This window comes from Halorubellus sp. JP-L1 (assembly GCF_011440375.1).
Lineage (GTDB): Archaea > Halobacteriota > Halobacteria > Halobacteriales > Natrialbaceae > Halorubellus.
This window is the reverse complement of the sequence record NZ_JAAOIR010000001.1, coordinates 1,282,843-1,392,071: the sequence shown is the minus strand read 5'-3', so window position 1 is coordinate 1,392,071 and position 109,229 is coordinate 1,282,843. Positions and strand designations below refer to the sequence as shown.

Sequence of the window (109,229 nt, the reverse complement as noted above, 5' to 3'; positions counted from 1 at the left end):
CACGGAGCACGCACCCCCCACATCGACGTCGAACGCCACCGACCGGTCCGCGAACGACCACTCCGACACCACCCCCGACGTCGACCCCCGCACGTACAACAAGGTCGTCCGACTCCTCAAGAACCGCGACCTCCCCGTCGCCCGCGACGAGATCGAAACCATCGCCGGCAGCGCCTACGACATCCCCGACCACGAGTGCGAAGCCATCATCGACGCCGCCGTCGACCGCGGCCTCGTCGCCGAAGCCAACGGCCAACTCACGCACCCCGACGGCGTCTAAACGCACTCGCGCGACACCACACCACCGAACCACGAGCTAACACCCGTAGTTCGGCTGTCGAACGCTACCTGGCGGGCTCCGAACGCCAGTCGCTCCACTCGCTACCGCTCGCTTCGCTCCCTCTCGCCGACTCGCTGGCGCTCGTCGGCGATTCCGATTCGCTCGCTCCGCTCGCGCATCGTCTTCCCCCTCGCTCCCTGCGGTCGCTCGCGGGAACCGTAAACGGGTTCTCCGCCCGCTCCCGGCCACGTTTCGTATCGCCGAACTGTTCGCTATCGCTCGCAGTTCGACTGTCGAACGCTACCGGGCGGGCTCCGAACGCCAGTCGCTCCACTCGCTACCGCTCGCTTCGCTCCTTCTCGCCGACTCGCTGGCGCTCGTCGGCGACCGACACGGGTTCTCCGCCCGCTCCCGGCCACGTTTCGTATCGCCGAACTGCTCGCTATCGCTCGCAGTTCGACGGTAGAAAGTGGCCGGGGCGGGCTCCGAACCCGCGATCTCCGCATGACCCAGGTTCGAGGCTCGGCGGGCCCCGAGGTCACGCGCATGCCTTCCAAGGCTGTGGTACCGCACCGAATCTCTGAAACCCTATGAGTGCGGCGCTATGTCCAGCTAAGCCACCCGGCCTCACACTCCCGTTGGCCGTTACTGGACTTGAACCTTCTCATGTCACCGTGGTACGTGACGGGGTCGCACCCCGTTCGTGGCGTTCGAAACGCGGCTGCCCCACGGATTTATGGCGTCCTCTCGTGAAGGGGGCGGCATGGACGTTCCGGGTATCGTGCAGGACGAACTCGACGGCGAGACCGTCGCGGCGAACGTGTCCCTGGGTGGCGACGACGGCCTGTTCGTCACGCCGACGCGAACGCTCGTCTATCGCTCCGAGAGCCTGCTCAGCGACGAATCCGTCGAGTCGTATCCCCACGACGCAGAGCGCGTCACGGTCAACGAAGGTCGACGGAAGACGCGCATCACGCTCACGTACAGTATCGACGGCGAACGCGACTTCGCAGTGCCTTCGAGCGTCACCGACGACGTCCTCCATCCGGTACTGGCGGGCGTCCTGAACGGCAGTGGCGTCACCGACCCCGGCGAGACCGTCGTGCAGACGTTCCGGTTCAGCGAGCTGACGCTCATCGTGACGAGCGACCGCCTCCTGAAGCACGTCGGCGGGGCGGTCTGGGACGCCGACCACGAACAGTACCACTTCGAGGACGTCACCGCCCTGGACTTCGAGGAGGGGAGCGTCGCGACCCAGATCGTGATCGCGGTCGACGGTCGCCCGCAGCGCATCAAGGCGCCGAACGAGCACGTCGCCGTCGTCCGCGAACGGTTGACGCAAGCGCTGTGCTCGTACTACGACGTCGATTCGCTGGAGGCGTTCAACGCGCTCGTCGACCCGGAGGAGGACGCCCCCGACTCCTCGCGTGGCGCGGTGGACTTCGGCGAGGGCGTGGACCCGCTCGGCGCGAACGCGGGCGACCGGCCGGCGGACACGAGCGGCGACCCGTTCCTCGACGACGAGAAGGCCGAATCACTCGACGAGGAGGCTCCCGAAACCGCGGACGACGACGCCGGCCGCGGGGGGTCGAATCCGCGTCGACCCGTCGCGAGCGAGGACGACGCCTCGGCCGGGCAGCGACGCGATGCGCAGACCGAGACCTCCCAGCGTCGCGCGGAACCGGCGGACGGGGGCGGGCAGCGTCGCGCAGAACCGGCGGACGGGGGCGGGCAGCGTCGCGCGGAACCGGCGGACGAGTCGGCGACGACGACGGACGCGTCTGGCGGAGCGACCGAGACCGAACCGGTCGACCGATCGAACCTGCTTTCGACCGAGGATGCGGCGTCGACCGAGGATGCGGCGTCGACCGAGGATGCGGCGTCGACCGAGGATGCGGCGTCGACCGAGGATGCGGCGTCGACCGAGGATGCGGCGTCGACCGACGACGGGTCTGGCGGGGAGAGCGCGCGCGAGTTCGCCGCCGCCGGGTTCGAGCCGGCGACCGAGTCCGGCGTCACGCCCGCGGACCTCGCCGCCCGCATCGACGACCTGGAGGAGCGCGTCGAGGCGCAGAACGGCCTGCTCGAACAGCAGCAGGCGCTCATCCAGCAACTCATCGAGGAACTTCGCGAACGCTAACGAACCGGCTGAGGTACTGACGACCGCGGTCAGTCCGCGCGACCGGTGACCTTCCTGACGCACTCCGAGCCGAACGGCCCGAGTTCGCCCGCGTCCAGTTGCACGAAGTGCCCGGTGGAGAGGCCGGTGCCGCAACGCCGGCAGTCGTAGTCGCCGTCGCGCCGCACCACGTCGCTCGTCTGCGAGACGTACCCGCTCCCGCGGACGTCGACGACGCCGTCCTCGCGGTCGATGACGCCACGCATCTCCGCGGTGTCGAGTATCTCGCGGACGACCGTCGGCGCCGTGCTCACGGCCTCAACGCGATCCATCGCCTCGGCAAGCGACAGCTCGGCGTCCTCGGCCTTCGCGAGGAGCTCCACGCCGACCTCGACGGGGTCGCCGTCGACGCCACCCGCGTCGGTAGTCGCGTCCGCGCCAGTGGTCGCGTCCGCGTCGGCGTCCACGCCAGCGTCCGCGTCGTCGTTCGACATCACGCGAGGGTGGACGCGGGGCGGGCAAAAGCGTTGCGCGCCCCGCCCCGCGCTGGAGTCGTCCGAGCGCCTGTCGGGGTCGTCGTCGAGGGGAAAGACGTTCATGCACCGGGGAGATAGTCGGTGGTGATGCACCGTCGCGCGCTGGTCGGCGTCGCCGTCGTCGCCGCCGTCGTCGTCGCCTCGCTCGCGGTGTCGCCGTCGGCGACGCTCGCCGCGCTCGACGGCGTCGCCGACGACCCCGTGCTGTTCGGCGGGGCGCTCGTCGTCTGCTACCTCCTGCGGCCGCTGGTCGCGTGGCCGACGACGCTCGTCGCCGTCGTCGTCGGCTACGGCTACGGCGTCGCACTCGGCGTCCCGGTCGGGCTCGCGGGCGCGGTCCTCACGTCCATGCCGGCGTTCGCCGCCGGTCGGTACTTCGGTGACGGCGACGACAACCCGCTGTCGTGGGTCGCGCCCGGCGAGCGCTTCCTCGACGCCGCCGGCGAGTACTTCGAGAGCACCGGCGGCTTCCGCGGCGTCACCGCCGCCCGCCTCGCGCCGCTGCCCGCCGACGCCGTCACCGCCACGGCCGCCATGACGGGCGTCTCGCTGCCGGCGTTCGTCGCCGCGACGCTCGTCGGCGAACTCCCGTGGACGATCGCGGCCGTCCTCGTCGGTAGCTCGCTCTCCACGCTGTCGATGCACGGCGTCGACGCGGTCGACGCACGCCTCGCGGTCGGGCTCGCCGTCGCCGCCGCGCTCGTCATCGCCGGCCCGTTCTACCGACGGGTCGCGGTCGGAGAGTAAACCGACTCCTCGGGCATGCGCCGACCGCCAGGTCGGCGTTTCGGTGTTGTCGAGAGGACGTCCTGCGGTCCCAGGGTCGTGCCGAGCACGTACGCTCGCTACTCTCGCTGGAGGTGGAAGGTGTCCGAGCAGTCCATGACGACGCCGTGGTTCGGGCAGACGTACTTGCAGTGCCGGCGGTAGAGGACCGCGTCGCACATCGGGCACGGTCGGCCGCCGCCTTCGGTCGCGTCGACGTCGTCGGTCGTCATCGACCGGTGATTTCGGCCGCGGCGGCTTAACGCCCGGGGTCGGCCCGGTTGCGTGCGCGGGCGACGAGCGCGACGACCGCGACCGCGCTCGCGGCGGTGAGTGCGACGCCCGGTCCGGGGAGGAGCCACGGCGTCGTCGCGCTCTGGTAGGCGACCTCCGCGGCGACGGTGGCCGCACTCGCGCCGACGAGCGCCGCCGAGGTCGTCGCCACGCGTCCCTCGCGCCAGACGAGCACGCCGACCGCGAGCACCGCCAGCGGGAGCGTCGCCAGCCCCCACGTCTCCAGCCCGCTGCCCTGTCCGGCCCTGTAGACCGCCGGCGCGACGCCGTCGTACCACGGGTTGGGGACGAGCCACGGCGGGAGCGCGCCCGCGGCGACGCCGACCAGCGCGAGGGCGAGCAAGCGGTCGGTCCGGGTCCGGATCACGCGCTCGGGTCGGTGCGCGACGCGCGTCAACCTTTCCCCGACCGCTCGCGCCGCGACACGTCTTTCCGCGCCCGCCGCCAACGTACGCGACATGAACCCGCTGTCGTCCCTGAAGCGACTGCTCGGCCTCGACGACGACGTCGACGCCGAGGCCGCCGCGGATGCGGACGCGGCTCCCGAGGCGGACGCAGATACCGACGCGGACGCGACCCGACCGCGCGAGCTCGCCGCCGAGTTGGTGGACGCCCACCCCGACGCCGACCTCGACTACACGCCGCGGTCGCTCGTGGTCCTCGACGACCTCGCCGCGGACGTCGCGGACGCGCTCGACGCCGACCCCGAGGACGAGGCGACGAACGAGACCGTCCGCCGGATGGGCGCGTACCTCGGCGAGACGTTCGTCCGCGCGTACGACGGCGAGTGGACGTTCGACGACGCCGCCGGCTGGGTCGTCGAACTTTCCGCCACCCACCAGGGACAGCCGGTCGTTCTCACGGTCCCGAGCGTTCTCGGGGACGTCTTCGAGGGCGAGTCCTCGTTCGCGCTCGTCCACGACGTCTTCGCGAGCGAACTCGACGCGGACGCGCCCGAGCTCGCCGACGCGGACCCCACCGAGCCCGCAGACGACCCGCGCGAGGAGCCCGCACCCGCCGACGTCGTCGCCGCGTTCGACCGGCTCGCCGCGGAACTCGCCGCCGACCACGACGCCCTCGACTTCTCGCCCGCGTCGCTGTCGGCGCTCGACGACGTCGCCCGTCGGAACCGAGAAGACCACGACGGCCGCGATAGCCGCGACGGCCGCGACGGTCGCGACGGCCGTGACACCACGGCGTTCGACCCCGACCGCGACGAGATCGACCTCGGTGCGCACGCCGACACCGTCGGCGGTCACACGGACGCGGTCGCCGGCTACTTCGCGAGCGTCCTCCGCACGCACCACACCGCCGAGTACCGCGGTGAACTCGCCGAGACGCTCGTCGTCGAGGGCGCGACGCGCCAGGCGACGCTCGAACCGCGCGCGATCGCCGCGGCCGCGGCCGCCGACGAGACGAGCTTCGAGACGCTGTACGCGAACCTCCGCGAGGACCTCGGTCTCGGCAGCGCAACCGCCGAGTGACGGCGTCGCGGCCGGGCGCGACGGAGCGGACGGCGGTCAGACCTCGACGAGGACCTTGACGGCGTCGCGTTCGTCCATCGCGCGATAGCCCTCGGGGACGCCGTCGAGGTCGACGGTCTTCGTGAACACGGGCGACGGGTCGAGCGTCCCCTGGAGGACGTCCGCCATGAGGTCCTCGACGTACGCCCGGACGGGCGCGACGCCGCCCTCGAGGCCGACGTTGTCCGAGAACGCCGTCCCGAGGAACTCGGCGTCTTCGACGCCAGCAGGCACGCCGACGTACCCGACGGTGCCGCCGGGGCGCGCGACGTCGACGGCCGCGTCCCACGACGACTCCGCGCCCACGCACTCCAGGACGTGGTTCGCGCCGCCGTTCGTGATATCGAGCACCGCGTCGACCGCCTCGTCGCCGCGCGCGCTCACCGTCTCCGTCGCGCCGAACGACTCGGCGATCTCGAGGCGGTCCTCGTGGTGGCCGACCGCGACGATCCGCTCCGCACCGAGGCGCTGGGCCGCGAGGACGCCACAGAGTCCGACCGCGCCGTCGCCGACGACGACCGCCGTCGACCCGGCCTCGACGCCCGCGCTCACCGCCGCGTGATGGCCCGTGCACATCACGTCCGTGAGGGGCAGGAGCGACTCGAGGACGTCCGCGTCGTCCGCGTACCGGTCGGGAACGCGCACGAGCGTCCCGTCCGCGAACGGACACCGCACCTTCTCGCCCTGCGCGCCGTCGTGCTCGCCCGCCCACCCCGCGTCCTCGACGCAGGACGTGTACAGGCCCTTCCGGCAGAACTCGCACTCGCCGCAACTGATTGCGAACGGCGCGAGCACGCGGTCGCCCGGCCGAACGCTCGTCACGTCCTCGCCGACCGCCTCCACGATCCCCATCGGTTCGTGCCCGACGCGGCCAGGGGTCGGGTACTCGCGCTCCCCGCGATAGAACCACAGGTCCGACCCACAGACCGCGGTGTGCGTGATGCGCACGATGGCGTCCTCGGGGCCCTCCAGCGTCGGGTCCGGGACCTCCTCGACGCGGACGTCGCGCTCGCCGTGGAACACTGCTGCTTGCATGCCCGCTCGTAGCGCGGGCGAACGCAAAAAACCGCGAGTCGCGGAACCTACGTCAGCACTCCGACCAGCCGCAGGACTCGCAGGTCTTGCAGCCCTCTGAGTACGCGAGCGACAGCCCCCCGCACTCGGGGCACTCGGGGCTCTCCCCGGCCGCGATCAGGTCGTCGACCGCGTCGTTCGTCGCGTCCGCTGCCGGTTCGCCCCCGACGTCGGCGTCGGCCGGCGCCCCGGCGCTCGGCGGCTCCGTCGCGGCGCCACCGTCGGGTTTCGTCGCGCCCGCGGCGTCCTCGTCGCCTGCGGCCTCCTCGAGCGTCTTCTGCTCGGGGTATGGCTTGTCGATGTCGTCGTCGAGGTACCGGCGCATCGCGGTGCCGATGGCGTCCGGGATGGACTGGATCTGCTCGCCCTTGTCCCACGCCACCTTCGGCGACCGCGTCCCGCAGAGCTCGTCGACGATCTCGTCCGGGTCGACGCCCGCCTGAAGTGCGGTCGAGATGACCTTCCCGAGCGACTCCGTGAAGGAGTTCGTGAACCCACCGGAGTGCCCGATGTTCGCGAACACCTCGAACGGCTCGCCCGTGTCCGGGTCCTCGTTGATCGTGACGTAGAGCTTCCCGTACCCGGTCTTCACGCGCTGGCTCACGCCCCGGAGCGCGGCCGGGCGGTCGCGCTTCTCGCTGCGGTCGCCGTCGGCCGCCGCGAGCAGGCTCCGAATCTCCGCGTCGAGGGCCGCCTGCACGTCGTCGTTCTCGAGGAACGCCTCCATACCGCCGAAGACGTCCTGGATCTGCTCGACGAGCACCTCCGCGGCCTCGTCCTCGTCCGCGAACTCCTTGTTGTCCGCACGCGTCGTGAGGACCTGCTTGCTACGCGTCCCGTCGCGGTACACGGTGACGCCCTTCCCGCCGTTCTCGTAGATGTAGCGGTACACCTCGTCCATGTCCTCGGGCGAGGCGTCGTTCGGGAAGTTACACGTCTTCGAGATCGCGGAGTCCACGCCGTCCTGGCACGCGCACTGCACGGCGGCGTGGTCCTTCCCCTCGAGGTCCGACGTCACGACGAACAGCTCGCCGATCGCGTCCGGCACCGTCTCCAGGCCGTCGACGCCGTCGAACGCGTTCGACGCCATCTGCTCCTGGGCCTCCTCCTTCACCGCGGCGACGTCGATGTCGTTCGCCTCCAGCACGCGCAGGAAGTAGTCGTCGAACTCGACGAGCATCTCGTCGCCCTGCACGTCGTCGCTCACGTTCTTGTAGTACGCGACGTTGTAGATGGGCTCGCAGCCGCCCGTCGTGTTCCCGACCATACTGGTGGTGCCAGTAGGCGCGATCGTCGTCGTGTTGTGGTTCCGCACCGGGAAGCCGTCCGCCCACTCCTCGGCGTCGAGGCCGGTGTGGTGCTCGAACCACTCCGCGTACTCCGTCGGGTCCGCGTACTTCGAGTCCTCGAAGTCCGCGAACGCCCCGCGCTCCTGGGCGAGCTCGTGACTCGTCCACTTCGAGGCGTGATTGATGTGCGTCATCAGCTGACTCGCGACCTCGTTGGACTCCTCGGAGCCGTACCGCATCCCGAGCTGGATGTACAGCTGCGCGAGCCCCATGACGCCCAGGCCGATCTTCCGCATCTCGCGGACCTTCTCCTCGATCTTCGGGACCGGGAAGTCGCTCATCGTGACGACGTTCTCGAGGAATCGCGTGCCGAGTTCGATGCGGCGATCGAACTCCTCGAAGTCCACGGCCTCGTCGAGGAACGCGTCGACTGCCGACTCCAGGTCGTCGTAGTCGTCGCCGTGCTCGTCGTACCAGACGCGCCAGTCGGGCGCGTCGAGGTCCGCGAGCGTCGAGAGGTTGATGTGCCCGAGGTTGCACGCCTCGTACTCCTCCAGGGGCTGCTCGCCGCAGGGGTTCGTCGCGAGGATGCGGTGCTCGGGGTGTTCCTCGACGTCGAAGCTGTGTTTCTTGTTGACGCGTTCGAGGTAGATGACGCCCGGTTCGCCGTTCTCGTGAGCGCCCTCGATGACGTCCTCCCACATCGCTTCCGCCGGGACCGAGAGCACTTCGCCGACCTCGACGTGCTCGCCGAGGCCGAACATCTCGTAGAGCTCCTTCGTCTCCGCGGTGGCGACGTGGGGGTCGCCCGTGCGGGGGTTCGTGAACGTGAACTCCTCGCCGGCTTCGAGCGCGTCCATGAAGTCGTCCGTGACGCCGACGCTGATGTTGAAGTTAGAGAGATGCCCCTCGACGGCGTTCCGAAGGTGCTTGGGGACCTTCCCGTCGTCGTCGATGAGATCGCGCGCTTCCTCGAGCGCGTCCGCGAAGGAGTTGTGCGTGTAGTCGTCGGGGTCGTTCAGGCGCAGCGAGTGCGCGAGGCTGACGTCCTTGTTCTTCGCGTGGATGAACTGGATGACGTCCGGGTGACTGATGCGCATCACGCCCATCTGCGCGCCGCGGCGCGCCCCGCCCTGCGCGATCGTCTCGCACATCTGGTCGTACGTTCGCATGAACGTGATCGGGCCGGACGCGATGCCGCCGGTCGAGCCGACGGGGTCGCCGTACGGGCGGAGTCGCCAGAACGCATACCCCATGCCGCCGCCGGACTGGAAGACCTGCGCGGCCTCCTTGGCGGTCTGGTGGATGTCGTCGATGTCGTCCTCGGGCGAGTCGACGAAGCACGCCGAGAGCTGCTGGAGTTCGTCGCCGGCGTTCATGAGCGTCGGCGAGTTCGGCATGAACGACAGACGCTCCATCGCTTCCTGGAACTCCTCGGCCTTCTCCTCGACGTGCTCGCGGACGCCGTCGGGGAGCTCGGGGACGACGGTGTCGTACGCGAACTTGTTCACGTTGTACACCGACAGCTCGGTGGTGGCGTCGTCGTCGACGCTCGTGCCCTTCCCGAAGACCTCCTCGGCGAGCTCGTCCCGGCGCGGGTGGTCGGGCTTGAGCTGGTCGGGCGTGACCTCGACGGTCACGTCCTGGTTGTCGGCCTCGTAGACGGCTTCGGCGAGTGCGATGTTCTTCGCGACGCGAACGAAGAGGTCCTCCTGTTCCTCGATGAGGTCGCCGTTCGCGTCCTTCCGCAGGTAGCGCGCGGGCAGGATGTTCTGGTAGGCGTTCCCGGTGAGGCGGTCCTCGAGGGTGTCTCCCTCGGTTCGCTTGATCGGCAGGTCGACTTCGTCTGCGCCGACGTTCGATCGACTCATGCGCTCCCCTCCCCGCCCGCAACCGGGCGTTTGCGGGCGATTTCGGCGGCTGTAGATGGTGTCGTATGCATCGTTCGAGACGAAGATTTGGTACACGCGAGGGTACCATAAATGGTCGGATTTCCACGCTGGTTGCTGTTGCACAACTCAGGTTTCGTTACGTTGCTGCTGCTACCGAGCACTCGCCATCATCTCTACGAGTCGGTACGCGAGCGAGCGACTTGAACCCTCTCAAACCGGAGTGAAAGTGAACAGTGGCTAGTAACCTTGCCCACATGCTTTTGTCCCACAGGAACCGCCATTCGGTATGTTCCCACTCCAGGTCGCGTTCGGACTCGAGGCACCGGCGCTCGCGCTGCTCGCCATCGTCGCCGTCGTGATACTCGTGTTGCTCGTCCGCGCCGCCATCTCCATCGCCGTCCGCGTCGCCATCGTCGCGGCGGTCCTCTTCGGACTCCTCTACGTGCTGAACGTGACCCTCGGGTTCGACCCGCTCGGCCTCCCCGGCGTCGTGGTCGTCGACCTCGCGACGCTCACCGGCTGAAGCGCGCGGACGCAGAACGGAACGGGCTGCGGTCGGCGGTCCGCCGCGATCAGTCGACGATCGGCAGCGGTCAGTCGACGGTCGGCAGCGGTCAGTCGACGATCGGCAGCGGTCAGTCGACGGTCGGCAGCGGTCAGTCGACGGTCGGCAGCGGTCAGTCGACGGTCGGCAGCGGTCAGTCGTCGGCGAGCGCGAGGAAGTTCTCGATCACGTCGTGCCCGCACCCGGTGAGGACGGACTCGGGATGGAACTGGACGCAGTAGATCGGATAGTCGCGGTGGCGGACGCCCATGACGAGCGAGTCGCCGTCGGGGTGCACGCCCCTCGCGCCCGCGTCGCCTCCGTCGCCCGCGGCGACGCCGCCGTCCGCGGCGACGTCCACCGCACTCGCGTCCTCGTCGCCGTGGTCGGTCGTCGCCGTCACCGCGAAGCACTCCGGCACCTCGCTCGCGACGAGCGAGTGATAGCGGCCCGCCGAGAACCCCTGCTCAAGGTCCACGAACACGCCACGGCCGTCGTGCGCGATCGGCCACGCCTTCCCGTGCACCGGCTCGGGCGCGCGCCCGACCGTCCCGCCGTACTCGTGGACCGCGGCCTCGAGCCCGAGGCAGACGCCGAGCGTCGGCACGTCCGGACTCACCTCGCGGAACACGTCCGTCGTCACGCCGACGTCACGTTCGTGCCGCGGATGCCCCGGCCCCGGCGAGACGACGACGGCGTCCGGGTCGAACGCGCGAACGTCCGCCAGGCTCGCCGTGTTCCGCACCACCTCGACCGCGACGTCCCCGGGGTCGCGGGTGGCGAGCAGCGACGATTCGACGTACTCGACGAGGTTGTACGTGAACGAGTCGAAGTTGTCCACGAACAGGACCCTCATCGCGGCCCCTCCGGTCCGGGCGCGAGACGCCCGGCGTCCTCGCGCGCCGGCTCGACCGTGATGCGGTCGAGCGCGTCCAGGACGCCCCGCATCTTCTGTTCGGTTTCGTCGTACTCGCTCGCCGGGTCGCTGTCCGCGACCACGCCCGCGCCCGCCCGGACAGTGACGCGGTCGCGTTCGCCTTCGTCCTCGACGGTCGCGGTCCGGATGACGATCGCGACGTCCGCGTCGCCCGTCCACGAGTAGTAGCCGACGCCGCCGCCGTAGAGGCCGCGCGGGGCGTCCTCGAGGGCGTCGACGACCTCCATCGCGCGGAGCTTCGGCGCACCGGAGAGGGTCCCCGCCGGGAAGCTCGCGCGCGTCGCGTCGAACGCATCCGAGCCCGCGGCGAGTTCGCCCGTGACGGTGGACTCGATGTGCTGGACGTGACTGTACTTCAGGACGTTCATGAACTCCGAAACGCGGACGCTCCCCGACTCGCTCACGCGCCGGACGTCGTTCCGCGCGAGGTCGACGAGCATCGTGTGCTCGGCGCGCTCCTTCGCGTCCGCGAGCAGCTCGCCGGCGAGCGCGCGATCCTCGACGGGACTGCTCCCGCGCTCGATCGTGCCCGCGATCGGGTTCGCGACCACCTCCGACCCACGCACGGAGACGAGCGTCTCCGGGCTCGCGCCGACGACGTCCAGGCCGTCGTACCCGAGGAGGTACATGTACGGCGACGGGTTCACCTCCCGTAGCGACTCGTAGAGCCCGAGCGCGTCCACGTCGCCCTCGAGTTCGCGGCACCGGGAGACGACGGCCTGGTAGACGTCGCCGTCGAGGACGTGCTCCTTCGCGCGCTCGACGGCGGCCTCGTAGGACTCGCGCGAGCCGGCGGTCTCGCGCTCGCACTCGAACCCACCGGTCGCGAGCGCGTCCGCGTTCGCGAGACAGTCACGGACGCGCTCGGCCTCCGCCGCGAGGACGTCGTGGACGACGCCCGCGTCCTCGTCCGTCGAGAGCACGGGCGTGAACACCAGTTCGAGCGAGTTCTCGACCTCGTCGAACACGAGCGTCCGCGTCGACAGCACGAACTGCGCGTCCGGGAACCGCGAGTCGGGTCGTTCGACGCCGACCTCGCCGAGGAACGCGTCGTACACCGCGTCGTACCCCAGAAAGCCGACGAGGCCGCCCTGGAGATGCTGGCGGTCGCCGTCGGGGAACCCCGCGACGTCGGCGTCGGGCATCGCGGCGCGCAGGCGGTCGAAGACGTCCACGCGCTCGCGGTCCGCGTCGAGCGCCGCGAGTGACCCCGCCGGGTCGACGAGGTCGCCGTAGCGCTCGCTTCCGAGGACGTCCACGTCGACGTCCGCGCCGTCGACGGTCACGACCGCCGCCGGGTCGTACCCGACGAACGAGTACCGCGCGTGCCGGCTCGCGCCGTCGTCGTCCGACGCGGCCGCCGGCCGGAACGCGCCCGCGGGGTCGCTCGACGCGACCTTCTCCGCACTCTCCAGGAGGAACGCGTACTCGCCGTCGCCGCTCGGTGGCGCCGCGGTCCGACCCGAGAGCGCCGCGTACGCTTCCAGGGGCGTCACGTCCAGGTCGAGGTCGACGCTCGCGCGGACGACCGCGGGACCGCCGTCGGCGAGCGCGCGCTCCGCGAGCGCCTCGAAGGACTCCCGGTCAGGCGACAGCGGAGCGTCGCCGCCGACGTTCCCGGTGGCGTCGTCGACGGTTCCGACGTCCCCGTCGAAGTTCCCGGTAGCGTCGGTCACGCCGACACCACCCGCTCGTCGTCGCCATCGTTCTCGTCGCCGTTCTCGCTCCTGTTTTGGTTGCCGCCCGCGTCCGCGGCCGCGACCGCGTCCAGGAACGCTCGCATGCGCTCGTGGTCCTTCACGCCGCCGCGCGCCTCGACGCTGCTCGCCACGTCCACGCCGAACGGCTCGACCGCGTCGAGTGCGTCCGCGACGTTCTCCGGGTTCAGGCCGCCAGCGAGCACGACCGGGGCGTCCAGGTCGGCGACGGCCTCTCGCGTGCGCGTCCAGTCGTGCGTCTCGCCGGTGCCACCGCCGCCGTCGGCGTCCGCGGAGTCAACGAGGAGCGCATCCACGACGTCTACGTACCGCTGCGCCGCCTCGACGTCGGCCGCGTCCACGGCCTTCAGGACGTGCGCGTCGACCCGCGACGCGAGGTACGCCACGTCGCCCGCGGACAGGTCGCCGTGGCACTGCACGACGTCCGGCTGGACGCGCTCGACGAGGTCGACCGCGCGCTGGGGCGCGCTCGGCATCGTCACGAGCACGGTCGTCACGAACGGCGGGACGCGCTCGACGAGGTCCACCGCGCGCGCCGCGTCGACCTCCCGTGGCGTGTCGACGGGGACGTCGACGACGAATCCGACGGCGTCCGCGCCCGCGTCGACCGCCGCGTCCACGTCCGCCTCGCGCGTGAGGCCACACACCTTCGTGCGTGCCATCGCTAGTCCGCGCCCGCCTCGGCCGTCGCAGCCGCCCGCTCCTCGCTCTGGAGGTCCGCGAGCTTCGACGACGCCGACCCGGACTCGATCGCCTCCCGGGCCGCTTCGACGCCGTCCGCGATCGACTCTGCTTCGTCCGCGACGTAGATCGCCGCGCCCGCGTTCGCCAGGATGACGTCGCGCTTCGCGCCAGTCACGTCGCCCTCGAGGATGCCCGTCATGTCCGCGGCGTTCTCCGCGGGCGACCCGCCTCCGACCGCCTCGACGGGCGCGCGGTCCAGGCCGAGGTCTTCCGGTTCGAGCGTGTACTCCTCCATCTCGTCGCCGGTGACCTCGGCGACGACGGTCTCGTCGTGGATCGCGATCTCGTCCATCCCGCTGCCGTGGACGACGAGCGCGCGCTCGACGTCCATCCGGGCGAGCGCGCGGCCGAGCACGGGAACGAGGTCGGGGTCGTAGACGCCGACGACCTGCGCGCTCGCCCCGGCGGGGTTCGTGAGGGGGCCGAGGACGTTGAAGATCGTGCGCATCCCGAGTTCCTTCCGCGGGCCGATGACGGCCTTCATCGCGGGGTGGAAGACGGTCGCGAGCATGAACCCGACGCCGTCGGCCTCGATCTGTGACTCGACCGCGGGCGGCTCGGCGTCGATGGCGACGCCGGCCTCTTCGAGGACGTCGGCGCTCCCCGCGTTCGAGGAGACGGAGTAGTTCCCGTGCTTGGCGACGGGGACGCCGGCGCCGGCGGCGACCATCGCGCTCGTCGTGGAGACGTTGATGGTGTCGTGGTCGTCGCCGCCGGTCCCGCACGTGTCGACGAGCGGCGCGCGGTCGGGGTCGATCGTGCGTGCGGCGTCGCGCATGCCTTCGGCGAACCCGGCGATCTCGGCCTCGGTCTCGCCCTTCGCGCGGAGTCCGGCCAGCAGCGCGCCGATCTGTGCGTCGGTGGCGTCCTCGAACGCCGCGGTGGCGGCGTCGCGAGCCTGGTCCTGTGTGAGGTCGATGCCGTCGGTCACGCGCTCGATGTAGTCCTGCATATGGAATCACTAATGGACGACTTCGTCTTACGATGCACAAATTCGTACATTCACTTAAGCGTACCGGCGCACGACCCGCACTCGCGAGCTAGCACGACCCACTCAGTGGGTTCATATGCGAGCACGCGGCCAGGATCGGCGTCATGCTCGACCGCACGCTGACGCGACGCAGCCTCATCGGCCACGCGACGACCGCCGCCGCCGGCGCGACCGGCCTCGGCGTCCTCGACGACAGGTGGGGGAACGCTGGCGCAGCGGACGACGACGCCGCCGCGCCCGCCGACTGCGCGAATCGGCACGTCGAACCGGACGTCGCGGTCGTCGACGCTCGCCGCGAGGACGGCCGGTACGTCGTCCAGGCCGGCGAGGCCGTGACGTTCGACGCCTCCGGGACGGAGTCGACGGCGCCCGTCGACGCCTTCGAGTGGGACTTCGGCACCGAGCAGGTCGAGGGGGAGCGCGTGCATCACGCCTGGGAGCGCGGCGGCGACGTGGCGACGGTCGAACTCGCGGTCACGGACCGCGCGGGCCGGACGGCCAGCGCGTCGGTCCAGGTGGCCGTCGAGACGCGGGACCGGTACGACGAAGCACCGATCCCAGTTCACGACGCCTCGCCCGCGCGCACGTACGACGACGGCTATATCGTCCGCGCCGGCGAGCGCGTGACGTTCGATGCGCGCGAGTCCCGCGACCCGGATGGCGACGTCGTCGCCTACGAGTGGGGCTTTCGCGGCGAGTCGAGGGAGGGTGCGGTCGTCGAGCGTACGTTCCGACGGGCGGGGAACTACGTCGTGACGCTCTCGGTGACGGACGATACGGGGACGAGCGCGAGCGTCGACGTCCCCGTGCACGTTGCGCGATAGCCACGATTCACCACACGGCACCCGATTCGAAACCCTTTTTTAACGTCCCGAGCAACGAACGAGTGCAGCGAACACCGACGCCACCTGGGTTGGTGGTCTAGTTGGTTATGACACCTCCTTGACATGGAGGAGGCCGGCGGTTCAAATCCGCCCCAACCCACTTCTCGCAGGACATCACGACGAGCGACAGCGAGGAGTGCGTCCTGCGAGAAGTTGTGGACGCGGCATTTGAACCCTGTGAGTCGCAGCCCGCGCAGCGGAGCGAGCAGGAACGTCTCACATCGGTTCAAATCCGCCCTAACCCACTTCTACCGACGCAGCCTCGTTGCTGTCGCTCCTCGGTGTTGCGTCGGTAGAAGTATTGACGGCGCTATTTGAAGCGGGGGAGCGCAGCGAACGGAGGAGCGGAGCGACCGCGGTTCGGATCCGTCGGGACCGGCTCGTTGGTGATGGTGGCCGTCGACAGCGGAAACGGCTTTTTTACCACCCGCGGGGGAGAATAGCATATGCGCTATATCGTCGCGTGTACCGGCGCCTCGACGAGTGGGCGTGGGGCCTCTCTCGTCTCCGCTACGCGCTCCTCACGGGGGTCGTCGCCGCTGTCGGTTCGATCGCGGTCAGCGTCGCGTTCGGGTCGCCGAGCTACGTCTTCGCGCTCGGTATCGGGATCGCGCTGGCGGTCCTCAACTACCTGTCCGATCCGAACCGGACCGAGGACTGAGAGAGCGGGTCGCTCGATGGGGTGTTCGGCGTTCGATTCTCGGGGTGGGAGTCACCGGTCGTCGGGAGTGGGGGGGTCGAGGCGACCGTGCGCTGGTCGACGCTGGGTGGATGTGAGTCGTGTGAACGAGGGAAACACTATTGGGACCGTGCCGTCTTGTGCTAAGTGATACCATGGCAGTGGGCGTGTTGGTGAGTACTGCGGTGATGGGCGTGCTGTTGCTCGCCATCTTGGTGGCGACGACGCGAGCGCAGGCAGTGCGGTCGTACAGGCACACGCTCGGTTCGCGGGCGCGCGGGTTCGCGAACGGCCCCGCGCCAGGCGGCGTGCGCGTCGACCCGAAGATGCTGCTCGCGTTCCTCGCCGTGGTGGGGTTCGTCGCGGCGGCGGTCGTCTTCGGGCAGGACCCGATGGTGTTCGTCGGCGCGGTCGTCGCGCTCGTGTTCGCGTACTTCGCGTGGGGCGTGTACTACCTCGGGCGGAGCCACGGGATGGGGACCGCGCACGCCGTCGGCCTGAGCGCGTGGTTCGCGTCGATCGTGGCGGTGCTCGCGATCGCCGTGAAACTCCTCGTCGGCTGATCCGGGATGAACGACACTGCGACCTCGCGAGGCCTCGACGCCATCCGGCGGACGGCGACCCGTCCAGCGACGGTGCTGCTCGCGGCGGTCGTGCTCGCCGAGCTCGCACTCGTCGTCGGCTACCTTGGCCTAACCGGGGCGTCAACGTCGAGCGTCCGATACCTCATCTATCCGTTCGTGTGGATCGACCTGGCGCTCTGGGCGGTGTTCGCCGTGGACGCGTCGTCGACGAGCGCGCTCGCGCGACGCGGGGCGCTCGCCGTCGCGGGCGCGTACCTCCTCGTGCTCGCCGTCGCGGGCGGCGTGCTGGACGTCGCCGCGCTCTCGGGGCACTCGCACGCGACCGGCGTGGACCTGTCCGTGTTCACCGCGCTCCCGCCGGGCTGGGGGCCGACGGTCGTCTTCGAGACCCCGCGAGCGACGGTCCGGCTCGTTCCCTACCAGTTCGTCGGGTACCTCGCGCTCGCGTACCTCACGTACGCCGCGGTCGTCGACGCGGCCGCGTCCGCACTCAGTGGCGCGGTCGGTCTGCTGTCCTGTGCAAGCTGCTCGTGGCCCGTGTTCGCGTCCCTCCTCGCGGCCGTCCTGGGCGGCGAAGCGGTCGCGAGAGAACTGTACGCGTACTCGCTCGACCTGTCGACGGTCGCGTTCGTCGTCGCCGTCGTCCTGCTCGCCTGGCGACCGGGGGCGAGGTGACACGTGCTCCGTACTCTCGCCGCCCTCGTCGCCGCAGTCGTGCCTCTCCACGTTGCAGTCGTGCCTCTCCACGTTGCAGTCGTGCCCCTGCACGTCGGCAGCCTCACCGAGGGCGTGCAGGTCGGGACGGTCCCGTCGTGGCTCACGGTCGCGACCGGCGGCGTCCTCGTCGGCGCGTCGTTCCTGTTCACGAGCCTCCTCACCGATCACGAGGGCATCCGGGCGGTGAACGCGTGGCACGCGGTCGTGCCGACGACCGCGACGCTCCGGGGCGGCGTAGTCGCGGCGACGCGCGCACTCGGCGTGCTCGGTCTCGTGCTCGTCGTCGCGGCGAGCGCGCTCGGCCCTATGGAGCCGACGTCGAACTTCGCGATCCTCGTCGTCTGGGTCGGGTGGTGGGCGGGGTTCGCGATGTCGACGTACCTCGTCGGGAACGCCTGGCCGATCCTGAATCCCTGGCGGACGCTCGCGGCCGCGCTCCCGGGCGACGGCGCGCGGTCGCTCCCCGAGCGCTACGGCGCGTGGCCGAGCGTCGTCGGCCTGCTCGCGCTCGTCTACGTCGAGGTCGTCAGCCCGCTCGCTTCGGACCCGCGACTGCTCGGCGTCGTCGTCGTCGCGTACTCGGCGGTGACGCTCGGGGGCGCGGGCCGCTACGGCGACGAGTGGTTCGAGCGCGTCGACCCGGTGTCGCGCGTGTTCCGCGTCTACGGCCGCCTCGCACCGATCCAGTCCACTGCGAGCGGACTCGACGTCCGCCTGCCGGGGACCGCGCTCGTCGCAGGCGCGACGGACGACGGAGACCGCGAGCGGGTTCGCGGGCACGAGGCGGAGACGGGTGCGGAGGCGGGTGCGGTGGCGTTCGTCGTCGCGTTGCTGTGGGCGACGACGTTCGACGGCCTCGTCACCACGCCGGCGTGGAACGACCTCGCGCCGGTCGTCGTCGAGGCGGGCGTGCCCGCCGCGGTCGTCTACCTCGCCGCCCTCCTGGGCGGATTCGCGCTCTTCCGCGCGGCGTACCGACTCGCGGCGGAGCGCTCGCGGGCGCGAGTCGACAGTCGCCTGTCGCCGCTCGCCATCGAGCGGTGGTTCGCGCCCGCGCTCGTCCCCATCGCCGCCGGCTACCACGTCGCGCACTTCCTCGGGTACGCGCTGTCGCTGTCGCCCGCGCTCACGGGCGTCCTCGCGCACCCCCTCGGCGGCGCCGGAGTCCCCCAGATCGCCCAGCTCCCGGCGTGGTTCGGGACCGTCGAACTCGGGTTCGTCGTCGTCGGGCACCTCCTCGCGGTCTGGGTCGCGCACGCCGTCGCCCTCGAGGTCTTCCCGGGTCTGCTGCGGCCCATCCGCAGCCAGTACCCCTTCGTGGTCGTGATGGTCGCGTACACGATGACGAGCGCGTGGGTCGTCGGCCAGCCGTTCGTCTCACCAGCCTACTTATGACCGAAAATCGACCCACCGGCACCGACGCCGCCCAGCGCGAGAGCAGTGCCGCCAGTACCAACGAGGCCAGCGATCGACGGGGCGTCGACGGGGCCGACGACGCGTCGCGGTCGTCGCCAGCTGGATTCGAGACGCTCGTCCGCGAGGGCGAGGCGGTCGCGGCGTCGTGCCCGTACTGCGAGCGTCCGTTCGCGGCGGTGGCCGCGCGGGACCTCCACGTCGGCGAGGTTCACGAGTCGGTCTGCTCGGCGAGCGAGCGCGAGGCGTACGAGGCGGCGTTCGCGGCCGAGGACGACGAACTGTTCTACTTCCACCTCAAGGTCGTCGCCGCGCTCGCCGTCCTGTACACGGTCGTCGTCCTCGCGTACATGATGGCGCTCGGCGGCGGCTACCTGTGACGGCCTTTGGGCCGTAACCGTCTTGGTTCCACGAGCCCCGGTCAGTGTTCGCCGTGCGCTGGCGGGTCGTGACGACTGACGAGGTACGTGATCGCGCCGACGGAACCCAGCGCGACGACGCCCCCGACCGGGAGGAGGATGTCGACGCCGTCGAAGTACTCGGCGGCGAGCAGTCCGGCCATCCCGATCGCGACGCCGACGACGCCTGCGAGGTACGCGAAGCCTTCGAATCCCATCGTCTACGCGCCCATTCGGCGGCCGCCCTCCTAAACGTACGGGGTGCGTTAGCACGCCACGCCGGGCGTCGAAATGGGGTGGCGCGACGGCAGCGAACCGACCGCGTCACTCGAAGCCCCGCTCGGGGACGTTCGTCGAGCCGACGCTCGTCGCGCCGAACACGAGCAGGAACATCCCGATCGCCGCGCCGACGAACGCGACGCCGACGAGAGGGTCGAAGACGGTTCGCGCACTCACCTTCGCGGTCGCGAACGCGATGCCGGTCGCGGGCGCCAGCGAGAACAGCACCACCCATAGCGCGCGCTCGCGACGGGACGTCATCGCGACCCCCCGAGTTCGCGCCGCGTCATCGCGACCCCCCGTGCCCACGCCGCGGCCCGCCGTGGGGGCTGGCCGCGTCCCGGATCCGGCCCGCGCACGCCCCGCAGTACTCGTAGCCGTCGTCGATGACGCCACCGCAGTGCGGGCACGACCGTCCGCCGCCGGCGCCGTCGACGTCGCCGGCGTCGATCGCCAGTTCGTTCGTCGCCGGGCGAGCGTCCGCCGTCCCGTACGTCACGTAGCCGTCGGTCGGGTCCGGGCGGTCCGCGTCGCCGTCGAGCGCGACGTGCTTCGCGAGGTACGCGACCAGCGGCACCTGCACGAGCACGAACGCGCACACGACGGCCAGCGTGACCGGGTTCGAGAGCGGCGTCATGGGGTGATGGAGTACGTCGCCGCGACGGTCAGCGCGAGCGCCGCCAGCAGTCCGATGCCGACGAGGTACGTCAGCGACCGGGGCTCCCAGCGCAAGTGCTGGTAGTAGGCCGCGACGATACCGGCCTTCGCGAACGACAGCGCCATGATGATGCCGAGCGCCATCGTGTACGACATCTCCATCTGCTCGACGAGCACCTGGACGGTCGCCGACACGAACAGGACGACGTATATCGCCGTGTAAAGTTTGAGTCTGGTCATTGGTCTAGAGGATGTAGAACAGCGGGAACAGGAACAGCCACACGATGTCCACGAAGTGCCAGTACAGCCCGAAGTACTCGATCGGCCCGCTGTCGTCGAGGTACGCGCCACCCCACGCTCTCGGGATCATGTAGAGCGTGATTATGAGGCCGACGATGACGTGCGCGCCGTGCAGGCCCGTCGTCAGGAAGTACGTCGACGCGCGGATGCTGGTGTCGATCCAGATGCCCTCGTGGAACAGGTGCTCCCACTCGATGACCTTGTTCCCGAGGAACCCGAGGCCGAGGATCAGCGTCGCGGCGAGGCTCGCGACGACGCCGCCGCGGCTCTTTCGTTCCGCGGCCTCGAGCGCGAGGATGACCGTGAAGCTGCTCGTCAACAGGACGTACGTGTTGATGAGGCCGGGCACGATGTTCTCCGGGATCGGCTCCCAGCCGATCCAGCCCGAAGCGAATCGGAGGAAGACGTACGCGCCGATGAACGCGCCGAAGAGAACGACGTCGCTCGCGAGGAATATCCACATCCCCGTCTTCATGTTCGACACCTTCTCGAACGGCCAGCTCTCGCCGTACGGGCCACTCGGGCCGGTGAATGACTCTCGGGCCATGCCGACGAGCGACGCGAACAGCCAGAGCAGGCCGACCCCGGTCGATCCCGCGTAGACGGTGCCCATCGTGCCCTCTGGGAACGACTGGTTCGTGTACCCGGAGAGGCCGAAGAACAGGAGGAGCGCGCCGACGCTGACGAGGAACGGCCAGATGCTCGCGTGGCTCGCGTGGTGCTCCTCGCCGGCGTGAACCTCCGCCTCGGTGTGGCTCGACGCGGCGAGCGCGTCCGACGCGGACGCGGTCGCGGGTGCGCCACCGTCCGTCGTGGCGCCGCCACCGCCGCCGTCGGTCGCTGCGCCGCCGCCACCACCACGGCCACCGCCGTCGGTCGCCGCACCACCGCTGCCGTCCGCCGCGGCGGGCGCGTCGTCGTCGACGGTCTCGAGACTCTCGCTGTCGCCGCCGAGGAACGCGAGCTTCCCGCTCGCGTACGACGGCAAGCCCGGGAAGTTCTCCAGGGGCGGCGGCGAGGACACCGCCCACTCGGCGGTCGTGACGTACGCCCACGGGTCGTCGTCCGCGCGCTCGCCCCGGTACGCGGACGTGATGAGGTTGTAGAACATGATCAGGAACGACCCGCCGAGGACGACCGCGCCGACGGTCGACAGCTGGTGCCAGATCGTCATGCTCGGGTCGTACGCGAACACGCGCCGCGGGGTCTCCCAGGCGACGAACATCGGGAAGTACAGCAGGTTGAACCCGACGAAGTACAGTCCGAAGTGGAGTTTCCCGAGGAACTCGTCGTACATCCGCCCGGTCATCTTCGGGTACCAGTAGTAGAGGCCGCCGATGAGGGCGGTGACGCCGCCGACCATCACGTAGTGGAAGTGCGCGACCACCCAGTACGTCCCGCGGAACTCGTAGTCGAGGACGACCGCGCCCAGGAACACGCCCGTGATGCCGCCGAGGATGAACAGTAGCAGGCCGCCGAAGCTGAACAGGAACGGCGTCTTGAACCGGATGCGGCCCTTCACCATCGTGTAGATCAGCGAGAACACCATCAGGTCGAACGGCAGCGAGATGCCGATGGTGGTCGCCATGAACAGCGTCTTGATCTCGAGGTTGATCGACGTGAGGAACATGTGGTGCATCCAGACGATGAAGCTCTGGAGCGCCACCAGGACCATCGCGGCGATGAACCACTTCCGGCCGACGATGCGGCGGCCCGTGAACGTCTGGAACGTCTCCGCCATCACGCCGAGGGCGGGGAAGAAGACGATGTAGACCTCGGGGTGCCCGAAGAACCAGAACAGGTGCGTCCACAGCAGCGACCCGGCGGCGCCGTTGACGGCGAAGTACGTCGTGCCGAGCAGGCGGTCCGCGGAGAGGATGAGGAGTGCCGCCAGGAGCGCGGCGAACGCGAACAGCATCATCCAGACGGTCAGCAGGATCGTCCACGAGAACAGCGGGAGTCGGCGGAGCGTGAGGCCTTCGGCGCGCATGCGATGCATGGTCGTCAGGAAGTTCACCGAGGACACCGTGACGCTCGCGACGAACAGCATGAGTGCGAGGATGGCGGCGCTCCCGCCGACGCTCGGCGTGAACGTCGGGAGGTTCAGTGGCGCGTACATCGTCCAGCCGCCCGCGAACGACCCGCCCTGGAAGAACGAGACGAACAGGAGGATGCCGGAGACGAGGTACAGCCAGTAGCTGAGCGCGTTCAGTCGCGGGAACGCGAGGTCCTTCGCGCCCATCTGGAGGGGGACGACGTAGTTCGCGAACCCGAACGCGAACGGCGACAGGAACCAGAACACCATCACGAGGCCGTGCACGGAGACGGCCTGGTTGTACGCCATCGCGGAGAGCGGGCCGGCGCCGGGCGTGCGCGGCACCCAGAGCTGCGTACGGAGCAGGAGCGCGAGCACGCCGCCGAGCACGAGGAAGGACAGCGACGTCGCGATGTACAGCAGCCCGACGTCCTTGTGGTTCGTCGTGATGAACCAGCGCTTCACGGCACTCGTCGGCGGGAGCCCGTGCTCGTCGTGCGCGTGGTCGGCGGCCTCGAGCGCACCGCCGTCGGTTCGCGCGCCGACGTCGGTCGATTCGCCGCCGTCGGTTCGCGTGCCGTCGGTCGGTGCGTCGTCGGGCCGTCGGTCCGTCGAACTCGTGGTGTCGTTCATGCTGTCGTCGGTCATGTCAGACCACCTCTCCGTGCTGGCGGTGCGCCACTGGTGCGTGCCGGGCGGGGGCGGCCGTCGGCGACGCCGGCGCCACGGTCGACGTCGCGACCGCGCCCGTCGTCGCTCCCTCCGACCCCATCACGCTCGGTACGTTAGCAGTCGACCCCATCACGCTCGCGGTGTCGTTCCCGCTCTCGTTCGCCGTGGCGTTCGCCGACTCGTTGGTCGTGTTCGCGTACCAGGTCTCGAACTCGGACTGGGTGAGGACGCGAACGGTCCCGGACATGTGCGAGTGGCCCTGCCCGCAGAGCTCGTAGCAGTTCGCCTGGTACGTCCCGGTGTCCTCGGCGAGGAACCACGTACTCGTCTGCTGGCCGGGGATGGCGTCGGCCTTCGCGCGCAACTCGGGGATCCCGAAGTTGTGGAAGACGTCCGCGGACGTCACTTCGAGGCGTATCCGTCGGTCCTCGGGGATCACGAGCTGGTCCTGGGTCGTGTGCCCGTTCGGGTAGACGAACTCCCAGTAGAACTGGTGGCCGATCACCTCGACGGTCATCGGTTCCTCGTCCTGGATCGGCTCCGGGTTCTCGACGTACAGGAGCGTGAAGTACGTCCAGGAGATCAGGGAGACGACGATGATCGCAGAGAGCGAGAACGAGAGGAACAGCTTCCGGCCGCCGCCGCCACCGCTGGGCAGTTCACCGAGTTCCGGGCGATTCTCGTCGTCGCCGTGGTCGGCACTGGCCCGGTACTTCCAGGCCTTCCAGACCATGTAGACGGTGACGACGATGCCGACGATCGTCCCCAGGACGAGGAAGACGCCGTAGATCTGCTGGAAGACGACCGACCGCGACCCCTCCGGGACGATCTGCCCGGGCACGAGCACCCCCACGAGCAGCGTGACGAGTGGCACCATGAGACGTGTTCGCATCCCACTTCATCGTGGGTATACTTAGAAATTCGGTACGAACCGGGCCCAGACCGGTATCCGTCACGTAAGAACCTTCGACGTCGGGTCGGGCCCAGTCCAGGATTCGGCTCGCGAGAGCCCTGCTACCTGGATAACTCGAGATCCGTCCGTCGACCTCGTCGCCGTGGTCGCGTCCGCGAGCGCGTGTAGCCGGCCAGTTACTCGTCGACGATCTCGACGCCGTCGTCGGTGACCGCGACGTCGAGCAGCCGCTTGACGTCCACGGCCGCGAGGTCGTCCCGGGAGTCGACGCGACGCAGGACGCACGCGACGTCGAGCAGTTCCGCGCCGACGTCGTCGAGCGCCTCGACGACGGCGGCGATGCTCTGGCCCGTGTTCACGAGGTCGTCGACGACGACGACGCGGTCGCCCGCGGTCACGTCGTTCAGGTAGTACTGACCGTCCGGGTGCTCGAAGGGGACCTCGTCGTCGAACCCGTACTCGCGAGAGCGGATGACGACGAGCGGGACGTCCGTCGTCAGCGAGAGGGCCGTCGCGACGTGCACGCCCATCGTCACGGGCGTCACGATGACGTCGGCGTCCTCGAAGTCGACGAGGCGAAGGAGGCCGTTGACGACCTCGCGCATCAGGCGCGGGTCGAGCGTCGGGATGCCGTTGCTGACGGGATGGACGAGGTAGCGGTAGCCGTCGCGCTCCACGACGGGCGCGTCGTGGACGGACTGCCGAAGTCGCTGCATGCACGCTGGAAGCGCGAGAACGGGCTAAAGCGCGTCGGTTTCCGCCCCGTCGACGTCGACGCCGCGAGGGACGAGGTATGGGGAGACGGCGCCGGGGTCGGGCTACGAGACCGCACGCCGTAGCGGTTGCGGTGCTTCCAGCGGCATCGGTCTTGGCGGTACCTTAAATAGTCCTGCCGGCGAACCGTCGAGGTGGAATGAATATTTCTGATATTGCGACCGAGGACTACGTGGAAGTCGACGTCGGCACGCGCCTCGGGAAGGTGCGCTCTCGCTTCACCGAGGACAACCTCAAGGGCATCATCGTCACGCGCGACGGCGCCTACGAGGGCGTCCTCAGCGAACGAGAGCTCCTGCAGTCTCACGTCGAGGACGACGCGAAGGTCGCCGCGCTCGTCAAGCCCTCGCGGAACGCGCCCGCGCCGAAGGTCTCGCGTCACGAGGACGTCCGGGAGACCGCGCGCGTCCTCGTCGAGGGTGGCGTGAAGGTCGCACCCGTCTTCGAGGGCGACAACCTCTGGGGTATCGTCACCGTCGACGGCATCCTCGACGCCGTCCTCCACAACCTCGACGCGCTCACCGTCGCCGACATCTACACCGAGGACGCCGTGGTCATCGAGGAGTCCGGGACGCTCGGGCAAGCGATCAATCGCCTGCGCGAGAACGGCATCTCGCGACTCCCCGTCGAGGACGAGGACGGCCAGCTCTCGGGCATCGTGACGACGCACGACCTCACGTCGGTCGTCGTCCGCAGCAACGAGAAGATGACCACCGGGAGCCGCGCCGGCGACTCCAGCCGCATCCTCGACATCCCCGTGTACGACATCATGTCCAGTCCCGTGTACACGACGACGACCGACGAGAGCGTCGAGAGCGCCGTCTCGACGATGCTCGAGGAGGACCTCGGCGGCCTCGTCGTCACGCCCGACGGCGACGAGTCGACCGTGTCGGGCGTCGTCACGAAGACGGACGTCCTGCGCGCGCTCACGTTCACCGAGGAGGACCACATCGACGTCCAGATCTCGAACATCTCGCTGCTCGACACGCTCACGCGCGAGGACATCCGGGACGCCATCACGCAGGTCGTCGACAAGTACCAGAAGATGGACGTGATGCACGTCAACGTCCGCTTCCAGGAGCACAAGGAGAAGCTCCGCGGAACGCCGTTGATCTACTCGCAGATCCGGATCCGCACCAACAACGGCCAGGTCGCCGGGTCCGGCGAGGGCTACGGCGCCGAGAACGCGTTCCGCGTCGCGCTCGACAAGCTCGAGCGGAACGTCCTCGAGATGAAGGAGTACCGCGCGGACGAGGAGTACGAGGGCCAGCTCAAGCGCAAGCTCAACGAACTATAGGCAGCGGTCGACGAGGGCGTCCGCGACCGTTGCGGCTCGTCGACGCCGGCCGCGACCATTGCGGCCCGTCGACGCCGGCCGCGACCATTGCGGCCCGTCGACGCCGGCCGCGACCATTGCGGCCCGTCGACGCCGGCCGCGACACCGGCGAGCTACGGCGTGCCGTCGCTCGCCTCGATGCCGGCGTCCGTGATCTGGAACTGGACGCTCTCCCCGGCGGCCTTCGCGCGATGCTTCTCCAGGGTCGCCTTCCGGTTCCCGCCCCGGTAGCGGTCGATGCGGACGACCGTCCCCGTCCAGTGCTCGAGCGTGTGCCCGCCGAGCGGGCGCGTGCGGTCGCTGTCCGGGTCGCTGAACACCTGGTTCGTGACGACGACCGCGAGGTCGTGCCGGCGCGCGAGACTCAGGAGGTGCGTGACCTGGCTCGCGACCTCGCGGAGCGAATCCCCGCCCTCGGCGTCGTTCCCGCGCGCGAGCCGGTAGAATCCCGTCGCGGAGTCGAGCACGACGAGGTCCGCTTGCTCGGCGAACTCGGAGACGTCCCGGACCGCTTCGGCCTGTTCCTCGAAGTCGTACGCGTCCTTCACCACGACGTTCCCCGTCACCTCCTCGACGTCGCGGCCGGCAGCGGACGCGGCAGCGGTCGCCACCGCCTCGAACCGGTCCAGGGAGAGCCCCTCGGTGTCGACGTACACGACGAGGCCGTCGTTCGCGGCGACCGCGACGGCCGCCGACAGCGCGACGTTCGTCTTCCCGGCCGCCGGCGGCCCGTAGACTTGCGTGACGGTGCCGCGCTCCAGCCCGCCGCCGAGGAGGTCGTCGATGGCTTCACAGCCCGTCGAGATGACGCCGTCGTTCACGACGGTACTCGGGGCGGGCCACCACTAAAACTCACGGGAAGCTTCGCGGACACTGTTCAAACGAGTGAAAAGACGAACCGAACAGCTCGCGATTCATTCGAACCCGGACTCGGGCTCGAACCCGGACTCGGGCTCGAACTCCAGGGCCCCCGTTGATGCATACGTTCGTCCGTCGGTTCGGGCCCGTCGTCGAACAGGTGCCTGGGGTGTCCCCCGCAGATCCCGGACACGACTTCGGATCGGCACATGGCTAGTGGGGCGTGTACGCGTCCGACACGACGTTCAGTACGACCACACCGGCGATGATGAGGCATATGCCCGCGATTCCGGCCGTGTCGACTGCCTCGTCGAACATCACCACCCCCACCAGCGCTGCCGCGACGATACCGACCGCCGACCACGTCGCGTACACCAGGCCGACCGGTAGCTCCTGGAGCGTTAGGCTGAGCAGGTAGAACGAACTGAGGTACCCGACAACGACGACGGCCGTGGGCACGGGGTTCGTGAACCCAGAGGTGAATTTCAGGGCGGTCGTGCCGGACACCTCGGCCGCGATCGCCGCACCCAGATACAGGTACTCCCTCATACAACATCGCGGCAGGCGAACAGCATATAATAATTTCGAAATGTGGAGTGGTGTAGTAACTCTTAGAAACCGAGAAACAACAGGCCGCATACCACCGGCATCGTCTCCGGCGCCAGGCCCTCGTCTCAGTACGCCGCCTTCAGCGCGCCCACATCGAGGTGGTCGTCCGGCCCGGTGCCGTCGTACTCTTCTAGGGCGTCCTCGCACCCGAACCACAGCAGCACACGGTCCGCGAATGCCTCTACGACCACGTCAACGGCGTCTCGTTCGCCCAGCGTCGACAGCGCCGACTCCTTGGCAGCCTCAACCGCTGCGCGGTCGAGTACCGCGCCCAGGCGTCCGACGAGTCGCTCCACTTCAACCTCGTGCCCGCGGTAGGTGAGCTCTGGTGCTTCCCGCACCCTCGGATAGACGCCGAGACCGCCGCGGACCTACGCTTCGACCGTCAGCAACTGGGTTTCTTCAGGAGCGTGTCCTCGCCCGTGTCCGCGTCCGCGGTCCGCACGTACCGCTGGCCGCCGCGTTCGACCGCCGCCAGCTCGAAGCGCTCGTGCTTGTACGAGACGACGATGGTCTTCCCGTCTTCGGCGATCATCTCGTGCACCTCCGCGGGCGTCCGCGTCGTGATCGTTCCCGACCGCGTCGTGAACCCGATCTCCTCGATGCACCGACAGTCGTCCACGTCGGCGTCGTAGTCCATGCTCACGCACGCGACCTCGTAACTCGCCATGTCAGGGACTAGGAGAGCGAGCGGGAAGAGCGTTCGGCGTCGCGCGCCGGTCGGGCGGGGGTGCGTCGCCACGGCCGGTGACCGGGACTTATCTCGCCGGCTCTCGAATTCACGCGGCGTGATAGTGGTCGCGACGGCTGACTTCGAGGTGTATCACGACGTGGTCGGGGAGCTCCGCGACCGCGGGGTGGCGTTCACGACCGTCGAACCAGATGCCGACCTCCCCGAGGAGACCGCGGTCGTCGTCACCGGTCCCGGCGAGGGCGACGAGTTCGACGGCCCCCACGTCGTGGAGGCCGAGCCGGACGCGCCACGCCGCGCGGTCGAGGCGGCGCTCGCGTACCTCCGCGGCGGCGACGGCCGGACGGTCGTCGGCGTCGACCCCGGCCGGAAGCCCGGGATCGCGGTGCTCGCGGGCGACGTCGTGGTGGCGGCGTTCCAGGTGCCGGCGAGCGAGGCCGCGGACGTCGTCCGCGAGGAGGTCGCGGACGAGGCCGACGCCGTGGTCCGCGTCGGCGACGGCGCGCGCCGCGAGGGTGCGAAGGTGATCGGCGGCCTCTCCGACGCCCGCGTGGAACTCGTCGACGAGACGGGGACGACGCCATCCCTCGGGACGGGCGCTCGCGGGATGGGGGACGTCCTCGCGGCGGTGAACATCGCCCGCACCGAGGGCGAGATCGTCGAGTCCCGCGACTTCGAACCTACCGACGGCGAGATACAGCGCGTCAAGCACCGGTCGCGAGAGCTATCGCCGGAGAACCGCGCCGTCGACACCGCGCTTGCGCGCCGCGTCGCACGCGGCGAACTCGACGTCGAGACCGCGCTCGACGAACACCGCGCGAGGGACGACGCCGACGACGCCGGGGAACGCGGCGACGAGTTCGGCGACGGCGGGTGCGACGACGAGTCCGCCAACGATGGGTGCGGCGACGACGAGTCGGGAAGCGAGGAGTGACGGGTAAATGGCCGGCGTCGGGTGTCGTGAGAAGCGGTCGCGACGCCCCGCCGTCGCGGACGGACGGAACGAGGACGTCCGAGGTGGGCGGTGTCCGTCCGGAGACGGTGCGGTCGCGACGGCCGTGGTGCGGTGGGCGAGTTCGCGGTCGGTTCGGTGCGGCGGATCGTCCGGTCAGTTCGCGTTCCAGGCGCAGCGTGTGCAGGCGGGGACGCCCTGGACGTTCGCGAGGTCGTTCTCGCAAGCGGGGCACGTGGTCGCGCCGCCGGGGCCGCCGTCGGTGACGACCGTCGGGTCGTCGGTGGTCGCGTTCTCGGCGTCGTCGACGTCCGGGACCTCCTCGGTGCGGTAGCAGCCGAACGTGAATTCGTGGGCTTCGGTGGGGTGGGTCATCTCACCCAGTGATGGCAGCGCGTGGAGTATAAGGCTATGTCTGCATGGATATATGCGCATGGAGATTCCTAGAGGTGTATTAGGGATACGTTGGAGTGGATCGCAACCGTCTATAGAGTGGCGGCGTAGACTATTGTTACTTCGTCACGCATCCTCGTGGTAGGCGTTCTCGGCCCGTCGGACGACCTCTCGCGTCGGTAGTCCGGTCTCGCGCGAGACCGCCGCAGCGTCCTCGTACTCGGCGCTTGCGTCGTAGACGACGCCGTCGCGGTCGCTCGCGACCTTCACGTCGACCGCGTACGACTCGCCGTCGACGTCTATGGAGACGGGCTCGAACGCCCGTTCCGCGACCCAGCGATGGCTCGTGCTCGCCGCGCGAACGCCGAGCGTGCCGGTCTCCTCGGCGAGCCGTCGTGCGACCGCCTCCGCGTCCGTGGGCGCACAGACGACCTTCACGAGGTGGCCGGGCCGGGCCTTCTTCATCGTCGTCGGGAGGATCGTCACGTCGTACGCGCCCGCTGCCTTCAGGGACTCCTGGAGACCGCCGAGGACTTCCGGCGTGGCGTCGTCGAGATTCGTCTCCAGTACCGCGACGTCCTCTCGCGCGAGGCCCTCCCCAGCGTCGCCGACGGTCGCCCGGAGCACGTTCGGGTGCCGCTCGAAGGACTTCGTTCCCGCGCCGTACCCGGACGCGTCGACGGTCGTCGACGGGAGCGACTCGACGCCCTCGGCGAAGTGTGCGAGGAGTGCCGCGCCAGTCGGCGTCAGCAGCTCGGCGTCGATGGGACCCCCGCGGACCCGCCAGTCGGCGCGCTCGGTGAGCTCCACGACCGCCGGCGCCGGCACCGGGTACGTCCCGTGAGCCATCTCGACCGACCCACCACCGACCGCGACCGGGGTCGTCACCACGCGCTCGACGTCCAGATCCGCGAGGAGCGCGCACACGCCGACGACGTCCGCGATCGCGTCGTCGGCACCGACCTCGTGGAAGTGCGTCTCCGCGAGGTCGACGCCGTGCACGCTCGCCTCCGCCTCCCCCAGCAGCTCGAACACCGCGAGCGCGTCCTCTCGGACGCCCGCCGCGACGTCCAGGCCCTCGACGAACTCGACGACCTCGCGATACGACCGACTCGGGCCGTGACCCTCCGCGTCGCCGTGCGAGTGGTCGTCGCCGTGGGAGTGGCCGTGCGAGTGGTCGTCGCCGTGGGAGTGGCCGTGCGAGTGGTCGTCGCCGTGGGGGTGGTCGTGGTCGTTTCCGTCGTCGCCGCCCTCGGCGTCGTCGTGGACGACGTCGACCTTCGTCGCGGTGATGCCGTTCCGGTCGACCTCGCGGACGTCGTACGTGACGGGGAGGTCGGCTTCGAGTGCGTCGAGGACGCCGGGGTCGGCGCCGGCGGCGACGAGTGCACCCAGGAGCATGTCGCCGCTGGCGCCCGTCCGGCCGTCGAACGCGAGCGTTCGCATACCACCAAGAGCGTCGGCGAGCGCGAAAAGCGCCGCGGTCGGCGGCGAGGGGACGCCCGGACCGCGGTCGGTTACTCGCGGACGACGTCGAGGCCGCGGAGGCCGTTCATCGCGGCGACGAGCTGGCCGTCGACGAATACCTGGTCCGCGAGGTGGTACTCGAACGGCGCAGCCTCGTGGCGTATCTCGCCGCTCTTCGCGTCGAGCGCGTACAGTATCCCCTCGTCGTCGCCGACGAACGCGACGCCGTCGCCGTCGAACGTCGGGGGGCGGCGGACGCGCGCCGTCGTCCGTGCGAGCCACCGCTCCTCGCCGCTCTCGGGGTCGAAGGCGCGAACGCCGGGGTCGTTCGAGAGGTAGAGCACGCCGTCGTGCAACGCTGGCGGTCGCGTCGGGTAGTCGTAGAGGGACTGCTCGAACCGCACGTCGAAGGACTCCCACTCCCGGGCGACGAGCGTCTGGTCGTCGACGACGAACAGGGCGTCCGCGGTCGCGTTGACCAGGCGACCGGCGGCGACGCCGTACTCGATCGCGGTGTCGAACAGCTCCCGGCTCGTCGTATCGACTGCGTTCGGGTACGGGTCGTCCCCGTCGATCCCGAGGAACACGACGTCGTCGTGGACCGACGCGGTCGTTATCTCGTGGTCCTCGGCGTACTCGTGGGAGAACAGCACCTCGCCGCTGGTGGCGTCGAGGGCGTAGAGCGTCGCACGCCCTGACGTCTGGCGTGCTCGCGTCCCGGCGTAGACGACGCCGTCGTGGACGGCGAGCGCGCTGACGTCCTCCAGGTTCGCGTCCGCCTCGAACCGCCACTCGACCGCGGATGCGTCGTGAGCGACGCGCACGACCTGCACCGGGTCGCTCCGGTACCCGACGTAGCAGACGTCGTCGGCGACCGCGGTCGACTGGACGCTGACCAGGCCGACGTTCCCGTCCGGGCGAGCGGTTCGCGCCAGCGTCGCCGGCTCGCTCGGGTCGACGCGAGCGACCTGCGGGCCGAACGCGAGCAGTTCGTCGTCGTCGGCGACGAGGGCGTCCGGTCGGAAGTTCACGTCGAGGCCGGCGTCCTCGTGCGTCCACGCGACGTCGAACCTCGCGACCGCCCCCTGCCCGTCGGTCGACTCCGCGTCCTCCGCCTCGCTATTCGTCGGGCCGCCGTCCGCCGTGTCGGTCGTCGAACCGGTCTGTGGTCGGTCCGTCGCGGTCGACGGCGCCATCGTCGCCGTCTCCGTCGTCTCGTTCGTGAGACGGAGACAGCCGGCGGTGGCCCCCACAAGGGCCGCGGCGAGGTACTCCCGTCGCTTCATGACGCGGCATTGATGGACGGGTGGTTTAACGTCTCTGGAACCGGCGGCTCGCTGGCCGTGACGGTCGCGTTCCAGCGAGTCGTTAAGTACGCGGGGGTCGAACGGTTCGAGCGTGTTCGAGGGTCTCTGGGAGCGGCTGTCGGCGTGGCGCGGCGAGGACGGACCGGCGCACTCGCGCCCGCTCGGCGTCGTCCAGAAGCGCGGCCGCGAGGTGTTCGGCGTGAAGCTCGGCGAGGCGAAGGGCTGGCAGCCCGACTGGCGGGACGTCGAGGACCTCCACGAGAATGCGATGGAGCGGTTCGACATCCGGTCGACGCCGGTCGGGCACGAGGTCGCGACGGTCCACTTCGACCCGGAGGGGCACGTCGTCGACGTGGAGTGGTTCGACGAACCGCGAGCGCCAGCCGAAGAGTGACCGGTTCTCGTTCGCGGAGTGACCGGTTCTCGTTCGCGGAGTGACCCCGAGGCCGGAGTCGTGGCTTCGGTACTCGTGTCCAGTTGGTGGCCAGCGACGACAGGGATTTGTGCCCGCCGGCACAACGATGCTACAGAGTATCACAGCGGGTGGGTCGTCGGCGACCGACGGCGTGCGGGCGAACGCACGACCCCGTCTGAGCAAAAGACATATCGGGGCCCGAGACCCACGTTCGACCATCCAGGCAGTCCCCCAATCATGAACGAAGTCCAACTGGAGGTGGCGAAGGCGTACCCGAACGACTCGGGGCGCGGTATCGCGCGACTCGACCCGGACACGCTGTTGCATCTGAAGCTGAGTCCCGGCGACATCATCGAGATAGAGGGCGCGGACACGACCGCGGCGAAGGTGTGGCGTGCGGACCGACAGGACTGGAACACCGACACCGTCCGCATCGACGGGTTCACGCGACAGAACGCCGACGTGGGCATCGGCGAACGCGTGACGATCCGGAAGGCGGAGGCGACGAAGGCGGACAAGCTCACGCTCGCCCCGCCCGAGGAGGCGTCCGTGCAGTTCGGGAGCGACGCCGCCGGGATGGTGAAGCGACAGATCCTCAAGCGGCCGGTCGTCGAGCGCGACATCGTGCCCGTGATGTCCTCCACGAACCATCCGTTCATGCGGTCGCCCGGGCAGGCGATCCCGCTCATCGCGGTCGAGACCCAGCCCGAGGGCGTCGTCCTCATCACCGAGGACACCGACGTCGAACTCCGCGAGGAGCCCATCAGCGGGTTCGAGAAGACCGGGGGCGGGATCACGTACGAGGACATCGGCGGCCTCCAGGGCGAGATTCAGCGCGTCCGGGAGATGGTCGAACTCCCGATGAAGCACCCCCAGATCTTCAAGAAGCTCGGCATCGAGCCGCCACAGGGCGTGCTCCTGCACGGCCCGCCGGGCACCGGGAAGACGCTGCTCGCGAAGGCGGTCGCGAACGAGACGTCGGCGAGTTTCTTCTCCATCGCCGGCCCGGAGATCATCTCGAAGTACTACGGCGAGTCCGAACAGCAGTTGCGGGAGATCTTCGAGGACGCGACCGAGGAGTCGCCCTCTATCATCTTCATCGACGAACTCGACTCCATCGCGCCCAAGCGCGAGGACGTCACGGGCGAGGTCGAGCGTCGCGTCGTCGCCCAGCTACTGACGATGATGGACGGCCTCGAATCGAGGGGGCAGGTCATCGTCATCGCCGCGACGAACCGCGTCGACTCCGTCGACCCCGCCCTCCGGCGGCCCGGCCGGTTCGACCGCGAGATCGAGATCGGCGTGCCCGACGAGACCGGTCGCGAGGAGATCCTCCAGATCCACACGCGCGGAATGCCGCTGAGCGACGACGTGAACCTCCAGAACCTCGCGAGCGAGACCCACGGCTTCGTCGGCGCGGACATCGAGAGCCTGACGAAGGAGGCGGCGATGAAGGCGCTGCGGCGCTACCTCCCCGAGATCGACCTCGACGAGGAGGACATCCCCCCGTCGCTCATCGACCGCATGATCGTCAAGCGCGACGACTTCCGTGGCGCGCTCAACGAGGTCGAACCGAGCGCGATGCGGGAGGTGCTCGTCGAACTCCCGAAGATCACGTGGGACGACGTCGGCGGGCTCGACACCGCGAAGCAGAACATCGAGGAGTCCATCCAGTGGCCGCTCAACAACCCCGAGAAGTTCGAGCGGATGGGCATCGACCCGCCGGCTGGCGTGCTCCTGTACGGGCCGCCGGGGACGGGCAAGACCCTGATGGCGAAGGCGGTCGCGAACGAGACGAACGCGAACTTCATCAGCGTCCGCGGCCCGCAGCTGCTCTCGAAGTGGGTCGGCGAGTCCGAGAAGGCGATCCGGCAGACGTTCCGGAAGGCCCGCCAGGTCTCCCCCACCGTGATCTTCTTCGACGAGCTCGACTCGCTCGCACCCGCACGCGGCGGCGAGGTCGGGTCGAACGTCAGCGAGCGCGTCGTCAACCAGCTGCTGACCGAACTCGACGGCCTCGAGGAGATGGGCGAGGTGATGGTGATCGGGGCGACGAACCGCCCGGACATGATCGACCCGGCGCTCATCCGGAGCGGCCGGTTCGACCGGCTCGTGATGGTCGGCCAGCCCGACGTCGAGGGCCGCGAACAGATCCTGCGCATCCACACGCAGGACACGCCGCTGTCGGCGGACGTCAGCCTCCGCGAGATCGCGGAGATGACCGACGGCTACGTCGGGAGCGACCTGGAGTCGATCGCGCGCGAGGCCGCCATCGAGGCGCTCCGCGAGACGGAGGAACCGACGGGCGTGACGATGAAGCACTTCCGGACGGCGATGGACTCCGTGCGCCCGACGATCACGGACGACCTCCTCGAGTACTACGCCGAGATCGAGGACCAGTTCCAGGGCGGCGGTGCGGAGTCCCGCGACCGCGCGGGTGGCCGAATCGGCTTCCAGTAACTGGGCTGGCGGCCGGATCGCGTACTCGTCGTCGGCCGTTGCTTCGACTCGTACTTTCGCCGCTTGGTCGGCGTGTCTGCGAAAACGACTTTACCTGCCCCCGTCCTACGTCGCGCCAGTGTCGAAGACTCGTCGCACGTCGAAGGGCCCCTATCGGCCGACGCGTGACCCCCAGGTGCTGTTGCTCGTCGGCATCGTCGTCGCGGTCGTCGGCCTGTGGGTCGTCGGCGTGATGTCGCCGGCGACGCTCGCTGGCGGCGAGAGTTCGCCGGTGTTTCCGTTCGGCGACCAGAGCGAGGACGGGCAGGTGTCGGTGTCGGTGAACGCGTCGACGGTCTCGCCGGGCGAGTCGGTCGCGGTGACGGTATCTGTCGACCGGCGGCCGCGCAGCGGTGCGTCGGTGGTCGTCGCGGGCGAGTCGCACACGACGGGCGAGGACGGAACGGTGGTTGTGTCGCTCGCGGAGCCGGGGACGTACGACGTCGCGGCGACGGGTCCGGACGGGAACCGGACGGCGTCGACGACGGTGCGCGTCCGCCGGTACGAGACCGAACTCGTTGTGTCGACGCCGCGGGGCGTGGTGACGAACGAGTCGGTGCCGGTGCGGGTCGGGCGCGCGGACGGCGGACCGGTGTCGGCGACGGTGTCGGTCGCGGGCCGGACGGTCGAAACGGGCGGGGACGGCGTGGCGAACGTGACGTTCGACGCTGCAGGCGAGTACGAGGTGCGGGCGTCGCGCTCGCCGACCGACCGGTACCGGTTCGTGGACGGGACGGCGACGGTCGCGGTCGACCGACGGCCGGTTCGACTGCGGGTTGCCGTGAACGAGAGCGCGCCGCGGGTCGACGACCCGGTGGCGGTGTCGGTGACGCGACGGGACACGGGGGCGGCGGTGAACGCGACGCTCTCGGTCGGGACCCGGACGATATCGACGGGCGCGGACGGCGTGGCGAACGTGACGTTCGCCGAAGCGGATCGAGTCGGCATCGAGGTTCGTGCGAACCGGACGCCAGCGGTGCGATTCCTCGCCGCTGAGACGCGGGTCGACGTCGAGCGGATCCCGGTGAACCTCTCGGTGTGGGTGTCGCCGAACCCGGTCCGGGAGGGCGAGCGCGCGCGGTTCGTCGTGCGCCGGACGGACACCGGCGAGCGCGTCGCAGCCAACGTCTCGCTGTTCGGGACGACGTACGCGACCGGCTCCGATGGCCGGGTGTCGTTCCCGTTCCACGTCCCGGGCGACGCGACGGTTCGAGCGACGAAGGCCTCGACGGTACGCGAGCGATACCGGTCGGCGAACTCGTCGTTCCGCGTCGAGGGCCCCGAAATCGTCCTCGAGTCGCTGTCGGTGCCGGCGTCGGCGCGCGCGAACGACGCGATGCGCGTGAACGCGACGCTCTCGAACGCTGGCACCGCCGACGCGACGGGTGACGCGGTCGTTGTCGTCGGCTCTCGGACGACGCGCGTCCCGACGTCGGTCGCGGCGGGCGAGACGACGACGGTCTCCTGGCGCGTCCGCACCCCGGACGCCACCGGGAATGTCTCGGTCTCGGTCGCGTACGAGGAGGTCGCGGCGACCCGTACCGTCGATCTCGTCGACTCCGAGGCGAACGAATCGACTGCGACGAACGAATCTACTGCAACGAACGAATTGACTGCAACGAACGAGTCGACTGCGACGAACGAGTCGATTGCGGGGAGGGAGTCGACTGTGCCGAACGAACTGCCGACCGCGACCGCGTCGAGCGTTGGCCCGACGGCGAGTGCGCGCGGGGAGCGCGCACCGGGAGCGACGAGCGCGCGCGAGACGCCACGGACGGCGATCACCGATGCGAGCGCAGCCTTCAGCGCAACGACTCCGATCCTGCGCGAGTAGCGACCACCTACGTTCGGCTTGTAGTCCAGTTACAACGAGCGGCGTTGTGACGTTTGTAAAACGTCTCGGCCGCTCTCGACCGTTCGTGAAACGTTTTACTGTTGACCTGTGGGGTGTGAAGAGAGGCGAAACGGGTCGAATAATCGCGCCATTATATGCGCCAGTCGGTCGATGCGTGAACTACGATGCCCTTCCCGCTCCCGGACTCCCACGCCCTCCCCGGTTCGCGGCGCGTCACTCGCTCAGTACTCAAGCCGGTCCGCGTCCTCGGCTTCTGGACCGCCGTCGCCCTCCCGTTCCTCCACATCCCCCTCCTGCTCACGGGTCTGGACGGCGCGTCGGACACGTTCGCGTTCCTCGCACTCTTCGTGTTGAACGTCCTCGCCCTCCTCGTCGGACACCCGCACGGTGAGGCCTGAACTCGCCTCGGAGTCCAACCCCCGTCAGGACCCGAGCACGTCCCGGAGCGAGGCCACTTCCGCGCGAAGCGCACTGCGTTTGACGACCGCGAACCCGGCGAAGATGACGAGGAACCCGACGACGGTGTACGGCGTCGGTACCTCCCCTCGGACCGCCCACCCCGAGAGCGCCGCGAAGATGGGCGCGACGTAGCTCACCATGTTGATCTCGATCGGGCCGAGGCGGTCCAGGAGGTAGAAGTACAGGAGGAACCCGAGCGCGGACGCGGCGAGCGCGAGGTATGCGAGCGACACGAGCGCGCCCGTCGTCCACTGGACGCCGAACGTCTGCGTCTCGCCCATGGCGAGGCTGACGACGTGCATGAGTACGGCGCCGCCGGTCATCGACCACGCCTGCATCGTCTCGATGGGGAGGTCGGCGTCGGGGACCTTCGTCAGGACGCTCCCGAGCGCGAACGAGCCCGCGGCGAGGAACACGAGCGTCTTGGCCACGGCACCGCCGGCGAGCAGGTTCGCGGGGTCGGGCCTGACGAGGACGACGACGCCGACGAGGGACAGGAGCGTGCCGCCGACGGTCGCGGCCGTCACCGGTTCGTCGGGGATGAACACGCGCGAGAATCCCGTCGTGAGGACGGGCGAGAGCGCGACGAGCACGGCCGCGGCGGCGCTCGTCACGGCGGGGTCGGTCTCGCCGACGAACAGCAGCGCGTGGTACGCGGCGATCATGAGGGTCGCGCCGGCGGCGACCGTCGCCCACTCGGCGCGACCGCTCGGGATCCAGTGGTCGACGCGCCAGGCGGCGTACGCGAGCATGATGACGCCCGCGACGTCGTACCTGAGCGCCGCGAACAGGACCGGTGGGAGTCCCGCCTCGAGACCGGTCTTGATGGCGAGGAACGCGCTCCCCCAGATCGCGGCGAGCAGTACGAACAGCGCGACGTCTCGATACCGGCTCACGTGGGTAGCGACGACTGGCCGTGGCGTGAAGCCTTCGATTCGAAGGGGTGTCTGCCGGTACCGAAACTCCGGGCCGCTCGCGCGTGCCATCGAACCGCACGGGGGATGGATTTAAGTCCGCGAATATCGTTCCGTCGCACATGGCCGCTCACGGCCGTCCCGCGCTGCGGGATCTGTTCGACGAGTCGCCGACTCCTCACATCGCACACCCGCCCCGGACCCACCACCGCGACTTCTACGTGGCGACGGACGGGTCGTTCCGCGCGGACGACGACGGTGGGATCGGCGCCGTCATCGAGACTCGCGACGGCGAGCGCGTCGCTCGCATCGCCGCGAGCGACGACGCCCCCGACAACAACGTCGCGGAGTACCGCGCACTCCACCTCGGGCTGGACGTCGTCGCCGAACGCGCACCCGCGTCGGCGAGCGTCGGCGTCCTCGTGGACCACGACGAACTCGCCGCGAACGTGAACAACGCCGTCCTCGCCGGCCGGCACCCCGACTGGCAGCCGACAGCAAGCATCGACGTCCCGCGCGCGAGCCAGTTCCACTGGCGCGGTATCCGCGCCCGCGTCTCCGGGTTCACCGAGTGCCGCGCCGCGCGAATCCACTCGGCGGACAACCCCGCGCATCCGCTCGCGAACGCACCCCGCGAGTACGCGCACGTCAACGACGAACCCGACCGGTGCGTGATCCCCGAGTCCCCGGGTTCCGGCCCGCAGTACCCGCCGCCGAGCCGCGCCGACCGCCACGCCTCGGACTAGACACACCCACCTTTTGTCGGGCCGCTCCCTTCGGTCGCGGCCCGCAAAACGTGGGCGAAAAGGGGACGCGTAAGCTCGCGTTCCGAGTCTTCTTCATGGGCGTCGACGACGGCGACGCCCGCGAGGTCGCACGACCACCTTTTGTCGAGCCGCTCGCGGTCCACCCACGGACCCGTCTCTCGCTCTCGATTCGCTACTCCCGCAGGAGGACTCACGCAGCGATCGCCGGTGCTACCGGCGATTCGGCCCTACGCGACGACGGACACCGTCGTCTCGTCGACCAGTTCGAACACCGCCTGTTCGCCCGGCTCTACGGTCTCGCGGACGAGCGTCGCGTCGTCGACCGCGAGCGCGAACACGAACGACTCACCGCGCGAGAGGAGTCCCGAGAGGTACGCGCGTTCGCCGTACGCCATCGAACGCACGCGGTCGTGGACGACCTCGCCCGTCTCCGCGCGCGTCAGGCGGAACCGAACGGACGTCTCGCCCGACGCCGTCGACACCACCTCCAGCGTCGACCGCGGCGCCAGGTCGTCGCCGTCCTCGCTCGTCCCGTCACCACTCGACGAACCCTCAGCCTCTGCCTCGCCCGACGACGCACCCGCGCCGTCGAGTCGATCGGGTCGATTCACGACCGACTCGAACTCGTCCGCACGCGACGCACCAACCACTCCGGCACACACCACGCTCACGCCCGCCGCCACCAGTTCCCGTCGCTTCACACCATTACAGACGAACCCCACTGCGAAAAACCAGCCGAAGGCACAAACGCCCCTTTGACTCACCACGTACCAACGTTTGTCGACCCGCTCGCTTCGGCTCACGGGCGATGCCCGTTCGCCATCGAGGCGACTGCGTCGCCTCGCTACGCTCGGTCCGCGCAAAACGTGGGCGAAAAGGGGACGCGTAAGCTCGCGTCGTTAGTCTTCTTCCTGGGCGTCGACGACCGCGACGCCGGCCAGGTTCACGATGTCCTTGACCTCGTCGCCGCGCTGGAGGACGTGCACGGGCTTGTCCATCCCGACGAGCATCGGGCCGATGGCGTCCGCGCCGCCGAGGCGCTGGAGGAGCTTGTACCCGATGTTCCCGGCTTCGAGGTTCGGGAACACGAGCACGTTCGCCGGCCCCTCCAGGTCGCTGAAGTCGTACGTGCCCTCGAGGATGTCCTCGACGACGGCGGTGTCCGCCTGCATCTCGCCGTCCACGGGCGCGTCGAACTCGGGGTTCTCGCGGAGCATCTTCGCCGCCCTGCGGGGCTTCCTGGTGCCGGGGTTGTCGACGCTCCCGAAGTTCGAGTAGCTAAGCATCGCGACCCTCGGGTCGACGTTGAACTCGCGAGCGAGGTCCGCGGTGTGCTCGGCGACCTCCGCGAGCACCTTCGCGTCCGGGTCCTGGTTCACGGTCGCGTCCGCACAGAATATCACGCGGTTCTTGAACGTCAACATGTATACGCCCGCCGCGTAGTCCGCGTCCTCGGCGGTCCCGATGACCTGCAGCGGCGGCCGGAGCGCGCTCGGGTAGTGATGGGTCAGCCCCGTCATGAGCGCGTCCGCGTCGCCGGACTCCACCATCACGCTCCCGAAGTAGTTCGAGTCCCGACGCACGAGGTCCCGCGCCTCGTTCTCCGTGAGACCCTTGCGTTTACGGATGTCGTGCAGGCGCTTTGCGTACTCCTCGTACTCGTCGGCCTCCCGCGGGTTCGCGACCTCCGGCTCGAAGTCCAGTCCGAGCCGCTGAGTCGTCTTCGCGATGGTCTTCGGGTTCCCGATGAGCACCGGCTCCGCGATCCCTTGCTCCTCGAGCTGGTACGCCGCCCGGATCATCTTCTCGTCGGTCCCCTCGGCGAGCGCGATGCGCTTCGGGTCCGACTTCGCCTTGTTCAGGACGACGCGCATCATCTCGCGGGACTTCCCGAGGCGCGCCTCCAGGCGCTCCTCGTACGCCTCCAGGTCGACCTCGACGCGCGCACAGTCCGCGTCCATCGCCGCCTCCGCGACCGCGGGCGCGACCTCGAACAGCACGCGTGGGTCGAGCGGCTTCGGGATGATGTACTCCGACCCGAACTGCAGCGGCTGGTCGCCGTACGCCTTCACGACCGCGTCCGGCACGTCCTTGCGTGCGAGCTCCGCGAGTGCCTTCGCCGCCGCGACCTTCATCTCCTCGTTGATTTCCGTCGCACGCACGTCGAGCGCGCCGCGGAAGATGAACGGGAACCCGAGGACGTTGTTCACCTGGTTCGGGTAGTCAGAGCGCCCGGTCGCCATGATGACGGTGTCGTCCCGGGCGTTCTTCGCGGCCTCGTACCCGATCTCGGGGTCGGGGTTCGCCATCGCGAACACGATCGGGTCGTCGGCCATCGACCGGACCATGTCCTCGTCGACGAGCCCGCCGATGGAGAGGCCGACGAACACGTCCGCGCCCGCCATCGCGTCCGCGAGGTCGCCGCCGGGGACGTCGCGCGCGAACTCCTGCTTGAACTCGTTGACGCCGCCGTCGCGAGCGCGCTCGGTCGTGATGATGCCCGAGGAGTCGCACATCGTGATGTTCTCCTTCTTCGCGCCGAGCGAGACGTAGAACCGCGCGGTCGCGATCGCGGACGCGCCGGCCCCGGAGAACACGATGTCGAGGTCCTCGAGGTCCTTCCCGGCGATCTCGGCGGCGTTGACGAGCGCTGCACCGGAGATGATGGCGGTCCCGTGCTGGTCGTCGTGGAACACGGGGATGTCCATGGACTCCCGGAGCGTCTCCTCGATCTGGAAGCACTCGGGGGCCTTGATGTCCTCCAGGTTGATGCCGCCGAACGTCGGTTCCATCGCGTCGACGGCTTCGATTATCTTCTCGGGGTCGTCCTGGTCGAGTTCGATGTCGAAGACGTCGATGTCGGCGAAGCGCTTGAAGAGGACGCCCTTGCCCTCCATGACGGGCTTGGATGCCTGTGCGCCGATGTCGCCCAGTCCAAGGACGGCGCTGCCGTTCGAGACGACGCCCACGAGGTTCCCCTTCGCGGTGTACTTGTACGCGTCGTCGGGGTCGGCGGCGATGTGCTCGCAGGGTGCGGCGACGCCCGGCGAGTACGCCAGCGAGAGGTCTCGCTGGGTGTTCGTCGGCTTCGTCGTCGATATCTCCAGCTTCCCGGGTGGGTCCTCCGCGTGATAGTCCAGTGAGTCCTCGTCGAGTCCCATGCCAGAACCCACCGTCGGGGCGGACTAAAAGGTAATCGAAAGGAACATTCGACGTCCGTCGAAAGGCATGTGGCGGTTTCGAGACGGAGCCCCGCTCAGGCGTCGTAGGTCGCGGGCCGGTCGAGGGAGACGTCGAACCCGACGGCGTCGGCCTCGATCGTCGGCCAGTCGTCGGTCGTCGTCAGCGGGTCGAAGCCGTCCTCGTCGACGAGCACGGTGCCTTCGCTCTTGGCCCCCTCGACGGTCGGATTCCACGCGTACCCCTGCGGGAGGTGGACGGGTTCGGTGCTCGTCGGCGTCGCGATCCACTCCCGGCCGGCGTAGCCGGCGGCGCCGCCCTGGTGGTGCTCGCGCCACTCGTCGGGCCACCCGACCTCGGCGTACGCGTCCTGTACGGCCTCAAAGACGTCCGCGGCGGTGCCGTCCTCGCGGCCGACCGCGCGCGTCGCGGCGAGCGCCGTCGTCTCGACGCGCGCCGCCGCCGCGTGGCGCTCGGCGAGCCACTCGGGCGCGTCGAAGTCGACCGTCCGCGTACACGAGGCGTACAGGCCGTCGTCGTACGCCGTCACCGATATCGCGGCGTAGTCGCCGAGCTGGCTCTCGGTGGGCGTGAAGTGCCGGTACGGGCCGACGCGGTCGGCGCCACCGACGAGTACGACGGGCGCGGTCAGTTCTCGCACGGAGAGCGCGACCGAGAGCGCGGACGCGACCTCGCCCTCGGTGTCCGTCGACTGCAGCTCCTTGCACACTGCCTCGACGGCCGCGGCCGTCCGTCGGCCGACGTCCGCGTACGCCTCCCGGTCGCGGTCCGAGAGCGGCTGGCGGAGTGCGCTCGCGTCCACGCCCCCGAACCCGGGGACGTCGACGTCGGCAGCCGCCGGCTGGCTCGCGACAGCCGCGACCGCCTCCGACAGGTCTCGTTCGTGCCACGGGTACGACACCACCGCGACGTCCTCCGGGAGCTCCTCGTCCCGCAGGCGCTCGGTCTCGTTGTTCGGCGCGACGACCGTCACGCCGTCGCCGTCGTAGCCCGCCGCCGCAACGCCGACGCCGGCCTCGCGGTCGACGCGACTGTCGCCGCCGGTGACCCACGCGAACCCCTCCGGGCGCGCGAACCACACCGACGCCAGTCCCTCGGCCTCGAGGTACTCGTCGAGTCGCCGTCGTTCCATGCTCGGAGTCTCGCCCGCCGCCGCCGTAACCCCGTCGGTTCGTGCACTCGCCCCGGCGACCAGTTGACGACCTGCCAGCTAGCCCCCGGTTTATTACCGCGTGGTTCCGACTGACATCCGATATGTGTGCACGTTCGACGACGCGCGACGGCACGGGTACCGGGCAGGGAGCCATCCGCAGCGGCATCAACGGGTCGACCGCGATCAGGGGAGCAGCTGCCGGTGCAAGCGCGTTCGTCGCCTCGTACCTCGTCTCGTTCCTCCTCTGGACGTTCGTCGAACTCCCCGACCCCGACAGCTTCGGGGAGGCGTTCAACCAGGCTGTCCTCGGTGCACTCCGCGATACCGTCCCCGCCTGGAAGGCCGCGGGCTACGTGCTGTTCAACGCGCAGTTCGTCGAACTGACCTACGAGGGCGCGCTCACCGAGTCCACGTTCAGCGTCATCGACCTCGCGAGCGGGTCGGCGCTCGCGCTCGCGTACGTCGTCCCGCCGCTGTGCCTCGCGGCCGCCGGCTACCTCGCCGCGTCCTCGCCGAGCGTCCGCGGCACCAGCCAGTCCGCCGTCGCGGGCGCGCTCGTCGCCATCGGCCAGCTCGCGCTCGTCGTCGTCGGCGCCCTCGTCTTCGCCGCCGAGGGCGACGGCGCGAGCCTCGGCGTCTCCCTCCCGAACGCCGTCATCCTCGCCGGGGTCGTCTACCCCGTCGCGTTCGGCGCGATCGGCGGCGTCGTCGCCGACGCGACCTGACCGGGGCGACGCGAGCGTCGCGACAGTCGCTACAGTTCCTTCGCGACCATTTCGCCCCAGTGCGCGAACCCGTGGCGGTCGTAGAACGCCTTCGCGCGCTCGTTCTCGCGGTCGACGTCCAGTACCAGCCTGTCGAGCGGGAGCGACTGGTCGCGCGCGAGCGACACCGCGGCGTCCACGAGGTCGTCCGCGACCCCGGTCCCTCTGGCGTCGGGGACGACGAACACCTCGTTGAGGACGGCGGCGTCCCACACGAACGCGAGGCGCTCGGGGAGCACGAACACGTACCCGAGAAGTGCGTCCTCGCCGGCTTCGTCGGGCGCGCTCGCGACCGTCACGCACCGCTCGTCGTCCCCGACGCAGCGCTCCACCCACGCGAGCCAGTCCGCGCGATACGCCGCCGTGAGCTTGTCCTCGTACGTCGCCTCCTTCGCGTCGTCGCCCGTCCCCGCGCCGAGACCGCGCTCGAACCCCGCCTTCAGCTCCCAGAGCGCGTCCCGGTCCCGGTTCGGGTCGTACGGTCGAATCGTGACGTCCATGCACGAAGCGTCCAGCGGCGCGACGACGAACCTTCCGGTCCCGGTAGCGACCGGGTCGCCTGCTGGGGCCGCCGCGGTCGTCGCTGGCGACCAGTTCACGCCCGCCGCTCGCGGACGTCCTCGACGACCCGGCTTGCGACGACGAGCGCGCCCGTGGCGACGAGCAACAGTTGCGTCCCCGAGTTCGCGAGCGGGAAGACTCGCTCCTCGACCACGGGTTCGCCCGACTGCCCGGGGTCCCTGTCCGCGCCCGTGTAGTACTGGCGTTCCCTCGACGACCCCAGGTTCGCGTCCTGTACTGGTTCCTCGTTCCCGAGGTCGACGAACGTCTGGACGAATCCCTTCCGGTCGCTGAGGTACGTCTTCCCCGTCACCTCGTAGAACTGGTCGTGCACCGGCCAGAGCACGTTCACGCCGTTCGTGACGAGGTCCGGCCCGATGCCGGCGAACGCGACTGCGACCACGGAGACGCCGGCGACCCGCGGTGCCGTCTCACCGACGCGCGCTCGCAGGAACGACTCCTCGCGTCCCCAGGCGTCCCACGCGACGACCGCGCCGAGAACCAGTGGGAGGAGGACGGTGTGGAACGCAGACCGATGCGCGCCGAGCACCACCCACCCGAGGAACGTGTCGAGGTCGACCGCCGCGACGGCCACCAGCACGACCGCGATCGCGCGCGGCGAGAACGCCGCCCCGAGGAGCGCACACCCGACCAGCCCACCGAGTGCCACGTGAACGAGCGTCGAAGGCATACCCCCAGCCAGGGGCGGCGACGACAAAACGCTAACCCGGTCGGACCAGTCACGGCCGACGCGTCGACGACGTCCGCGGAGCGCTCAGTCCTCGCGGCGACCCTCTGCGAGCCGGTCGACGTCCGCGTCCGCCTTCCACTCGCCGAGTTCCTTCGGGTCGACGTGGACGAACACGTCGTCGACCTCGGGGAGGTCTCGGATCGCCTCCATCACGTCCGTCTCGATGTCGTGGGCCTCGAAGAGCGTGTGGTCGCCCTCGACCTCGATGTGGAGCGAGACGTCGACCTCCGGGCCGACGTAGTGCGCGACGACGTCGTGCGCGCCCTCGACCTCGGGGTGGGCGAGTGCGCGCTCGATTATCTCCGCGCGCAACGCTTCTGGCGGGGCGCTCCCGACGAGGTAGCCGACGTTGTCGCGGACGATCTCGACGCCCGTGTAGAGGACGGCGAGCGCGACGAACCCCGCAGCGATGGGGTCTAGCAGTGGGTAGCCGGCGCGGACGCCGAGCACGCCGACGAGCGCCGCGCACGCGGTGAGGACGTCGTTGCGGTTGTCGAGCGCGGCCGCTTTCAGCGCCGGCGAATGCGTCTCCTGCCCCTTCGCGTACACGTACCGATAGAGGACGTACTTCGTGACGGCGGACGCGACCAGGATACCGACCGCTGACAGCCCGAAGTCGACGGTCGTCTCGCCCGCGAGCAGCGCCTGCCCGGCCTGGTAGAGGATGGCGCCGCCGGCGGCGAACACGCCGGTCGCGACGAACAGCGCGACGAACGGCTCGATGCGCTCGTGGCCATGGGGATGCTCGAAGTCGGGCGGCTGCGTGGTGAGGTAGAGTCCGACGATCACGAACACGCTGTAGGCGGCGTCCGCGAAGCTGTTGACGGCCTCGCCGCCGACGGCGAGACTCCCGCCGTCGAGGTAGACGACGGTCTTCCCGACGGCGAGCGCGAGGTTCACGGCGAGGACGAGCGCACCCACCCTGCGCATCGTCGTCGCGTCACTCATCGCGTCCGGCTACGGCGTGGGGTGTCAAGGGCGTGTCGACTCCCCTGCTCGCACGAGCGTACGGCGACCGCTAGGTCGCCGTTTCTGGGTGTATTTGCCCGCACGAGCATACGGCGACCGCCAGGTCGCCGTTTCGGAGTGGAGCTGCCCGGACGAGCGTACGTCTCCCGTCAGGGAGCCGTTTCGGAGTGGAGCTGCCCGCACGAGCGTACGGCTCCCGGCAGGGGGTCGTTTCGTGCGTCGGCTGCGTCAGAACTGGACGTAGCCGGCGTCGGCGACGGTCGCGTCGTCTTGGGCGGCGAATGCGTCGTGGAGGCGGTCGTAGGTGTCGGTGACGGCTTCGACGATGACGGTCGTGTCCGAGAGGACGGGCATGAAGTTCGTGTCGCCGGTCCAGCGGGGGACGACGTGCGTGTGGAGGTGGTCGTCGATGCTGCCGCCGGCGGCGCTTCCGCCGAGGTTCTCGCCGGCGTTGTAGCCGTCGGGGTCGAACGCGTCGTCCATCGCGTCGATCGTGCGCTGTTTGAGGCGGGCGTGTGCGAGCAGTTGGTCGTCGTCGAGTGCGCGCCAGTCGCCCTCGTGCGCGGCGGGGATGACCATTGCGTGCCCGGGATTGTACGGGTAGTTGTTGAGCATGACGACGGCGTCGTCGTTGCGTGCGACGACGAGCGCGTTCCGGGCGTCGTCGCGGTTGGGGAACTCGCAGAACACACAGTCGACGTCTGGGTTCTTGTCGTCGCGTTCGACCCACTCGATGCGCCACGGCGCGAACACCTGGTCCATACGCGGACATGGGGGGTCGTGGGTTTGAAACCACGCATCGACCGCGATCTAAAGGGCCGCCGCTCCGCCGCTCGAAAGTAAAATTTCGTGGACATTAACCAGCCCATAACTACGTGAAAACCATTGACAACCGACTGAGATGCTTTCCGTTAGCGCCGGACGAACGCCCGAGAGGGTGTTTTAGACGGTATAGAACTATCTCTTGCCTTCGAAGCCACCTACGGCGGTCCCGTCTGCTATTTTTCGCCCTTCCGCTACGAAAACCGACGAATCGATTTATTACCAATCGGGGTAACATGTGGTTTGTAGATGGCAACGACTGACAACTCCTTCGACGGCCTGACGGAGCACTGCACCGACTGCGACACCAACACGCTGCACCAGGTGTCCGTGCAGATCCGTACAGAGAGCCTGAAGGAGGAAAATGCGGAGTTCTCGCGCGAACCCTACCGCGTGGCCGAATGCCAACGCTGTGGGAATCGCTCGAGCCAACGCATGAACAACGCCTGACGCATCGGTGGGCACGGGGGTGTCCAAGACAGACCAATCGCCGCCGGCACTGGGGTGACGGCGGCAACACGATTTTTTGGAAAAGGTGGCCGCACGAGCATACGGCGACCGCCAGGTCGGCGTTTCAGGGGGAAGGTGGCCGCACGAGCATACGGCGACCGCCAGGTCGGCGTTTCAGGGGGAAGGTGGCCGCACGAGCATACGACGACCGCCAGGTCGACGTTTCCGAAGTGATATCGCGTCGACTGTGACTCTGGGTGGCTGTCCTATCGCGAGCGCGTGGTGATCTCGCAACCGTCTTCGGTCACGATGATGGTGTGTTCGCGTTGGCTGACGAGGCACCCGTCTTCTTCTTTCAGGACGGGGTAGCCGTGGACGATGTCGTTCATCTTCAGGCGGCGGAGCGCCATCTCGGGGCGCGAGACGTCCAGCCAGCGCGTCGCGAACGGGAGCGTCTTGAACTCCTCGGTGATCTGCTCGAGGGCCTGTCGGGCGCTCCGGTCGCGGACGGATGCCTCGCGTTCCAGCATGTAGATCTCTTCTTGCTGGCCTTCGGAGACCTTCCCGGAGCCGTCGGTCGCGAACGGCTCGATGGCGACGACGTCGCCCGCTTCGAGCGTCGCTCCCTGGGAGACCGCGCGGTTCGGGATGGTCGGCGACGTGTGCTGTTCCCAGTGCCCGAGGCCGTGGCCGGTGAGGTTCACGACGGGATTGTAGCCGTAGCCGTCGATGACGTCCTCGATGGCCGCGCCGATCTCGCCCGCGTCGACGCCCGCTTCGACGACGTCGAGGCCGGCGTCGAGCGCCTCTTCGGCGGCCTCGACGAGCTCCTGGTTCCCCGAGAAGTCGACGGTGACGGCGGTGTCGGCGAGCCAGCCGTCGATGTGCACGCCGATGTCGAGTTTCACCATCTCCTCGCCGACGACGCGGTCGTCGTCCGGGCCGGCGGCCCCGTGTGCGGCCTCCTCGTCGACGCTCACGTTCACGGGGAACGCCGGCGTCCCGCCGAGTTCGCGGATGCGGTCCTCGGTCCACTCCGATATCTCGAGGTAGCTCGTGCCGACCTCCAGGCGGTCGGCTGCCTCGTCGCGTACCTGCGCGAGGATCTCACCGGCCTCGCGATGCTTCTCGTACTGCTCGGCGTCGAGGTCGACGTCGCTCATGCACCAGCGTACATCAGTCGGCGAGAAAGAGGTTGCGTCTCCGCATCGACGGCCGGCAGTCTCTCCCGCGGTTGGCGCGGGTCAGTCCTCTGCGATCCACGCGCAGTCCGGGCAGGCGTCCACGCCCTGGACGTTGATGGTCCGTGTGTCGCATTCGGGGCAGACTTCGCCGCGGAACTGGGGCTGTTCGAGCATATCCCTATATCGAAATCGACGATGATAAAGATGGGGTACGACGATAGTCGAAATCCTCGTACGAGTGCCGTCGCGTCGGTGCCGTTTCGCGACGGATGGCGACGGGTTCACGTCGCGACGTCGCCAACGGCGCGACGAACGTGGCCCGCGGTATCGCGTTACTCGATGGCCACGGCGGTCTGCATCCGCTCGGAGTTGTACGCGCTCCCGGCGTTGCCGTCGGCGTCGAGCACGATGAGGCCCGCCGACGAGCCGGTGAGTTCGCCGAACTCCTCGATGGCGAGGCTGGCGGCCGCGTCCGCGTCGCGGCCGGCCTCGACGTGCCGGACAGCGCGTCGCGCGAGCGTCGTGCGTGCGATGTCCTCGCCGGCGCCGGTCGCGCTCGCACCGCCCGCGGGCGCGCAGTAGAACCCGTTCCCGATCTGGGGGACGTCGCCGACGCGACCCGCGAGCGCGAACCAGCGCCCGCCTGTGGACGTCGCGGCGGCGAGCCGGTCGCCGTCGCGCGCCACCGCACCGACCGTGTCGTGGTCGGTGTGGTCGCGGCCACACTCGTCGTCCCCGTCGCGGCCGGCGCTCCCTGGGTCGGTCGACGCGCGCTCCATCCCGCCGAACCGGTCGGCGAGCCACGCGAGGTGTTCGCGCGGCGACCCCGAGGGTGGGTCGGCGTCGTCGAACTTCTCGCGCGTGCGCTCGGTGTGGAGGTCGACGTCGGTCTCGACGCCGTACGCGTCGGCGAGCGAGACGGCGTGCTCGCCGGAGACGAGGACGTGCGGGGTCTCCTCGAGGACGACGCGCGCGGCGCTGACGGCGTGCTCGACGCCGGGCATCGAGCACGCCGCGCCCGCCGCGCGGTCGTCGGTCATGACGCCAGCGTCGGTGCGGACGACGCCGTCGGACTGGACCGCGCCGCCGACGCCGGCGTTGAACCGCGGCGACGACTCCAACTCGTGGATAGCCGTCTCGACCGCGTCGAGGGGCGTCTCCGCGGCCGCGCCCGCTGCCGCGGCGTCGTCGAGCACTCGCTGTCTGGGCTCCGGGTCGTCGGGGGCGCTGCCGGCCCCGCCGTGGAGGATGACTTGCACGACCGGGGACGCGGCCCGCGGCGATTTAATGGTTGCCGCTCGGGCTCGGCCGGAGTCGGGACTTCCGGCTGCGGGAGCGTCGAGTCGTGGGCCACGATCAATTCGGCCCCAAAGTACTTGACGTGTGCTAACTGTTGTCTTGGATGTGATGCGGACAATACGCTTGCGACGACCGTGACGTCGTCCGCGCGACCACGACGCAGCGGGCGACACCCACGAACGCACCGACCGACCGCCGACCAACGGGCCTCCGACCAACGACGCCCGCGGTGAATCACCTGCACCGCGGTCACCGTTCGAACCCGAACCGGCACGAAGTCGACCGCCGCGGCGAATTGCCTGCGCCGCGGCCGCCCGTACCGCATGCCGACTACCTCGACGCGAGACGCCCGCGGTGAATTGCACGCACCGCGGTCGACCCCACGAATTCGCACAGCCGACGATCGAGACCACGAAACGCACAGACCCGGACCGGAACCACGAACCGTACAGACTCGAACCGACACCACGACGCCGACCCGCGACCCCCGCGGTGAACCGCCTGCACCGCGGCCGACTCGCACCGAACCCCGACCACCCCACGACGGAGACGCAGACGTCGTGGCCGACCACGCACGTCCCCCGGTCCAACGCGGCGCAGGCCACGCCGCAGCCGACCGGGCCCACACCACCAACCAGCATCGACCGCCGACCGGTACCGCACGCACACCACATTCCGACCGTCGTCCGCGAACGACCCGCCGCTCGACCCCGATCCGCCGTTCGACGCCCGACCCGCCGTTCGACGCCCGAACCGACGCCGCGCTCGAAGCCAGTTGCCTGCCGATCACGTCGCCGCAGTCGCGCTGATTCGTCGCTGCTATCGTCGTCGCCGTCGTCGCCACAGTTGCGCCGACCACGTCGCTGCCGCCGGGGAACTCGTCGCCGCGACCGTGCGCTGTTTTCGCCGTGACCGACCCGTGAAAACCACCCCACCGACCGGTCCGTGAGTCGGCGCGAACTCCCCGACACCGCAGGTCTCGCGAGCAAATGATAGCCCTTTTAGGCGGGTATTCCGACCATCTAACCGACTATGAGCCACGAGTACGAGAAGGTCGACGTGCCGTCGGACGGCGAGCCGATCGAAGTCGTCGACGAGGAGGCTGACGAACTCGACATCCCCGAGAACCCCATCATCCCCATCGTTCACGGGGACGGTATCGGGAAGGACGTCGGACCGGCAGCCCAGAAGGTGCTCTCCGCCGCCGCGGACGCGACCGGCCGCAACATCGAGTGGATGCGCGTCTACGCCGGCGAGTCCGCTCGCGAGCGCTACGACGAGAACCTCCCCGAGGACACCGTCCGCGCGATCGACGAGTTCCGCGTCGCCATCAAGGGCCCGCTCACGACACCCGTCGGCGCCGGCTTCCGCTCGCTGAACGTCGCGCTCCGCCAGACGCTGGACTTCTACGCGAACGTCCGCCCCACGTACTACCTCGACGGCGTCCCGTCGCCGATGAAAGCGCCCGAGGAGATGAACATGGTGTCGTTCCGCGAGAACACCGAAGACGTCTACGCCGGCATCGAGTGGGAAGCCGGCACCGACGAAGTCGAGCAGGTCCGGGACTTCGTCGAGGACGACATGGGCTTCGACGACGTCATGCACGAGGGCGAGATCGGCATCGGCCTCAAGCCCATCACGGAGAAGGGCAGCAAGCGCCTCGTCCGCAAAGCGATCGACTACGCGATCGAGCACGACCGCGACACGGTCACGCTCGTCCACAAGGGGAACATCATGAAGTTCACCGAAGGCCAGTTCTCCGAGTGGGGCATGGAGGTCGCCGAAGAAGAGTACGACGACGACGAAGTGTTCGCCGCACCCGACTCGCTCTGGGAGACCCAGGACGAGATCGACATCCCCGAGGACGCCGTCATGGTCGAGGAACGCCTCGCCGACGCGATGCTCCAGTGGATGCAGCTCCGCACCGACGAGTTCGACGTCCTCGCGATGCCGAACCTCAACGGCGACTACCTCAGCGACGCCGCGGGCGCCCAGATCGGCGGCCTCGGCATCGCACCCGGCGCGAACTTCGGTGACGCGCGCGTCCTCGCCGAACCCGTCCACGGCAGCGCCCCGAAGCGCGCCGGCCAGGACCAGGCGAACCCGAGCGCGCTCATCCTCTCCGGCGAACTCATGTTCGACTACATGGGCTGGACGGACGCCGCCACGCTCGTCCGCGACGCCGTCGAGGAAACCATCTCCAGCGGCGTCGTAACGTACGACTTCGCCCGCAACCTCGACGACGCCCAGAAGGTCTCCACGACCGAGTTCGCGAACGAAGTCATCGAGAACATCGAAAAGCTCTCCTGAGCTTTTCGAGCGCCCGGAAATCTTCGATTTCCGGGAATATCGAGCGACTCTCGTAGAGCCGCTCGTCCTTTCGCGGCGGAGCCGCGAAAACATCGAGAAACTGTCGGAGGCGGTTTCTCGTAGAGCCGCCCCGGTTTTTCTCTCCGTTCTTCGACGCGCGTAGTCGGTGGGCTGGCGCGTGCGCGGCGAGTCGGTAGCGGTTTGGGCGCTCGGTCGTTTGCTGTGGACGATGGACGACGCGGGAGACGGTGTTGGGTTCGAGTGGCGCTGCGAGCACTGCGGGGACCGCTCGCCGAAGCACAATCCGCCGTGTTCGAACTGTGGGGGGATGCAGTTCGAGCAGGTGCCGGTGAACTCGGCTGCGGACGTCGAGGCGGCGGAGTCGCTCGTGCCGACGACGCGGCGCGCGCTCCTCGGGTACGGCGCGGCCGGTGCGGTGGCGGCCGTCGGCGGCGGCTACCTCCTCTGGGACGCGTACACGCCGCCGGAGATCCCCGACGCGCCCGGGAACAGCGAGCGCGCGGGCGGCATCTCGCTGTCGGCCGCGGCGGACGAGATTCTCGCGGCCGTGAACGACCAGCGAGAGACGCCGCTTTCCGCGACCGAGTCGGCGCGGTCGGCGGCGCGGTACGCGACCGCGTACACGGTCGTCGAGGGCGACGGGAGCGCGCGCGAGCTCTACGGGCGACTCGACGAGTTCCGCATCGGTCGGTTCCAGGTCGTCCGCCGCGTCGTCTCCGGCGACGGCTCCCAGCGGGGCATCGACGGGTTCGCGGACGCGGACGCCGTGGCGTCGACGTTCGTCGAATCGTTCTTCGCGAACGACGACGTCCGCGCGTTCCTCCTGAACGAGCGGTTCTCGAACGCGGGCGTGGACGTCCACGTCGACCCCGACGGCGACGTGTACGCGTCGATGGTGGTCGCGACCGGCGGCGGACTCGTCTGACACCGGCCGCGGGCGGCGAGTGGATTCCGGGAGCGAAACCCCTTCGGTCGTCGCCGCCGTCGCCTCTCGCATGACCGACGTACGCGTGACGACCGCCGACTCGGACGGCGAGCGCGAGGACGCGTTCGCCGTCCGGCAGGCGGTGTTCGTCGACGAGCAGGACGTCGACGAGCACCTGGAGTGGGACGACTGGGACGACGACGCGGCGACGACGCACGTCGCCGCGTACGCGACGGCCGTCGAGGCGGTCGACGTCGAGGACGACGTGGACGAGGGCGCCGACGCGGACGCGATCGACCGCGAGCGTCCCGTCGGCGCCGCCCGACTGCGGCCGAAGGACCGCGACGAGGCGGCGGTGGGGAAGGTCGAGCGCGTCGCCGTCGTCGAGTCGGTCCGCGGCACGGGCGTCGGACGGGCGCTGATGGACGAACTGGAGGCCGTGGGTCGCGACCGCGGGTTCGACGCGTTCCTCCTGCACTCACAGACGCAGGCCGCAGGGTTCTACGAGCGACTCGGGTACGAGCGCTTCGGCGACGAGTTCGACGAGGCGGGCATCCCGCACGTGAAGATGCGAAAGGACGCCTGAGCGCCGCGGTGCGACCGCGAGCGGACGCCGCACTTGAGCGCGCGCCGCGCCCGCTCCGGGGAGGAGACTTACGCCGGTCCGACGAGAAGGCGGTGGCGTGCCGTCCAGACGCTCGCTCCTCCGAGGCATCGCGGCGGGAGTGCCCGCCATCCAGCCTGCCGGCCGATTCGATACTCGAACCGGGTCGCGCGACGACCGCGCCGACCGCGCTGACGCCGACGAGGACGCCGTGACCGTCGGCGTGGCCGTGCATCGCGTCCCCTCGATCGACGACGCCGTCTACCGGCGGGTCCGGCGGGCGGTCGACAGCGGCGTCGAGCAGGTCGCGCGGAACGCGAACGCCGCGCTCGACCGGCGCGTCGACCACGACGTCGTCGCGGGTGCGACGGCCGGCGATCGGACTGTCGTGACGAACACGAGCCAGGCGGTGTGGGAGTCGACCGCGGACTGGCTCGACGCGACCGACCGCCGGGACCCCGACGCCCTCCACCTGATGCTCGTCGACGCGCCGTTCGGTCAGTCGATCGGGTACGGCGGGAATCGCACGCACCTCCTCGACGGCGGGCCGGTGTCGTTCGCGAACGTCGGCGCGACCGAGCGCTGGGACGACGCCGCGGTCACGGCCAACATGGCGATACACGAGGTCCTGCACGGGCTCGTCACGCCGTCCGAGGCGCGCGAGGTCGTCGACCGCGGCTGCGAGCACGACCTCGGCGCGGTGATTCCGGTCGGCGACGGTCGAAGCGGCGCCATCGCGACGCCGCTCGCGACCGCGTACGCTGAGACGACCGCCGGCGGCGAGACCCAGTGGCCGGGGTCGGGCTGTCTCGGGCGGTTCTCGCGGGACGTCGGCTACGACCCGGACTGGTGGGGGCACACGTACGCGCTGTCGCCGGCGACGCTCGACGCGACCGCACGGTACGTCGCGCGCCTGTAGGGCCGTCGGCGAACCGAGGCGTATTGGGGGGGAACACTCGCCTCTCGCCGCCTCGCGTGCCACTAAGTGCGACGACGCCGTACGTTCGGGTATGACTCCGCTGCGCAGGCGCGACGTGCTCGCGAGCGCCGCCGCGAGTGCTAGCGCCGGTGCTGGCGCACTCGCCGGCTGTCTCGACCTCCCGTTCGGTGGCCTCGATTCCAGCGACGCAGACGCGGACGCCGTCGTCGCGCTCGAGACCGTCGCCGAGGGGTTCGGGTCGCCGGCCGCTGTCGCGTTCCGGCCCGGCGACGACCGCCCGTACGTCGCCGACCAGCCCGGGACCGTCTACCGCGTCGACGCCGACGGCCCCACTCCGGTCGCCGACCTCACAGACCGCGTGGTCGACGTCGGCTCCGGCTACACCGAGCGGGGACTGCTCGGGCTCGCCTTCCACCCCGACGGCTCTCGCGCGTACGTCCGGTACAGCGCCCCGCGACGCGACGGCACCCCGAGCGGGTACTCGCACACGTTCGTCCTCGACGAACTCCCGGTCGACGACGACGGCGCGCTCGCCGTCGACGACGAACGCACGCTCCTCGAGATCCCACAGCCCCAGGGCAACCACAACGGCGGCGACGTCGCGTTCGGCCCCGACGACTACCTCTACGTCGCCGTCGGCGACGGCGGCGGTGGCGGCGACCGCGGCACCGGTCACGTCGAGGACTGGTACGACGCGAACGCCGGCGGGAACGGCCAGGACGTCACCGAGAACCTCCTCGGGAGTATCCTCCGCATCGACGTGGACGGCAGTACCGACGGCAAACCCTACGGCATCCCCGACGACAACCCGCTCGTCGACCGCGAGGGCCTCCCCGAGCAGTACGCGTGGGGCCTCCGGAACCCGTGGCGGCTGAGCTTCGACGACGACCGCCTGATCGCCGCGGACGTCGGCCAGAACCGCTACGAGGAGGTGAACGTGATCGAAGCGGGCGGCAACTACGGCTGGAACGTCCGCGAGGGCCGACACTGCTTCGACGCCGAGGACTGTCCGACGGAGACGCCAGACGGCGACCCGCTCGTCGACCCCGTGCTCGAGTACGACCACGACGTCGGCATCGCCGTCGTCGGCGGCCACGTCTATCGCGGGAGCGACGTCCCCGCAGTCGAAGGCCAGTACGTCTTCGGCGACTGGCGACAGCGCCTGTTCGTCGCCGACCCGACGGGCGAGACGTGGACGCGCGAAGACCTCGCGGTCGCACCAGGCGGCGGCTTCGACCGGTTCGTGCTCGCGTTCGGCGCGGACCACGACGGCGAACTCTACGTCGCCACCGACGCCGACAGTGGCCCCGGAGGGGACAGCGGGCAGCTCTCGAAGTTCGCGCCCGCGGACGACTCGACCGGGACCACGACGACCGACGGCACCGCCGCGGGCGACGACGGCGACGCGACGACAACGGCCGGCGACGCGACGACAACGGCCGGCGACGCGGCGACCACGGCCGGCGACGCGGCGACCGCAGACGACACGCCAGCGGCCGGCGAGAGCCCGGGCTTCGGCGCCCTCGCCGCACTCGCCGGCGTCGTCAGCACCGTCGCTACCAGACTCCGGCGCCGGTAGAATCGAGATCGACCGCGTCGCGGAACCGCCTAGTCGTCGTCCGTGAACGCACCGAGCGGCGGCTCGCTCGGCGCGTCATCGCTGTCGTCGGCCGCCAGCATCGCTGCGACAGCGGGCGGCATCCCCTCGCTCCCGAACTCGGGGTCGAACAGCTGTAGGGCCGTGTTGATCGTCGACCAGTCGTCGTCCGCCGCCGCGTCCCGCAGGCTCTTCGTCGGCGCGGACAGCAACTGGGAGACGAGCGAATCCGCCATCGACTCGACGACCTCGGCCTCCGCGTCGTCGAGGTCGAGCTTCGACAGCGCCGTCTCGAGCTCTCGCTCCTTGACGCGCTCGGCGGACTCGTACATCGCCGCGATGACCTCGTCCGCGCGCTGGCGCTTGAACTGCTCGAGGAGGTTCTCCAGTTCGCGACCGACGATGCGCTCGACCGCGTCCGCCGCCTCCCGCCGGTTCTCGCGGGTCTCCGCGGTCAGGTCCTCGAGCGTGTCCAGGTCGTGCACGCTCACCGACGACAGGTCGCCCACCGCGGGGTCGACGTCGCGGGGCTGCGCCAGGTCGACGACCGTCACGTCGCGCTCCCCGTCGAGGTCGCCCGCCTCGACGACGAACTCGTCGCTCGACGTCGCCGATAGCACCACGTCCGCCCGGTCCAGGACGGTATCGAGTGCGGACAAGGGAACCGGCTCCGTCTCGACGTCCAGTTCGCCCGCGACGTGCTCGGCGTTCGAGACGGTGCGGTTCGCGACGACGACCCGGCCCACGCCGCGGTCGGCGAGCGCGCGCGCCGCGAGCGTCCCCATCTCGCCCGCGCCCACGACCACTGCCGTCGCCCCCGCGAGGTCTCGCTCGGCGGCGACGCGCTCGGCCGCCGCCGACCCGAGGCTCACGACGCCCTCGTTCACGTCCGTCTCCGTCCGCGCTCGCTCGCCGACGTGCACCGCCTTCAGGACCGCGTCCTCCAGGATGTCCGACGCCGTCCCGACCTGCTGGGCGGTCTCCAGGGCGTCCCGGACCTGCCCGAGCACCTGATCCTCGCCGAGTACGAGCGAATCCAGGCCCGCCGCGACCCGCAGCAGGTGCTCGAGGCTCTCCTCGTGGCTCATCTCGACGCGCGCGTCCTCGGCGGCGTCCGCGCCGTACTCGGCGAGTGCCGCCCGGCCGGTTCCCACGTCGGTCGTCACGACGTACGCTTCCGCCCGGTTGCACGTCTGGAGGACGAACGCCTCCTCGACCCCGTCGGTCGCGGCGAGCGTCCCGAGCACCGCCGCGGACTCGCGTCGACTCGCCGCGGCCACGTCGTCGACGCTCCCGGTGCTGTGTGTGACGCGAACGCCCGTGATGACGCCTGTGTCCTTCATGAGTTAGCGAGATCGGGTGCGACGTCCGCGAGGACGTCGTCAATCAGTTGTCGTGGTTTCGCGTTACCGGTACGTAAAGTTGTCCAAACGTCCGGCGACCGCACGACAGCACGTACCACGTCCCGTCGTCGCTCCGGGTCGACGCCGCGAGCCTGCAGGTCCTCGCGGAGCGCGCCCGTGAGTTCGGCCATCGCGCCCGCGCCGTCGAGTTCGTCCTCGACGCGCTCGCGGAGGTACCGGGAGAGTGCGGGACTCGTGCCCCCGGTCGCGATGGAGACGACCACGGGGTCGTCCCGGACCGTCGCCGGCACGACGACGCTCCCTGCATCACGGCCGCCGTGCGTGTCGGTCCGGTTCACGAGCACGCCCCGCTCGTGCGCCACGCTCTCGACGCGCGCGTTCAGCGCGCCGTCGTCGGTCGCGGCGACCGCGAGCACGGGGTCGACGCGGTCGAACCACCCGGGGACGTCCCCGGGCGCGACCTCGGCACGAATCCGCTCGGCGCCGCCGAAGGCCGCGTCCGCGAACCCCGGCGACACCACCACGACGTCGGCCTCGGCAGCGAACCGGCGGGCCTTCCGCGCGCCGACCCGACCGCCGCCGACGACGAGCACGCGCTCGCCCTCGAAGTCGTGGGAGAGCGGGATCAAAGGGTCACCTCGACGCGTCCACCGCCGACTCCTCCGTCGGCGATCCGTCCGCGTTCGACGATTCGTTCGCGTCCGTCGATTCGTCCGAGGATGACTCCTTGCCAGCGTCCGCGTCGGTGTTCGCGTCCGCGCGCTCGGCCATCCGGATGCCCGTCTTCTTCAGGATGCGCGTCGAGAACAGCGTGTCCCAGTCCTCGTCGCCGACGTCCCAGTACTCGCTCATCACCTCTCGGACCTGCTCGACGCGCTCGGCGCTCTCTTCCTCGCTACGGCCGTGGGTCATCGCGAAGAAGTTGTACGGCCACACGCCCTCGTGGCGCGGTCGCTCGTAGCAGTGCGTCACGAACTCGAGACTCGCGACCGCCGGTCCGACCTCGCTTACGACGTCGTCCGGGACGTTCCAGACCGTCATCCCGTTCTCCGTGTACCCGAGCGCGTAGTGGTTCGGCACCACCCCGATGCGTCGGATCTTCCCCTCGACCTCGAACCGCCGGAGCGTCTCCAGGACCCAGGTGACGTCCGCGCCGATGCGCTCGGCGACGTCCCGGTACGGCGTCGCCGTCACCGGCAGGCCGTCCTGGACCTCGAGCACGAGGTCGCGCTCCTCGGGCGTCAGCGTCCCGCGGCCCGACGGCGCCGGACTCGGCCCGAGCGAGGCGAGGTCGACGTCGCCCTCGGGAACCGGCCCGTCGACGAGGAACTTCGCCTCCACGCGGAACTCCTCCTGCTTCGGCAGGTTGTACGTCTCCTGACCGGTCTCGGCCTCGATCTCCGCGAGCACCGACTCGACGCGCTCGGGGTCCGCGACGCTCACGACGAACCACACGTTCAGGTGGGGATGCTCGCGCTTGTAGTTGTGCGCGACCTCCCGATGCGCGTTCACCGCCTCGACGACCTCCTCGAAGCGGTCCTCCGGCGCGTGCATCGCGACGAGCGTCGCCGCCCCACCGATCTCCTGGGCGTTCACGAGCGGCCCGAACCGCGACAGCACGCCCTCGTCGTCCAGCGTCCGAACGCGCGCCAGCAGCTCGTCGGCCTCGACGTCGATCGCGCGCTCGCGCAGCGCCGCCGCCGCCGGCTCGAACGGCCGCTCCACGACGGGGAACCCGCCCTGGAACGCGTTCACGACCGCGCGATCCACGTCGTCCAGCTCGTAGTCGACCTCTCCCCGTCCCATTTCCTAGGCTGTCAGTCCCGAGACCGTATAAGGAACGCGGGTCTTTCGAGCACGCGAAACCAGACGCATCTGGCTCGAAACACCCGCCAAACGGAGTCCCCGATGGCTCGCGGCCTACTCGTCGCCGCGGACGCCCGTCACGTCGAACCCGAGGTCCTCGACGCCGGCGACGATCGCGTCGTGGTCCGCCTCGGCGAGGTAGTAGATGACGATGTCGAAGCTCCCCTCGCGCAGGAGTTGCTGGCACTCCCACACGAACTCCTCGTCGTCGATGGTGAGGCCCTGGTGCTGGTTCGAGGAGAAGTTCGGGTCGTCGTTCCCGCTCTCGACGTACACGTCCTCGGGGTCGTGGCCGCTGTGTTCGGCGATGACGTCCGCGACGTCGAGCGTCGCCTGCATCATCTGGACGTCGGACTGGCCGTCGTAGTCGGTGTGGACGACGACGCCGTTCAGCGCCACGTCGCCGGGTTCGAGGAGCGCTTTCGTCCGCCGATAGAGGTCGTCGTCGAGCGTCTCGGTCATGTCACGACCGTTCCGGGGCCGAGAGTAAACGCTTCACGATTCGCGCACGCCGGCTGCCTCGCTGCGAGCCCTCGCTTCCCCGTCGCGAGGAGCCGTCGCTCGCGAACCGCGAGGAGCCGTCGCTCTTCGACTGCGAGGACCGGGACACCCCCGGAGCGAGCGCGAACGCGCTCGCCCGGGGCGTGTCGAAAATAACCGAAGTCCGCTTCGCGAGAGGAGACGAGTACCGCCACCGCCCGGAACCGCTACCGCAACTGGTGGTATCGAACCGACTTAGAGGCGGGTCAGGTTCTCGGCGCGCGGGCCCTTGTCGGCCTGCACGATGTCGAACTCGACCTCCTGCCCCTCTTCGAGGTCCGGACCGCCGATGTCCTCCATGTGGAAGAACACGTCCTCGTCGGATTCGTCGGTATCGATGAAACCGTAGCCACCAGTGTCGTTGAAGAAGTCAACCTCGCCTTTCGCCATTGCACCCCGAGAGAGGGAGTCCTAATACATAAATTTGTCCGAAACGCCGTTCTCGCGGGTATCGGGGGGGCTACCTGGACGTACGGCGGCTTCTGGCGTGAGAAATGGGTCGGGGCCAGCGCGAAAGGCGGCGTCGAACCGGAGTCGGTCGCGAACGAACCCAGTCCCGAACGAACTCGGTCGGTGCGTGAGAGGGCGATGCCAAGCAGAAGACACATATCCGCGGTCGAACATGCATACTGTAGATGCGAACGTGGCTCGAGGACCGACTGCAGGCGGGCTACGAGCACCTGCTTCGGCGCGAGATCTCTGGGTCGCCGACGCACGTCGCCGTCATCATGGACGGGAACCGGCGGTACGCTCGGAAGCGCGGCGACGACGCCCCAGACGGCCATCGGGCGGGAGCGCAGACGACCGAGGACGTCCTCAAGTGGTGCCAGGACGTCGGCGTCGAGGAACTGACGCTGTACGCGTTCTCGACGGAGAACTTCGACCGGCCGCCCGAGGAGCGCGAACCGCTGTTCGACCTGCTCGCGAAGAAGCTCCGCGAGTTCGCGGACGCCGAGGGCGTGCACGACAACGAGGTGTGCGTGCGCGTCATCGGCGACGACGAGATGCTCCCCGAGCGCGTCCGGTCGGCGGCGCGGTACGCGGAGGAACGAACGCGAGAGCACGACCGGTTCGTGCTGAACGTCGCGGTCGCGTACGGCGGCCGGAACGAGCTCCTGCACGCCGCTCGTGGCGTCGTCGAGGACGTCGCCGCTGGCGAACTCGCGCCGGGGGACGTGGACGTGGCGACGGTCGAGGACCGGCTGTACGACTGTCCGGTGCGTGACGTCGACCTCATCATCCGCACGGGCGGGGACGAGCGGACGTCGAACTTCCTGCCGTGGCACGCGAACGGGAACGAGGCGGCGGTGTTCTTCTGTGCGCCGTACTGGCCGGAGTTCTCGAAGGTCGACTTCCTCAGGGCGATCCGCACGTACGAGAACCGCGAGCAGTCCTGGCGGCGGACGCGAGCGCGGCGAGCGCTCGCGCTCGTTCGAGCGTTCGGGAACGCGGAACTCGAGGAGGCGCGCGCGGTCGTCGACCGGTTCCGGGACGCGCTCCCACAGCGCGAGCGAGCGGACGCGGAGGACCTCGCTGGGAGCGAACCGGCGGACTGACGGCTCGCGGTCGCGCCGGCGAACCGGCGACTGACGTCGCTTTCGACGACTCGAGGGCGGCGACGCGCAGCCTGCGCCCCAATGATTATGCCCTCTGGTCACGATGTTCGGCGCATGGCAGACGTGCTGGACGACGACGAGATCGAGGAACGGCTCCCCGAGGGCTGGTCGCAGGAGGGCGACGAGATCGTTCGAACTTTCGAGTTCGACGACTACATGAAGGGCGTGAACTTCGCGCAGCTCACGGGCGAGATCGCCGAAGCCCAGTACCACCACCCCGAGATCCGCATCCGGTACGAGGAGGTCGAGGTTCGCCTCACGAGTCACGAGGAGGGCGGGATCACGGAGAAGGACGTCGAGATGGCGGAGATTCTCAACAAGGAGACCGCCTGACGGCGTTTCTCGAGCGTCGAGCATGCGGGGGGCGTACGTGTTCCGGGTTCGGTTCCGCGCGGACGCGAGCGACCGCGTCTCGCTGTCGCCGTCGTCGTTCGAGACGACGCTCCGGTACGCGGCGCCCGAGCCCGGGACCGACGGCTGGCTGTTCTTCCGCGACACCCTCTGGCGCGGCGAGGTGAACGACCACGAGCACGCGCGTCGGATCGTCGAGGACGAACTCGGCGTGCCGGTCGAGTCCGTCGACTTCCGGAGCCTCCGCGCGGACCGCGAGTACGTCGCCGCGCTCCGGGACGCCGTCGCCGACGACCTCGAGCCCTTCAAGGCGGACTCGGTCGACGACGCGCTCTCCAAGTACCTCGGGAGCAGCATCGACGTCGTCGCTACTGACTGACCGAGCCTGGGTTCGGACTGACCGGCCCTGGGTCCCGACTGTCCGTGTCCACGCGAACGTTTCGCAGCCCTCCGGAAGACACTTTATCGCTGCCGGCGCTAGTTCCGTCCGATGGTTGCCGACGCGTACGATTACTGGTTGTTCGACCTCGATGGGACGCTCGTGGACGCGGAGTGGTCGTACACGCGCGACGTCTTCGATCGGGTCGGGGACCGCCTCGGTCGCGAGTTCTCGGACCGGGAGGCGTACGTGCTCTGGCACGGTCTCACGGGGCCGCGTAACCCACAGCTCCACGAGTACGGTATCGATCCGGAGGCGTTCTGGCGGGCGTTCCACGCCGAGGAGGACCCGCAGACGCGCGCCGAGCACACGTTCCTGCACGAGGACGCGGCGTTCGTCGGCGATCTCGACCGGCCGGTCGGGTTGGTCACGCACTGCCAGCGGTTCCTCGCCGATCCCGTCCTCGAGCACCTGGACGTCGCGGACTGGTTCGACGTGGTCGTCTGCTGCGACGACGACACCGGCTGGAAGCCCGACCCGGCGCCCGTGGAACTCGCTCGCGACGGCCTCGGCGTGGACGGCGACGACGCTGGCGTGCTCGCGGGCGACGGCAGCAACGACGTCGGCGCGGCGTGGAACGCCGGCCTCGACGCCATCCACGTCGAACGGCACGGCCACGAGCGCCGCGGGCACTGCGTGCGCGGCGACTACCGCGTCGAGGCGTTCACGGACGTTCTGGAAGGACAGTAGTACACCATCCGGTCCCGTCTCACGTAGCCGACCACCAGGTCACGGTCCCGTCTCACCGTTCCCGTCGCCCCCGCCGGTTTCGTCGCAGTGGTCTCTACAGATGAGCGAGCGAGTGCCCCGGAGCTTGACTCCGAGGCGGTTCACTAAGCGGGGTTCACTGAGCGGGGTTCACTGAGCGGGGTTCACTGAGCGGTTTTGACGGTCGCGGCCGACCGGACGCGCGTCTCGCCGCAGCTGGGACAGCTCACCGTGGACATGTCCGACTTCGGCGATTCGAACGTCGACTCGCAGTTCGTGCACCAGTACTCGAACGTCCGCTGTTCGGTCCCGAACATGGACTTGACGCGGTCGATGATCGACATTGTGTATCGCTCCCAGATACCACGACCCGTGGTATAACTGGCGTGGACCGGTCACGATCGTTTTCGCGAGGAATAACCGTCTTACTCGGCGGAAATCGACGGTTACTCGCGTCGCACGTCCGCGGGTTCGTCCGGGGCGTCCCGGTCCGTGGGTCGCGTCCGCTCCAGTCGGCCGTCGCGTCGCTCTCCCCGACCCGCTACCCGTGGGTTTTTCGACCCAGGGCTCTTAGTCCCGGTCATGTCCGCGCTCCGAGAGGCGTTCGCCGACCTCCCCGACGCCGTGTTCGCAGACCTCCTGGAGAGCGACGACGGCTATATGCTCGTCGTCGACCTCCCGGGCGTCACCGCAGACACGCTCGACGTCGTCGCACGCGACGGACGCGTCTCCATCGAAGCGCGACGCGAGAAGGACGTTCCGGCCGAGTACCGCTACGAGCGCGAGGACCGGTCGCTGTTCCTCGACGCCGACCTCCCGCTCCCGCCGGACGCCGACCCCGAGCACGCCGACGCCGAGATCTCCCGTGGCGTCCTCGAACTGGCGATACCGAAGCGCACCAGGGACGACGAGACCCGCATCGAGATCCGGGACGCCTGACTCGAGGTGAGAAAGGCTGGTCACCCTTCGGGCGTACTGGCGGTTCCTCGTCGTCGCACGCCAGTTCCTGCCGCTGTTGCTCGCGTACGCTCGCGACCGCCGGCGCTACCTCCTCTTCGGTGGAGCGCGGCGCGTCGACACGGAGACCCAGGAGGAGCGCGCCGAGCGCCTCCTGGAGTCGCTCCTGGCGCTCGGGCCGACGTTCATCAAGCTCGGCCAGTTGCTGTCGACGCGCCCCGACGTCCTCCCGCCGGCGTACATCGACGTCCTGTCCTCGCTCCAGGACGACGTCCCGCCCGCAGAGTGGGCGGGTGCGCGCGCGGTCCTCGAGGAAGAGGTCGGCGAGGTCGGCGCGGCGTTCGACGAGTTCGACACCGACCCGATCAGTGGCGCGAGCCTCGGGCAGGTGTACCGGGCGAGCGTCGACGGGACCGACGTCGCCGTGAAGGTGCGTCGCCCCGGCGTCGAGGACCTCGTCGAGGCTGACTTGCGCGTCATCCGCTGGAGCCTCCCGCTGCTCCTCCGCTTCGTCGGCGACGCGCAGGCGTTCAGTCTCGAGAACCTCGCCGACGAGTTCGCGAAGACCATCCGCGAGGAGATGGACTACGAGCGCGAGGCCCGGATGCTCACGGAGATCAAGGCGAACTTCGCCGACGCCGAGGACGTCCGCGTTCCGGGCGTCGTCGGGGAGTACTCGGGGCCGCGCGTGCTCACGATGGAGTACCTGCCGGGGACGAAGATCAACGACGTCGACGAACTCGACGCGCGCGGCATCGACCGCGAGCGCGTCGCGGAGACGCTCCAGCGCGCGTACCTCAAGATGATCATCGACGACGGCGTGTTCCACGCGGACCCGCACCCTGGGAATCTCGCGGTGCTCGACGACGGCGCGATCGTCTTCTACGACTTCGGGATGAGCGGGCGCGTGAACGACTACGTGCAGGACAAGATCGTGGACTTCTACGTCGCGGTCGCGAACCAGGACATCGACGCGATCCTCGACGCCCTGGTCGCGATCGGGACGCTGAGTCCGGAGGCGGACCGCGAGGTGATGGGGAACGTGATGGAGCTCGCGATCGCGGACGCCCGCGGCGAGGACATCGAGCAGTACCGCGTGCAGCAGATCATCGGCCAGATCGAGAACTCGATCTACGAGTTCCCGTTCCGGCTGCCGCCGAACCTCGCGCTCGTCCTCCGCGTCGCGACGGTCGTCGAGGGCGTCTGCGTCACGCTCGACCCGACGTTCGACTTCATCGAGACGGCGACGACGTACCTCACCGAGCAGGGGTACCGCGAGGAGACCGTCCGCCAGTACCTCGCGGGCGCGAGCGACCAGGTCCAGGACTCGGCGCGCTCGATCGTTCGCGTCCCGCCGAAGCTCGAGGACACCCTGGATTCGGCCCAGCGCGGGAACCTGACGGTGCAGGTGGAGCTCGGCGACGACAAGGCGGTCATCGACATGCTCGCGCGCCGCATCGTGTACGGGCTCGTGTTCGGGTTCAGTCTGCTGTCGACGGCGTATCTCTATCAGGGCGGTGCGCCGTACGCGACGGTCGTCTCGGCGGTCATCGGGGTGGGTGGTGCGATCGCGCTCTGGCGGTCGTTCCGCACGAAGAAGGGGATCCGTGCTCGCCCGCAGTTCACGCGCCAGGAGATGCGCAAGCGCCGTGGCGACGACTGACGGGCTCGCGGCGGTCGTGCGGTCGACGAGGGAACGGGCGGTCCGGCGTCTACAGTGGGAGGAGGGAAACGTACTCCTCGATCTCGTCGGTCTCGATGCCGTACGCGGTGACGCGTCGGCCGTTCCGCGAGAACTGCGAGTACAGGGGGCTCATGACGCCGACGACGCGTTCGCTCGGGATGGAGACGTAGTCGTGGCCGTCGGTCCCGACCTGGTCGAAGCCGACGACCCACGGCCAGTCCTCGATGATGAACGCGGCGTCGACCTGGACGGGCTGGTCGTCGTCGTAGTAGATCTTCGCGACCGTCCGGTTCGGGTCGGCGTCGTCGACGTCGGTGGTATTCATGTCTCCGTAGACGTGCCCAGTCGACATATTCGTGCGCTGATGCGTGCTGGCACGGTCCCGCGACCGCGGCCGCGTCTGGGGAATCCACCCTCGTCGGCGGCCGTGGCGTTCCAAACGGTTTATAGCCACGTGGCCAGAACGGCCGTGCATGGCTACGCAGCAGCAGGAAGTACGAGACCTCCAGGAGGGCTCGTACGTCATGCTCGACGACGTCCCGTGCAAGATCAACGCGTACTCCACGGCCAAGCCCGGGAAGCACGGCAGTGCGAAGGCGCGCGTGGAAGCGGAGGGCGTGTTCGACGGCAAGAAGCGCTCGATGAGTCAGCCGGTCGACCAGAAGTGCTGGGTCCCGATCATCGAACGCAAGCAGGGCCAGGTCGTCTCCGTCGAGTCCTCGACGGTCGTTCAGGTGATGGACCTCGAGACGTACGACACGTTCTCGATGAAGGTGCCCGAGGACCAGGAGCTCAGTCCCGACGACGAGATCGAGTTCCTCGAGTTCGAGGGCCAGCGGAAGGTCCTTTGAGGTAGATGTTCCCGGGCGCGGGCGTCGACCGCGACGCCGCGGAGTACGTCGTCGTCGGCGCACCGCTCGACGTCTCGACGTCGTTCCAGCCCGGGACGCGGTTCGGGCCCGAGCGCGTCCGCCGGTACGCGCGCGCGTTCGACGACTACGACCACGCCACCGGCACGCACTTTACTGCGCTGGACGTCGCCGACCACGGCGACGTCCGCGCGTGGGACGACGCCGTCGAGTACCTGGAGTACCTCGAGGGCGTCTGTACGGACGTCCTGTGGGACGATGCGGTCCCGCTCGTCGTCGGCGGCGAGCACACGGTGTCGGTCGCGGGCGTTCGCGCGGTCGACCCGGACGTGTTCGTCTGTCTCGACGCACACCTCGACCTCAAGACCGAGTACGACGGGAACGAGTTGAGTCACGCGACGGTGACGCGTCACGCGCTGGAGACCGCTGACCGTGCGGTCGTCCTCGGGGCGCGTGCGGGGAGCGAAGCGGAGTACGAGCGCGCGAGCGAGGGCGACGTGACCGTCGTCGAGCCGGCGGCCGTTCCCGCGTGGGAGCCGTCGTTCGATGCGGACGCGTCGGTGTACCTGTCCGTGGACGTGGACGCGGCGGACCCGGCGTTCGCGCCGGGGACGGGGACGCCCGAGCCGTTCGGGCTGGACGCGGCGACGCTCCGGGACGTCGTCCGGTCGGTCGCGGCGACGGGGTGCGTCGACGGGTTCGACGTCGTCGAGGTGAACGACCGCGACGACGGCCAGGCCGCGACCCTCGCCGCGAAACTCCTGCGGGCGTTCGTGTACGCGCACGCCGCGGCGGAGTGACCTCGGCGCCGGCATCCCGCCGTCTGCGGTTCGCGTCCGCCTGCGGCCGGCGTCCGTGACCGACCGTTCCTAACCTGTTGTGTAGGCCAGTTATTTCCTAACGTCTCCCCTATCATGACACGGAGAGACGCCCACCGATCGGGACCTCGCCGGAGTACACACGATGCACGACGAACACGTGGAGGAAGGGAAGGCGATCCAGCGGGAGACTGGGAAGACCTTCCACATCGCGACCCGATTGCTCCCCGAACGCATCAGGCACCCGACGTACGTCCTCTACGGGTTCTTCCGGATCGCGGACGAGGTCGTCGACGACCCCGACGGTCGGTCTCGCGAGGAGCGTGCGCGGCGACTCGAGGAGTTGCGCGCGCAAGCACTCGGCGAGGCGCCCGCGGACGACGCGGTGCTGGAGGCGTTCGCGGAGCTATGCGAGGAGTACGGCATCGACGACGAGTGGGTGAACGAGTTCGTCGACGCGATGGCGGCGGACGTCGACACGGACCGCTACGAGACGTACGCGGACCTCGAGGCGTACATGCGCGGGTCGGCGGCGGCCGTCGGCGTGATGATGACGGAGATCATGCACCTCGACGACGACGCCCACGAGCAGGCGCTCCCGCACGCGATCGCGCTCGGGGAGGCGTTCCAGTTGTCGAACTTCGTCCGGGACGTCCGCGAGGACGTCGTCGACCGCGACCGCGTCTACCTCCCCGAGGCGACCCTCGAGCGCCACGGTGCGACCGTCGAGGACGTCGAGCGTCTCGAGTTCACGCCGGAGATTCGGGACGCCATCGCGACGGAGACCGCGCGCGCGGATTCGCTGTACCGCGAGGGCGTCGCCGGCATCCGGTACCTGCCCGAGGACTGCCAGCTCGCGGTCCTGCTCGCGGCGGTCCTGTACGCCGAACACCACCGCGTGGTGCGACGTCGCGACTACGACACCGTGAGCGTGGACGTGGACCTGCCGACGTGGCGGAAGCTCTGGTGTCTCGTTCGCACGCGCTGGCACTGGCAGTGGAACAGGGACCCCGAGGCCGTCTTCCGGCGCGTGTCGGCGGTTCCGTACGGCGACGACCGCACCGAGGAGCGCGCCGAGCAGTCCTCGTGCACGGACTTCGACTACCGCGAAGCGCTCGGTCGCGTCCGCGGCTGGCTGCCGTCGTGGTAGGGCAAGCGGAGAGATGCGAGCACTTCTACTGGCGTTCTACGGCACGTGGCCCCTGCTCCGCCCTTCGACTTCGCTCGACGCGCGCACGCTGACGTTGGAGTCGGTCGTCGTCGCCGTCAGCGTCGGACGGCCCTGAGGAGTGCGCTGTCGCCGACGGCGAAGTCGAAGCGGTCGGTTCGGAGGAGGCCGACGCCGAGGGCGGCCGCGATGGCGACGGGGATCCAGTTCCCGTAGAGGGCGTTGATTCCCCCCCAGAGGAGGACGAAGCTCACGAGGTCGTCGAGCATGAACTCGCACTCGCGGAGGCGACGCCCGAGGCCGGCGCGGTCGAGGCCGCGGTCGAACGCGAGGACGGCGACGGTCGCGGAGAGCACCCAGCCCGCGTAGTTCGACCACGGCACGCCGTAGTAGCCGCAGGTGCCGGTCGCGGCGCAGTCGTACGCCCAGAACCGGACGGCGACGGCGCCGGGGTCGAGGACGAGGTCGGTCGCGAGGACGGCGGCGATGGTCGCACCGAGCCGTATCGGCGTGCTGTCGGCGCGGTCGCCGAGCAGGAGGAGCGTGAGGAGGTACGCGTTCAGGACGAGCGGGAAGAAGAACACGGGGAGGGCGACGGGAATGGTGTCAGCAATCATCGGTCCGAGGGGGACGGTGTACTCGAACGCGCCGTACGGCCAGCCGGTGGTGGCGCCGACGTACTCGATGCCGTACGCGTACGCCGTCAGGAGCGCGAGCGCGACGCCGGCCTTCCGGTCGACGAGCGGGGCGACGCCGGCGACGAGCGGGAGCCGCATCACGAGGACGCCGAACAGCACGAAGAGCGGATTGAACTCGAGGAAGACGACGGGGTCGGGGTACCAGCCTTCGGCGCTCGCGACGAGCGAGACCGCGCCGACGAGCGGGAACACGACCGCGATCGTGAACCGGTGCTCGCGGACGAGTTCGTCGAGTCGCGCCTGCAGGCGCTCGCGCTCGGACGAGTCGGCGGTCGCGTCCGCGAGCGACCGCGAGTCGGCGCTGGGGCCGTCAGACGCCATTCGTCAGCCTCCAGAGCGCGCCGAGCGTGAGCATCGTGCCGATCACGGTGTTCAGGTACGGGAACCACCAGTACGCGCGGTCGACGGCGACCGACGAGCGCGCGACCCACGCGACGAAGACGGGGTAGACCGCGAGGAGCGCGCCCAGGCGGAAGTCGACTGCGGCGAACGCGACCGCGGCGGCGGTCCAGGTCGCGAAGCAGTACGCGTACGTCCGCGTCTCGCCGAGGACGGTCGCGAGGGTACTGATGCCGGCCTCGCGGTCGGGTTCGATGTCGGGGATGGCGGAGAACGTGTGCATCGCCATCGTCCACAGCCACGCACCGACGAGCGCCGCAAGTGGTGGGTGCTGGCCGGCGACGGCGGCGTACGCGGCCGCGCCGGGGAGGACGTAGAGGCCGTTCGAGAGCGAGTCCAGGAACGGCGTCGTCTTGAACCGCAGCGGCGGCGCGCTGTACTCGGTGGCGAGGACGGCGTACGCGGCGAGGTACGGCCACGCGAGCGGCGGCGCGAACGCGGCGACCGGAACGAGCAGGAGGCCGCAGGCGGCGACGACCACCGCGACCCACGTCTCGCCCGAGAACCGCGCCTCGCGACCGTCCTTCTTCGGGTTCGCTTCGTCGACGTCCCGGTCGAAGACGTCGTTGACGCCGTACAGGTAGACGTTCGCCGGGACGAGGAAGTACGCGAACAGCGCGAGCGCGACGGGCGCGAACAGGTCGGGGACGTCCGCGGCGGCGTACGCGACGCCGACGACGACCGGTCCGGCGAGGTAGAACCAGAACCGGGGCCGCGAGAGCGTGAGCAGGGACGCGAGCGCCTCGCCGACCGCTGTCGTGGTCGATTTTGGCGTTCGCTCGGCGGTCATCCCTGCGCTCCCTCGCCGGTCGAACCCTGCGCTCGTTCGGTGGTCATCCCTGGCGGACGGGGTCGAGACCGGCGTCTTCGCGGACCGCGTCCGCGGTCAGTTCCCCGCTGATGAGACACATCGGAACGCCGATGCCGGGCGTCGTGTACGACCCCGTGTAGTAGAGGCCGTCGACGCTCTCGGAGCGCCGCGACGGCCGGAACAGCGACGTCTGGCGGAGCGTGTGCGCGAGCCCGAGCGCGGACCCGCCGTACGCGTTGTAGCGGTCGGCGAAGTCCGAGATGGTGAACGTCTCCTCGACGACCATGCGGTCGCGGAGGTCGACGCCCGTGTTCTCGGCGACGTCGTCGAGCACGAGGTCGCGGTAGTACTCGCGCGTCTCGGAGTCGTCGTGGAGCCCGGGCGCGACGGGGACGAGCGCGAACAGGTTCGAGTGGCCGTCGGGCGCGACCGAGTCGTCCGTCTTCGAGGGGACGCAGAGGTAGTACGCGGGGTCCTCGGGCCACGCCGGGTCCTCGAATATCTCGTCGAAGTGCTGCTGCCAGTCCGTCGGCAGCACGAGCGTGTGGTGTTCCAGTTCCTCGACGTCGCCCTCGACGCCCATGTACATGAGGAACGCCGACGGCGCGTACGTCCTCGACTCCCAGTAGTCCGCGTCGTAGGCCCGCTTGCCCTCGTCGAGGAGTTCCAGTTCGGTGTGCGCGTAGTCCGCGTCGCTCACGACGAGGTCGGGGAAGAACGTCTCCCCCGGCTCCGTGGTAACCTTGAACCCGCCGCGGCGACCCATGATCTCGGAAACGGGCGTGTCCGTGACGAACTCGACGCCGAGTTCCCGGCCGAGGTCGGCCATGCCGTCGACGACGCCGCCCATGCCGCCCTCGGGGTACCAGACGCCGAGCTCGAAGTCGACGTGACTCATGAGGTTGTAGAGCGCGGGCGTGTTGTTCGGGGACCCGCCGAGGAAGACGAGCGTGTACTGCATGATCTGCTGGAGCTTCGGGTGGTCGAAGTAGTTCTCGACGTGGTCCTGCATCGATCCCAGTAGCGTGAGGCCGCGGGCTTGCTTCGCGACGTCGCCGTCGAGCCAGTCCCGGAGGCGCGGTCGGTCCTCGTACACGAAGTGCTCCATCCCGACTTCGTAGTTCTCCGCGCTCTGCTCGAGGTAGCGCTCGAGGGCGTCGCCGGCGCCGTCCTCGTAGGACTCGAACACCTCCTTCGACCGTTCGAGGTCCGGCGTCACGTCGACGCGGTCGCCGTCCTTGAAGAAGATGCGATAGTGCGGGTCGAGGTGCTCGAGGCCGTAGTAGTCCGTCGGCTCCCGGTCGAACTCGCCGAAGAACCGCTCGAAGACGTCCGGCATCAGGTACCACGACGGCCCCATGTCGAACCGGAAGCCGTCGCGTTCGAGGGTCGAGGCGCGACCACCGAGGCCGTCGTTCTTCTCGACGACGGTTACGTCCGCGCCGGCGTCCGCGAGGTAGCACGCCGTCGACAGTCCGCCGAACCCGGCACCGACGACGAGAACCGAGGTTCCGGAGAGCCCGTTCATGTCGGGAGACTACTGGCGAGACGAACTTAAAGAGCCGCCACGACTCGGTAGGTGTGCGAACCCGGCACACTCCCGTGTCGGCGAGTGGTATCCGGACGAAGTGAGTGGTGGACGGACGCGGCGAGTGGTCCGCAGATGCGGCGACGGCGACCTCGGCCGCGTCAGGTCCCGGGGGCGACGCTCGCGCGGTGGCCGCGGTCGACGTCGTCGTCGGCGACCGACGGCTCCTCGGGCCCGGGGTGGTCCGCGTCGCGGGGACTGGTTCGGAATTCGAGGCGCGCGCCGCCGGCTGCGCTCTCGTCGACGTCGACCGTCCACTCGTACGTCGCCGCGATCTCGCCGACGATGGCGAGTCCGAGGCCGGTGCCGTCGCCGTTCGAGTACCCGCGGTCGAACACGGTGTCGCGCTCGCGCTCGGGGATGCCGGGGCCGTCGTCCTCGATCGCGAACCCCGCGCCGTCGTCGACGGCGGTGACGCGAACGGTCGGGTCGGGGCCGGCGTGCTCGGCGGCGTTCCGGTAGCAGTTCTCGAACACCTGCCGGAGGTCGCTTCGTTCGACGCAGACGGTCGCGTCGACGTCCACGAGGAGTTCGCCGTCGCCGATGTCGACGGTCTCCAGGGCGTCGGTGGCGACGCCGGCGACGTCGACGGCGGTGACTGCGTCCGGGTCGCGCTCCAGGCGGGCGAGCGCGAGCACTTGCTCGACGAGGGCGTCGATGCGGTCGTGGCACGCGCGGACGTCCTCGAGGTGCTCTATGTTCCCGGTCTCGGTTGCGAGGTCGACGTAGCCGCTGGCGACGGCGAGCGGGTTCCGGAGGTCGTGGCCGAGGATGCTCGCGAACTCGTCGAGGCGCTCGTTCTGCTCGCGCAACTCGGCGTTCGCGCGCTCGAGTTCGCGGGCCTGTTCGCGCTGGCGGACGTAGTGGTGGCCGCCGACGGCGCCGAACGCGAGGCCGGCGCTCGCGGTGCCGTACCCGAGTGACAGCGCGTGCGCCGCGTCGAGAAAGCCGTGGTCGTATCCGACGAGTGCGAGGAAAGCGGTGGTGAGGACGAGGTAACCGAGCGTCGTTCCGACGGCGATAGTGGCGACGCGAACGACGTGCGTCGGTGTTTGGCGGTCGGCGAGCCTGAGGCCGTAGGCGGCGACGAGAGAATAGATCGCGAGTGGCAGGCCGGCGCTCACGAGTACGTCTTCGACGTGAATCGATGTCGTCGTCGCCAGCACGGCGAACGCGCCGACGCCGGCGAGGCCGATGGCAGCGAGGCTATATCGCCAGCGTCCGGCGGACTCCCCCATACTGGATATTTATTGGATACATAGTGATATATTCGTGTGGCATGAGAGACCAAGCCGACGCCGTGGACGGGTGGTGGGTTCCTGGACCGGTGGTTTCCTACCGACCTGGGGCGAAGACGCCGTATGGACGAGACGATCCGACCGACGGACGGGGCGACGGTGGTCGTGACTGGCGCGACGAGTGGTATCGGGCGGGCGGTCGCGACGGCGTTCGCGGCGGCTGACGCGACGGTCGTGGTCTGTGGCCGCGACGCGAGCGCGGTCGAGGCCGTGACCGACGACCTCGAGCGCGCCGGCGACGGCGAGGTCGCGGGCATGCGCGCGGACGTCCGCGACGAGTTCGACGTCGAGCGCCTGCTGGAGACCGCGTCGCGGACGGGGCGCGCGGGCGTCGACGTGGTCGTGGCGAACGCGGGCGTCTTCCACGCGACGCCGGGCGAGGCGCCCATCGGCGAGACCTCGTACGCGGCGTTCGACGACGAGTTCCGGACGAACGTCCGCGGCGTGTTCGCGACGTTCCGGGAGGCGCTCGCGCACCTGAACGAGGACGCCCGACTGCTGGTACCCACGGGGTCGGTGGCGCGCGAGACGAAGCCGGGCCTGGGCGGGTACGCGCCCTCGAAGGCGGGCGCGGAGGCGGTCGCGCGACAGTTCGCCGCGGACACCGAGTACGTCGCGGGCTGCGTCGACCCAGGGACGGTCGACACCGACCTCTCGGGACCCGGCGGCAGAGACCCCGACGAGGTCGCGGAGCTGTTCGTCTGGGCGGCGACGGACTGCCCAGCCGACGACCTCGACGGCCAGGTGGTCGGTCTCCGCGAGTGGAAGCAGGCGACGCGCTGACGCGACCGAACTCGACGGGCTAAATCGACGTGCGAACCCCCCGAACGTGGTCGCCGCCGCGACCGTCCGGGAGCGACGGTATTATTAACGTTCGGCCTCGTTTTGTTAACTGATATGGTTGCTAACGCAGAGTCCCGATTTAACAACCTCGTGGGGGTGCCCGCGGTCGCCGTCCTCGCCGTCGCCGCCTTCCTCGCGCTCACCGCGTGGGCCGTCACCGCCGCACTCGACGGCCGACCCGAACTCTGGAAGGTGGTCGGCATCGCCTGGACCGCGTTCGTCGCGATGGCCGTCGCCATCCCGCTCGGCGCACGCGCCGACTCCGGGCACGCCCACGGCCTCGTCTGGGCGTACGGCCTCGCCGCCGGCGCCATGGTCACCAGCGCCGCCGTGTTCCTCCTCCCGCAAGCGTTCGGTCTCCACCCGCGCTGGGGCGGCTTCGGCGTCGCCAGTGGCATCGTCCTCGGCTTCGGCGCACACACCGTCGGCCACCGCCTCACGCACGAGACGAACGTCGACCACACCAGCCTCGAGATTTCTGCGCACGCCCTCGCCGCAGGCGCCATCATCGGCATCGTCTACGGCAACATGCCCACGCTCGGCGCGTTCCTCGGCGTCGCCATCGTCTCCCACAAGGGCCCCGCCGGCTACGCCGCCGCCCGCCGGCTCGCCGCGAACGACGGCGACCCGCGCATCCTCCTCCTGCCCGCCGCCGGCGTCGGCCTCACCGCCATCCCCGCGTCCATCGTCGCCCTCCCACCGGACCCCGTCCCGAACGCGCTCGTGTTCGGGTTCGCCGCTGGGGTCTTCCTCCACGTCGCCATGGACTTCCTCCCGACGTGCGAGATCGGCGGCGACGTCTACGACGTCGCACACACCAGCGACCACGCCCACGAACTCCTCGACTCGCTCCGCCTGCACGCCGTCGCCAGCACCGGCTTCGGCGGCCTCGTCGTCTTCGTCGCCTGGTCGCTCGTCGCCTGACTCGAGTCGCGGACCGACACCGGCCACCGCTCCGACGCCAGCCTTACAGTTCGCGGTCGCTCGCGGGGTCGTCGAGCTCCCAGAGCACCGCCGGGAGGAACGCGTCGAGGTTCTCGATCACCTTCCGCTCTGAGACGTTCATGCCCTCGCAGTGCTCCCACGCCGACTCGCGAACGTCCACGTGGATCTCGCCGTCCTCGACGCTCACCGCGAGCGGGTACACCGAGCACCGCGCCGGCTTCCAATCGTGCTCGGCGTGCAGCGAACAGAGGCCGTCGTCGCGGAGGAACACGCACGCTTCGCCGTCGTCGCCGACGTGCTCGTCGCGGTCCTTCGCCTCCTTCTTCACGAAGTCCTCGCCGCGGAACTGCGTGGTCGACTCGTCGAGGCTCTCGCGTTCGGCGAGCTCGTAGAAGTCCTCCTCGTAGAGGAGGACGCCGTGCGTACAGCACCACGTGCACTCGTCGACGCACTCGAAGGTCAACTCGGGGTCGAACTCCACGACCGCCTCGCGACCCGGATGCACCTCGACGCGCGTACCCGCCGTCATGCCCCGTACTCCGCCGCGAACGCGGAAGTGTCCTTCCCTTCCGCAGCTCCTCCGACGACCCGCCACTCGGTCCGCCCCGCTACCCGGTCCACCCCGCTACCCGGTCCGCCCCGCCACTCGTACCCAAACTACCTAGGCGGAGGACCCGTGCCCCCGTAGTCACCAGTATCGGGTAGTCGGTCACCGCGAGACCAGTACATCATGCCACGGACGAACGACCCGTCGCTACACGCCACCGTGGACCTCGAATCCGCTGACGCGACCGTGCTCGTCGTCGACGACGACGCCGACCTCGCCGAGACGTACGCGCTCTGGCTCCGCGAGCACGTCGCCGTCCACACCGCGTTCGACGGCGCCGACGCACTCGACGCCCTCGCGGCGTTCGACGTCGACGTCGTCCTCCTCGACCGCCGGATGCCGTCGATGTCCGGCGACGCGCTCCTCGCGGCGATGCGGGACCGCGGCCACGACCAGCGCGTGGCGATGGTCACCGCCGTCGAACCGGCGCTTTCGGTCGTCGAGATGCCGTTCGACGACTACCTCGTCAAGCCCGTCGGTCGCGACGCCCTCCTGTCCACGGTCGAGGCCCTGCTCGCGCTCGACGAGCACGCCGACGCGTTCCGCGAGTACTTCGCGCTCGAGTCCAAACTCGCCGTGCTCGAGGCCGGGCCGGCGTACCGCGACGAGGACGAGGCCGACGACCTCGCCGCGCTCCGGGAGCGCGTCGCCGAGAGTCGCGAGCGCGCACTGGCGGCTCTCGAGGGCGTCCCGAAGGCTGATCCGGAGGGACGGGACGCCGTCACCGACACCTGATGAGCGGACTCGGGGCACGGCCTACAGTATTAGGACCCACGGCTACGTCGATTGCGCTCGAAGTGAACGTGGGGACGTTGGTGTTTCGTCACCGACGACTCACCCCCACCCATTGCCCCCCGGCGTCCGCTGCGGCGTCGAACTCCCCCCACGTCGACGCCGCCACCGACGCCACTCTCCCCCTCTCGCATCGAACCCGGTAGTGACAGGTCGGTCCTGAACGCGACAGTCGGCCAGCGCCAGCGATAGTCCTGTCGCCGAGCTCGATATGCTCAACTCACCACCTCCTCGAACAACCGACAACGAGCTCGACGCGGAGCCAGAGTCACAGCGTCCTGGTCCCGAGAGCCGGAAGCGACCGTGCGGGAACTCCGCTACGACTCCACGGCGGCGTTGATGCCGCTCTGGACCCAATACCAGCTGATGATGCCGAAGAAGAGGAACAGCAGGAACGTCGGCATCGCGTCCTGGTCGGTGAGCGGCTCCGAAGCCTCCGCGATCTGCCAGTACAGGATGATGTTCCCGAAGGGGATGAAGGCCAGAATGGGGCTGAGATTCTGGTTCGTCCCCCTATCGAGCATCTTCGCGGTCTTGTACGACCACCATATCGGATACAGACCGAACGTTACTATCGTGAATACGACTTGTGTCGCGAGCGACTGCCCGCTGAATGCCGACGGGTCGCTGATCTCGACTGATTCTGGCATGCAACTACCACTATATCTGTCGTCACATAAACTTTTGCCAGCTGCGTCCGTCGACGGGTTCGGAGTCACAGCACGTCGAGGAATCGCGTCGGTAGGGGATCGATCGAAGGTCGCGATTCCACGACGTAGCGGGCCGACGGCGGGGATCAGTTGTACCCGCGCCACTTCTTCCCGCACTCCGTGCACTTGAAGAACCGCGTCGGCGGTTCGTCTGCGCTCGCCGTCTGCTGGATGTAGTACCACGCCTTCTCGGTACCACACTCGTCGCAGTGCACGTCCGTCGTCGTCGGCTTCCCCTCGAAACTCGCGTTCTCCTCCGTCTCGATGACCTCCTCGTCCGCCTGCGAGTCGGTCGACACGAACTCGGACTCGTCCTCGCCCCGCGACGTCGTCGCGCCACAGGCCCCGCAAACCCACTCGTCGCCGTCGGTCTTCATCATCGACCCGCAGTCGTCGCAGAATTCCATGCGCGAACGTACGCGTCTAGTCGGTTGTAACGTCTTCGAGACGCTCGTCCTCGAGCACGACCGGACAGTCCGCGACCTCGAAGTGCGCCATGTCGACCTGCTCGATGATGTCCGTGCCCTCGTGCGAGCAATGCACGTCCGGTGGCGTCGCGAAGTGCGGGCAGCCCTGACAGTACTTGCGCTTCTCGACCTTCCGGATCGCGCGTTCGCCGTCCGCGGTGACGTTCCGGTCGTCGGACTCGACCTGCGCCCAGAGCTCGTCTGCGTCCACCTCGCCGACGTCGACCTCGTCGAACAGCTCGTCGTCTGCGCTCCGGCTGCGCTCGCGGCGCCCGTCGACGTCCGCGGCCAGGTCGCCGAGCGGCCCGGACCGACCCGCGTCCGCGCCCGCCTCCAGCGCCGGCGTCTCGTCTCCCACGCCGCCGTCGTCCGTCCCGTCGGCATCGTCGACGACGCGCTCGCTGAACTCACCGAGGGGTTCCTCGGCCGACGACTCACTGGCGTCGCCGTCGATCCGCCCATCGTCGCCGTCACCGCGCTCGCCGTGGTGCTTGCCGGTCATTCCGGGGCGTCCTCCGCCTGCTCGGCGAGCTCCGCAGCCAGGTCGTCGTCCAGTGCCGCCTTCTGACTCTCCGGCAGCGCGGGCGGGTCGCCGGTCACGAGTCGGTTCGACGAGAACAGCCCAGAGCGCTTCTCGACGTCGCCGAACGTGCTCGCACAGTGTGGGCACTCCGGCGCGGACAACAGCGACACGTCCACCGGCGACTCGCACTCGCCGCACTTCGCCGTCCGCACCCCCTCGCGGTTCGCCGCGAGCTGCAGGGCCTCCGCCTCCGCGCGCCGCGCCTCCGTCGCACGCAACCGCTTCACCTCCGACCGCAGGTCCACGAGCACGCGCGCCAGCGTCCCCGTCTTCTCCTCGAGCTCGTCCGTCCGCTCGGTGAGGTACTCCAGGACGTCCTCGAAGTTCTCGAACCCAGCGTCGAGGTCCGACGCCACCTCGTCCACCGTCTCCGACAGCGACGCAACGTCGCTCTCGACCGCGTCCACGCGCGCCTCGACGTCCTCGTGTCCGTGGTCCGCGGGCGCCTTCGCGTCCGCCTCGCGCTTTACCTGCACCACGCGCTTCCGGACGTCCTCCAGCAGCGCCGTGAACTCCTCGCGCTGCTCGTCGAGCGCCGACTCGAACGTCCCCGACTCGACGTACGCCGCGAGCGCTTCGTCGAGATCACCCTCGTCGACGTAACCATCGAGGTCGTCTGCGTCGACGACGTCGTCGAGGTCGCCGTCGGTGAGTACGTCGCCGCTCGCGTCGCTCTCCGTCATCGAGCGGTACGCGGCGACGAGCTCTCGGACGACGTCCTCGCGGGACCGGTCCCGATCGGCGGCCTGCTCGTCGAGCCACTCCTCGAGATCCGGCGGCAGTCGGACGGAGACGTCGACGTGCTCCTCGCTCGCCATTCGGGCTTGCTTCGGTCCTCGGGTGCATAAGGGTTGTTGCAAAATCGACCTGTGTAACGCCGGTGGAGAACGCGCGCAACGGACGCTGCCGCGGACGGTCGCGGACGATCAGCGGATCTTCCGGACGTCGCTGATGTCGAACCCGGAGTCGTTGATGTCGGTCTCGAACTGGATGATGTTCTCCTCCTCGAGCCGCGAGAGCACGCCGCGGAACTGCTTGACGACGAGGGTGCGAGCGCGCTCGGAGCCGCCGGACTCCCACTCGAACAGGAGCGAGCCGTCCGTCGACTCCATGAGCCCGCCGAGTTGCTGCGAGGACAACGCCTCGGTGTTCACGAGCAAGAGGACGAGTCCGCCCCACTCGTAGCTCGCCTTCTTCAAGCCCTTCATGAGGAGCGTGATCTCGTTCCACGTCATGTCGCCGGAGGCGGCGGAGAGGAGGTCGGTGACGGAGTCGACGACGACGAGACTCCCGCTCGCGTGGTCGTTCATGTACTCGCCGACGGCGTCGAGCGTCCCGCGACGCTCGTTCCGGTCGCCGAGCTCCGTGATCTTCCGCGTCTTTCCCGTGTACCACTCGCGGGGGACCTGCGACAGGTCGAAGTACTCCGTGGAGAAGTCCGCGAACGAGACGGCGTCGGCGCCCGCGTCGACGATGTCGTCGTCCATCGCGTACTGCATCTCGGAGACGATCGCGTCCCGTTCCTCCGTGAACGAGATGTAGTGGATGTCGTCGGGAACGACCGCGTCGCCGTGCAGACCGCCGTAGTAGAGGTCGAACAGTTCCGCGTCCGCGTGCGCCAGCCCGTTCATCGCCACGGCCGTGTAAACGAACTCGCGAGCACCCGCGCCGACCTCGCCGGCGAGGAGCACGACGCTCCCCGGCGGCGCACCGCCGTCGATCATCGAGTCCAGCCGCGAGATCCCGAACGGGAGCCGGTCCATGCACGCACGGTGGAGAGCAGGTGGTAACTGTCTTACGGCAGTAAACCGCCCGCACGAACATACGGCGGCCGCCAGCTCGCCGTTTCGGATTCGGTGGCCTCACGAGGGTATCGACTGCACGAGGTGCGGCAACGCGAAGGCCTGGTCTCAGGAACCGACGCCAGTACCGAGTCTTCGAATCCCTCGCTGGCCTCTCTCGTAGCCACCAGGGTAGTGGTAGATGCAGGTGGCATACGTATCGGCCAGCACCGTGTTTCTGACAGTTCACCTGCGAGATGTATTGGCCATAGTCCTTTCCCGACAGATCGTATCGGTTCGCTATGGCGACCGAAGCGACGTTCACGGTACCGTCCGATCAGTTCCCCCTGGGAACCGTATTCGAACAACTACCGGATGTGACGATCACGCTGGAGCGACTGATCCCCGCACAGGACGTGGTCATCCCCTACTTCTGGGTGCGAGGAACCAAAGTCGACGACATCGAAAGCGCGTTCAACGAGCACCCGGGCGTGAAGAATATTCGACTCGTCGATTCCGTCGAGGACGAGTACCTGTTACGCGTCGAGTGGGCGCTCGATTACGCCGACGTGCTGACCATCCTCGCGGAGACAGCGGTTCCACTGATCGCGGCCACAGGCACCGACCAGCAGTGGACGTTCGAGATCCGCGGGGACGACCGAAGCGACGTCGCGGACTTCCAGCGACGATGTCGAGAGCTGGACATCCCGATCACGCTGACGGAGTTACACGCACTCACGCCGGTCGAGACGGCGACCGAAGCCGGCCTCACCGACACCCAGCAAGAAGCGCTGGTGCTCGCCTACGAGCGCGGGTACTACGAGTCCCCCCGCGAGGTCACCTTGGAGGACCTCGGCGAGGAACTCGGCATCTCCCAGCAGGCCGTCGGCTCCCGCCTCCGAGGGGGAATCAAGCACGTCCTCGGGGGCACGCTCTCTACCTTCTCGGTCGAATCCCGAGCGAGGGCTTAAAATAGGTTTGTATCTGAAAAAGTCACCGTGATTCCCGTCGGCCGGCTACGGTAGTTTAATGAGTGAGAATTCTATCGCCTTTGATTCGGTACTCGAGCTCTGTCAACACCAGCACCGTCGGATCGTCCTCGGGGTGCTCGCAAGAGAACAGCGGTCGTTAACGCTCAACGACCTCACGCAGGCCGTCCTCAAGTACAATCATCAGACGCCAATCACAGAAGCGTCTGCGGATGTACTCACAGATATTCGCCTCTCGCTGTATCACGTCCACTTCCCGAAGTTGAGTTCGGAAGGACTCGTCGACTACGACCCGGAGCGCAAACTCGTGGAACCAACCGAGCAATTAGCGCAGGTGCAGCCAACTTTGTCTACGATCCTGGACGCCGACTCGTCCCTCGAAGCGCCGATGGAACTGAGTGTCGATTAACTGCTCCCGAGCCCTATTCAAACGCCGACAACGGCAACATAGAAAGATAATAAAGATGTCAGGGAAACGCGACAGCGGGGTGGCCAGAACGGTTGCTAGATGCGATAGCTGTGAATCGGTCTACGTGGCCAAGATAAGCCCCGACGGATCGTTCTGTCTGGATGGGCTTGGGGAGTGTCCCTGCGGTGATGCAGAAATCACACTGCACGACCCGTCTCCTGGTGGTACCGAGCAGTGAGTGAGTACGTAAAAACGGACCGTGTATGAAAATGCAGTTTGATTCCCGTCGGTCGGTCAGGTTCAGAAAGCTGTTGAGCTTCGAAACTCTGGATTCGTAGGTGCTGGCAACGATCTCTCTGTAGCAATACCGTCTTCAATCTTCACCACGGGGATGGATCGTGACGGTCCCGTCGTCGTCTACTGTGATTCGGACTCCGGCATACACGAAGCTCAAGTGAACGCCCCGACTGTTGGGTCGTGAGAGGAGAGCATCGATGGCGTCTGGATCGATGAAATCATAGAGCGGCGGGAGCTTGTTCGGTTCACGATTAAGAGTGACTGCGACTGTCTCTACGATTGCTACCGACGGATTCGTACTGCTCCAATCATACTCGTTCTGGATGTGTTCGATGTCGCTTCCTTGATGATCTTCTGACCCTTCGTAAGGGCGTTCATCCATGGGAAGTGTTGAGGAGTGAGATTGAAAAACGGAGCGGCATAATAAGTAACTGAGTCAAAGCCTGGGCGATTCCTGAGAGCGAGAATCTGGCGGTGCTTACGAAGTACAGGCATACATCGAGTGCTTAGTTCGCACAGTCACGTGACGGACAGTGAGATGGGTGACTGCTGAAACGAAGCACTCGCGAGTCGTCCCGTGACGCTTTCTCCGGTCGGTACTGTGGGTACGGTGGCGGTGATCTGGTCTATTCGACGTCTGCACCGGTGGTGGCGGGTGCGGTGGCGAGAACGTTACCGTCGACGCCGGCGGCGTCGAGCGCGTCGCGGGCGGCGTCGATCGCGTCGTCGACGCGTGACTCGTCCGAGAGGCCGTAGACGGCGGGCCCCCACGAGGACTGGCCGACGCCGCCGACGGCGTCGCTGCGGGCGAGCGAGTCGACGATCTCGCCGACGGGCGGGCGGAAGACGCCGCCCTGTTCGTCGGCGTACCACGCGCCGTTCAGTCGGCCGAGTTCGGCCATCCCGTCCGCGAAGCGTGCGTGGTCGTTCGTCGCGGCGGCGGGGAGGAGCGTGCGCGTGAGGGTGCCGGCGACGGCGTCGGCGACGCCGCCGTCGGCGTGCTCGACGACGGTCCGCATGCTCTGGGCCTCGCTCTCGCCGCTCCGGCCCGCGTCGACGTCCGGGACGGCGACGACGAACCGCCAGTCCGCGGGGAGGTCGTGACGGGCGACGACGGGCGGCGTCTCCCACTCGCCGCGCGCGGGTTCGTCCGTGGTGAACCGGGCGGTCGGGTGGCCGGCGTCGACGACGAACCCGCCGGCCTCGAAGGTCCCGACGCCGACGCCACTGCGGCCGCCGCGACCGAGCGCGGGCGCGTGCTCTCGAGGCCTGGGCTCGCGGTCGTTCGCGCGGGCGACGGCGGCGTACGTCGCGAGCGCGAGCTGCGTGCCGCTGCCGAGGCCGACGTGCCGGGGGAGCGCGCGCTCGACGGTGACGTGCGCGCCGTCGACGCCGAGGACGCTCGCCGCGCGGTCGGCGAACCGGCGGGTCGCGTCGAGGTCCGCGCGCTCGTCGCCGCCGACCGCCGGCATCGCGTCCGCGGCCGCGTCCACCGCGACCGCGTCCACCGGCTCGGCGCGCACCTGAACGCGGGGTTCGGCGAGTCCGACGCCCACGCCACCGTAGAGGCGGTCGTGCGCGAGCGAGAGGTTCTGGAACCCGAAGTGCAGGCGGGCACCCGCCGAGACCGTGACCATACCGACTGCTAGGGAGTGGAGGTCCAAGGGGTTTCGGCGGTGGCAACCACGTCCGGTGACGGAACTGCTCGGTCAGTCCGCTCCGGTCGGCCCCGGGTCTTCGGCAACGACGCTCCTGGTCAGCCAGAGCACGCCGAGCGCGAACAGCACCACGCCCGCGAGCGCTGGTGTCAGGCTCGCCGCGCAGCTGTTGCAGCCCTCCTGCCAGCGAATCGTCCACGACGAGATCGACACGCTCTCGAATGCGACGGCGGTCGCACCCGGACAGAAGGCGTCCGTGCAACCGCCTCTGTGGAAGGTGAGGACGAGCAGGACGGCGCCGGTCACGGTCGCGACTCCCGCAGCGAGGGCGGTGCGCGACGACTGCGTGCCATCTCGTCGACTCGTACGCATACCTCGATCCACAGACGCTCGTGTCAAGAATCCGTCGCCGTTTCGGGGCGCGGCCGAATCGATTCGGTCGACGACGGCCCTGCCAGCAACGTCTGTCGTGGTACCGTAACTTAAGACGCCGCGGCGCTACCTGCGGATATGAGCGAGCACGACAAGCCCGAGGGCCTCCGGTCGCGCGAGGTCACGGAGGGCACCGAGCGCGCCCCGCATCGAGCGATGTTCCGCGCGATGGGATTCGACGACGAGGACCTGTCCGCGCCGATGGTCGGCGTCGCCAACCCCGCCGCCGACATCACGCCCTGTAACGTCCACCTCGACGACGTCGCCGACGCCGCCATCGAGGGCATCGATAGCGCCGACGGCATGCCGATAGAGTTCGGCACCATCACCATCTCGGACGCCATCTCCATGGGGACGGAGGGCATGAAGGCGTCCCTCATCTCGCGGGAGGTCATCGCCGACAGCGTCGAACTGGTCGCGTTCGGCGAGCGCGTCGACGCCCTCGTCACCGTCGCCGGTTGCGACAAGAACCTCCCGGGGATGCTCATGGCGAGCATCCGCACGGACCTCCCGAGCGTCTTCCTCTACGGTGGCTCGATCATGCCCGGCGAGCACGACGGCCGCGAGGTCACCATCCAGAACGTCTTCGAGGGCGTCGGCGCGGTCGCAGAGGGGACGATGAGCGAGGCCGAACTCGACGAGATGGAGCGCCACGCGTGCCCCGGCGCCGGCTCCTGCGGCGGGATGTTCACCGCGAACACGATGGCGTCGATCTCGGAGGCGCTCGGGATGGCGCCGCTGGGCTCCGCAAGCCCGCCCGCCGAGGACGAATCTCGGTACGAAGAGGCCCGGCGCGCGGGCGAACTCGCGCTCGACGCCGTCCACGCCGACCGCCGCCCCTCCGACGTCCTGAGCCGCGAGAGCTTCGAGAACGCGATCGCGCTCCAGGTCGCCATCGGCGGGTCGACGAACGCCGTCCTCCACCTGCTCGCGCTCGCTGCCGAAGCCGGCATCGAGCTGGACATCGACGACTTCGATACGATCAGTCAGCGCACGCCGAAGATCGCGAACCTCCAGCCCGGCGGCACGCGCGTCATGAACGACCTCCACGAGCTCGGCGGCGTCCCCGTCGTCCTCCGGCGTCTCCACGACGCCGGCCTCGTCCACGGCGACGCGAACACGATTACGGGTCGCACCGTCGCCGAGGAACTCGAGTACCTCGAGGACTCCGGGCGCCTCCCCACCCGAGACGAAGTCGCAGCGGCGGACGCGGACTTCCTCTACACTGTCGACGACCCCTACCAGGCCGAGGGTGCGATCCGCATCCTCAAGGGCAACCTCGCGCCCGAGGGGAGCGTCCTGAAGGTCACGGGCGACGACGCCTTCCACCACGAGGGCCCCGCCAAAGTGTTCGAGAACGAGGAGGACGCCATGCGGTACGTCCAGGAGGGCGGTATCGAGAGCGGGGACGTCATCGTCATCCGGAACGAGGGCCCCAGCGGCGGCCCCGGGATGCGCGAGATGCTCGGCGTCACCGCCGCCGTCGTCGGCGCCGGACACGAGGACGACGTCGCCCTCCTGACCGACGGCAGGTTCTCCGGGGGCACGCGCGGCCCGATGATCGGGCACGTCGCGCCGGAGTCGTTCGACGGCGGCCCCATCGGCGCCGTCGAGGACGGCGACACGATCACGGTCGACGTCCCCGACCGCACGCTCGACGTCGACCTCACCGACTCCCAGATAGCGGAGCGCCTCGACGCCCGCGACGACCCCGAACCCGCGTACGCGTCGGGCGTCCTCGCGAAGTACGGCCGCGACATGGACTCCGCCGCCAACGGCGCAGTGACGAACCCGGCCGCGAAGCGCGACGACTGACGACCACGGCCGTCCGTCGCTCGATTCCGAACTCGCGGTGGCTGCCGCGTCGAATGCGGTCTCCCGGTCGCTGCCGCGTCGATTCCGCGGCGTTGAAACCCACGGGGTGCCAAGCGCGAGCAATGACTGACTCGGGGGACTGGCGGGAGCGCATCGACGACGTCGACGCACGCCTCGTCGACGGATTCCAGAGCGACTTCCCGATCGAGGAACGCCCGTTCGCGGCGGTCGGCGACGCCATCGGCACCACCGAAGCGGACGCGTTCGACCGCACGCGTCGACTCCTCGACGACGGCGTGTTCCGCCGGTTCGGCGCGGTCCTGAACCCGCCCGTCATCGGGTCGTCGACGCTCGCCGCCGTCGCCGCCCCCGAGGACCGCTTCGACGAGATCGCGGACGTCGTGAACTCCTACCGGCAGGTGAACCACAACTACCGGCGGGACCACGAGTGGAACATGTGGTTCGTCGTCACCGCCGGGTCGCGCGAGCGACGCGACGAGATCCTCGCCGAGATCGAGGCCGAGACCGGCTGCACGGTGCTCTCGCTCCCGATGCTGACGGACTACTACATCGACCTCGAGTTCCCCGTCGTGAACGACGACCGGTTCGCGCGGGAGAGCCTGGAGTCGACGGACGTCTCAGCCACCCGCATCAGCGAGGACGCGACCGGCGACCTCTCGGCGTTCGACGCCGACCTCCTGCTCGCGATCCAGGACGGCTTCCCCGTCTCGCGAACGCCGTACCGCGACCTCGCCGCGGCACTCGACGCCGACGTCGCGGACGTCCTCGAGGGCATCGACGCGCTCCGTGCGGGGAACTGCATCAAGCGCATCGGGTGCGTCGTCAACCACGTCGTCACCGGATTCGAGAACAACTGCATGGTCGTCTGGGACGTCCCCGACGACGAACTCGATGCGCGCGGCGAACGCGTCGGGGCGCTCCCGTACGTCACGCTGTGCTATCATCGCCCGCGACGCCCCGACCTCGACTGGGAGTACAACCTCTTCACGATGATTCACGGCCGCGAGGCGACCGTCGTCGACGAGAAGATAGACGAACTCGCGACCGACCACCTGCCGTTCGCGCACGAACGCCTCTACTCGACGGAGACCCTGAAGCAGACCGGCGCGCAGTACGAGAACCTCGTGGACTGATCCGGTACGGTCGGATTCGACTCGACCCGGGCAGTCGTGGCGTCGACGACCGTAACACCCGAACGCCCGGAACGCCCAGAACGCCCAGAACGCGATCGATCCCGCGGATTACTTGCGGGACGCGACGACGATCATCGGGCCGACGAAGATGAGCGCCAGCCCGAGGAACCGGTACTCGATCCCGGTGAGCGAACTCGGCGTCAGGACGAAGATCGCGCCGAACGCGACCAGCGTCAGCCCGACGAGCTTCATCGACTTCAGGGGTAGCGCGCCGAGGACGGACACGATCAACAGCAAGAGCAGAGCCTGCCCCACGTTGTAGTTGAGCAGGAAGTTGTCGACGATCTGGAGCGCGATGTCCATCATTCCTAGGTCGTATCTCGCCCCGAAGCGGTCTTTAACGTAACGATACCGCGCCCCCAGTGCGTTCGCGAGACGGGCCGGCCGCGGTCAGGGCGTCGGCCCCGTCAAGTCCAGCGAGCGAATCCATCGATGCCAGAACAGCGTGACGATGGCGGCGAACCCCCACGTCCACGCGAGCGTCCCGAGGAGCGAGTACCCCGCGGCGGTGAGCGCGAACTTCGCCAACCCCGGGCCGACGACGCCCGCGAGCACGGTGAGCCCCGCCTGCAGGCGTTCGTCCGCGAGCGTAACCATACTCGACGCTTGGCCGCCACCCGCCTGAACCCATCGGTTCCGCGCCGGGCCGGTCCCTGAATCGTCCGTAGCCTCGATGGGCCTTGCGCGCGCGGTCCGAGAACTGTGCGCCTGCAATCCGAGAACCGGTCGTCAGCACCCGGAGAAACCGGCTTCGGCGTTCCGAGACCCGAAACGCGGTACAAAGGGGGTGGACGCACGGGACGTCTGAACCATGGAGCGTGCTCGTGCGTCCGCCACCCATTTGCACGCGAATCGTCTAAGTTCCTTCGGGGGCCTGCAAACGGGGTGCACAGCGGCTCGAACCGACCGACGGCGAGACGACCGACGACCGTACCCGACCGGTGAGCGGCAGCGACCGGCGGCTGTCAGTGATCGGCGGCTGTCAGCGACCGATGAGCGTCAACGGCCGGCGGCTGTCAGCGACCGGGGAGTGCGTCCGCGAGCGCCTCGATCGGCGTCGGCGGATGGCCGTCGGCGCTCTCGCGGTTCGCGAGCTGCGTCCGACAGGACGCGCCCGGCGCGACGACCCCGTCCGCGTCGCTCGCATCGACCTGCTCGTAGAGGATGCTCGCGATGGCGTCGCTCATCGCCTCGTGCTCGCGCTCGTACCCGAAGCTCCCCGCCATCCCACAGCACCCCGAGTCCAGGGCGTCCACGCGGTAGCCCGCGCGCCGCAGCACGCCCACGGCGTGGTGGTCCTTCTTCGTCGCGTGCTGGTGGCAGTGCCCGTGGTACGCGACGTGGTCGTCCGGCGCCGCCCAGTCCACGGTGGCGTCCAGGCCGAACGCGTCCAGGTACTCGCAGACGCCGAAGGTCGCCGAACTGACCGCCTCCAGTTCGCCGCTGTCGCTGACCGCGTCCAATTCTTCGCCGTCGTCGCCGAGGAGGTCGCGGTAGTCCGACTGGAGCATCACCGCGTCGGAGGGCTCGACGACGACGACCTCCCGGCCGGCGCGAACGTACGGCGCGAGCGCGTCGACGACGGTCTCCGCGGTCTCGCGAGCCTGGTCGAGGAATCCCATAGAGTGCGCGGGCCGGCCGGTATCGGTGACGTCGCCCGGGACCGCGACGTGCACGTTCGCCGCCTCCAGGACGCGCACGGCGGCCTTCCCCGCCTCCGGGTTCGTGTAGTTCGTGTACGTGTCCGGGAAGAGGACGACCGTGCGGGTCGCCGCGTTCGGGTCGACCGCACTCCCCCCGCGGGCCTCGAACCAGTCCCGGAACGTCTCCCGCCGGAACGTCGGGAGCGGCCGCTCGGTCCCGATGCCGACCGTCTTCTCCAGGAGCGTTCGCGCCCCGGGTACGCGCGCCAGCCAGTTCGACACCGGCGCGAGCGCGCTCCCCGCCGTCGCGAGCGCGTCGACGTTCGCGAACGCTCGCTCGCGGAGCGTCGCGCCCTCGCGCTCGTGGTGGGCGTGGGTCACCTCCGCCTTCAGCTTCGCCATGTCGACGCCGCTCGGGCAGTCCCGCGCACAGCCCTTGCAGCCCACGCAGAGGTCCAGGACTTCCTCGCGGAACTCCTCGGAGAGATGGGCGTCGTCGGGGAGGTCGCCGCTCATCGCCTGCCGGAGCAGGTTCGCGCGCCCCCTGGTGCTCGTCACCTCTTCCTCGGCCGCGCGGTACGTCGGACACATCACGCCACCCGTCGTCTCCTGCGGGCCGCGACAGCCCCCGCACCCGTGACAGAGCTCCACCATCCCCTGCATGCCGTTCTCGTTCTCCCACGCGAGCGCCGGGTCGAACCCCGCGTCGAACGCGTAATCGGGTCCACTCCGGAGGTCCTCGGTCATGTCGACGTCCCCGCAGACCTGTCCGGGGTTCAGTCGCCAGTCCGGGTCGAACGCCGACTTCAGCTCGCGGAAGCGCTCCCAGATCGCGGCCCCGAACAGCTTGTGGTTCCACTCCGTGCGCGCGCGACCGTCGCCGTGCTCGCCGCTCACGGACCCGCCGTACTCGACGACGAGGTCCGTCACCGCGTCCGCGATCTGCCGCATCGTCTCGACGCCGTCGACGGTCTTCGTGTTTACGAGCGGCCGGACGTGCAGGACGCCCGGGCCGGCGTGCGCGTAGAACGACGCGAACGTCCCGTGGTCGTCGAGGACCTTCTGGAACGCCTCGACGTACTCCGGGAGGTTCGCGGGCGGGATAGCGACGTCCTCGATGAACGACGCGTGCTTCGCGTCAGAGGTCCGAGAGAGCAAGATCGGGAGCCCCGACTTCCGGAGCTTCCAGAACTTCTCGCGCTCGGCCGCGTCGTGCGCCTCCAGTCCCGCGACCGCACGAGCGGGCGGTCCGTCGGGCGAACCCGTGGTTCCGGGTTCGTCGCCCGCCACCGCGTCCGTCCGCGTCGCGCCCTCCCCGGTCGGTTCCGGGACGCGGTCGGCGAGCAGTTCCGCGACGGCGCGCTCGCCCGCGGCATCGTCTTCGGCGTAGAACTCGACGAGGAGCACGTCGCTCGTCGCCGCGGGCAGCAGTTCGACGACCTCGCCGAACTCCGGAGTCTCCCGCGCGAGGCCTAGGAGGACGTCGTCGACGAGTTCGACCGCCGCCGGGTCGTGCTCGAGCACCGCAGCGACGTCCTCCATCGCCGTCACGAGGTCGTCGTAGCACAGCAACGCGACGGACTTCGTCTCCGGCACCGGCTCGAGTGCAATCTCGACCTCGGTGACGACCGCGAGCGTCCCCTCGCTCCCGCACAGCAGTTTCGCGAGGTTCACGACGTCCCCCGGCCCATCGGGTTCGCCCACGCCGCGCTCGCCGCCAGCGTAGTCCTCGACGAGCCAGTCGAGGTTGTACCCCGACACCGACCGCTTCAGGTCCGGGTACCGCTCCCGGAGCAGGTCCGAATCTTCGTCGAGAATCTCCAGCACTTTGGCGTAGATCCCCGCCTCGAGGTCGTCGCCGCGAGCGCGCTCGCGGGCCTCCGCGAGGGACACCTCGCCGAACTCGGTGACGGTGCCGTCCGCGAGCACTACCTCGCAGCGCTCGACGTACGCGTCCGTCTTCCCGTACTGCAGCGAGTGCGCGCCCGTCGAGTTGTTCCCGACCGCGCCGCCGAGCGCTGACTTGTCGCCCCACGCCGGGTCCGGCGCGAACTTCAGGTCGTGCTCGGCGAGACGCTCGTTCAGGTCCCCCAATAGCACGCCCGGTTCCGCTCGCGCCCGCCGCCGCTCGACGTCGACCTCGCGCACCGAGTCCATGTGCGTCGTGAAGTCGAGCACCACCGCCTCGTTCACCGACTGCCCCGCGAGACTCGTCCCGCCGCCCCGCGGCAGCACCGCGATGTCCTCCTCCGCGCAGAACGACAGCACCGCCGACACGTCCGCGGTCCCCGTCGGGAACACCACCCCGATCGGCGTCACCTCGTACAGGCTCGCGTCCGTCGCGTACAGCTGCCGCGAGTAGTCGTCGAACCGCACCTCGCCGTCGACGCGCTCGGCGAGCGCTGCCGCCAGGTCCGGGCGTTCGACGGCGTCGCTCGCGTAGTCGTAGTCCGACGCCCCGTCGCGTGCACGACCCGCCGGGTCCGGGTCCATCGCCATACCCGACGCCTCGGACGGCGACGACTTAACGCCGCCGCCGTCGCCCACTCGCGACCCGTCAGTCGTCCTCGTGGCGCCGGCGACGCGCCAACCCCACGAGCTCCAGGCCCGCGTCCTCCAGCGAATCGTAGTCGTCCGACGCCGCCGCGAGCTTCGCCGCCTCGAGCGCCTCCCGCACGTCGTCCTGTGCACTCATACCGAGACAGACGCTCACGACGCCCCTAAACCCGCGCCATGCAGAGTGAAAGTGAAACTCCGGCGGAGGCACCGTCAAGGCGGCCGACAGCGGCACGAATCGGCACACTGCGCGACGACCGATACCAGGACAGAAGCGTTATACCCATCGATACCCTGGCATCCGTCGGATGGGAACACTGAAAGCAGTAGTGGCGCGCTTCCAGGACGACGACGCGCCACCGGACTACGTCTGTCTCTCCTGCGAGACGGACTACGACGTCCAACACCACGTCTGCCCCAACTGCGGCGGATACAGCATCGAACGCATCGACTGGTAGCCCGTGACCGCGATTCCGACGTCCTCACGACCCCAATAGCCACCGGACTGACCGGACGAACAGCCACCACGGCAATCCGCCGCGCCGGATACCGTCCGTCGCGTCCCCGAACCACCAGCCACTGACATCGCTACCCTCGGCGCTACGACTCACGAGACTCGAACAGATACTACACTTCTCCGCTGCCGCACTCGTCGCTACGCTCCTCGTTTGTGGCAGCAGAGGAGTGGGCAGACTCGGATTTGAACCGATGTGAGACGTTCCTGCTCGCTCCGCTGCGCGGGCTGCGACTCACAGGATTCAAATCGAGATTGCACTTCTCCAGCGAACGGACGCCTCGCTGCGCTCGACGTCGTTGTTCGCTGGAGAAGTGGGCAGACTCGGATTTGAACCGAGAACCTCCACCTTATCAGAGTGGCGCTCAACCTAATTGAGCTATCCGCCCGAACCCAGTCTGAGGTAGATGGGTGATGGATAAAAGGGTTTCCTTCTTGCAGTTCTGTGGGGGTCAGTCTCGGTCTTCGTCGTCCTCGTGGACGTCCTCGACGTCGACCTCGAACGCGTCCTCGTCCAGGTCGATGGTGTCGTCGCTCTCAGCGCGCTCGCTGGCGCCACCGCCGAACGGACCGCCGTCACCGTCGCTCCCTGCGCCGAACGGACCGCCGTCAGCGTCGCCGCCGGTGCCAAAGCTCCCGCCGAACGTCGCGCCGAACCCGCCACCGCCGCCCGAGGACGCGTCCTCGGGGTTCGGGAATCCGAACGTCCACGCCTTCCCGGACGCCATCCCGGCCGCGTGCTCGTCGATGTACGGGACGACGACGTACTTCTTCAGGGCCATCCGGATCGGGATGCGCGAGAGCGGGAGCGTCAACGCGATCCCGACCGCGTCCGTCACCAGTCCGGGCGTCAGCAGGAACGCGCCCGCGGCGATGAGCAGGCCCGCGTCCAGCAGCTCGTTCGTCGGCGGATTCCCGGCCGCGAGCGACTTCTGGATCTTCCGGAGCGTCCGCCGGCCCTCCGCGCGAACGAGCACCATCCCGATCAACGCGGTGAGGACGACGAGCGCGACCGCCTGCAGCCCGCCGAGGGTCCCAGACGTCACCAGCCACACCAGGACGATTGAGTCCAGGAGCGGGATGACTAGTAGCGCCGCGACGTACCGGAGGTACCCGACCATGCCCGTGCGTAACGCGTCCGGGTTCAAAGCCCTTTATCACCGCCGCACCCAACCGGGCGTATGGATAAGTCCGCCGAGCGCACGCGCGTCGAGTGGCGCGAGTGGAGTCAGGACGCCTTCGACGACGCCGCGCGCGCCGGCAAGCCCGTGCTACTGTCGCTGTCCGCGACGTGGTGCGCGCACTGTCACGAGATGGACCGGGAGACGTACGACGAACCGCGGATGGCGGCGAACGTCAACGACGGCTTCGTGCCGATTCGCGTGGACGTCGACCGACGCCCGCGCGTTCGCGAACGCTACAACATGGGCGGGTTCCCGTCGACGGTGTTCCTCGCGCCCGACGGAACGGTGCTCTCGGGCGCGGGCTACCTCGCTCCGGACGGCTTCCGGCAAGTGCTCTCGAGCGTCCGGAAGGCGTGGGACGCGAAGGGCCAGGACGCCGGGACGGTCCCGCGGTCGCTCCGCGACGGCACGCCGCCGGCGGGCGCGTTGACGCCGGAGGTGGAGAAGCAGATGCTCGGCCAGCTCGTCGACGCGTTCGACGCCGACGACGGCGGGTGGGGCGAGGGCGCGAAGTTCCCGCTCCCGCGGACGGTCGAGTTCGCGCTGAAGCGCGAACGCGACCAGGCGGTCCGCACGCTCGACGCCGTGGACGCGAACCTCCGGGACGACCACGACGGCGGGTTCTACCGGTTCGCGGAGAACGCGAACTGGTCGACGGTCCACCACGAGAAGCTACTGGACTCGAACGCCGCGCTCGTCCGGGCGTTCGCGAACGCGTACCTCTACACGGGGACGGAGTCGTACCGGGACGCGGCGCGGTCGGGCGTGGAGTACCTCGCGTCGACGCTGTGGACGGGCGAGGCGTTCGCGGGCAGTCAGGCCGACGACGACGAGTACTACGCGCTCGACCCGAGCGACCGCGAGACGGCCGAGGCCCCCGCTATCGACGGGACGGCGTTCGCGGACCGGAACGCGCTCGCGGCGGACGCGCTCCTCACGTTTGCGTCGTACACGGACGACGAGCACGCGCGCAAGTACGGCCGTGACGCGCTCGCGTTCGTCCGCGACGACCTCGTCGCCGACGACGGCGCGGTGACGCACTACCGCGTCGACGGGGAGACCGGCGAACGCGGCGTGCTCGCGGATCAGGCGCACGTGCTCTCGGCGCTCCTGCGGGCGCGACAGGTCCTCGGCGCGGACGCCGTCGGTGGCGACGTCGTCGACGCGGCGCGCGCGGTCGCGGACTGGACGATCGACGCGCTCGGCGACGAGGACGCGTTCCGCGACGGCCCGGCGTCGGGCGCGGGCCTGCTCGACGAACCGCTGTATCCGCTCGACGGGAACGTCGCGCTCGCCGACGCGCTCCTGGACCTCGCGGTCGTCACCGGAGACGACGAGTACCGCGCTCGCGGCCGGCGGGCGCTCGAAGCGTTCGGCGGTGCGGCCGACCGGTTCGGCGTCCGCGTCGCGACGTACGCCGCGGCCGCGTCGCGCTACCTGGAGTCGCCGCTCGTGATCCGCGTCGGCGATGACGCAGGCAGCGATTTGCATCGCGCGGCGCTCCGGATGGCGGACCACGAGAAGGTCGTCGTCCCGGCCGCGAGCGACGTGCCGGCGGGCGAGGCGACGGTGGCGCGCGGCGACGACGTCGCCGGCACCGCGACGACGCCGCCGGCGCTCGCGGACCTGGTCGCGGAGACGGTCTGAGGGCTTCGGGGCTGCCGCGCATGCGAGCTGCCGAGGAGAGAGGCGCGTTCGGACCGACGCCCTCGCCGTCGGCCACAACTACCGATGTGTTTATGGTTCTCCACTCTGATTGGGTTTACTATGGCCAGCCTGCGAGACCTCGGGTTGTCGGAATACGAGGCGCGAGCGTACCGCGCACTCCTCAACACCGGCCCGACAACCGCCAAAGAGTTGTCCCGGGCGAGCGACGTCCCGATGGGTCGCATCTACGACGTCCTCAACAGCATCGAGCAGTACAACCTCGTTCGGAGCCAGACCGCCTCGCGACCGAAGAAGTACGTCGCCGTCGAACCCGCGACAGCGCTCGACCGCCTGCTCGAGGACAAGAAGCGCGAACTCGAGGAGAAGGCCGAGCAGTACCAGAACATCGTCGACGAACTGAGCGACGAACTCGACGCCGCCGAACCCGTCGAGGAACAGTTCTGGACGGCCGCCGTCGGCCAGGAGGAGACCACCGACCTCCTCCTCGAGCGGCTGACGGCCGCCGACGACCGCATCGTGATGGTCGCCTCCGACCCGAGCCCGCAGTTCAACGTCGCCGACATCGGCGAGTCCATCGTCGAGGAGATGGAGAACGCACTCGACCGCGGCGTCCACGTCGACGTCCTCATGACTCGCGAGATGGTCGCCTCCCTCAGCGAGGACGTCGGCCGCCGCTACCGGAACCGACTCACCGACGACCCGAACTTCTCCGTGCGCACGAGCGAGGACGTCACGGGCACGTTCAACCTCATCGACGACATCGAGGTCGTCATCCAGGTCCCGAACCCCCTCGGCGGCACCGAAGCGTTCGCGATGATCGACCTGAAGGACCCCGAGTTCGCCGCGGACGTCTTCGAGAAGTTCCGGCCCACGTGGGACGGCGCCGAACCGCTCTCGTTCTGAGAGGCAGAGAGACTAGGTAGAGCCGCTCTCATTCTGAGACTCGCGCGGTCGGGTGGCACAGGCCCGCGCTCGTGCCCGGTCGTCAGTCCTCGGCGAGTTCCTCGCGGAGCGTGCCGACCTCGGCGATGCGTTCGGCGTGCGCATTGTGCTGGTGGATGCTCTCGTCGTTGCTCTGCTTCATCGTGACGACGGCGTCGTCGGCGAGGTCCGGGAACTCGCTGGCGACGCCCTCGGCCATCGACCGCACGCAGTCCTCGACGAACTTCGCGTTCGAGTGACTCTCGTAGGTCATGTGGTCCTCGTCCGGGCGCTTCGCGAGGTTGTAGATGCGCGCGCTCATCGAGTCGCGCGCGACCTCGACGAGGTCCATGAGGTCGACCTCGGGCGCGCCGTCGGTCTCGACGGTGAGCGTCGCGTGCCCGCGCTGACTGTGACCCGGTTGCGGGACTTCGTCGAGGAACGCGTCCGCGGTCTCGTCGTCGACGCCGAGGTCATCGAGGACGCGACGGGCGCGCGCCGCGCTCATGCCCTGCGAGCACGGACACACCGTCATGCCGACGACGCGCGCACCGACCTCCTCGCGCGTCCCCTCGTCGGTCGCGGTCGCGCCAGCGATGACGTCGACGGTGCTCTGGGTCTCGCGGTCGCTCGCGGGCGTCTGCTCGCGCGTCACGAGCTCGGCTTCCATCTGGACTTCGGCCTTCGTCGTGTAGTCGTGCTTGTCGAGCAGGCGTTCGGCGGCGTCCCCACAGACGTCCTCGACGCGGTACGCCTCATCTCTGGTCGCGGCTTCGAGCGTCTCGTCGATGACCTCCATGTTCCGACTCATGTCCGCGCCCTTCCGCCACGACGGCAGATCCACGAACACCTCGAACTCCGCCATCAGCACGATGGGGCGCTTCTCCGGTCGGGCGAGCTTCACGAGCTTCTCGACGCCCGTGACCCCGACCTGGTTGAGGCCGACGGTGACGTCCGGGCTCGACGCCTGGACGTCCGGCAGTTCCTGGCTCATTGGTACCCGGAAGGGACGAGAGCCGCTTGTACCTGACGAAGGGGGAACGGCGACCGCACCCGCAGCGACCGTTCGCGAACGCCCGTCGTGACGGTGGATTCGACCGCCCGTGATGGTGGATTCGGCCGCCCGCGATGGTGGCCAGGGGTGCGAGTGCGGGCGTGAGGGCGGTCGCGAGTGCGGGCGCGGCTGCCCTAGTCGAGTTTGCCGAGTGCCTCGAAGAAGTTCACTGGCGGGCCGGCGACCCGGACTGGGTCGTCAGCGACGCCGACCTCGACGGTCGCTGGCGGCTCGAGTTCGTGGGTCTCCCGGCCGTCGCTGATGACGTGCGCGGCGTCGGCGTCGTCGACGCGCACGGTTATCGTCTGGTCGCGGGCGAGGACGAGCGAGGGCATCGCGTCCGCCGCGCACATCTCCGTGACGACGAGGGTGCCCGCGGACGGCGCGACGAGCGGGCCGTCCTCGCTGAGGTTGTACGCGGTCGACCCGGTGGCGGTCGCGACGAGCACGCCGTCGGCGTGCCCGCCCGAGTAGAGTTCGCCGTCCACGCGGACCTCGAACCCGGCACCGGCGCCGTGCCCGCGCTGGGGGCCCTGGACGACGATCTCGTTCATCGCGGGGGCGAGCGACCAGTCGTCGCCGGTCGCGGCGAGTCGCGGGAGCGCGCGCGACCGGACGGCGCCCGTCTTCCGGTATCGGTCGACCTCAGCGAGGACGGCGTCGTGGGCGTCCGCCGGCGAGACGGCGTTCAGGAACCCGACTTCGCCGAGGTTCACGCCGAGGATCGGGACCGACCCGGCGCCGCGGGCGGCGTACAGGAAGGTGCCGTCGCCGCCGATGCTGACGACGAGGTCGCACGCGCCCATCGACCCGACGGCGACGCCGTCGACGTCGAGTTCCGTGGCGGTCGCCTCGTCCTCCCCGAGTGCTCGAGCAGTCGCCTCGTCTCCCTGGAGTGCCTGAGCAGTCGCCTCGTCTCCCCGGAGTGCCCGAGCAGTCGCTTTGTCGACGTCGACGTCGACGTCCCGCGCGGCGAGTTCCTCGCGGAGGTCGCCGGCGAGGTGGGCGGCGCGCACGTTCCCCTTCTGGGCGACGACACCTACGTGCATGGCCGGCCTTACCACGTGGGTCGTGAAAAACCCCGCGTCGTCGGCCGGGTCGTCGTCGCCGCTCCGGGCGGCGGTCTCGGCCCGCGGACCGACGGTGGCAACAAGGTTGATACGTTTCGCTCTCGTCGACCCCGACAAGCACGCCCGTGGCGTCTCCGGTGGGGCTCGCGGGTGGATTCGACGATGAGCGACGACGACGACGAGGACTGGTTCGAGCGCGCACTCGGCGAGGACCCGTCCGAGGACGACATCGAGGACGCCCCCGACGACTGGGACGACTGGGACGACTGGGCGGGCGACCGTCCCGAGAGCGACGGCGACGCCGCGGACGGCACGGGGGCGACCGGGTCCGCGGACGCGGACGTCGAACCGCCGCGAGGGGACGACGAGTCCGCGAGCGGCGGCGCGACCCGCGACGGCGAGTCGGACGCCGACGAGAGCGATGGCGACGGTCTGTTCGAGGACGACTTCGCGGCGGCGATGGGCGACGCGCCCGACGCCGCCGGCCCCGGTGGCCCCAGCGGCGGTGGTGGCGGAACCGGTGCGGGCGAGGACCTCGGCGGTGGCATGGACGTCGACGACGAGTTCGGGATGGGTGGCGACGGCGGTGACGAGTTCGGGATGGGTGGCGGCGGTGGTGGCGGCGAGTTCGGGATGGGTGGCGATGGCGGTGACGAGTTCGGGATGGGTGGCGGCGGTGGTGGCGGCGAGTTCGGGATGGGCGGCGGCGGTGGCGGGTTCGAGGCGGACGAGGAGTACGAGACGGACCTGGCGCGCATCGACCTCGGCATCGAGGGACTGGACGAGATGATCCAGGGCGGCGTCCCCGAGCGCTCGCTGATGGTGACGATCGGGTCCGCCGGGACCGGGAAGACGACGTTCGCGCTCCAGTTCCTCCACGAAGCCCTCCAGCAGGGCGAGCGCGCGATCTACATCACGCTCGAGGAGTCCCGCGAGCGCGTCATCAACTCGGCGACCGAGAAGGGCCTCGAGTTCGACTCCTACGCCGACGACGGTCAGCTCGCGGTCGTCGACCTCGACCCGATCGAGATGGCGAACTCGCTACGCTCGATCCGCTCGGAGCTCCCGCGGCTCATCGAGGCGTTCGACGCGACGCGACTCGCGCTCGACTCGGTGTCGCTCCTCGAGATGATGTACGAGGACCGCGCGAAGCGCCGGAACGAGATCTACGACTTCACGCGGTCACTGAAGGAAGCAGGGGTGACGACGATGCTGACGAGCGAGGCGTCCGACCGGTACGCGTACACGAGCCGGCACGGCATCGTCGAGTACCTCACGGACGCCGTGTTCGTCCTCCAGTACGTCCGCCCGGACGACTTCCGGGAGACCCGACTCGCGATCGAGATCCAGAAGATCCGGGACGCGAACCACTCCCGCGAGACGAAGCCCTACGAGATCACGAACGAGGGCCTCTCGGTCTACCGGCAGGCGAACATCTTCTAGCTGCGGTCGGAGCGTTCGCCGGCGTCGTCCTCGTCTTCGAGCGCGTCGACGATGCCCTCGAGTTGCTCGGGGTCGGCGGCTGCTATCTCGGCGAGCAGCGCCTCCATCCGGTCGCGCTCGTCGTCGTGCAGGACCGTCGCGAGTTCGCCGAGCGACGCGTCGACGTCGGCGGGCGCGGGCTCGGGGTCCGGTACCTCGCTCGGGTCGACTGCGGCCGCGTCCGCGGTCGGGTCGCCAGCGAGCGAATCCGGGACGGCGGGGTCCTCGGGGAGCGGGGACGAGAGTTCGTCGCCGGCGACGGTTGCCGGGTCCGGCGTCAGGCCGAGCAGGCGCGCGAGCGTGTCGCTCGCGGACTCGTCGGGCATTCCCATCGCCTGCACGTGCTCGTAGACGCGAGCGTCCAGTTCGACCGTGTGCGTGCCGCGGTCGCCGGTCGCGTCTCCATCGCGGCCGGTCGCGTCGCGGTCGTCGTCGCTGGGCATGCTCGGAGAGAGGGACGCTGGCGGGAAGAAACCTGGCGCGGGCGACGACGGGTCACAGGAACTGGCCCATGAGGTTCCGTTCGGCGCGCTGGAGGTGTTCGGTGACGGTCGACGAATCGAGCGCAAGCGCCGCGGCGACCTCGTCCGCCGAGACCGCCCTGGGTACCTCGTAGTACCCGAGCTCCCAGGCCGTCTCGATCACCTCCCGCTGGCGCGCCGTCAACTCGTCCAGTGGGTGGTCTGGTCCCTCGTAGCGGCCGATGCGTCGAAGCTGGGGTGACACTCCAGCGCGCTCGTACTCGCTCAGCTGTCCGGCGATCGCGGCGTGCGGGCCGACCAGCGACATCGTCGCGCCGGAGTCGTCGACCTCCGGGTCGCACGTCCCGACGAGGTCGTCCGCGGTGTCCGCGAGCGTCTCCGGGAGGTCCGGCGCCGTGAACGAGATGACGTACACGTGCGAGTCGTCTCGAGCGGCGACGTGATTCCACTTGTCGACGCAGTCGAGCGCCGTCAACCGGTCCTCGTCGAGCCGGCTCTCGACCTCGACCTGTACGACCGCGCCGTTCCCGTGACAGGCCAGCTCCTCGACCGTCCGGTGGCCCGCCTCCCGAGTCAGCGAGACGAGTTCGTCGACTCCCATCGCTTCGAACGCCGTCTCGCTGACGCTCACCTCGGCTTCGCGCATACCACGGATTTGGACGAGAACTCACTACAGCGTTGCGCCCACTATCGTGGGACGTCCAGATGGCGCTGCCGATCACGCCGGTCGAGCGCGAATGGCGGTGATCATCCCGAGAAAGCGAGTGGACGAATCGACGACCTCGAGCGGGGCTCGCGAGACGACCTCGAGCGGCTTCTGATTCCACCGGCAGCTGTGCTTCTCGAAGTGCGCGTCGGCGCGCCAATCCTGGAATCTGGCCACCGCACCGACGCTACTCCGGCCGTGCTCCAGGAGGCGGATTCGTCCATTCGGCGTACAGACTCGCGCCATCTCCGAGAGCGCCGCGACGGGGTCGGGGAAGGTACAGGTCGACAGCGACGAGACGACCGTCTCGAAACTGTCGTCGTCGAACGTCAGGTCCTGGGCGTTCATCTCGTGGACCGTCGTCTCGCGCGACGACTGCGCGAGCCGCTCCTCCGCGTTCGCCAGCATCTCGGGGCTGACGTCGACGCCGACGTACTCGCAGTCCTCGGGGAGGTACCGGGCGTTCGTCCCGATACCACATGCGACGTCCAGGACGCGGCCGCGAGCGTCCCCGAAGAGCCGCCGTCGATACCGCCCCGTGAGCGCTCGATTCAGCCAGCTCGTTCGGTCGATCGTCGCGGCCTGTTCGCGATAGGTGTCGCGGACGTCGTCGATCGACTGGGACGGATGGCCGGCGAGCACGCGGGCCGTCTCCGCCCCCGAACGGTCGTCAACCGACGAATCCGTGGTCGATTCCTCGTGCGGGGCGCTCTCGGGCACCATACGAGGACGTTCGTCCACCATCGACGAGAGGTTAACGCCGAGGATGGTGGGCGCATTTAAGCGTTAGGTGGGTCTTCACCCGACGAGCGCGTTCGCGACGTCCGTCGCTCCGCTCAGCGGCAGGGCGACCGTTGCTGCAGGAACGTGGTCGGCCCACCGTTCGTACGCGTCGTAGTCCGGGAACGCTTTCACGTACGGGCAGATCGCGGCGTAGCCGTCTTCCAGCGTCGGCTCGCCACCCGACCGTTCGCGTGCGTCGTTTGCAATGCCGAACGAGAAGACGGCGGATTCGGGCGAGACCGACAGCGACTCGCTGCCGACAGCGCGCGCTTCGACGACGCCCCCGCCGGGACTCTCCGTGTGGACGTCGACCGGGTGGTCCTCGATCGCGGCCAGGACGACCGCGTCGTAGAAGCACTGGAAGTGATACCGTTCGCCGCCGGCCGTCCCCCAGTGTTCGGTTTCCGCGTCCGCGTGACAGAGCTGTTCGACGGCGATCGAACGGCCGGGAGTGATCCGACGGACGTGCATCGCCCACTCGCCGAGCGTGTCGACGGACGCTCGGCCGACGAATCGACCGAGCGACGCGCGAAGGTCCGCGGGGAGCTCCGCGTCCAGGACGTCGGGTCCGTCGAGCCAGTCGTCGGGGACGCCGCCGTTCCCCCTCTCCGTTGCGTTCGCGTCACAGCACTCGTCTCGGTCGATCTTCGTCGTCGTGTCGTCCCGTGAGTTACACATCGCTACCGGTCGATTCAACGGAACGGACTGGCGTTGGGCTTGCTCCCAGTAGCGTGGATGCGTTTTTGTGATCGCGATCGAGAGCGAGCGATCCGGTCGAACAGGCCACGTACCGCCCGCGGCGAGCGAAGTAGGCAGGGGTAGTTCACGCACCCCCTCGGCCGACCGGGAACGCGACGTTCGACGAGCGCGAACGGCCAGGGCAAGTCGGGGCTCGTCCGGACGCGATGCGCTCGATTCCCGCACCTTTAGGTGTAAGCGACGAAACAATTGAACGAACAGTCTGCGGGGGCTCTCGAGCATGGAGCAGACCCACGATTCCAGTGGCCGACTCGCTCGATTCGTCGATAGCCATCCGGTCGTCGCGTTCTTCGCGGTGGCGTTCGCGTACTCGTGGGCGGTGTTCGGCGTCCTGTTCGCCGCCGTCGGGAGCGAAACGCTCGGAGACTCCCGGCTCTGGCAGATTCCGTTCGCATGGGGGCCGCTCGCCGGGGCGCTCGTCGTCGGCCACGTCCGTCACGGCGACGCGCGCACGTGGCTCGAGTCGGTCGCGGACCCGAGAACTGGGCTCCGGTGGTACGCGCTCGCCGCCGTCGTGGCGTTCCTCTACGCGGACGCGGGACACGTCGCCGCCGCGCTCGCGGGCGTCGCGGTCACGCCCCTGCCGCTCGAAGACGTCGCGTTCGACTTCGCGGTCACGCTCGCCGTCGCCGGGTCGATCGAGGAGTTCGGGTGGCGCGGGTTCGCCCAGCCGCACCTGCAGGAGCGCTACGACGCGCTCCGGGGAGCGATCGTCGTCGGCGTCGCCGTCGGGATCTGGCACTATCCGTGGCTGTTGCTCGCCGGCGAGGGCTACGAGGAGGCGGGCATCGGCGCGCTACTCGCGCTCCCGTTCCTGATGGTGTTGATGGCGGTCATCTTCGCGTGGCTATTCAACGGGAGCGGTGGGGCGATTCCGGTGGTCATGCTCGGTCACGCCGTGTTCAACGCGACGCCAGCGTTCGAGTTCGTCGCGGACGGCCCTGGGTGGGCGGCGGCGCTCGGTCTCCTCGTCTGGCTCGGGCTACTCGTCGGACTCCCGCTCGTCTTCGGCCGGGAGTATCTCGCCCCGCGATCCCCCGGAACACTGTTCTCGGGCAAGGAATCCTGAGCGCGTCCGCTCGAGGGCATCGCTTCGCAATCCCTTCCGAACGTGGTGAGTAGTCCCGACGGAGTTACTCGCGGGCGCGCCGCGGTTCGTGGGAGTGTTCGGTGCCGCAGTCCGCGCAGACGCTCGCGCGGCCCGGCCGGGTCCGCTGGGCGGCGACGGCGCCGCAGTCGGGACAGACCATGAACAGGCGCTTCTCGGGGTCGACGCCGGCCTCGAACTCGACCTCGATCCAGGCGTCGTCGTTTCCGGGATCGAACAGCCGGACGCCGTCGTCGGTGCGTCGCCAGTCGACCGGGTCGGTGTCCTCGCCGCGTCCGGGTGCCGCGGAGTCCGTCATCTACCGGCGGCTTCGACACCCAGAAACATAAACGCACGTATAGAATTTAGTTCGAACGCGAGTAAATCACGCATCGGCGGTGGCGTCCGACGACCGCTCGATCCGGCGCGCGCCGCGGACCATCCGCGCCGCCAGCGCGAACACGCCGACGATGTACGCCCCCCAGTGCCAGCCGACGCCGTCAACGAGGCTCGCGTACTCGACGATCCCCACCGCCAGGGTGAGCGCGGCGACGTATAGGGCGTTCGACCCCACGAAGCGCGCCAGGCCCGATCGTCCTCGACCCGCTCCGGGTCGTACCCCGCGACCAGTTCGGCCATCCCGCCGAACCGTGTCAGCGCGCCCAGCGCCCCCACGAACGCGCCGGCAGCGAGCAGTCCGATTCCCTCGTTCATACTACAGAATTGACGAGGCGACGACGTACATCTCGCGGACGCCGCGTCCGGCCAGTACCGGCACTCCTGTCAGCCCGCTCAGTATCGGATTCTTCACTGCTGCGCACGTCACTACACGTATGAGCGTCTTCGCGGAGTTCCACATCCCGACCGACGCGTTCGCGCTCGAATTCACGTTCGAGGCGGCCCCGGAGACCGTCATCGAGATCGAGCGCGTCGCAGCGACCAGCGACCTCCTCACGCCGTACTTCTGGGTCTCGGAGGGGAGCTTCGACGACTTCGAGGCCGCGGCCGACGCCGACAGCTCCATCGAGAACCTCGAACGCATCGACGAGTTCGAGGACTCCATCCTCTACCGCGCCAACTGGACGGAGAACATCGAGTCCATCGTGTACGCGTACACGCAGATCGGCGCGGTCATCCTCGAAGCCACCGGCTCCGCCGAGGTCTGGGAGCTCCAGTTCCGGTTCGACGACCACGGGCGACTCGAGCAGTTCCAGGAGTACTGCGTCGAGCACGGCCTCCAGTTCGAACTCCACCGACTCCACGACGTCACCAACCCGAAGACCAGCCGGCAGTACGAACTCACCGACAAACAGCGGGACGCGCTCGTGACCGCGTGGGAGGCCGGGTACTACGAGACTGACGCCGACGTCACGCTCGAGGACGTCGCGGACGAACTCGGGATCTCTCAGCAAGCGCTCTCGAACCGCCTGCGGCGAGGCTACGACTCGCTCATCGAGACCACGCTCACCGTGACCCCGCCCGAAGAAGACGACTGACGTCTCCCCTCTCTTAAGGAGTTGAAAATACAATGCCGGACCTCCTCCATCCGTGGAGCGTCCATCTAGTAGATCACTCATGGCTTTCAGTAACTCGAAGCAGGGCGCGATCTCGTGGGAGACGGAGGTACCGCGCGAGGCGCTCGCGGCGCTCGCGAACGAGCGTCGACGCACGCTCCTGGGAGTGCTCGAGCGGCAGTCGCCGGCCTCGCCGACGGAACTCGCGACGCGCGTCGCGGCGACGGAGGACGACACCGCTCGCTCGGCCGTCCCGGCCGAGCGGCGGACGGCCGTCGAGCGGACGCTCCACCACCGGCACCTCCCGACGCTCGAGGACGCACGCCTCCTCCACTGGACCGACGGCACGGTCACGCTCGGGCGACGCGCGCCGCTCGAGGTCTGGGAGTTCGTGCAGACGTTCGAGACGGACGCGGTCGACTGGGACGACCTCTTCTCGATCCTCGAGAGCGAACGCTGCCGGACGATCCTCTCGACGCTCGCGAGCGCGGCCACTCCGATCGATCGGACCGAACTCGCGGCGACGGTCGCCTCCGGGGCTCCCTTCGACGCGACGACCGTCGACGAGACGGAGGTCGAGTTACATCACGGCTTGCTCCCGAAACTCGAACGGATCGACCTCCTGGCGTACGACTCCGACGCCGGCGTCGTCCACCCCGCAGACGGCATCGAGACGGTCGACCGGGTCGTCTCGTCGGTCGCCAACTGATGGGCGCGTACCAGCGCCGCTCGACGGAGACGCCGACGGAGGCGGCGTACCACGCCGTCTCGGAGGTGACCGACCGCGACGTGCTCGACATCCCCCCGATCGGGCGGGCGATCGAGCCAGACTCGCTGGACGCGTTCGTCGAGGAGTCGCGGACGCTCCGGGCGTACGCGATCACGTTCGAGTACGCCGACTGCGACGTCACGGTCCGCGACGACCGGGTGCGGGTTGAGCGACTCGACGACGGGAACTGACCGAGTCCGACGCCGCGAGCGACCCTATCGCTCGCTCCGACACGCGGCGTGCGCCGGGTCGCCGTCGGCTGGCGGGCGACCCGACCATCGCGTTTAAGCGAATCGCCCGCCGTGTTCCCGTCGTGACGCTCGACCCCGTGCACTACGAGGGCATCACGCGCCTCGCCAGACGCATCCAGTACGACGTCGACGAGACCGATCACCGCGACGTCGCCGAGACCGTCTGGGCGGAGTTCCTCGACCCGCTCGTGCGCGACGGCGACCGCGTCCTCGAACCGCTCGACGAGCAGCGACGCCTCGTCGCGGACGCCGAGGACGTCGCGCTCGCCGACACCGAATACGATACCGTGCACGGCCTCGACGCCGGGACGATCAACCCGACGACGTTCTCGAACGGCCTCGTGCTCGACATCGCGCAGGCCGCGATGAGCGCGACCCCGAGCGACCTCGACCTCCACCGCGGCCGCACGATGGTCATGACGGTACACTCCGCGGACGCGACGGTCGCGTTCGACGAGGACGACTGGACGATGAACGACGCCGGCTACGTCCGCACGCAGATCCGGCAGGCGCCTCGCGTCAACCGCTTCGAGGAGGGCGTCGTGCACGCCCTGAGCCTCTATCGTGCCGAGAGCGAGCACGCGCGAACGAACGCGGACGTCGTCGACGACCTCCTCGTCCTCGACGGCCCCATCTACCCGACTGGCCTCCTGCGGTGGGCGGACCAGCACCCCGAACTCCGGACGGTGCTCGAGGAGGACGAGCAACCGAAGGAGGTCGTCGAGAACTACGTTCGCCTCGTCGAGAAATTCGACGCGAAGGACGTCCCCCTCGTCGGGTTCGTGAAGAACCCGGCGGGGAACGCCGTCACGCGAGCGGTCAGGGACTCTTTCGGGCAGGCGCCATGGGTGGACGACGCCGCGATGTTCAAGCGCCTCCTGGAACGCGGCGAACTGGTCGACGACCCCGACGACCCGGAAGGGCGACGGCGGTTCGAGCGCGACACCGACGCGCTCACGGCGACGTCGTGGTTCGTCTCCCGGGGCGGCACCGACCGCGTCTGCTCCCGGCACGGCGACGCCCTCGGCGTCGACCGCCGCCTCGACCCGGACGCCTACGAGGTGACGTTCTTCGCGATCTACGACCCCCGGACGGACGTCCTCTACCGGGTCGAAGCTCCCCACGCCGTCACGCGCGACGAGGGCCAGCGCGAGGCGCTCCAGCAGTGGGCGCTCGCCGCCGTCGCCGCCGAACGTGGCCCGCCGCTGGCAGTCGGGAAGGCCGACGAACTCGCGAAGATCGGCGCCCGCGAGAAGGCGTCGCTCCGCGAGACCCTCGAGGAGACGTTCCGCGCCCGACGCACCCGCCAGTACGACGACCTCCGGTGGGGCGACGAGTAGTCGGGAGCGACGACGACCGGCTGTGGTGGCGGGCCGGAACCGGACGCCATCACGAGGGGTGTGCGCCTGCGGTCCACGCTGCGGTGGGCGCCTGCGCCTGCTATCGCGCTCGGGACGGTTCGACTCTTTCGGGGCCTCGTCGTTCGAGTACTCGAAATCTGACCTTCGCGTGAATAAGCTACTACTTCATCTCCTTGCGACGCGTACCTCCTCCGGAGTGAATAATCACACATGTCTTTAAAAACACCGGCGAGTAACGACCAAGTCATCACCGACTTCGCGGCGAGGCTCCGCGGCACCGCCATCCGACCCGAGGACGAGGGCTACGACGATGCCCGAACCGTCTGGAACGCGATGATCGACGAACACCCTGCGCTCATCGTGCAGTGCGCCGGGGCCGCGGACGTGATCAGTGCGGTGAACTTCGCGAGAGAACACGACTACACGATCTCCGTGAAGGGCGGCGGGCACAACATCGCGGGCCGGGCCGTCCAGGACGACGCCCTCACGATCGACCTGTCACAGCTGAACTCGGTTCGGGTCGACCCGGACGCGAAGACCGCGCGCGTCGAACCGGGCGTCGTCCTGAACGAACTCGATCACGAGACGCAAGCGTTCGGTCTCGCGACCCCCGTCGGGTACAACTCGAGGACCGGAATCGCCGGACTCACGCTCGGCGGCGGCTGGGGCTGGCTCTCGCGCAAGTACGGTCTAACCGTCGACAACCTCCGCTCGGCGGACGTCGTCACCGCCGACGGCGAACTCGTTCACGCAAGCGAGGACGAGAACGAGGACCTCTTCTGGGGGCTCCGCGGCGGTGGCGGCAACTTCGGGATCGTCACGTCCTTCGAGTTCCAGTTGCACGAGGTCGGCCCGACCGTCCTCTCCGGCCCCATCGTGCATCCGCTCGAGGACGCCGCGGCGGTCCTCTCCGAGTACCGCGAGTACGCGACCGAAGCGCCCAACGATGCGACGGTCTGGTTCGTCGTCCGGCACGCGCCGCCTCTCGAGGTCATCCCCGAGGAGTGGCACGGCCGGAAGGTCCTCATCCTCGCCGCGTTCTACGCCGGCGACATGGAGGACGGCGAGAGGGTGCTCCAGCCGCTCCGCGACATCGGCGACCCGGTCGCCGACGCCATCGGCCCGCATCCCTACGCCGGCTGGCAGGGGGCGTTCGACGGCCTCGCGCCGGCCGGGAACCGGAACTACTGGAAGTCCCACAACTTCGTCGAGATGACCGACGGCATGATCGAGAACTTCGTCGAGTACGGCGAGCGCATCCCCTCCGAACTCACGGAGATCGCGTGCGCGCAACTCGGCGGCGCCATCAACGACCTGCCCGTCGACGCGACCGCGTACCCGCACCGGAACGCCACGTTCACGATGAACGTCCACACGCAGTGGGAGGACCCCGCGCAGGACGCGGAGTGCATCGCGTGGGCGCGCGACCTCCACGAGGCGATGACGCCGCACGCGACCGGTGGCGTGTACGCCAACTTCGTCCCGGAGGAGGTCGGTGACGAGCAGGCCGCCTACCGCGAGAACTACGACAGGCTGGTCGCGGTGAAAAACGAGTGGGACCCGGAGAACGTGTTCCATCTGAACCACAACGTCGAACCCAGCGAGTGAGATACACTTCGCGCTTC

The 109,229-nt window shown here is 69.3% G+C and carries 115 protein-coding genes, 3 tRNA genes and 1 pseudogene (1 of these 119 running past the window's edge); 52 read left to right on the top strand and 67 right to left on the bottom strand.

The genetic code is table 11. The annotated features are described in order from the left end of the window. A protein-coding gene (locus G9C85_RS07055; RefSeq protein WP_166038287.1) for a hypothetical protein crosses the window boundary here: on the top strand, positions 1-280 show its end. It extends 593 nt beyond the left edge of the window; the window shows 280 of its 873 coding nt (coding positions 594-873); the start codon falls outside the window, past its left edge; the stop codon is at positions 278-280. Positions 281-750: 470 nt separating this feature from the next. On the opposite strand, the gene G9C85_RS07050 is transcribed toward G9C85_RS07055, so the two are convergent. Further along, a tRNA-Met gene (locus G9C85_RS07050) sits at positions 751-907 on the bottom strand. Positions 908-1,043: 136 nt separating this feature from the next. Between G9C85_RS07050 and G9C85_RS07045 the strand changes: the two genes are divergently transcribed. Continuing rightward, a complete protein-coding gene (locus tag G9C85_RS07045) occupies positions 1,044-2,420 on the top strand; it encodes a hypothetical protein (RefSeq protein ID WP_166038285.1) in 1,377 nt (458 codons plus the stop codon). 29 nt (positions 2,421-2,449) lie between these two features. Here G9C85_RS07045 and G9C85_RS07040 read toward each other — a convergent pair whose 3' ends face one another. Beyond that, entirely contained in the window at positions 2,450-2,893 is a 444-nt protein-coding gene (locus G9C85_RS07040; protein ID WP_193570605.1) for a DUF5830 family protein, read from the bottom strand. A gap of 129 nt (positions 2,894-3,022) precedes the next feature. Here G9C85_RS07040 and G9C85_RS07035 point away from each other — a divergent pair, with 129 nt between their 5' ends. Then, on the top strand, positions 3,023-3,682 hold the full coding sequence (locus G9C85_RS07035; RefSeq protein WP_166038283.1) for a TVP38/TMEM64 family protein: 660 nt from the start codon (positions 3,023-3,025) through the stop codon (positions 3,680-3,682). A gap of 98 nt (positions 3,683-3,780) precedes the next feature. Here the strand turns inward: G9C85_RS07035 and G9C85_RS07030 are convergent, their stop codons facing one another. After that, positions 3,781-3,933: an HVO_2523 family zinc finger protein gene (locus G9C85_RS07030; protein ID WP_166038281.1), complete on the bottom strand. Its 153-nt coding sequence runs from the start codon at positions 3,931-3,933 to the stop codon at positions 3,781-3,783. Positions 3,934-3,959: 26 nt separating this feature from the next. Further along, entirely contained in the window at positions 3,960-4,361 is a 402-nt protein-coding gene (locus G9C85_RS07025) for a hypothetical protein (protein ID WP_166038279.1), read from the bottom strand. 91 nt (positions 4,362-4,452) lie between these two features. Here G9C85_RS07025 and G9C85_RS07020 point away from each other — a divergent pair, with 91 nt between their 5' ends. Next, entirely contained in the window at positions 4,453-5,478 is a 1,026-nt protein-coding gene (locus G9C85_RS07020) for a hypothetical protein (RefSeq protein WP_166038277.1), read from the top strand. Between the two features lie 36 nt (positions 5,479-5,514). On the opposite strand, the gene G9C85_RS07015 is transcribed toward G9C85_RS07020, so the two are convergent. Beyond that, entirely contained in the window at positions 5,515-6,552 is a 1,038-nt protein-coding gene (locus tag G9C85_RS07015; RefSeq protein WP_166038275.1) for a zinc-dependent alcohol dehydrogenase family protein, read from the bottom strand. Positions 6,553-6,604: 52 nt separating this feature from the next. Beyond that, complete coding sequence (locus G9C85_RS07010; RefSeq protein ID WP_166038273.1) at positions 6,605-9,751, bottom strand: adenosylcobalamin-dependent ribonucleoside-diphosphate reductase; 3,147 nt, start codon at positions 9,749-9,751, stop codon at positions 6,605-6,607. A 307-nt stretch (positions 9,752-10,058) separates the two neighbouring features. Here G9C85_RS07010 and G9C85_RS07005 point away from each other — a divergent pair, with 307 nt between their 5' ends. Beyond that, the gene (locus G9C85_RS07005; protein ID WP_166036127.1) at positions 10,059-10,295 is read left to right on the top strand and encodes a hypothetical protein; all 237 of its coding nucleotides are present in this window, start codon (positions 10,059-10,061) and stop codon (positions 10,293-10,295) included. A 175-nt stretch (positions 10,296-10,470) separates the two neighbouring features. Here G9C85_RS07005 and G9C85_RS07000 read toward each other — a convergent pair whose 3' ends face one another. From G9C85_RS07000 to trpD, 4 genes are all read right to left on the bottom strand, one after another. Further along, positions 10,471-11,172 carry an aminodeoxychorismate/anthranilate synthase component II gene (locus G9C85_RS07000; protein WP_166038271.1) on the bottom strand — a complete coding sequence of 234 codons (702 nt, stop codon included), beginning with the start codon at positions 11,170-11,172 and terminating at the stop codon, positions 10,471-10,473. Next, a complete protein-coding gene (gene trpE, locus G9C85_RS06995; RefSeq protein WP_166038971.1) occupies positions 11,169-12,848 on the bottom strand; it encodes an anthranilate synthase component I in 1,680 nt (559 codons plus the stop codon). The genes G9C85_RS07000 and trpE overlap by 4 nt, the downstream gene beginning before the upstream one ends. 77 nt (positions 12,849-12,925) lie before the next feature. Then, positions 12,926-13,633 carry a phosphoribosylanthranilate isomerase gene (locus tag G9C85_RS06990; protein ID WP_166038269.1) on the bottom strand — a complete coding sequence of 236 codons (708 nt, stop codon included), beginning with the start codon at positions 13,631-13,633 and terminating at the stop codon, positions 12,926-12,928. A gap of 2 nt (positions 13,634-13,635) precedes the next feature. Further along, positions 13,636-14,667, bottom strand: coding sequence for an anthranilate phosphoribosyltransferase (gene trpD, locus G9C85_RS06985; protein ID WP_166038267.1), 1,032 nt, complete (start codon positions 14,665-14,667; stop codon positions 13,636-13,638). Between the two features lie 143 nt (positions 14,668-14,810). Between trpD and G9C85_RS06980 the strand changes: the two genes are divergently transcribed. The 7 genes from G9C85_RS06980 to G9C85_RS06950 all read left to right on the top strand — a co-directional run bounded on the left by G9C85_RS06980 (position 14,811) and on the right by G9C85_RS06950 (position 19,363). Further along, positions 14,811-15,530: a PKD domain-containing protein gene (locus G9C85_RS06980; RefSeq protein ID WP_166038265.1), complete on the top strand. Its 720-nt coding sequence runs from the start codon at positions 14,811-14,813 to the stop codon at positions 15,528-15,530. A gap of 86 nt (positions 15,531-15,616) precedes the next feature. Further along, positions 15,617-15,690, top strand: a tRNA-Val gene (locus G9C85_RS06975). Between the two features lie 363 nt (positions 15,691-16,053). Beyond that, positions 16,054-16,251 carry a hypothetical protein gene (locus G9C85_RS06970; protein WP_193570604.1) on the top strand — a complete coding sequence of 66 codons (198 nt, stop codon included), beginning with the start codon at positions 16,054-16,056 and terminating at the stop codon, positions 16,249-16,251. 191 nt (positions 16,252-16,442) lie between these two features. Further along, positions 16,443-16,832, top strand: a complete 390-nt coding sequence (locus G9C85_RS06965; RefSeq protein WP_166038263.1) for a hypothetical protein — start codon at positions 16,443-16,445, stop codon at positions 16,830-16,832. A gap of 6 nt (positions 16,833-16,838) precedes the next feature. Further along, a complete protein-coding gene (locus tag G9C85_RS06960) occupies positions 16,839-17,528 on the top strand; it encodes a hypothetical protein (protein ID WP_166038261.1) in 690 nt (229 codons plus the stop codon). A gap of 81 nt (positions 17,529-17,609) precedes the next feature. Further along, positions 17,610-18,965, top strand: a complete 1,356-nt coding sequence (locus G9C85_RS06955; RefSeq protein WP_166038259.1) for a hypothetical protein — start codon at positions 17,610-17,612, stop codon at positions 18,963-18,965. After that, positions 18,962-19,363 carry a DNA-binding protein gene (locus tag G9C85_RS06950; RefSeq protein ID WP_205254314.1) on the top strand — a complete coding sequence of 134 codons (402 nt, stop codon included), beginning with the start codon at positions 18,962-18,964 and terminating at the stop codon, positions 19,361-19,363. Before G9C85_RS06955 ends, G9C85_RS06950 begins: the two co-directional genes overlap by 4 nt. A gap of 41 nt (positions 19,364-19,404) precedes the next feature. On the opposite strand, the gene G9C85_RS06945 is transcribed toward G9C85_RS06950, so the two are convergent. The 7 genes from G9C85_RS06945 to G9C85_RS06915 all read right to left on the bottom strand — a co-directional run bounded on the left by G9C85_RS06945 (position 19,405) and on the right by G9C85_RS06915 (position 24,953). Next, entirely contained in the window at positions 19,405-19,599 is a 195-nt protein-coding gene (locus tag G9C85_RS06945) for a hypothetical protein (protein WP_166038257.1), read from the bottom strand. A gap of 106 nt (positions 19,600-19,705) precedes the next feature. Then, positions 19,706-19,921, bottom strand: a complete 216-nt coding sequence (locus G9C85_RS06940) for a hypothetical protein (RefSeq protein ID WP_166038255.1) — start codon at positions 19,919-19,921, stop codon at positions 19,706-19,708. 25 nt (positions 19,922-19,946) lie between these two features. Beyond that, positions 19,947-20,297 carry a hypothetical protein gene (locus G9C85_RS06935; RefSeq protein ID WP_166038252.1) on the bottom strand — a complete coding sequence of 117 codons (351 nt, stop codon included), beginning with the start codon at positions 20,295-20,297 and terminating at the stop codon, positions 19,947-19,949. Next, on the bottom strand, positions 20,294-20,557 hold the full coding sequence (locus G9C85_RS06930) for a cytochrome C oxidase subunit IV family protein (RefSeq protein WP_166038250.1): 264 nt from the start codon (positions 20,555-20,557) through the stop codon (positions 20,294-20,296). Before G9C85_RS06930 ends, G9C85_RS06935 begins: the two co-directional genes overlap by 4 nt. A gap of 4 nt (positions 20,558-20,561) precedes the next feature. Then, entirely contained in the window at positions 20,562-23,285 is a 2,724-nt protein-coding gene (locus G9C85_RS06925; RefSeq protein WP_193570666.1) for a cbb3-type cytochrome c oxidase subunit I, read from the bottom strand. A 16-nt stretch (positions 23,286-23,301) separates the two neighbouring features. Continuing rightward, positions 23,302-24,201 carry a cytochrome c oxidase subunit II gene (gene coxB / locus G9C85_RS06920; protein WP_166038966.1) on the bottom strand — a complete coding sequence of 300 codons (900 nt, stop codon included), beginning with the start codon at positions 24,199-24,201 and terminating at the stop codon, positions 23,302-23,304. 212 nt (positions 24,202-24,413) lie between these two features. Then, positions 24,414-24,953 (bottom strand): adenine phosphoribosyltransferase, encoded by a 540-nt coding sequence (locus G9C85_RS06915; protein ID WP_166038246.1) that lies wholly within the window; start codon positions 24,951-24,953, stop codon positions 24,414-24,416. Between the two features lie 197 nt (positions 24,954-25,150). Between G9C85_RS06915 and G9C85_RS06910 the strand changes: the two genes are divergently transcribed. After that, on the top strand, positions 25,151-26,308 hold the full coding sequence (locus G9C85_RS06910) for a CBS domain-containing protein (RefSeq protein WP_166038244.1): 1,158 nt from the start codon (positions 25,151-25,153) through the stop codon (positions 26,306-26,308). 152 nt (positions 26,309-26,460) lie between these two features. On the opposite strand, the gene radB is transcribed toward G9C85_RS06910, so the two are convergent. The 4 genes from radB to G9C85_RS06890 all read right to left on the bottom strand — a co-directional run bounded on the left by radB (position 26,461) and on the right by G9C85_RS06890 (position 28,484). Continuing rightward, on the bottom strand, positions 26,461-27,168 hold the full coding sequence (gene radB, locus G9C85_RS06905) for a DNA repair and recombination protein RadB (protein ID WP_166038242.1): 708 nt from the start codon (positions 27,166-27,168) through the stop codon (positions 26,461-26,463). A 250-nt stretch (positions 27,169-27,418) separates the two neighbouring features. Beyond that, the gene (locus G9C85_RS06900; protein WP_166038239.1) at positions 27,419-27,754 is read right to left on the bottom strand and encodes a multidrug efflux SMR transporter; all 336 of its coding nucleotides are present in this window, start codon (positions 27,752-27,754) and stop codon (positions 27,419-27,421) included. A gap of 125 nt (positions 27,755-27,879) precedes the next feature. Further along, positions 27,880-28,110, bottom strand: coding sequence for a hypothetical protein (locus G9C85_RS06895; protein WP_166038237.1), 231 nt, complete (start codon positions 28,108-28,110; stop codon positions 27,880-27,882). Between the two features lie 89 nt (positions 28,111-28,199). After that, on the bottom strand, positions 28,200-28,484 hold the full coding sequence (locus G9C85_RS06890; RefSeq protein WP_166038234.1) for a hypothetical protein: 285 nt from the start codon (positions 28,482-28,484) through the stop codon (positions 28,200-28,202). A gap of 118 nt (positions 28,485-28,602) precedes the next feature. Between G9C85_RS06890 and G9C85_RS06885 the strand changes: the two genes are divergently transcribed. Beyond that, the gene (locus G9C85_RS06885; protein ID WP_166038232.1) at positions 28,603-29,439 is read left to right on the top strand and encodes a hypothetical protein; all 837 of its coding nucleotides are present in this window, start codon (positions 28,603-28,605) and stop codon (positions 29,437-29,439) included. Between the two features lie 174 nt (positions 29,440-29,613). Here the strand turns inward: G9C85_RS06885 and G9C85_RS06880 are convergent, their stop codons facing one another. From G9C85_RS06880 to G9C85_RS06870, 3 genes are all read right to left on the bottom strand, one after another. Then, a complete protein-coding gene (locus G9C85_RS06880; protein ID WP_166038230.1) occupies positions 29,614-29,832 on the bottom strand; it encodes a hypothetical protein in 219 nt (72 codons plus the stop codon). A gap of 144 nt (positions 29,833-29,976) precedes the next feature. Further along, positions 29,977-31,296, bottom strand: coding sequence for a nickel pincer cofactor biosynthesis protein LarC (gene larC, locus G9C85_RS06875; protein ID WP_166038228.1), 1,320 nt, complete (start codon positions 31,294-31,296; stop codon positions 29,977-29,979). Between the two features lie 71 nt (positions 31,297-31,367). Beyond that, positions 31,368-32,603 (bottom strand): PQQ-binding-like beta-propeller repeat protein, encoded by a 1,236-nt coding sequence (locus tag G9C85_RS06870; RefSeq protein WP_166038226.1) that lies wholly within the window; start codon positions 32,601-32,603, stop codon positions 31,368-31,370. A gap of 112 nt (positions 32,604-32,715) precedes the next feature. Between G9C85_RS06870 and G9C85_RS06865 the strand changes: the two genes are divergently transcribed. From G9C85_RS06865 to G9C85_RS06850, 4 genes are all read left to right on the top strand, one after another. Beyond that, complete coding sequence (locus G9C85_RS06865) at positions 32,716-33,018, top strand: hypothetical protein (protein WP_166038224.1); 303 nt, start codon at positions 32,716-32,718, stop codon at positions 33,016-33,018. A 258-nt stretch (positions 33,019-33,276) separates the two neighbouring features. Next, positions 33,277-35,499 (top strand): CDC48 family AAA ATPase, encoded by a 2,223-nt coding sequence (locus G9C85_RS06860; RefSeq protein ID WP_166038222.1) that lies wholly within the window; start codon positions 33,277-33,279, stop codon positions 35,497-35,499. Between the two features lie 118 nt (positions 35,500-35,617). Then, positions 35,618-37,372, top strand: coding sequence for a CARDB domain-containing protein (locus G9C85_RS06855; RefSeq protein ID WP_166038220.1), 1,755 nt, complete (start codon positions 35,618-35,620; stop codon positions 37,370-37,372). A 185-nt stretch (positions 37,373-37,557) separates the two neighbouring features. Further along, positions 37,558-37,791, top strand: a complete 234-nt coding sequence (locus G9C85_RS06850) for a hypothetical protein (RefSeq protein ID WP_166038218.1) — start codon at positions 37,558-37,560, stop codon at positions 37,789-37,791. Positions 37,792-37,815: 24 nt separating this feature from the next. On the opposite strand, the gene G9C85_RS06845 is transcribed toward G9C85_RS06850, so the two are convergent. Next, positions 37,816-38,748, bottom strand: coding sequence for a DMT family transporter (locus tag G9C85_RS06845; protein WP_166038216.1), 933 nt, complete (start codon positions 38,746-38,748; stop codon positions 37,816-37,818). Positions 38,749-38,888: 140 nt separating this feature from the next. Here G9C85_RS06845 and G9C85_RS06840 point away from each other — a divergent pair, with 140 nt between their 5' ends. Next, positions 38,889-39,512, top strand: coding sequence for a reverse transcriptase-like protein (locus tag G9C85_RS06840; RefSeq protein WP_166038214.1), 624 nt, complete (start codon positions 38,889-38,891; stop codon positions 39,510-39,512). 248 nt (positions 39,513-39,760) lie between these two features. Here the strand turns inward: G9C85_RS06840 and G9C85_RS06835 are convergent, their stop codons facing one another. The 3 genes from G9C85_RS06835 to G9C85_RS06825 form a co-directional block, all read right to left on the bottom strand. Beyond that, positions 39,761-40,234 carry a hypothetical protein gene (locus G9C85_RS06835; RefSeq protein ID WP_166038212.1) on the bottom strand — a complete coding sequence of 158 codons (474 nt, stop codon included), beginning with the start codon at positions 40,232-40,234 and terminating at the stop codon, positions 39,761-39,763. Positions 40,235-40,432: 198 nt separating this feature from the next. Further along, positions 40,433-42,694, bottom strand: a complete 2,262-nt coding sequence (locus tag G9C85_RS06830) for an NADP-dependent malic enzyme (RefSeq protein WP_166038211.1) — start codon at positions 42,692-42,694, stop codon at positions 40,433-40,435. 95 nt (positions 42,695-42,789) lie between these two features. Further along, positions 42,790-43,866, bottom strand: a complete 1,077-nt coding sequence (locus tag G9C85_RS06825; protein WP_166038209.1) for a Xaa-Pro peptidase family protein — start codon at positions 43,864-43,866, stop codon at positions 42,790-42,792. Between the two features lie 122 nt (positions 43,867-43,988). On the opposite strand from G9C85_RS06825, the gene G9C85_RS06820 reads away from it, so the two are divergent. Beyond that, on the top strand, positions 43,989-44,612 hold the full coding sequence (locus G9C85_RS06820) for a hypothetical protein (RefSeq protein ID WP_166038208.1): 624 nt from the start codon (positions 43,989-43,991) through the stop codon (positions 44,610-44,612). A gap of 29 nt (positions 44,613-44,641) precedes the next feature. Here G9C85_RS06820 and G9C85_RS06815 read toward each other — a convergent pair whose 3' ends face one another. From G9C85_RS06815 to G9C85_RS06800, 4 genes are all read right to left on the bottom strand, one after another. Then, entirely contained in the window at positions 44,642-45,151 is a 510-nt protein-coding gene (locus G9C85_RS06815) for a GNAT family N-acetyltransferase (protein WP_166038206.1), read from the bottom strand. A 95-nt stretch (positions 45,152-45,246) separates the two neighbouring features. Then, entirely contained in the window at positions 45,247-45,903 is a 657-nt protein-coding gene (locus G9C85_RS06810) for a metal-dependent hydrolase (protein WP_166038203.1), read from the bottom strand. An 84-nt stretch (positions 45,904-45,987) separates the two neighbouring features. Next, positions 45,988-46,911, bottom strand: a complete 924-nt coding sequence (locus G9C85_RS06805) for a cation diffusion facilitator family transporter (RefSeq protein ID WP_166038201.1) — start codon at positions 46,909-46,911, stop codon at positions 45,988-45,990. Positions 46,912-47,160: 249 nt separating this feature from the next. Then, positions 47,161-47,694 carry an HIT family protein gene (locus G9C85_RS06800; protein ID WP_166038199.1) on the bottom strand — a complete coding sequence of 178 codons (534 nt, stop codon included), beginning with the start codon at positions 47,692-47,694 and terminating at the stop codon, positions 47,161-47,163. A 309-nt stretch (positions 47,695-48,003) separates the two neighbouring features. Here G9C85_RS06800 and G9C85_RS06795 point away from each other — a divergent pair, with 309 nt between their 5' ends. Then, complete coding sequence (locus tag G9C85_RS06795; protein ID WP_166038197.1) at positions 48,004-48,204, top strand: hypothetical protein; 201 nt, start codon at positions 48,004-48,006, stop codon at positions 48,202-48,204. Positions 48,205-48,470: 266 nt separating this feature from the next. On the opposite strand, the gene map is transcribed toward G9C85_RS06795, so the two are convergent. Both map and G9C85_RS18825 read right to left on the bottom strand, forming a co-directional pair. Continuing rightward, positions 48,471-49,367, bottom strand: coding sequence for a type II methionyl aminopeptidase (map, locus tag G9C85_RS06790; protein WP_166038195.1), 897 nt, complete (start codon positions 49,365-49,367; stop codon positions 48,471-48,473). A 353-nt stretch (positions 49,368-49,720) separates the two neighbouring features. Next, complete coding sequence (locus G9C85_RS18825) at positions 49,721-50,647, bottom strand: isoaspartyl peptidase/L-asparaginase (protein ID WP_166038194.1); 927 nt, start codon at positions 50,645-50,647, stop codon at positions 49,721-49,723. A 1,072-nt stretch (positions 50,648-51,719) separates the two neighbouring features. On the opposite strand from G9C85_RS18825, the gene icd reads away from it, so the two are divergent. The 5 genes and pseudogenes from icd to G9C85_RS06760 all read left to right on the top strand — a co-directional run. Further along, positions 51,720-52,997: an NADP-dependent isocitrate dehydrogenase gene (gene icd / locus G9C85_RS06780; RefSeq protein WP_166038192.1), complete on the top strand. Its 1,278-nt coding sequence runs from the start codon at positions 51,720-51,722 to the stop codon at positions 52,995-52,997. A gap of 229 nt (positions 52,998-53,226) precedes the next feature. Further along, entirely contained in the window at positions 53,227-53,943 is a 717-nt protein-coding gene (locus G9C85_RS06775) for a zinc ribbon-containing protein (protein ID WP_166038190.1), read from the top strand. Between the two features lie 70 nt (positions 53,944-54,013). Next, complete coding sequence (locus tag G9C85_RS06770) at positions 54,014-54,529, top strand: GNAT family N-acetyltransferase (RefSeq protein ID WP_166038188.1); 516 nt, start codon at positions 54,014-54,016, stop codon at positions 54,527-54,529. A 97-nt stretch (positions 54,530-54,626) separates the two neighbouring features. After that, positions 54,627-55,466, top strand: a complete 840-nt coding sequence (locus G9C85_RS06765) for a hypothetical protein (RefSeq protein ID WP_166038186.1) — start codon at positions 54,627-54,629, stop codon at positions 55,464-55,466. A 91-nt stretch (positions 55,467-55,557) separates the two neighbouring features. Next, positions 55,558-56,829 (top strand): annotated as a pseudogene (locus G9C85_RS06760) (PQQ-dependent sugar dehydrogenase); the annotation flags it as partial. A gap of 266 nt (positions 56,830-57,095) precedes the next feature. On the opposite strand, the gene hemA reads toward G9C85_RS06760, so the two are convergent. The 5 genes from hemA to G9C85_RS06735 form a co-directional block, all read right to left on the bottom strand. Continuing rightward, positions 57,096-58,427: a glutamyl-tRNA reductase gene (hemA, locus tag G9C85_RS06755; protein WP_166038183.1), complete on the bottom strand. Its 1,332-nt coding sequence runs from the start codon at positions 58,425-58,427 to the stop codon at positions 57,096-57,098. Next, complete coding sequence (locus tag G9C85_RS06750; RefSeq protein WP_166038181.1) at positions 58,424-59,077, bottom strand: bifunctional precorrin-2 dehydrogenase/sirohydrochlorin ferrochelatase; 654 nt, start codon at positions 59,075-59,077, stop codon at positions 58,424-58,426. Before G9C85_RS06750 ends, hemA begins: the two co-directional genes overlap by 4 nt. Positions 59,078-59,081: 4 nt before the next feature. Continuing rightward, positions 59,082-60,254 (bottom strand): Lrp/AsnC family transcriptional regulator, encoded by a 1,173-nt coding sequence (locus tag G9C85_RS06745; RefSeq protein WP_166038179.1) that lies wholly within the window; start codon positions 60,252-60,254, stop codon positions 59,082-59,084. A gap of 114 nt (positions 60,255-60,368) precedes the next feature. Next, positions 60,369-60,776 (bottom strand): DUF5778 family protein, encoded by a 408-nt coding sequence (locus tag G9C85_RS06740; RefSeq protein WP_166038178.1) that lies wholly within the window; start codon positions 60,774-60,776, stop codon positions 60,369-60,371. A 273-nt stretch (positions 60,777-61,049) separates the two neighbouring features. Next, complete coding sequence (locus G9C85_RS06735) at positions 61,050-61,244, bottom strand: cold-shock protein (RefSeq protein WP_166038176.1); 195 nt, start codon at positions 61,242-61,244, stop codon at positions 61,050-61,052. Between the two features lie 245 nt (positions 61,245-61,489). Here G9C85_RS06735 and uppS point away from each other — a divergent pair, with 245 nt between their 5' ends. The 6 genes from uppS (at position 61,490) to G9C85_RS06700 (ending at position 66,588) form a co-directional block, all read left to right on the top strand. Then, positions 61,490-62,410, top strand: coding sequence for a polyprenyl diphosphate synthase (uppS, locus tag G9C85_RS06730; protein WP_166038174.1), 921 nt, complete (start codon positions 61,490-61,492; stop codon positions 62,408-62,410). A gap of 114 nt (positions 62,411-62,524) precedes the next feature. Further along, a complete protein-coding gene (locus G9C85_RS06725; RefSeq protein WP_166038172.1) occupies positions 62,525-62,803 on the top strand; it encodes a 4a-hydroxytetrahydrobiopterin dehydratase in 279 nt (92 codons plus the stop codon). A gap of 22 nt (positions 62,804-62,825) precedes the next feature. Further along, positions 62,826-63,200, top strand: a complete 375-nt coding sequence (gene lwrS / locus G9C85_RS06720) for an LWR-salt protein (protein ID WP_166038170.1) — start codon at positions 62,826-62,828, stop codon at positions 63,198-63,200. A gap of 111 nt (positions 63,201-63,311) precedes the next feature. Continuing rightward, complete coding sequence (locus G9C85_RS06715) at positions 63,312-63,950, top strand: HAD family hydrolase (RefSeq protein ID WP_166038168.1); 639 nt, start codon at positions 63,312-63,314, stop codon at positions 63,948-63,950. A gap of 600 nt (positions 63,951-64,550) precedes the next feature. Next, positions 64,551-64,907, top strand: a complete 357-nt coding sequence (locus G9C85_RS06705) for an Hsp20/alpha crystallin family protein (RefSeq protein WP_166038164.1) — start codon at positions 64,551-64,553, stop codon at positions 64,905-64,907. 16 nt (positions 64,908-64,923) lie between these two features. Then, positions 64,924-66,588, top strand: coding sequence for an AarF/ABC1/UbiB kinase family protein (locus G9C85_RS06700; protein WP_166038964.1), 1,665 nt, complete (start codon positions 64,924-64,926; stop codon positions 66,586-66,588). Positions 66,589-66,637: 49 nt separating this feature from the next. On the opposite strand, the gene G9C85_RS06695 is transcribed toward G9C85_RS06700, so the two are convergent. Then, positions 66,638-66,934 carry a hypothetical protein gene (locus tag G9C85_RS06695; protein ID WP_166038162.1) on the bottom strand — a complete coding sequence of 99 codons (297 nt, stop codon included), beginning with the start codon at positions 66,932-66,934 and terminating at the stop codon, positions 66,638-66,640. 148 nt (positions 66,935-67,082) lie between these two features. On the opposite strand from G9C85_RS06695, the gene G9C85_RS06690 reads away from it, so the two are divergent. The 3 genes from G9C85_RS06690 to G9C85_RS06680 all read left to right on the top strand — a co-directional run bounded on the left by G9C85_RS06690 (position 67,083) and on the right by G9C85_RS06680 (position 69,446). Beyond that, positions 67,083-67,460 carry a translation initiation factor IF-5A gene (locus G9C85_RS06690; RefSeq protein WP_166038160.1) on the top strand — a complete coding sequence of 126 codons (378 nt, stop codon included), beginning with the start codon at positions 67,083-67,085 and terminating at the stop codon, positions 67,458-67,460. A gap of 5 nt (positions 67,461-67,465) precedes the next feature. Continuing rightward, the gene (gene speB / locus G9C85_RS06685; protein WP_166038158.1) at positions 67,466-68,278 is read left to right on the top strand and encodes an agmatinase; all 813 of its coding nucleotides are present in this window, start codon (positions 67,466-67,468) and stop codon (positions 68,276-68,278) included. 163 nt (positions 68,279-68,441) lie between these two features. After that, on the top strand, positions 68,442-69,446 hold the full coding sequence (locus G9C85_RS06680) for a phytoene/squalene synthase family protein (RefSeq protein WP_166038154.1): 1,005 nt from the start codon (positions 68,442-68,444) through the stop codon (positions 69,444-69,446). A 116-nt stretch (positions 69,447-69,562) separates the two neighbouring features. Here the strand turns inward: G9C85_RS06680 and cruF are convergent, their stop codons facing one another. From cruF to G9C85_RS06660, 4 genes are all read right to left on the bottom strand, one after another. Then, positions 69,563-70,483, bottom strand: coding sequence for a bisanhydrobacterioruberin hydratase (cruF, locus tag G9C85_RS06675; RefSeq protein WP_166038152.1), 921 nt, complete (start codon positions 70,481-70,483; stop codon positions 69,563-69,565). Continuing rightward, the gene (locus tag G9C85_RS06670) at positions 70,473-71,351 is read right to left on the bottom strand and encodes a prenyltransferase (RefSeq protein WP_166038150.1); all 879 of its coding nucleotides are present in this window, start codon (positions 71,349-71,351) and stop codon (positions 70,473-70,475) included. The genes cruF and G9C85_RS06670 overlap by 11 nt, the downstream gene beginning before the upstream one ends. Before the next feature lie 43 nt (positions 71,352-71,394). Further along, positions 71,395-72,900, bottom strand: a complete 1,506-nt coding sequence (locus G9C85_RS06665; RefSeq protein WP_166038148.1) for an NAD(P)/FAD-dependent oxidoreductase — start codon at positions 72,898-72,900, stop codon at positions 71,395-71,397. A gap of 161 nt (positions 72,901-73,061) precedes the next feature. Then, on the bottom strand, positions 73,062-74,198 hold the full coding sequence (locus G9C85_RS06660; protein ID WP_166038146.1) for a sensor histidine kinase KdpD: 1,137 nt from the start codon (positions 74,196-74,198) through the stop codon (positions 73,062-73,064). A 123-nt stretch (positions 74,199-74,321) separates the two neighbouring features. Here G9C85_RS06660 and G9C85_RS06655 point away from each other — a divergent pair, with 123 nt between their 5' ends. Together G9C85_RS06655 and G9C85_RS06650 are read left to right on the top strand one after the other, a co-directional pair. Beyond that, the gene (locus tag G9C85_RS06655) at positions 74,322-75,041 is read left to right on the top strand and encodes an SDR family NAD(P)-dependent oxidoreductase (protein WP_166038145.1); all 720 of its coding nucleotides are present in this window, start codon (positions 74,322-74,324) and stop codon (positions 75,039-75,041) included. Positions 75,042-75,155: 114 nt separating this feature from the next. Further along, on the top strand, positions 75,156-76,025 hold the full coding sequence (locus G9C85_RS06650) for a ZIP family metal transporter (RefSeq protein WP_166038143.1): 870 nt from the start codon (positions 75,156-75,158) through the stop codon (positions 76,023-76,025). A gap of 43 nt (positions 76,026-76,068) precedes the next feature. Here the strand turns inward: G9C85_RS06650 and G9C85_RS06645 are convergent, their stop codons facing one another. After that, on the bottom strand, positions 76,069-76,575 hold the full coding sequence (locus G9C85_RS06645) for a YkgJ family cysteine cluster protein (protein WP_166038141.1): 507 nt from the start codon (positions 76,573-76,575) through the stop codon (positions 76,069-76,071). Between the two features lie 201 nt (positions 76,576-76,776). On the opposite strand from G9C85_RS06645, the gene G9C85_RS06640 reads away from it, so the two are divergent. Next, positions 76,777-77,388, top strand: a complete 612-nt coding sequence (locus G9C85_RS06640; protein WP_166038140.1) for a response regulator — start codon at positions 76,777-76,779, stop codon at positions 77,386-77,388. Positions 77,389-77,762: 374 nt separating this feature from the next. Here the strand turns inward: G9C85_RS06640 and G9C85_RS06635 are convergent, their stop codons facing one another. From G9C85_RS06635 to G9C85_RS06615, 5 genes are all read right to left on the bottom strand, one after another. Continuing rightward, positions 77,763-78,095: a DUF4234 domain-containing protein gene (locus G9C85_RS06635; protein ID WP_193570601.1), complete on the bottom strand. Its 333-nt coding sequence runs from the start codon at positions 78,093-78,095 to the stop codon at positions 77,763-77,765. Between the two features lie 146 nt (positions 78,096-78,241). Next, positions 78,242-78,562 (bottom strand): transcription factor S, encoded by a 321-nt coding sequence (locus G9C85_RS06630; RefSeq protein WP_166038138.1) that lies wholly within the window; start codon positions 78,560-78,562, stop codon positions 78,242-78,244. Positions 78,563-78,578: 16 nt separating this feature from the next. Then, the gene (locus tag G9C85_RS06625; RefSeq protein WP_166038135.1) at positions 78,579-79,124 is read right to left on the bottom strand and encodes a hypothetical protein; all 546 of its coding nucleotides are present in this window, start codon (positions 79,122-79,124) and stop codon (positions 78,579-78,581) included. After that, positions 79,121-80,023 (bottom strand): ribbon-helix-helix protein, CopG family, encoded by a 903-nt coding sequence (locus G9C85_RS06620; RefSeq protein WP_166038133.1) that lies wholly within the window; start codon positions 80,021-80,023, stop codon positions 79,121-79,123. The genes G9C85_RS06625 and G9C85_RS06620 overlap by 4 nt, the downstream gene beginning before the upstream one ends. A gap of 108 nt (positions 80,024-80,131) precedes the next feature. Then, positions 80,132-80,968, bottom strand: a complete 837-nt coding sequence (locus G9C85_RS06615; protein WP_166038131.1) for an HTR-like protein — start codon at positions 80,966-80,968, stop codon at positions 80,132-80,134. Between the two features lie 320 nt (positions 80,969-81,288). Between G9C85_RS06615 and G9C85_RS06610 the strand changes: the two genes are divergently transcribed. Then, a complete protein-coding gene (locus tag G9C85_RS06610) occupies positions 81,289-81,957 on the top strand; it encodes a helix-turn-helix domain-containing protein (RefSeq protein WP_166038129.1) in 669 nt (222 codons plus the stop codon). Between the two features lie 58 nt (positions 81,958-82,015). Beyond that, positions 82,016-82,384, top strand: a complete 369-nt coding sequence (locus tag G9C85_RS06605) for a hypothetical protein (protein WP_166038127.1) — start codon at positions 82,016-82,018, stop codon at positions 82,382-82,384. 373 nt (positions 82,385-82,757) lie between these two features. On the opposite strand, the gene G9C85_RS06600 is transcribed toward G9C85_RS06605, so the two are convergent. The 3 genes from G9C85_RS06600 to G9C85_RS06590 all read right to left on the bottom strand — a co-directional run bounded on the left by G9C85_RS06600 (position 82,758) and on the right by G9C85_RS06590 (position 84,711). Continuing rightward, positions 82,758-83,063 carry a HalOD1 output domain-containing protein gene (locus G9C85_RS06600; RefSeq protein ID WP_166038124.1) on the bottom strand — a complete coding sequence of 102 codons (306 nt, stop codon included), beginning with the start codon at positions 83,061-83,063 and terminating at the stop codon, positions 82,758-82,760. A gap of 244 nt (positions 83,064-83,307) precedes the next feature. Then, complete coding sequence (locus G9C85_RS06595) at positions 83,308-84,318, bottom strand: beta-ribofuranosylaminobenzene 5'-phosphate synthase family protein (protein ID WP_166038121.1); 1,011 nt, start codon at positions 84,316-84,318, stop codon at positions 83,308-83,310. 72 nt (positions 84,319-84,390) lie between these two features. Beyond that, positions 84,391-84,711: a hypothetical protein gene (locus tag G9C85_RS06590; RefSeq protein ID WP_166038120.1), complete on the bottom strand. Its 321-nt coding sequence runs from the start codon at positions 84,709-84,711 to the stop codon at positions 84,391-84,393. Positions 84,712-84,849: 138 nt separating this feature from the next. On the opposite strand from G9C85_RS06590, the gene ilvD reads away from it, so the two are divergent. Together ilvD and G9C85_RS06580 are read left to right on the top strand one after the other, a co-directional pair. Further along, positions 84,850-86,586 (top strand): dihydroxy-acid dehydratase, encoded by a 1,737-nt coding sequence (gene ilvD / locus G9C85_RS06585; protein WP_166038118.1) that lies wholly within the window; start codon positions 84,850-84,852, stop codon positions 86,584-86,586. Positions 86,587-86,708: 122 nt separating this feature from the next. Beyond that, entirely contained in the window at positions 86,709-87,740 is a 1,032-nt protein-coding gene (locus tag G9C85_RS06580; RefSeq protein WP_166038116.1) for an Lrp/AsnC family transcriptional regulator, read from the top strand. Between the two features lie 108 nt (positions 87,741-87,848). Here G9C85_RS06580 and G9C85_RS06575 read toward each other — a convergent pair whose 3' ends face one another. The 4 genes from G9C85_RS06575 to G9C85_RS06560 form a co-directional block, all read right to left on the bottom strand. Beyond that, a complete protein-coding gene (locus G9C85_RS06575; RefSeq protein WP_205254313.1) occupies positions 87,849-88,106 on the bottom strand; it encodes a hypothetical protein in 258 nt (85 codons plus the stop codon). 84 nt (positions 88,107-88,190) lie between these two features. Continuing rightward, the gene (locus G9C85_RS06570; RefSeq protein WP_166038114.1) at positions 88,191-88,397 is read right to left on the bottom strand and encodes a hypothetical protein; all 207 of its coding nucleotides are present in this window, start codon (positions 88,395-88,397) and stop codon (positions 88,191-88,193) included. 419 nt (positions 88,398-88,816) lie between these two features. Continuing rightward, positions 88,817-91,942: an FAD-binding and (Fe-S)-binding domain-containing protein gene (locus G9C85_RS06565; protein ID WP_166038112.1), complete on the bottom strand. Its 3,126-nt coding sequence runs from the start codon at positions 91,940-91,942 to the stop codon at positions 88,817-88,819. Between the two features lie 58 nt (positions 91,943-92,000). After that, positions 92,001-92,138 carry a hypothetical protein gene (locus tag G9C85_RS06560; protein ID WP_166038110.1) on the bottom strand — a complete coding sequence of 46 codons (138 nt, stop codon included), beginning with the start codon at positions 92,136-92,138 and terminating at the stop codon, positions 92,001-92,003. 169 nt (positions 92,139-92,307) lie between these two features. Between G9C85_RS06560 and G9C85_RS06555 the strand changes: the two genes are divergently transcribed. Next, positions 92,308-92,457 (top strand): hypothetical protein, encoded by a 150-nt coding sequence (locus tag G9C85_RS06555; protein ID WP_193570600.1) that lies wholly within the window; start codon positions 92,308-92,310, stop codon positions 92,455-92,457. Between the two features lie 371 nt (positions 92,458-92,828). Here the strand turns inward: G9C85_RS06555 and G9C85_RS06550 are convergent. Both G9C85_RS06550 and G9C85_RS06545 read right to left on the bottom strand, forming a co-directional pair. After that, positions 92,829-92,902, bottom strand: a tRNA-Ile gene (locus G9C85_RS06550). 63 nt (positions 92,903-92,965) lie between these two features. Next, a complete protein-coding gene (locus G9C85_RS06545) occupies positions 92,966-93,634 on the bottom strand; it encodes an FxsA family protein (protein ID WP_166038108.1) in 669 nt (222 codons plus the stop codon). A 60-nt stretch (positions 93,635-93,694) separates the two neighbouring features. Here G9C85_RS06545 and G9C85_RS06540 point away from each other — a divergent pair, with 60 nt between their 5' ends. After that, the gene (locus G9C85_RS06540) at positions 93,695-95,344 is read left to right on the top strand and encodes a DUF255 domain-containing protein (protein ID WP_166038106.1); all 1,650 of its coding nucleotides are present in this window, start codon (positions 93,695-93,697) and stop codon (positions 95,342-95,344) included. 120 nt (positions 95,345-95,464) lie between these two features. Continuing rightward, on the top strand, positions 95,465-96,268 hold the full coding sequence (locus tag G9C85_RS06535; protein WP_166038104.1) for a TrmB family transcriptional regulator: 804 nt from the start codon (positions 95,465-95,467) through the stop codon (positions 96,266-96,268). 82 nt (positions 96,269-96,350) lie between these two features. Here the strand turns inward: G9C85_RS06535 and mptA are convergent, their stop codons facing one another. Further along, positions 96,351-97,280, bottom strand: a complete 930-nt coding sequence (gene mptA, locus G9C85_RS06530) for a GTP cyclohydrolase MptA (protein ID WP_166038102.1) — start codon at positions 97,278-97,280, stop codon at positions 96,351-96,353. 194 nt (positions 97,281-97,474) lie between these two features. Beyond that, the gene (locus G9C85_RS06525; RefSeq protein ID WP_166038100.1) at positions 97,475-98,389 is read right to left on the bottom strand and encodes an NAD(+)/NADH kinase; all 915 of its coding nucleotides are present in this window, start codon (positions 98,387-98,389) and stop codon (positions 97,475-97,477) included. Positions 98,390-98,572: 183 nt separating this feature from the next. Between G9C85_RS06525 and G9C85_RS06520 the strand changes: the two genes are divergently transcribed. After that, entirely contained in the window at positions 98,573-99,853 is a 1,281-nt protein-coding gene (locus G9C85_RS06520; RefSeq protein WP_166038098.1) for a KaiC domain-containing protein, read from the top strand. On the opposite strand, the gene G9C85_RS06515 is transcribed toward G9C85_RS06520, so the two are convergent. The 4 genes from G9C85_RS06515 to merB form a co-directional block, all read right to left on the bottom strand. Then, positions 99,850-100,335: a hypothetical protein gene (locus G9C85_RS06515; protein WP_166038096.1), complete on the bottom strand. Its 486-nt coding sequence runs from the start codon at positions 100,333-100,335 to the stop codon at positions 99,850-99,852. The genes G9C85_RS06520 and G9C85_RS06515 overlap by 4 nt on opposite strands. 52 nt (positions 100,336-100,387) lie before the next feature. Continuing rightward, positions 100,388-101,020 (bottom strand): helix-turn-helix domain-containing protein, encoded by a 633-nt coding sequence (locus G9C85_RS06510; protein WP_166038095.1) that lies wholly within the window; start codon positions 101,018-101,020, stop codon positions 100,388-100,390. 72 nt (positions 101,021-101,092) lie between these two features. Continuing rightward, complete coding sequence (locus G9C85_RS06505; protein WP_166038093.1) at positions 101,093-101,803, bottom strand: class I SAM-dependent methyltransferase; 711 nt, start codon at positions 101,801-101,803, stop codon at positions 101,093-101,095. Positions 101,804-101,878: 75 nt separating this feature from the next. Further along, complete coding sequence (gene merB / locus G9C85_RS06500) at positions 101,879-102,541, bottom strand: organomercurial lyase (protein ID WP_166038091.1); 663 nt, start codon at positions 102,539-102,541, stop codon at positions 101,879-101,881. 301 nt (positions 102,542-102,842) lie between these two features. On the opposite strand from merB, the gene G9C85_RS06495 reads away from it, so the two are divergent. Continuing rightward, positions 102,843-103,691 carry a CPBP family intramembrane glutamic endopeptidase gene (locus tag G9C85_RS06495; protein ID WP_166038089.1) on the top strand — a complete coding sequence of 283 codons (849 nt, stop codon included), beginning with the start codon at positions 102,843-102,845 and terminating at the stop codon, positions 103,689-103,691. A gap of 64 nt (positions 103,692-103,755) precedes the next feature. Here G9C85_RS06495 and G9C85_RS06490 read toward each other — a convergent pair whose 3' ends face one another. Together G9C85_RS06490 and G9C85_RS18655 are read right to left on the bottom strand one after the other, a co-directional pair. Continuing rightward, the gene (locus tag G9C85_RS06490; RefSeq protein WP_166038087.1) at positions 103,756-104,028 is read right to left on the bottom strand and encodes a hypothetical protein; all 273 of its coding nucleotides are present in this window, start codon (positions 104,026-104,028) and stop codon (positions 103,756-103,758) included. Between the two features lie 66 nt (positions 104,029-104,094). Continuing rightward, positions 104,095-104,241 (bottom strand): hypothetical protein, encoded by a 147-nt coding sequence (locus G9C85_RS18655; protein ID WP_205254312.1) that lies wholly within the window; start codon positions 104,239-104,241, stop codon positions 104,095-104,097. Positions 104,242-104,542: 301 nt separating this feature from the next. Between G9C85_RS18655 and G9C85_RS06480 the strand changes: the two genes are divergently transcribed. From G9C85_RS06480 to G9C85_RS06460, 5 genes are all read left to right on the top strand, one after another. Further along, entirely contained in the window at positions 104,543-105,205 is a 663-nt protein-coding gene (locus G9C85_RS06480; RefSeq protein ID WP_166038086.1) for a bacterio-opsin activator domain-containing protein, read from the top strand. 79 nt (positions 105,206-105,284) lie between these two features. After that, the gene (locus G9C85_RS06475) at positions 105,285-105,932 is read left to right on the top strand and encodes a hypothetical protein (RefSeq protein WP_166038084.1); all 648 of its coding nucleotides are present in this window, start codon (positions 105,285-105,287) and stop codon (positions 105,930-105,932) included. Further along, a complete protein-coding gene (locus tag G9C85_RS06470; RefSeq protein ID WP_166038082.1) occupies positions 105,932-106,183 on the top strand; it encodes a HalOD1 output domain-containing protein in 252 nt (83 codons plus the stop codon). The genes G9C85_RS06475 and G9C85_RS06470 overlap by 1 nt, the downstream gene beginning before the upstream one ends. A 122-nt stretch (positions 106,184-106,305) precedes the next feature. Next, entirely contained in the window at positions 106,306-107,583 is a 1,278-nt protein-coding gene (locus tag G9C85_RS06465) for a DNA double-strand break repair nuclease NurA (protein WP_166038080.1), read from the top strand. 231 nt (positions 107,584-107,814) lie between these two features. Beyond that, positions 107,815-109,212 (top strand): FAD-binding oxidoreductase, encoded by a 1,398-nt coding sequence (locus tag G9C85_RS06460; protein ID WP_166038078.1) that lies wholly within the window; start codon positions 107,815-107,817, stop codon positions 109,210-109,212. Positions 109,213-109,229 lie beyond the last annotated feature (17 nt).

What these genes read in the sequence shown, in the direction of transcription:
- G9C85_RS07045 (WP_166038285.1), top strand. Translation starts at nt 1,044, where the DNA reads ATGGACGTTCCGGGTATCGTGCAGGACGAACTCGACGGCGAGACCGTC.
- G9C85_RS07040 (WP_193570605.1), bottom strand. Translation starts at nt 2,893, where the DNA reads ATGTCGAACGACGACGCGGACGCTGGCGTGGACGCCGACGCGGACGCG.
- G9C85_RS07035 (WP_166038283.1), top strand. Translation starts at nt 3,023, where the DNA reads ATGCACCGTCGCGCGCTGGTCGGCGTCGCCGTCGTCGCCGCCGTCGTC.
- G9C85_RS07030 (WP_166038281.1), bottom strand. Translation starts at nt 3,933, where the DNA reads ATGACGACCGACGACGTCGACGCGACCGAAGGCGGCGGCCGACCGTGC.
- G9C85_RS07020 (WP_166038277.1), top strand. Translation starts at nt 4,453, where the DNA reads ATGAACCCGCTGTCGTCCCTGAAGCGACTGCTCGGCCTCGACGACGAC.
- G9C85_RS07015 (WP_166038275.1), bottom strand. Translation starts at nt 6,552, where the DNA reads ATGCAAGCAGCAGTGTTCCACGGCGAGCGCGACGTCCGCGTCGAGGAG.
- G9C85_RS07010 (WP_166038273.1), bottom strand. Translation starts at nt 9,751, where the DNA reads ATGAGTCGATCGAACGTCGGCGCAGACGAAGTCGACCTGCCGATCAAG.
- G9C85_RS07005 (WP_166036127.1), top strand. Translation starts at nt 10,059, where the DNA reads ATGTTCCCACTCCAGGTCGCGTTCGGACTCGAGGCACCGGCGCTCGCG.
- G9C85_RS07000 (WP_166038271.1), bottom strand. Translation starts at nt 11,172, where the DNA reads ATGAGGGTCCTGTTCGTGGACAACTTCGACTCGTTCACGTACAACCTC.
- G9C85_RS06990 (WP_166038269.1), bottom strand. Translation starts at nt 13,633, where the DNA reads ATGGCACGCACGAAGGTGTGTGGCCTCACGCGCGAGGCGGACGTGGAC.
- trpD (WP_166038267.1), bottom strand. Translation starts at nt 14,667, where the DNA reads ATGCAGGACTACATCGAGCGCGTGACCGACGGCATCGACCTCACACAG.
- G9C85_RS06980 (WP_166038265.1), top strand. Translation starts at nt 14,811, where the DNA reads ATGCTCGACCGCACGCTGACGCGACGCAGCCTCATCGGCCACGCGACG.
- G9C85_RS06960 (WP_166038261.1), top strand. Translation starts at nt 16,839, where the DNA reads ATGAACGACACTGCGACCTCGCGAGGCCTCGACGCCATCCGGCGGACG.
- G9C85_RS06950 (WP_205254314.1), top strand. Translation starts at nt 18,962, where the DNA reads ATGACCGAAAATCGACCCACCGGCACCGACGCCGCCCAGCGCGAGAGC.
- G9C85_RS06945 (WP_166038257.1), bottom strand. Translation starts at nt 19,599, where the DNA reads ATGGGATTCGAAGGCTTCGCGTACCTCGCAGGCGTCGTCGGCGTCGCG.
- G9C85_RS06940 (WP_166038255.1), bottom strand. Translation starts at nt 19,921, where the DNA reads ATGACGTCCCGTCGCGAGCGCGCGCTATGGGTGGTGCTGTTCTCGCTG.
- G9C85_RS06935 (WP_166038252.1), bottom strand. Translation starts at nt 20,297, where the DNA reads ATGACGCCGCTCTCGAACCCGGTCACGCTGGCCGTCGTGTGCGCGTTC.
- G9C85_RS06930 (WP_166038250.1), bottom strand. Translation starts at nt 20,557, where the DNA reads ATGACCAGACTCAAACTTTACACGGCGATATACGTCGTCCTGTTCGTG.
- G9C85_RS06925 (WP_193570666.1), bottom strand. Translation starts at nt 23,285, where the DNA reads ATGAACGACACCACGAGTTCGACGGACCGACGGCCCGACGACGCACCG.
- coxB (WP_166038966.1), bottom strand. Translation starts at nt 24,201, where the DNA reads ATGGTGCCACTCGTCACGCTGCTCGTGGGGGTGCTCGTGCCCGGGCAG.
- G9C85_RS06915 (WP_166038246.1), bottom strand. Translation starts at nt 24,953, where the DNA reads ATGCAGCGACTTCGGCAGTCCGTCCACGACGCGCCCGTCGTGGAGCGC.
- G9C85_RS06910 (WP_166038244.1), top strand. Translation starts at nt 25,151, where the DNA reads ATGAATATTTCTGATATTGCGACCGAGGACTACGTGGAAGTCGACGTC.
- G9C85_RS06900 (WP_166038239.1), bottom strand. Translation starts at nt 27,754, where the DNA reads ATGAGGGAGTACCTGTATCTGGGTGCGGCGATCGCGGCCGAGGTGTCC.
- G9C85_RS06890 (WP_166038234.1), bottom strand. Translation starts at nt 28,484, where the DNA reads ATGGCGAGTTACGAGGTCGCGTGCGTGAGCATGGACTACGACGCCGAC.
- G9C85_RS06880 (WP_166038230.1), bottom strand. Translation starts at nt 29,832, where the DNA reads ATGACCCACCCCACCGAAGCCCACGAATTCACGTTCGGCTGCTACCGC.
- larC (WP_166038228.1), bottom strand. Translation starts at nt 31,296, where the DNA reads ATGCGAACGCTCGCGTTCGACGGCCGGACGGGCGCCAGCGGCGACATG.
- G9C85_RS06870 (WP_166038226.1), bottom strand. Translation starts at nt 32,603, where the DNA reads ATGAAGCGACGGGAGTACCTCGCCGCGGCCCTTGTGGGGGCCACCGCC.
- G9C85_RS06860 (WP_166038222.1), top strand. Translation starts at nt 33,277, where the DNA reads ATGAACGAAGTCCAACTGGAGGTGGCGAAGGCGTACCCGAACGACTCG.
- G9C85_RS06850 (WP_166038218.1), top strand. Translation starts at nt 37,558, where the DNA reads ATGCCCTTCCCGCTCCCGGACTCCCACGCCCTCCCCGGTTCGCGGCGC.
- G9C85_RS06840 (WP_166038214.1), top strand. Translation starts at nt 38,889, where the DNA reads ATGGCCGCTCACGGCCGTCCCGCGCTGCGGGATCTGTTCGACGAGTCG.
- G9C85_RS06830 (WP_166038211.1), bottom strand. Translation starts at nt 42,694, where the DNA reads ATGGGACTCGACGAGGACTCACTGGACTATCACGCGGAGGACCCACCC.
- G9C85_RS06825 (WP_166038209.1), bottom strand. Translation starts at nt 43,866, where the DNA reads ATGGAACGACGGCGACTCGACGAGTACCTCGAGGCCGAGGGACTGGCG.
- G9C85_RS06820 (WP_166038208.1), top strand. Translation starts at nt 43,989, where the DNA reads ATGTGTGCACGTTCGACGACGCGCGACGGCACGGGTACCGGGCAGGGA.
- G9C85_RS06815 (WP_166038206.1), bottom strand. Translation starts at nt 45,151, where the DNA reads ATGGACGTCACGATTCGACCGTACGACCCGAACCGGGACCGGGACGCG.
- G9C85_RS06810 (WP_166038203.1), bottom strand. Translation starts at nt 45,903, where the DNA reads ATGCCTTCGACGCTCGTTCACGTGGCACTCGGTGGGCTGGTCGGGTGT.
- G9C85_RS06805 (WP_166038201.1), bottom strand. Translation starts at nt 46,911, where the DNA reads ATGAGTGACGCGACGACGATGCGCAGGGTGGGTGCGCTCGTCCTCGCC.
- G9C85_RS06800 (WP_166038199.1), bottom strand. Translation starts at nt 47,694, where the DNA reads ATGGACCAGGTGTTCGCGCCGTGGCGCATCGAGTGGGTCGAACGCGAC.
- G9C85_RS06795 (WP_166038197.1), top strand. Translation starts at nt 48,004, where the DNA reads ATGGCAACGACTGACAACTCCTTCGACGGCCTGACGGAGCACTGCACC.
- map (WP_166038195.1), bottom strand. Translation starts at nt 49,367, where the DNA reads ATGAGCGACGTCGACCTCGACGCCGAGCAGTACGAGAAGCATCGCGAG.
- icd (WP_166038192.1), top strand. Translation starts at nt 51,720, where the DNA reads ATGAGCCACGAGTACGAGAAGGTCGACGTGCCGTCGGACGGCGAGCCG.
- G9C85_RS06775 (WP_166038190.1), top strand. Translation starts at nt 53,227, where the DNA reads ATGGACGACGCGGGAGACGGTGTTGGGTTCGAGTGGCGCTGCGAGCAC.
- G9C85_RS06770 (WP_166038188.1), top strand. Translation starts at nt 54,014, where the DNA reads ATGACCGACGTACGCGTGACGACCGCCGACTCGGACGGCGAGCGCGAG.
- hemA (WP_166038183.1), bottom strand. Translation starts at nt 58,427, where the DNA reads ATGAAGGACACAGGCGTCATCACGGGCGTTCGCGTCACACACAGCACC.
- G9C85_RS06745 (WP_166038179.1), bottom strand. Translation starts at nt 60,254, where the DNA reads ATGGGACGGGGAGAGGTCGACTACGAGCTGGACGACGTGGATCGCGCG.
- G9C85_RS06740 (WP_166038178.1), bottom strand. Translation starts at nt 60,776, where the DNA reads ATGACCGAGACGCTCGACGACGACCTCTATCGGCGGACGAAAGCGCTC.
- G9C85_RS06735 (WP_166038176.1), bottom strand. Translation starts at nt 61,244, where the DNA reads ATGGCGAAAGGCGAGGTTGACTTCTTCAACGACACTGGTGGCTACGGT.
- uppS (WP_166038174.1), top strand. Translation starts at nt 61,490, where the DNA reads ATGCGAACGTGGCTCGAGGACCGACTGCAGGCGGGCTACGAGCACCTG.
- G9C85_RS06725 (WP_166038172.1), top strand. Translation starts at nt 62,525, where the DNA reads ATGGCAGACGTGCTGGACGACGACGAGATCGAGGAACGGCTCCCCGAG.
- lwrS (WP_166038170.1), top strand. Translation starts at nt 62,826, where the DNA reads ATGCGGGGGGCGTACGTGTTCCGGGTTCGGTTCCGCGCGGACGCGAGC.
- G9C85_RS06715 (WP_166038168.1), top strand. Translation starts at nt 63,312, where the DNA reads ATGGTTGCCGACGCGTACGATTACTGGTTGTTCGACCTCGATGGGACG.
- G9C85_RS06705 (WP_166038164.1), top strand. Translation starts at nt 64,551, where the DNA reads ATGTCCGCGCTCCGAGAGGCGTTCGCCGACCTCCCCGACGCCGTGTTC.
- G9C85_RS06695 (WP_166038162.1), bottom strand. Translation starts at nt 66,934, where the DNA reads ATGAATACCACCGACGTCGACGACGCCGACCCGAACCGGACGGTCGCG.
- G9C85_RS06690 (WP_166038160.1), top strand. Translation starts at nt 67,083, where the DNA reads ATGGCTACGCAGCAGCAGGAAGTACGAGACCTCCAGGAGGGCTCGTAC.
- speB (WP_166038158.1), top strand. Translation starts at nt 67,466, where the DNA reads ATGTTCCCGGGCGCGGGCGTCGACCGCGACGCCGCGGAGTACGTCGTC.
- G9C85_RS06680 (WP_166038154.1), top strand. Translation starts at nt 68,442, where the DNA reads ATGCACGACGAACACGTGGAGGAAGGGAAGGCGATCCAGCGGGAGACT.
- cruF (WP_166038152.1), bottom strand. Translation starts at nt 70,483, where the DNA reads ATGGCGTCTGACGGCCCCAGCGCCGACTCGCGGTCGCTCGCGGACGCG.
- G9C85_RS06670 (WP_166038150.1), bottom strand. Translation starts at nt 71,351, where the DNA reads ATGACCGCCGAGCGAACGCCAAAATCGACCACGACAGCGGTCGGCGAG.
- G9C85_RS06665 (WP_166038148.1), bottom strand. Translation starts at nt 72,900, where the DNA reads ATGAACGGGCTCTCCGGAACCTCGGTTCTCGTCGTCGGTGCCGGGTTC.
- G9C85_RS06660 (WP_166038146.1), bottom strand. Translation starts at nt 74,198, where the DNA reads ATGGGGGAGTCCGCCGGACGCTGGCGATATAGCCTCGCTGCCATCGGC.
- G9C85_RS06655 (WP_166038145.1), top strand. Translation starts at nt 74,322, where the DNA reads ATGGACGAGACGATCCGACCGACGGACGGGGCGACGGTGGTCGTGACT.
- G9C85_RS06650 (WP_166038143.1), top strand. Translation starts at nt 75,156, where the DNA reads ATGGTTGCTAACGCAGAGTCCCGATTTAACAACCTCGTGGGGGTGCCC.
- G9C85_RS06645 (WP_166038141.1), bottom strand. Translation starts at nt 76,575, where the DNA reads ATGACGGCGGGTACGCGCGTCGAGGTGCATCCGGGTCGCGAGGCGGTC.
- G9C85_RS06640 (WP_166038140.1), top strand. Translation starts at nt 76,777, where the DNA reads ATGCCACGGACGAACGACCCGTCGCTACACGCCACCGTGGACCTCGAA.
- G9C85_RS06635 (WP_193570601.1), bottom strand. Translation starts at nt 78,095, where the DNA reads ATGCCAGAATCAGTCGAGATCAGCGACCCGTCGGCATTCAGCGGGCAG.
- G9C85_RS06630 (WP_166038138.1), bottom strand. Translation starts at nt 78,562, where the DNA reads ATGGAATTCTGCGACGACTGCGGGTCGATGATGAAGACCGACGGCGAC.
- G9C85_RS06625 (WP_166038135.1), bottom strand. Translation starts at nt 79,124, where the DNA reads ATGACCGGCAAGCACCACGGCGAGCGCGGTGACGGCGACGATGGGCGG.
- G9C85_RS06620 (WP_166038133.1), bottom strand. Translation starts at nt 80,023, where the DNA reads ATGGCGAGCGAGGAGCACGTCGACGTCTCCGTCCGACTGCCGCCGGAT.
- G9C85_RS06615 (WP_166038131.1), bottom strand. Translation starts at nt 80,968, where the DNA reads ATGGACCGGCTCCCGTTCGGGATCTCGCGGCTGGACTCGATGATCGAC.
- G9C85_RS06610 (WP_166038129.1), top strand. Translation starts at nt 81,289, where the DNA reads ATGGCGACCGAAGCGACGTTCACGGTACCGTCCGATCAGTTCCCCCTG.
- G9C85_RS06605 (WP_166038127.1), top strand. Translation starts at nt 82,016, where the DNA reads ATGAGTGAGAATTCTATCGCCTTTGATTCGGTACTCGAGCTCTGTCAA.
- G9C85_RS06600 (WP_166038124.1), bottom strand. Translation starts at nt 83,063, where the DNA reads ATGGATGAACGCCCTTACGAAGGGTCAGAAGATCATCAAGGAAGCGAC.
- G9C85_RS06595 (WP_166038121.1), bottom strand. Translation starts at nt 84,318, where the DNA reads ATGGTCACGGTCTCGGCGGGTGCCCGCCTGCACTTCGGGTTCCAGAAC.
- G9C85_RS06590 (WP_166038120.1), bottom strand. Translation starts at nt 84,711, where the DNA reads ATGCGTACGAGTCGACGAGATGGCACGCAGTCGTCGCGCACCGCCCTC.
- ilvD (WP_166038118.1), top strand. Translation starts at nt 84,850, where the DNA reads ATGAGCGAGCACGACAAGCCCGAGGGCCTCCGGTCGCGCGAGGTCACG.
- G9C85_RS06580 (WP_166038116.1), top strand. Translation starts at nt 86,709, where the DNA reads ATGACTGACTCGGGGGACTGGCGGGAGCGCATCGACGACGTCGACGCA.
- G9C85_RS06575 (WP_205254313.1), bottom strand. Translation starts at nt 88,106, where the DNA reads ATGATGGACATCGCGCTCCAGATCGTCGACAACTTCCTGCTCAACTAC.
- G9C85_RS06570 (WP_166038114.1), bottom strand. Translation starts at nt 88,397, where the DNA reads ATGGTTACGCTCGCGGACGAACGCCTGCAGGCGGGGCTCACCGTGCTC.
- G9C85_RS06565 (WP_166038112.1), bottom strand. Translation starts at nt 91,942, where the DNA reads ATGGCGATGGACCCGGACCCGGCGGGTCGTGCACGCGACGGGGCGTCG.
- G9C85_RS06560 (WP_166038110.1), bottom strand. Translation starts at nt 92,138, where the DNA reads ATGAGTGCACAGGACGACGTGCGGGAGGCGCTCGAGGCGGCGAAGCTC.
- G9C85_RS06555 (WP_193570600.1), top strand. Translation starts at nt 92,308, where the DNA reads ATGGGAACACTGAAAGCAGTAGTGGCGCGCTTCCAGGACGACGACGCG.
- G9C85_RS06545 (WP_166038108.1), bottom strand. Translation starts at nt 93,634, where the DNA reads ATGGTCGGGTACCTCCGGTACGTCGCGGCGCTACTAGTCATCCCGCTC.
- G9C85_RS06540 (WP_166038106.1), top strand. Translation starts at nt 93,695, where the DNA reads ATGGATAAGTCCGCCGAGCGCACGCGCGTCGAGTGGCGCGAGTGGAGT.
- G9C85_RS06535 (WP_166038104.1), top strand. Translation starts at nt 95,465, where the DNA reads ATGGCCAGCCTGCGAGACCTCGGGTTGTCGGAATACGAGGCGCGAGCG.
- mptA (WP_166038102.1), bottom strand. Translation starts at nt 97,280, where the DNA reads ATGAGCCAGGAACTGCCGGACGTCCAGGCGTCGAGCCCGGACGTCACC.
- G9C85_RS06525 (WP_166038100.1), bottom strand. Translation starts at nt 98,389, where the DNA reads ATGCACGTAGGTGTCGTCGCCCAGAAGGGGAACGTGCGCGCCGCCCAC.
- G9C85_RS06520 (WP_166038098.1), top strand. Translation starts at nt 98,573, where the DNA reads ATGAGCGACGACGACGACGAGGACTGGTTCGAGCGCGCACTCGGCGAG.
- G9C85_RS06515 (WP_166038096.1), bottom strand. Translation starts at nt 100,335, where the DNA reads ATGCCCAGCGACGACGACCGCGACGCGACCGGCCGCGATGGAGACGCG.
- G9C85_RS06510 (WP_166038095.1), bottom strand. Translation starts at nt 101,020, where the DNA reads ATGCGCGAAGCCGAGGTGAGCGTCAGCGAGACGGCGTTCGAAGCGATG.
- G9C85_RS06505 (WP_166038093.1), bottom strand. Translation starts at nt 101,803, where the DNA reads ATGGTGCCCGAGAGCGCCCCGCACGAGGAATCGACCACGGATTCGTCG.
- merB (WP_166038091.1), bottom strand. Translation starts at nt 102,541, where the DNA reads ATGTGTAACTCACGGGACGACACGACGACGAAGATCGACCGAGACGAG.
- G9C85_RS06495 (WP_166038089.1), top strand. Translation starts at nt 102,843, where the DNA reads ATGGAGCAGACCCACGATTCCAGTGGCCGACTCGCTCGATTCGTCGAT.
- G9C85_RS06490 (WP_166038087.1), bottom strand. Translation starts at nt 104,028, where the DNA reads ATGACGGACTCCGCGGCACCCGGACGCGGCGAGGACACCGACCCGGTC.
- G9C85_RS06480 (WP_166038086.1), top strand. Translation starts at nt 104,543, where the DNA reads ATGAGCGTCTTCGCGGAGTTCCACATCCCGACCGACGCGTTCGCGCTC.
- G9C85_RS06475 (WP_166038084.1), top strand. Translation starts at nt 105,285, where the DNA reads ATGGCTTTCAGTAACTCGAAGCAGGGCGCGATCTCGTGGGAGACGGAG.
- G9C85_RS06470 (WP_166038082.1), top strand. Translation starts at nt 105,932, where the DNA reads ATGGGCGCGTACCAGCGCCGCTCGACGGAGACGCCGACGGAGGCGGCG.
- G9C85_RS06460 (WP_166038078.1), top strand. Translation starts at nt 107,815, where the DNA reads ATGTCTTTAAAAACACCGGCGAGTAACGACCAAGTCATCACCGACTTC.